A 111,718-nucleotide genomic window follows, 5' to 3' on the forward strand; every position below is an offset into this window, starting at 1 on the left:
CCGCTACGGAACCGCCGTCGAACGCCTCTTCGGCACCCCGCACAGCGTGAACCTTGCGGCCCTCGCGGCGGCCTACGGTGTGGCGCACCGCCCGGTCAGCACGACGGCGGAGCTCGCCGGGGCGCTGGCGGAACCGTGGGAGGGCCGCAGCATCATCGAGGTGCGGACGGACCGGCGCGGGCTGCGGGAACTGCACATGCGCATCAGGGCCGCCGTGGGCGCGGCGGTGGCCGGAGTCCTCGCCGCGCAGTAGGGATCGGGAATCCGCTACGAAAAAGGACAGCCGCCACGTGGATCCACGTAGCGGCTGTCCGAAATCGGCGCGGAAAGGGATTACTCCGCGATGTCGATGTGCGTCGGGTCGAGGACACGGCGGAGGAATTCCTTGGTGCGGGCATGGGTGGGGGCGCTGATGACCTGCTCGGCCACGCCTTCCTCCACGACAACGCCGCCGTCCATGAACACCACGCGGTCGGCCACTTCGCGGGCGAAGCCCATCTCGTGGGTCACCACAAGCATGGTCATGCCTTCCTTGGCCAGGTTGCGCATGACGGCCAGGACATCGCCTACGGTCTCCGGGTCCAGGGCCGAGGTGGGCTCATCGAACAGCATCAGTTCGGGGTCCATGCTCAGTGCGCGGGCAATGGCCACACGCTGCTGCTGGCCGCCGGAGAGCTGGTCAGGGAAACGGTCGGCGAGGTGCCCGAGGCCCACACGCTCCAGGTTCTTCATGGCCACGGCCGCGGCGTCCTCCTGGCTGCGCTTGAGCACCTTGGTCTGGGCGATGGTGCAGTTCTTCAGCGCGCTCAGGTGCGGGAAGAGGTTGAACTGCTGGAAGACCATGCCCACCTTGCGGCGCATCTTGTCGATGTCCACATCCAGATCGGTTGCCTCGAAGCCGCCGACGTGGACGCTGCCCTCGTTCGGCTGCTCCAGCAGGTTGACGCAGCGGAGCAGGGTGGACTTGCCGGAACCGGACGGGCCGATCAGGCAGACAACCTCGCCGGGCTTCACCTCGAGGCTGATGCCCTTGAGCACTTCGTTGGATCCATAGGACTTGCGGAGGTCCGTGATGGACACGCCGGCGGCCTTGACGGCCCCGCTGCGGTCATTCGCGTTGTGTACGACGTCGTTCATGACTGTCCTGCCTATCGCTTCGTCCGCGCGGAGCGGCTTTCGAACTTCCGGGCCAAGAGGCTCAGCGGGATGGTGATCACCAGGTAGAAGGCGCCGGCGACCAGGAGCGGGGTCAGGCCTGCGCCGAGGCTGGAGATGCCGTCGCGGCCGAACTTCGTGAGCTCGTACTGCGAGGCGGTGAGGCCCAGCACGTAGATGAGCGAGGAGTCCTTGGTCAGCAGGATGACCTCGTTGGTCAGCGGCGGCAGGACGATCCGGAACGCCTGCGGGATGACGATGGAGACCATCGCCCGCCACTGCGGCATTCCGAGCGACCGTGCGGCCTCCATCTGGCCCTTCGGCACGGCCTGCAGGCCGGCGCGGAGGGTTTCGGCAATGTAGGCCGCGGCCACCATGCCGAGCGAGACCATGACCACCACGGCCACGTTCCAGGAAACACCGAAGGCCAGCGGCACGCCGTAGCCGAACGCGATGAAGACCAGCAGGGCCGGGATGCCGCGGAAGAACTCGATGTAGCCGGTGGCCATCCAGCGGTAAAGCGGGAAGGAGGAGAGCTTCATGAGGGCCAGCAGCAGGCCGCCGGACAGGCCCACGATGAAGCCAAGGGCCGTGTAGATCAGGGTGTTCTTGAGGCCCACCAGGATGATGTCCGGGAACATCGGGCCAATCTTGGCGAAGTTGAAGACGCTGTTGCTGATGGTCTCCCAGTCCGTGGCCAGGATCAGGGCGATCACGGCCACCACAAAGATTCCGGCCTGGACGTACAGGCTGACTCTGGCTCGTTGACGTGCGGTCATTGCCATGGTGCTCTCACATTCGTTTTGCGCAGTTGAGGCCCCGTACGGACTGTCGTCCAGCGGTACGGGGCCCCAACTGCGTCGGTCTCAGGCCGGGGTGTTACTTGGCGGCTTCGCCGAACCAGGTGGTCTCAAACTTCTTCAGGGTGCCGTCGTCCACCAGGCGCTTGAGCGTGCTGTTGACCTGGGTGGCCATGGCGGTGTTGCCCTTCTTGATGGAGATGCCGAGCTGTTCGCCAGTGGTGAAGTTCTCCACGCGCTTGAACTTGGTATCGTCCTTGACGGCGTAGGCGAGGACGGACTGGTTGCCCAGGGCGGCGTCGATGGTGCCGGCCTGCAGCGCCTGGACCAGGAGGCCCGTGTCCTCGAACTGCTGGGCGTCGAGGCCCTTCTCTGCGGCGAACTTGGCGCCGGTGGTCGCCTGCTGGACGCCCACCTTCTTGCCCTTGGCGCTTTCAAGGTCCGTGATCCCGGAAGCCTCGCTGGCCACCAGGGTCAGGTCATCGTCCATGTACGGGCTGGAGAAGTCCATGACCGACTTGCGGGTGTCCGTGATGGAAACCGAGGAGATCGAGACGTCGCACTGGGTCAGGGCGGTACCGGTCTCGATGGCCTCGAAGGAGCTGTCCACAACGCTGAGTTCGGCCTTAAGGTCCTTGGCCACCTCCGCTGCGATATCCATGTCGAAGCCGACGATCTTGCCGTCCTTCTGGAATTCGAAGGGCTCGTAGGGCACGTCCGAGCAAACGGTCAGCTTGCCGGGGTTGATGAGCTGCACACCGCCCTCAGAGGAGGCTGCGGGGGTGGAACTGCCGCCACAGGCCGTGAGCGTGAGAGCGCCGACGGCGAGGATTGCGGCTGCCTTGGCGGACAACTTTGCCGTGGCGAGGGACTTGAGCTGCATGGTTTCTTCCCTTTTGTTGCAGGTTATTGCAGGAGCAGGCGTGACTTAATCGGCTTATAGTGTATCGCCGAAAACGAGATGTGCATCACAGGAAACTTTGTTTCACCATTGGATAACTATTGTCGAGACTAGCGCAAGGTCCCGCTGGTCCGCAGTGTCTCTTATCCCGGACTCTAGCTGTTGATGCCGAGGGACTCCAGCATCGGCCGGAACTTCGCCCAGGTCTCGGCGAGCTCGGCTTCGGGTACGGAGCCCTCGACGACGCCGCAGCCGGCGTACAGCCGCACCGTCTCCGGGGATTCGATGACGGCGCCGCGCAGCGCGATGCCCCATTCCCCGTTGCCGGCGGCGTCCAGCCAGCCGACCGGCCCGGCGTAAGGCCCGCGGTCCAGGTGCTCCAGCTTGCGGATCAGGGCGCCCGCCACGGTGGTCGGTGTGCCGCAGACCGCCGCCGTGGGATGCAGGGCGTTGATGAGGGCGAGGCACGTGGGCACATGGCCCTCGACCTCGGTCAGCTCGGCCTTCACGTCCGAGGCGAGGTGCCAGACGTTGGGGAGCTCCAGGATGAAGGGTTCGCTGTGCGCGTTCATCGCCTCCGAGAACGGCGCCAGCTGGGTGGTCAGCGACTGGATGGCGATGTCGTGCTCGTGCCGCTGCTTCTCGGACCCCGCCAGCACCCGTTCGGCGAACTCCAGCGGCGAGCCCGCCATGCCGTCGGCGTCGCGGCGGTCCAGTGTGCCGGCCAGGACGCGGGCCTGGGCGGTGCGCCCCTCCACCTGGATCAGCATCTCCGGAGTGGCGCCCACCAGCCCATCGACGCCGTAGGTCCAGCATTCGCGGTACCGGGCGGACAGTTCGCGCAGCACCTGTGCGGCATTGACGCCGGTGGGGAGGGTGGCCACGATGTCCCGCGCCAGCACCAGCTTCTCGAGGGCGCCGGCCCGGATCTCTTCGACGCCGGCGGCGACGGCGGCCATCCAGTCTTGCTCGCTCAGCGACCCGGTGTGCAGCGTTGCCCCGGCAGCCAGCGGCAGGGGGCGGACGACGGCGCGGCCTGCCTGCGCGGCACCGGCACCTGCGCCGGCTTCCGACGTCGGGCCGTCCGCTACGGTGCCGCCCGCACCAGCGCGGGCACCGGCACCGCCGCTGCCAAGCCAGCGGTCCAGTGCGGCGCGGGCGCCCGCTGCGGTGAGTTCGACGTCGTCGAACGTCAGCTGGGTGAGCCAGGCCTGGCCGCCACGGAGCCCCACGACGATTTCGGGGACGATCAGCCGCGACTCATGCTTGGAGGCTTTCGAGAAGGCGAAGGATCCGAAGGCGACCGGGCCGGTGCCGGGCCATTCCACGGCGTTCTCGATCTCGGCTTCAAGGACCAGGTGGCGCCACCAGATGTCCGCCTCGAGGAAGCGCTCGGGTCCTGTGGCGGTGAAGCGGGCCACCTCGCCGAAGCCGACCAGGCCCGCTTCGCGGCGGGTCCAGCAGAGAAGGTCGTCGCGGACCAGAAACGACGGCAGCCCCCCGGGGAATGATTCTGCATCGAGGGGGACTGTCAGTGTCCTGATAATTCTGGTACGAAGCGCGCTGGTCATAGTGAGACTAACCCTACTCCCGACCCGCCTAAGGCCCTGCTCAGGGCGTGGTTCGTGGGTGTGCCGAACATTTGAGACAATGGCAGGGTGAACCGAGCATCCTTGGATAAGCGTCCGGACGAAGTAGCCACGATGTTTGACGACGTCGCCCCCAAATACGACGTCGTCAACGATGTCCTGTCGATGGGGCAGACGCGGCGTTGGCGCAAGGTTGTGGTCGAAGCCATGGATGTGAAGGCGGGCCAGCGGGTGCTCGACCTCGCGGCCGGCACGGGCACCTCCAGCGAACCGTATGCCGACGCCGGCATCGACGTGATCGCCTGCGACTTCTCGCTCGGCATGCTCAAGGTCGGCAAGCGCCGCCGCCCCGACATCGATTTCATCGCCGGTGACGCCACCCGTCTGCCGTTCGCGGACAACACCTTCGATGCCAGCACCATCTCCTTTGGCCTGCGCAACGTCAACGAGCCGAAGAAAGCCCTCGCCGAGATGCTGCGGGTCACCAAGCCCGGCGGCAAGCTGGTCATCGCCGAGTTCTCCCAGCCCGTGGTGCCGCTGTGGCGCACCATGTACACCGAATACCTCATGCGCGCGCTGCCCGCGATCGCCGTCAAGGTCTCCTCAAACCCGGATGCCTACGTCTACCTCGCCGAATCCATCCGTGCCTGGCCGGATCAGGACCACCTCGCGGCCTGGCTGCAGGAGGCCGGCTGGGAGAGCGTCACTTACCGCAACCTCAGCGGCGGCATCGTCGCCGTGCACCGTGCCGTGAAGCCCGGAACGGAGCCCGGCCCCGCCGCAGGCGCCGCAGCCCTGGCCGCCCACACCGGACCGGTGGCGAAGCTGCGCCGCAACACCCGGCCCGCGCGTTAGTTCGTCGCTGCCGTGAAAGTACTGATCGTCGGAGCCGGTCCGGCCGGGTCCACTGCCGCCTACTACCTGGCCCAGGCAGGCATCGACGTCACGGTGCTGGAAAAGACCAGCTTTCCCCGTGAAAAGGTCTGCGGCGACGGACTCACCCCCCGCGCCGTCCGCGAGATCCAGAAGCTCGGCCTGCGGCACCCCGAAGCCGAGGGCTGGCGCCGCAACAAGGGCCTGCGCCTGCTGGCCGGCGGCCGCAGCATCGAACTTCCCTGGCCCGAGGTCTCCGATTTCCCGCAATACGGGCTGATCCGGACCAGGCTCGGCTTCGACGAGGAACTGGCGGAGCACGCCCGGTCCGCGGGCGCCGTCGTGCTGGAACGCCACAGCGTCACCGAGGCGCTGCGCTCCGACGACGGCCGCGTCACCGGGGTCCGGGCCGCGCTGCTCGACGACGCCGGGCGAAAGACCGGCGAAACCCGCGACTTTCCCGCCGACGTCGTCCTCGCCGCGGACGGCAACTCGACCCGTACCGCGGTCTCGCTCGGCATCCGGAAGCGCGACGACCGGCCGCTCGGCGTCGCCGTCCGCACCTACTTCACCAGCCCGCGGCACGACGACGACTGGATGGAAGGCTGGCTGGAACTCCCCGGCCGCGACGGCAAGCTGCTGCCCGGCTACGGCTGGGTCTTCGGAGTCGGCGACGGTACTTCCAACGTGGGCCTCGGCATCCTGAACTCCTCCAAGGAATTCGGCAAGCTGGATTACAAGCAGGTCCTGCGCGAATGGACCGCCGGCATGCCCGCCGACTGGGGCTTCACCCCGGAGAACCAGGTGGGCGAGATCCGCGGCGCCGCACTGCCCATGGGCTTCAACCGCACCCCACACTACTCGCCCGGGCTGCTGCTGCTCGGCGATGCCGGCGGCATGGTCTCTCCGTTCAACGGCGAGGGCATCTCCTACGCCATGGAGTCCGCCCGCTTTGCAGCCGAGTTCATCATCGATGCGTCGTCCGGTTCCGCATCTCTTTCCGCGTCCGGTCTTTCCGCGTCCCGCGGGTGGAGCGTTTCCGACGCCGATGCCCGGCTTGCGGGGTACGCGGACTACGTGCGGGACCAGTGGGGGTCGCACTTCACCCTGGGACGCGCCTTCGCCGCCCTGATCGGGAAGCCGGCCGTGATGAAACTGGCTCTCCGGACGGGCATGCCCATTCCCGTGCTCATGCGGTTCGTGGTGCGGCTGCTGGCCAACCTGACCGATCCCGCGGCCAAGGGCTTCGAGGACCGCGTCATCCGGGTCCTGGAATCGCTGGTCCCGGCGACGTCCAACCAGGGCCCGCCCGGCACGCACGGCACTTCGCACTCCAGCGCCAACTCCGCGGATTCCGCAACAAAAGTTAGGGTTAACCCGTGACCAACTCTGCAGACCAAAGCTGGACGCACGCCGGACACGGCCTGCCGAGCTCTGAGCCCGACCTCAACACCACCGCCATCGCCACCGGATTGCAGCTGCCGGCCGGCTTCGCCGCGATCGCGGGGGACCCCGAGCTCGGGCCCGCCATCACCACCAACCTGGCCCGGGTGGAGAAGAAGCTCCGCGAGGCGATTGCCAACTCGGATCCGCTGGCGGACGCTACCTCGCGCCACCTCGTGGAAGCCGGCGGCAAGCGCATCCGCCCCCTCCTGACCCTGCTCTGCGCCCACCTGGGCGACGCCTCGCTGCCCGCCGTGGTGCAGGCTGCCGTCGTCGTTGAACTGACGCATCTGGCGACGCTCTATCACGACGACGTGATGGACTCCGCGCCGTTCCGCCGCGGCGCCCCCACGGCGCACGAGGTCTGGGGGAACTCCGTCGCTGTGCTGACCGGCGACCTGATTTTTGCCCGGGCTTCCATCCTGGTTTCCGAACTCGGCTCCCGGGCCTTGGGCATCCAGGCACGCACGTTCGAGCGGCTGTGCCTGGGCCAGCTGCACGAAACCGTGGGGCCGCGCCCGGACGAGGATCCGGTGGAACACTACCTGTCCGTCATCGCCGACAAGACCGGCTCGCTGGTGGCGGCCTCCGGACAGCTCGGCGCGATCTTCTCCGGCGCCGATGAAGCCTACGAGCCGATGCTGGTCGAGTACGGCGAAAAGGTGGGCGTTGCCTTCCAGCTCGCCGACGACGTCATCGACGTCACCGGCGTCAAGGTCAAGTCCGGCAAGTCCCCGGGCACCGACCTGCGCGAGGGTGTGCCGACGCTGCCCGTGCTGCTGCTGCGCAACGCCGCCCGCGACGGGGACCTGACCGCCGTCGAACTCCTGAAGCTCATCGACGGTGACCTCAGCTCCGATGAGGCCCTCGCGGCCGCGGTCGCCGGCCTGCGGGAGCACCCGGTCACGGCCGAATCCTGGGTGGTGGCCCGCGCTTGGGCCGATGAGGCGATTGCCGCCCTCGCACCGCTGCCCGAGGGAGTGGTGAAGGACTCGCTGACCAACTTCGCGCTGGCCGTGGTGGACCGCGCCAGCTGATATTTGCGTCCGGCTGTACGCTGGCGGGGCTGCCAGTCTTAAACGGAATGGCCCCGGTTCCTCACAACGTTTCGAGCATCCGTTGTGCGGAACCGGGGCCATTTCTCCGTTCGCATCAGATCCACCGGAGGCATTTAGTGAACCCATGACTGAGCTTATGACAGAAATGTCACGCTGTCTAGGCTGGCTGTAAATTGATTGTCACGGGTCTTCGTGGGTGGTTGGCGGAGTCTCCTCACCTTTGACCCGGGCCAAGCCTGAAACCGGGGCGGCGCGCTGTACCGCCGCTCCAAAGTTGGGGAGTGCCGGCGGCGGACTGGTCCACATAGGCGTTGCGGCGCCTGTCGCTCTGTCGAGTACCGGACTGTGCTGGGTGCATGGACCTCACCAGTTACCTGAAATACGCCGGTTCCGTGGCCCGGACGGGGACGCTGTTGCAGGCAGGCTTCTCTGAACGGACTATCCGTAATGCCGTGTCAGCAGGGGAAATCGTGCGGCTGCGCCATGGAATCGTGACACTGGCGGACGCAGCTCCTGACCTGGTTGCGGCGGTGTTGGCCAATGGACTGCTGTGTTGCGCGTCGGCGGCGCCGCACCAAGGGCTGTGGCGGCTCCACGCACCCGAGCGGCTTCATCTCCTTTGTCGGCACGGGTCCGCAGCCGGCGTCGTAATCCACCGCGGCAGCTTGGTGCCGCCGGAGCTTCCCCGTCCTGTTGCCGGGCTGACGGACACCCTGCTCCATGCTCTGCGGTGCCTTCCCCCGATGGAAGCCGCGGTGATGGTGGAAAGCGCCCTGTTGCAGGGGCGTACGACGCTGGACTACTTGGGGCAGCGGCTGCCGGGAAACCGGAACGGTGCCGCCCGCGCGTTTCTTGAGCTGGTCGATGGTTCGGCGGACTCGGCGATTGAAGTCGTTGCCAGGCTGTTGTTCAGGGACCAGGGCATCTACACGCAGACGCAAGTGGAGCTGCCCGGGATTGGCCGTGTGGACTTTCTGCTTGAGGGGTTCCTGATCGTGGAGATTGACGGAAGCACCCATCTGGAGCCCGCTCAGGTGAAGAAGGACAGGCGGCGAAACAACGCCAGCACCCTTACGGGGTACGCAGTACTCCGGTATGGGTACCAAGATGTGGTCCACAACCCGCAGAAAGTCATCGATGAGGTGTGGCAGGTACTGCGCGGCCGAGTCATCCGCTGAATTTCCCCAAGTACGAACTTCCGACGGCGCAGATTTCCGGCGGTTCGGCCCTACACCCCGGTGAAGGCTACCAAACATGGGGAGAATCGGCGGACGGGGAGGAGCGGACCCTGCGCTAGTCCTCGTCCTCGTCGTTGAACGCCCACTCGAACATGTCGAAGACGAACTCGGAGAAGGTTCCTTCCTCGCTCTTCCACTGGGCGCGGGCGTTGTTGCGGCGGTACACGATCGGGTCCGGAACGCTGAGGTCGCCTACCCGGAAGCCCCAGGTGAACTGTTCTTCCTCGTCCTCGAGGAACATGAGGAAGCCTTCGTCGTCGACTTCGAGCTCTTCAGGGTCCCAGAAGTAGTGGTACGCCTCCATGATGTCCTCGCAGCCGCCGACCGCGAGGTAGAACTCCCGCAATGCCAGCGGGACCTGGAACTGGTGCTCGGCGAGGGCCGCATCCAGCTCGTCGGCCGGGAGGCCATCCTCTTCCTGCCATTCGTCTTCGAGATACTTCGGAACAAGCGCGCGGAACTTCTCGAGGAACATGTCAGTCATGGTTCTTATCCTAGCTAATCCTTGGTCCCGCCATCCCCAGTGGCCAGGCCGAGCCGGTGCCAGCCACGGACCGCCAGCGGAACGTGCCACTTGCGCCGCCACGCAGTCACGCGGAAGGCGAAAACGATGGCAGCCACGGCACCCGCGGTGACCGCGTTGAAGGTGCCGGTGACGGAAAGCAGCACCGTCAGGGCCGCCCCCGCAAACGCTGGCAGCGCATACAGATCCTTCGGGTCGAACAGCTGCGGCACCTCATTGGCGGTGATGTCCCGGAGCAGGCCGCCGCCCACCGCCGTCGTGACCCCTAGGAGTACGGCCGCAATCGGGTTCATCCCCGCCTCCAGCGCTTTGAGGGACCCGGTGATGCAGAACAGTGCCAGCCCGCCGGCGTCGAACAGGACCAGCAGGGAGGTGAAGCGCTGGACGCTGGAGAACAGGAAATACACCAGCACCGTGGCGAGCAGCGGCGGGGCCAGATAAGCCGGATTGGTGAAGGCCGTGGGCGGGCCCGCGTTGATAATGATGTCGCGGATGACGCCGCCGCCCAGGCTGACCACCGAGGCCAGCAGCAGGGAGCCGATGATGTCGAACTGCTTCCGGGCCGCGAGCAGGGACCCTGACACCGCGAAGAAGAAGACGCCGGCCAGGTCCAGCCAGATCAGGACAGCGCTAAAGGAAAAAGTCATGGAGCGTCCCGGTCGAATCTCAAGGGGCGGATGGGGCGGCTCCAAGGTTACGCTAACGGCTATGAATAGCCCCATCCTGATCGCCTGCGCCCACGGTACCTCCAGCACCGAGGGCGCTGCCGAAGTCAATGCCCTTCGCGCCGGGATCGCGGCGCTGCGGCCGGGGCTGGACGTCCGCGAGGCCTACGTCGACGTCCAGGACCCTGAACTGCCGGGCGTCGTGGAGGGCCTCCCCGCGGGGGAAAGCGCTGTGGTCGTCCCGCTGCTGCTCAGCGTCGGCTACCACGTCAAGGTGGACATTGCCCGTGCCGTCAAGAGCCGGCCGGACACCCGCGCCGCCGCTCCGCTCGGGCCCGATCCGCGGCTCGCGGCGCTGCTGGACCAGCGGCTCCGGGAAGCCGGCGTGACCGACAACGACGCCGTGATCCTCGCCGCTGCCGGTTCCTCCGACCCCACCGCCGCGCACAACGTCGAGGAACTCGCGGGCCAGCTCCGCGCCCTGCGTTCCAACCGGATCGTGGCAGCGTACGGCGCGTCCGCTAAGCCTTCGGTCCCCGACGCCGTGGCCATGCTCCGCGAGGAAGCCGCCGGGGGCGCCGGGGCGGGGGAGTCCGCCGGCGCTGTCGATCTGGGCGGCCGCGTGGTCATCGCCGCCTACCTCCTGGCCCCCGGCTTCTTCCACGACCAGCTCGCCAAAGCTGGCGCGGACCTCGTCACCGCCGCGCTGCTGCCGTCCCCGGTGCTCGCCGAAATCGCGCTGGAACGCTACGACGCCGCCCTCGCGGCCGGCGCCTGAACACCCGCGCGGCGGGCGCCTGAACCCCCGCGCGGCGGGCGCCGTCGTCCGGCCGGGAAGGGCCTGGCGCCACGCCCGGGAAAGACCCGGACCATGCACAGGAGCCCCGCCACTTCAAGGCTCGCCGATGCTTCGTGACGATTTATTGCCCTAGGTGACCTCGCGTTTCCGACCCTTTGTGACGGCATTACAGCCACCCCTACAGTCGATCCATGACTGATACAGCTCTAGCCGGAGCGTCCCCGGACCAGGCTGCCCCAGGCCGCACCAAGCGCCCCACCTCCCGCCCCGCCGCAAAGCCGCACGGGCAGTGGAAAGTGGACGGCACCGCCCCGCTGAACGCCAACGAAACCTGGAAGCAGGAGGACAACGGCCTCAACGTCCGCGAGCGTATCGAGTCCGTCTACTCCAAGCATGGCTTCGACTCGATCGACGGCACCGACCTGCACGGCCGCTTCCGCTGGTGGGGCCTCTACACCCAGCGCAAACCCGGGATCGACGGCGGCAAGACCGCCACGCTCGAGCCGCACGAGCTCGAGGACAAGTACTTTATGCTGCGCGTCCGGATCGACGGCGGCGCCCTCACCACCGAGCAGCTGCGCGTCATCGGCCAGATCTCCGTCGACTTCGCCCGCGACTCGGCGGACCTCACCGACCGCCAGAACATCCAGCTGCACTGGATCCGGGTCGAGGACGTGCCGGAAATCTGGCGCCGGCTCGAGTCGGTGGACCTGTCCACCACTGAAGCCTGCGGCGACGTCCCCCGCGTCATCCTCGGCTCCCCGGTCGCCGGCATCGCCAAGGACGAGATCATCGACCCCACGCCGCTGATCCACGAGCTCGCCGAGCGGTTCATCGGCGATCCTGAACTGGCCAACCTGCCGCGCAAATTCAAGACCGCCATCACCGGCCACCCCAGCCAGGACGTGGTCCACGAGATCAACGACGTCGCCCTGGTGGGCCTGGTCCACCCCGAATTTGGCGTCGGCTACGACCTCTGGGTGGGCGGCGCGCTCTCCACCAACCCCATGCTGGGCAAGCGCCTCGGCGCCTTCGTCCGCCCCGACCAGGCCGCCGACGTGTGGCTCGGCGTCACCAGCATCTTCCGCGACTACGGCTACCGGCGCATGCGCACCAAAGCCCGCCTGAAGTTCCTGCTGGCCGACTGGGGTCCCGTGAAGTTCCGCCAGGTCCTCGAGGACGAATATCTCGGCTACAAGCTCGACGACGGCCCGGCCGCACCCAAGCCCTCCACCCCGGGTGACCACATCGGCGTGCACGAGCAGAAGGACGGCAAGTTCTTCATCGGCGCCACGCCGCTCGCCGGACGGCTCTCCGGGAGCCAGCTCGTCAAGCTCGCGGACACGCTGGAGGCCCGCGGATCCCAGCGGCTGCGCACCACCCCGCACCAGAAGCTGGTGGTCCTCGACGTGCCCAAGGACGACGTGGAGCCGCTCGTGGCCGAACTCGACGCCCTGGGCCTCTCCGCCCGGCCGTCCGTGTTCCGCCGCGGCACCATCGCCTGCACCGGGATCGAATACTGCAAGCTGGCCATCGTCGAAACCAAGGTCACGGCCGCCACCGCCGTCGCCGAGCTGGAACGCCGCCTCGCCGACCTCGTCGAAACCAAGCAGCTCCCGCAGGCGCTCTCGCTGCACATCAACGGCTGCCCCAACTCCTGCGCCCGGATCCAGACCGCGGACATCGGCCTCAAGGGCATGATGCTTCCCACGCCCAACGGCGATCCCACCCCGGGTTTCCAGGTCCACCTCGGCGGCGGGCTCGCGTCCGACAGCCGTGAGGAGGCAGGCCTGGGGCGGACCGTCCGCGGCCTGAAGGTCACGGCCGGGGAGCTGCCCGACTACGTGGAACGCGTGGTCCGGAAGTTCGTCGCCGACCGCTCCGAAGGCCAAAGCTTCGCCGAGTGGGCGTTCGCCGCCGAAGAGGGTGAACTGCAGTGACCGACGTTCAGCCGCCGGGGGCGGCATCGCCTGCCAACTGCCCTGTCGCACTCCGCACCCACGACGAGCTGAAGGCCCTCGCCGAGGCCGGCGCCGCCGAGCTTGGCTGGGACGCCCCGGCCCGCGAGGTGATCGCCTGGGTGGCGCGCAACTTCGATCTCCCGGCCGTAGCCGTCGCCTGCTCCATGGCCGACGCTGTCCTTCCGGCGCTTGTCGCGGACCAGCTCCCCGGCGTCGACGTCCTGTTCCTGGAGACCGGCTACCACTTCCCGGAAACCCACACAACCCGCGACGAGGTCGCCGCGAATCTGCACGTCAACGTCGTCGACGTGCTCCCGGAGAACACCGTGGAGCAGCAGGACCGGCTCCTCGGCAAGGACCTCTTCGCCCGCGACCCCGCCCAGTGCTGCGCGCTGCGCAAGGTGGCCCCGCTGCGCCGCACCCTGGCCGGTTACGAACTCTGGTTCACCGGCGTCCGCCGCGACGAGGCCCCCACCCGCACCAACACCCCGCTGGTCACCTGGGACGAAACCAACGGCCTGGTCAAGGTCAACCCGGTCGCGGCCTGGAACTTCGACCAGCTGGTGCAGTACTCCGACGACAACCTCCTTCCCGTCAACCCGCTGCTTTCACAGGGCTACCCGTCCATTGGCTGCCAGCCCTGCACCCGCAAGGTAGCGCCCGGCGATGACCCCCGCGCCGGACGCTGGGCAGGAACCGACAAGACAGAATGCGGACTACACGTATGAGCAACTTGAGCACGACGACGGCCGGCTACGCCTCCACAGCAGATGCCGCCCCCGCCCCTGCGCCGCGCGGCATCCGTCCTTCGGACGATGCGCGCGGCTCCGACAGCGGCAGCGGCCTTCCCAACGCTCGCAAGCTCGCGTCGGGTCCCTCGGCCGATGCCTTGGATGCCACTCCCGGGGCGGCATCTGCTGCTCCGGCTCTGCGGTCGGCTCGCCTGAGTTCTGCGGCTCCGCGCGCGGCCCGCCTGTCGTCTTTGGATACTTTGGAATCGGAAGCGATCCATATCATCCGTGAGGTGGTTGCGGAGTTTGAGAAGCCGGCGCTGCTGTTTTCTGGCGGCAAGGATTCTGTGGTGATGCTGCATCTGGCCACCAAGGCGTTTTGGCCGGGGAAGGTGCCGTTCCCGGTGCTGCATGTGGATACCGGGCACAACTTTCCGGAGGTTATCGACTTCCGCGACCGGACTGTGGAGCGGCTGGGGCTTAAGCTCGTCGTCGGCTCCGTGCAGGAGTTCATTGACTCCGGCGAGCTGGCCGAGCGTGCCGACGGCACACGCAACCCGCTGCAGACCGTGCCGCTGCTGGACGCGATCCAGCGCAACAAGTTCGACGCCGTCTTCGGCGGCGGCCGCCGGGACGAGGACAAGGCCCGGGCCAAAGAACGCATCCTGAGCCTGCGCGACGAATTCGGCCAGTGGGACCCGCGCAACCAGCGGCCCGAGCTGTGGAACCTCTACAACGGCCGGCATACCGTGGGCCAGCACGTCCGGGCGTTCCCGATCAGCAACTGGACCGAGCTCGACGTCTGGCGCTACATCGAGCGCGAAGGCATCGAGCTGCCCGGCCTCTACTACGCACACGACCGTGAGGTCTTTGCCCGCGACGGCATGTGGCGCGCGGTGGGCGAGGTCTCCCAGCCGCGCGAGGACGAGCAGGTCATCACCAAGACCGTGCGCTACCGGACCGTCGGCGACATGTCCTGCACCGGCGCCGTCGAATCGGCCGCCGCCACCGTGCGCGACGTCGTGATTGAAGTTGCTGCCTCCACCATCACCGAACGTGGCGCCACCCGGGCCGATGACCGCATCTCCGAGGCCGCCATGGAAGACCGCAAGAAGGACGGCTATTTCTAATGAGCACCGACATCGACACCTCCCGCGCGGCCGTCCTGCTGGACGAGGCACCCCTGGCGCATGCGTCCCTGTTCCGCTTCGCCACCGCAGGCTCCGTCGACGACGGCAAGTCCACGCTGGTGGGCCGGCTCCTGCACGACTCCAAGGCGATCCTCGCCGACCAGCTCGACGCCGTCGCCCGCACCTCGTCGGACCGCGGCTTCGGCGGCGAAGGGGCCACCGGCACAAAAGCGATCGACCTCGCCCTGCTGACCGACGGCCTGCGCGCGGAGCGCGAGCAGGGCATCACCATCGACGTCGCCTACCGCTACTTCGCCACGGACCGCCGCAGCTTTATCCTCGCGGACTGCCCCGGGCACGTGCAGTACACCAAGAACACGGTGACCGGCGCGTCCACCGCGGACGCCGTCGTCGTGCTCATCGACGCCCGCAAGGGTGTCCTGGAGCAGACCCGCCGGCACCTTTCCGTGCTGCAGCTGCTGCGCGTGGCGCACGTGATTGTCGCCGTGAACAAGATCGACCTCGTCGACTTCAGCGAGGATATGTTCCGCGGGATCGAGGCCGACGTACAGAAAGTCGGGCGCGAGCTCGGACTCGGCGCGGATGGAATCGCCGATCTGCTGGTCATCCCCGTGTCCGCGCTCGACGGCGACAACGTCGTGGACCGCTCGGACCGCACGCCCTGGTACGACGGCCCGGCCCTGCTCGAAGTCCTCGAGACGCTGCCCGCCGCGGACGAACTCGAAAGCCACCTGGAGAGCTTCCGCTTCCCGGTGCAGCTTGTGGTCCGGCCGCAGGGCGCACTGGCGCCCGATGCCGTCGCCGGCGGGCTCGACGTCGAAGGCTACCGGGACTACCGCGCCTACGCGGGCCAGATCACCGAAGGCTCCGTGAAGGTGGGGGACCAAGTCAGCGTCCTGACCCCGGGCCAGGCGCCCCGCACCACCACCGTCACCGGGATCGACTTCGCGGGCCGCGAGCTCACCGAGGCCGTGGCCCCGCAGTCTGTGGCCCTGCGCCTTGCCGAGGAATTCGACGTCGCACGAGGGGACACGATCGCAGCGGCGGGCACTATCCGGGAGTCTTCGGCAGACCTGTACGCCGCACTGTGCTGGCTGTCGCCGAAGCCGCTCCGCGAAGGCGCCAAAGTTCTGGTCAAGCACGGCACCCGCACGGTCCAGGCCCTGGTCCGGAACGTGACCGGAAAGCTTGACCTCGCCAACTTCCAGCTGGAACCCACCTCCACGCTGGAACTCAACGACATCGGCCACGCCCAGCTGCGGCTCGCGGCCCCGCTGCCGCTGGAGAACTACCTGCACCACCGCCGCACCGGCGCGTTCCTGGTGATCGACCCGCTGGACGGCAACACCCTCGCCGCCGGCCTCGTCAAGGACCACCCCGGAGACCACGAGGACGAGCGCTACTCGATCTGATCCCTGACTCTCCGCCCAGACTCTCCGCGAGGTCGCCGGAAACGCTCGAGGTCGCCGGAAACTTCCGGCGACCTCGAGCGTTTCCCGCGAATTCGCCGCTCGTGACCCTTGCCACCGGTCTCCCGGAACACGATCATCGTTCTGGGAGGCGCAGTGGAAGTCATCAACAGCAGGCTCATCAGCTGGGCGTCGATCCTTGATGACAAGACCCGCGAGCAGGCCCTGACCACCGCCAGGCTTTCCATCATCTATCCGCATCTGGCGCTTATGCCGGACGCCCACCTGGGCCTCGGCGCCACCGTGGGATCCGTCATCCCCACCCTTCACGCAGTCATCCCCGCGGCCGTGGGCGTCGACATCGGCTGCGGCATGATCGCCGTCCGCACGCAGTATGCCGTCAAAGACTTGCCGAAGGACCGCAAACGGCTGCGGGAGGGAATCGAACACGCCATTCCGCTGTCCGCCGGCCACTACAACCACAGGATCAGCGACACCGCCGCCCCCAGGATTGACGAACTGCGGCGGATGGCAGCCAATGCCCGCTTCGACCCCGGCCAGTACGCCGCGAACTGGACGCTGCAGCTGGGATCCCTGGGCTCGGGAAACCACTTCATCGAGGTGTGCGCGGACGAGGCGGACGCCGTCTGGCTGTTCCTGCATTCCGGTTCCCGCGGTGTGGGCAACAAGCTCGCGCAGCGGCACATCGCCGAGGCCCGCAGCGTTGCCCGGAGCCGGCACATCGTCCTGCCGCATCCGGACCTGGCCTACCTCGAGGAAGGCACTCCCGAATTCGACCGCTACATCAGGGAGCTCCACTGGGCCCAGCACTTCGCCCTGCTGAATCGCGAGGAAATGATGGACCGGGTGGTCCGGCAGTTTGAGTCCTGGACCGGCGGCTCCGTCCGCGAGGCCGAACGGATCAACTGCCACCACAACTTCACCGCAAAGGAACACCACTACGGCAAGTCCGTCTGGGTCTCACGCAAGGGAGCGATCAGGGCCGAAACGGGGGACCCCGGACTGATTCCCGGCTCCATGGGCACCGCGTCCTATGTTGTTGTGGGCCTGGGGAACCGCGCGTCCCTGAATTCCTCGCCCCACGGCGCCGGACGGGAACACTCAAGGAACGCCGCGAAGAAGCTCTTCACGCTGGCCGAGCTAAAGGCCGCCATGAAGGGCATCGAGTTCCGGCCCAGCGAAGCCTTCATCGACGAAATTCCGGCGGCCTACAAGCCCATTGACCAGGTGATGCGCGACTCCGCCGACCTGGTCAAGATCCGGCACAAGCTCCGGCAGCTCGTCAACGTTAAAGGCGACTGATTCGCACAGGAGCCCAGTTGGCGGGCCCGCATATGACGCTGCATGAACCCGCGTGACCCCCGGTTTCCGGGCCGTTGAACCCGGTTCGTGACACTCCCTATGGTGAATCCATGACAACCACTGAACGCCTCTCCGGCCGCTTCCCGCGGAGCCTCCGGGGGCGATGTCGCCGGCGCTGACCACCCGCCCGGCCACCCCGTCTCTCCCAGAACAGGACTTCACGAATGTCATCTACGCCCCGAAACACCGACAGCCAGAATCCCGAAAAACCGGCCGCCGGAACCACCCGGATCGTCGCCGGTGAATCTGCCAAGCCCAAACGCAGGCGCACCCTGGAGATCAGCCTGGCCGTCGGCCTCGTGCTGCTGATCGGAGCCAGCGCCGCCGTCGCATCCACGGTGTCCCGCGCGAACGAAACGGCGGCTCCCGCCGCCGTCGTCAACACCCCCGCTGCCGAACTCAAGCTCGGCTACTTCGGCAACATCACCCACGCCCCGGCCCTCGTCGGAGTAAGCCAGGGACTGGTTGCCAAGAACCTCGGCGAGACCAAGCTCAGCACCCAGGTCTTCAACGCCGGCCCCGCCGCGATCGAAGCCCTCAACGCCGGCGCCATCGACGCGACCTACATTGGTCCCAACCCGGCCATCAACTCCTATGTCAAGAGCAAGGGCGAATCGATCAGCATCATCGCCGGCGCCGCCTCCGGGGGAGCGCAGCTGGTGGTCAAGCCCGAAATCAACACCCCCGCGGACCTCAAAGGCAAGAAGCTCGCGACGCCGCAGCTCGGCGGCACCCAGGACGTGGCACTCCGCGCCTGGCTGGGCAAGCAGGGATACAAGACCAACACTGACGGCAGCGGCGACGTCGCCATCAACCCCACGGAAAACGCCCAGACGCAGAAGCTGTTCCAGAACGGAAAGCTCGACGGCGCATGGCTGCCGGAACCGTGGGCCTCCCGGCTGGTGCTCCAGGCCGGAGCCAAGGTCCTGGTCGACGAGAAGGACCTGTGGGAGAAGGGCGAATTCATCACCACCGTCCTGATCGTCAACAAGAAGTTCGCCGCCGAGCACCCGGACACGGTCAAGGCCCTGTTGAAGGGACACGTGGAATCCGTGGACTGGCTCAACTCAGCCCCCGCCGCCGAGAAGTCCACGGTCCTCAACGCCGCCCTCAAGGAATCCGCCGGAGCCGCCCTGCCGGCCGACGTGATCGACCGCTCGCTCAAGAACATCGTCTACACCGTCGACCCGCTCGCCGGAACGTACCAGAAGCTGTTGCAGGACGGCGTCGACGCGGGCACCACGCAGCAGGCCGACATCAACGGCATCTTCGACCTCACGCCCCTGAACGATGTCCTGAACGATGGCCCCGCCGGGACGAAGATCTCCGCGCAGGGATTGGGCAAGGACTAGCCAGTTCCCGCCCAGCCCGCCAGCAGTACCCGCCAAGAGAAGTTAGGACGTGACCATGCCAGTCGTACTGGAAAACCTGGGCAAGCGCTTTGGCGACGGCGCCCCGGTGCTGGACGACGTCAACGCCACCATCGGGCAGGGCGAGTTCGTCGCCCTGCTCGGTGCGTCCGGCTGCGGCAAGTCCACCCTGCTGAACATCATGGCGGGACTGGAGGCGCCGACGTCGGGCGCTCTCGAGGTGCCCAGCGACGGCGCCGCCTTTATGTTCCAGGACGCGGCGCTGTTCCCGTGGCTGACAGCGCGGGAGAACATCGAGCTGGCCCTGAAGCTGCGCGGCGCCGGGAAGGCCGAGCGTAAGGTCAAGGCGGGCGAGCTGCTGGACCTGGTCCACCTGGGCGGGGCGGGTGACAAGCGCCCGCACGAACTTTCCGGCGGAATGCGCCAGCGTGTTTCCCTGGCCCGCTCACTCGCCCAGGACCGGCAGCTGCTCCTGATGGACGAGCCGTTCGCCGCGCTGGACGCGATCACCCGCGACCTGCTGCACGACGAGCTGGAGCGGATCTGGAAGGAAACCGGCCGCACCATCGTGTTCGTCACCCACAACGTCCGGGAAGCCGTCCGGCTGGGCCAGCGTGTGCTGCTGCTCTCTTCACGGCCCGGCCGTGTGGTGCGGGAATGGCACGTCAGCGAGGAGCACCGCACCGACGCCGGACTGGCAGGCCAGCTCACCGGCGAAATCACCGCCCGGCTTCGCGAGGAGATCCGCCGCCATGCCAAATAAGTTCCTGTCCCACTATGCGCAGGCCGCCGAGCCGGCCGAGACGTCCCTCATCCCGAGCTCAGACCCCGGGTCCCGCAAGGTCCACGCCGCCCTGACCCGGTCCTCCACTGGCTCGGCCGACCTCCGCGAACTCGAATCCGGGCTGGATTCACTCCAGTCCGACGCCGGGCGCAAGGCCCGAATCGATTGGAGCCGGATCCTGCTGCCGGTCGCCGCCGTCGCGGTCCTGCTGGTCGCTTGGCAGCTCTACGTCTCGCTCGGCATCAAGCGGCGCGACCTTGTCCCCGGACCGCTCGACGTGCTGGGCCAGTTCGGCCATCTCTGGTCCGAGGGCAAGCTGCAGGAAGCGGTGTGGACGTCGCTGCAGCGCGGGCTCATCGGCTTCCTGATCAGCGTGGCCATCGCGACGCCGGTCGGGCTCCTGCTTGCCCAGGTCGCCCCGCTGCGGCGCGCGTTCGGGCCGCTCATCTCGGGGCTTCAGGTGCTGCCCTCCGTGGCGTGGGTGCCCGCGGCCATCATCTGGTTTGGCCTGACCGACGCCACCGTGTACTTCGTGGTGTTCATGGGCGCCATCCCCTCGATCATCAACGGGCTGATCTCCGGCGTGGACCAGATCCCGCCGCAGTACCGCAGCGTCGGGAAGGTCCTGGGCGCATCCCGGCTCCAGCTGGCGCTGCAGATCGTCCTTCCCGCCGCCCTGCCGGGCTACCTGAGCGGGCTCAAGCAGGGCTGGGCCTTTTCCTGGCGTTCGCTGATGGCCGCGGAGATCATTGCCGTGGGCGGCAGCATCGGCTTTGGCCTGGGCTCCATGCTGAACCAGGGCCGGGACCTGTCCGACATGACCATCGTGATGTCCGCGATCCTGCTGATCCTCGCCGTCGGCATCCTCATTGAACTGCTGGTGTTCGGCCCGGTCGAAAAGCGGCTGCTCCGCCGTCGTGGCCTCCTGGCCGGCAGCACAAGGTAGGCGCCTGCCGTCCAGCAGCAACGCGGGGTCACCTGGCGCCCATAACCCCCGGGTTTATGGGCGCCAGGTGACTCCGCGTTGCTGTTGTCTGGCGTCACGGGCAGGCCTACACTCACGGCTATAGGCCGGTGTACGGCCGAACCAGCCCGATTCTGAGGAGACAGCCATGGCACCAAAATATGGAGTGCTGGCACTGGTCGAAGCCAAACTGGGGAAAGAACAAGAGGTCTGGGATTTCCTCAACGGGGGCCGCGAGATAGTACTCAAAGAGCCCGGAACCCGGACGTGGTACGCCTTCCGGGTCAACGATTACACCTTCGGCATCTTCGACACCTTTGACACCGAGGAGGATCGGCAGGCGCACCTCAACGGGGCTATCCCTGCGGCCCTCGGCGAACACGGCCCCACGCTGCTGTCCAAGGACCCTGACATCAAACTGGTCGACCTCATCGCGGTGAAGTAGCCCGCGGCATGCGCTCCCGCTGTCCGCCCCATCGGTTGCCGGGCGGGGGCGCATTGACACAGACACGACGTCGTTTAGGCCAAACGCCGTGGCGGGCGCCGTCAAAGTGCCCCCGGACGGCCGGTCCGGCGCCCCGGCGCGGCCTCAACTATGTGACGTGGCGTTACCCTGCGTGAACGGGTGTTTCCGCACCGTTGTTCCGCCATATGACGCCGCCCTATCGTCGATGCATGGCAATTCAGGACATTTACCCCACGGCGCTGCGCCTCCTCGGCCGCCCCGTGCTGGTGGTCGGCGGCGGCCCGGTCGCCGCACGCCGTGCCAAGGGACTGCTCGACGCCGGCGCCCGCGTCACCATCGTCGCTCCCTTGGCCAGCAGGGCCCTGAGCGACCTTGCCGACGCCGGCCTTCTCTCGTGGGAGCCGCGCGAGTACCGTAGCGCCGACGTCGACGGCGCCTGGTTCGTGCAGACCGCCACCGGCGATCCGGCTGTGGACGCGCAGGTTGCGGCCGACGCCGAGGCGCAGCGAATCTGGTGCGTCAACGCCTCCGACCACGAAGCCTCCGCCGCCTGGACTCCCGCCGTCGCCGTGGTGGACGACGTCAAGATCGCCGTGAACGCCGGGGGAGACCCGCGCCGCGCCATGGCCCTGCGCGACGCCGTCGCCACCGCCCTGGAAACCGGGGACCTGCCGCTGCGCCGGCGCCGCGCCAATTCAACTGCAGGCACCGTGGCGCTCGTGGGCGGCGGTCCCGGCGACAGCGGGCTCATCACGGTCCGCGGCAGGCGGCTCCTGGGCCAGGCCGACGTCGTGGTCGCGGACCGCCTCGGCCCCCGCGAACTCCTGGCCGAACTGGCCCCCGACGTCCGCGTGATCGAGGTCGGCAAGACCCCCGGCCACCACCCCGTGCCGCAGGCCGAGATCAACCGCATCCTCGTCGACGAAGCCCTGCAGGGACACCGCGTGGTCCGGCTCAAGGGCGGCGACCCGTATGTCCTGGGCCGCGGCGGCGAGGAAGCCGAATTCTGCCGGCAGCACGGCGTCGAGGTTGAAGTGGTCTCCGGCGTCACCTCCGCCATCTCGGTCCCGGCCGCAGCCGGTATCCCGGTCACGCACCGCGGGCTGGCCAAGGGATTCAGTGTGGTCACCGGCCACGAGGAACTTTCCGAAGTCCCTGCCCGGTCCGATCACACCGTGATCCTGCTCATGGGCGTGGGCCAGCTGCGCGATTCCGCGGCCTCGCTGGGACGCGCCGGTTTGCCAGCGGAGACGCCTGTTGGCATCGTAGAGAATGGATACCTGCCGGACCAGCGGGTGACCATCGGAACGCTCGGGACCATTGCGGACCAGGCGGAGGCCGCAGGCGTCGCGAACCCCGCCGTGATCGTGATCGGTGACGTGGTCCGCGTCAGCCCGTTCGCGCCGTCGCACTTCAAGACCGCGGACTACAGCACCACCTCCCCGAACGTACCCCGCGTACTGACCAAGTAGCCCCGAAGACCCGTGACAGAACAAAGGAACACAGCCGTGTCAACGAACACCCCTGTAGGAACTGCCGCCCGCCCGCTGCGCATCGCCGTCGTCGGCTCCGGACCCGCCGGTGTGTACGCCGCGGACATCCTGACCAAGAGCGAGGCCGTCAAAAGCGGCGAGCTCACGGTGAGCATCGACCTTTTCGACCGCTACCCGGCGCCCTACGGCCTGATCCGCTACGGCGTGGCCCCGGACCACCCGCGCATCAAGGGCATCGTCAACGCCCTGCACAAGGTCCTGGACCGCGGCGACATCCGCTTCTTCGGCAACGTCGCCTACGGCACTGACCTGTCCATCGAGGACCTTCGCACGCACTACGACGCCGTCATCTTCGCCACCGGCGCCATCAAGGACGCGGACCTGAACATCCCGGGCATCGAACTTGAGGGCTCCTACGGCGGCGCCGACTTCGTCTCCTGGTACGACGGCCACCCCGACGTGTCCCGCGAGTGGCCCCTGGATGCCAAGGAAATCGCCGTGATCGGCAACGGCAACGTGGCCCTGGACGTCGCCCGGATGCTCTCCAAGCACGCCGATGACCTCCTGGTCTCCGAAATCCCGGACAACGTCTACGCCGGACTCAAAGCATCCCCGGTCACGGATGTGCACGTCTTCGGCCGCCGCGGCCCGGCCCAGGTGAAGTTCACCCCGCTGGAGCTCCGCGAACTGTCCCACTCCAAGGACGTGGACATCATCCTCTACGCCGAGGACTTCGAGTTCGACGCCGAATCGGACCGCCAGATCCAGAGCAACAACCAGACCAAGACCATGGTGGGGACGCTCACCAACTGGATCGCCGAGCAGCCCGAGGACCTGTCCGAGCTCACGGCCTCCCGCCGCCTGCACCTGCACTTCCTGCACAGCCCGGTGGAGGTTTATGACGACGCCGAGACCCCCGGCCGCGTCGCCGGGATCAAGTTCGAGCGCACGGAGCTGGACGGCACGGGGAACGCCCGCGGCACCGGCGAGTTCGTCGACTACCCGGTCCAGGCCGTGTACCGCGCGATCGGCTACTTCGGCTCCTCGCTGCCCGAGGTCGAGTTCGACCACAGCAAGGGCGTTGTCCCGAACGACGGCGGCCGCGTCCTGGACGCTTCCGGCGCCCACGTGCCGGGCATCTACGCCACGGGCTGGATCAAGCGCGGCCCCGTCGGCCTGATCGGCCACACTAAGGGCGATGCCCTGGAGACCGTGACCTATCTGCTGGAGGACCGCGGGAACTTGCCGCTGGCAGCGGCGCCCGCGCCGGGCGCCGTCGTCGACCTCCTCGAGAGCCGCGGCGTGCAGTACACCAGCTGGGAAGGCTGGCTTGCCCTCGACGCGCACGAGCGGTCCCTCGGCGAGAAGGCCAGTGCCGACGCCGGGGCGGACGGCATCCAGCGTGAGCGCATCAAGGTGGTCCCGCGCGAGGACATGGTGGAAATTTCCCGCGGTGGAGTGGCCGCGGAGGTCTAGGCTCCCGTCAACGAGCACGCGGGGATCCTTGCCGCCCGTCCCGGAGGGAATATGGGCTGTAGGTGACACCGCGTTGCTGTGTTTTGTGCGCGATCCGGGGCGGTAGTCAGTAGGCTTACCGTCATGGACAAGACCAGCCGGGCCACGAACCCCGCACCACCGTCTCATGTGCCAGGAATCCGCGGATGAGGCTCCGCCACAGCAACGCGTCCGGCCGCGGCTACCGCCGCGTCGCGGCCGGAACCGGTTTCAGCTACAAGGACCTGGACGGCTCCACCCTGGCGCCCGGACCGGTGCGGGAGCGGCTCGAAAGCATCGGCATCCCGCCGGCATGGACGGATGTCTGGATTGCGCCCTACGACAACGGGCACATCCAGGCCACCGGGCTCGACGCCGTCGGCCGGCGCCAGTACATCTACCACCCGGGCTGGCGCGAGAAAAAGGACCGGCTGAAGTTCAACCGTTCACTCCAGCTCGCGGAAACCCTGCCGGCCGCGCGCAGGCTCGTCACCATGGACCTGCGCTCCGAGGGCCTCACCCGGGAGCGGGTGCTGGCCGCCGCCTTCAGGATGCTGGACAGCGGCTCGCTGCGCGTCGGCTCCGAGCGCTACACGAACGAAAACGGCAGCCATGGCCTCGCCACGCTGCTCTGCGCCCACGTCCGTGTGCGCAAAGACGAGCTCCGGCTCAGCTTCCCCGCCAAGAGCGGCAAGACGTGGGAATCGCGGATCAACGACGCCGACCTTGCCGCCGTCGTCCGCCTGCTCAAGCGCCGCGGCGGCAACGCCCGCCTGCTGGCCTACAAGGACGGACGGAGCTGGCACCCGGTGTCCAGCCAGGACATCAACCAGTACGTCAAGGAGCGCACCGGCCAGGACTTCACGGCCAAGGACTTCCGGACCCTGCGGGGCACCGTGGCGGCGGCGGCCAGCCTGGCGCAGACCGGACCGCAGCCCAAGGTTTCAGCCCGGAAGAGGGCGGTGAACCGCGCCATGCTGGACGCGTCCGAGGTCCTCGGCAACACGCCGTCGATCTCCCGGAAGAGCTATGTGGATCCCCGGCTCGTGGACCACTTTGCGGCGGGGGAGACCATCGACCCGAAGCGGCTGGACTCCGCCGAATCCGAGGTCCGGGCCCTGCTCTACCAGGAAGGCGACGTCGTCCCGCTGCAGAAGGCGGCGGGCTAGCCCGCAGGCGGCTACGGCCGCACCTCAGAACTCGGCGTTAATGAACCCGATGACAATCGCCGTCCACCAGCACAACTGCGAGATCACCAGGCACAGCAGCAGATGGATCCGCTGCCCGACGGTCAGGTCCGTGAATGAGGCAGAGGGCGGCAGCCCGGCCAGCCGCCGCATGAGTGGTATGAGCATGATCCCGTTCAAGCTGAGCACAAGGACAGCGGCGAGCTTGAGGTCTGTCATCGGGTTGGACAGGCGCGGGCTCAAGAACACGCCCGTGGTCAGCATGCCGACCAGTCCGCCCCAGATCAGCGGTGTGGCCGCACCGTCGAGCCTGATGGTTTCGGCCAGTTCGCGTCTGCCGATGAGCCACAGGAAGCCGTGCCAGTCCACCAGGACGATGGCGCCGAAGGCCACCACCATGGAGAGCACGTGCAGCACGACGGCGACATTGTGGACATAGGTGTCGACATGGACCGCGGTGGACAAGGTGACGGACAACAACCAGGCCGCAGCGGCGGCGGCGGACAGGGCAACCACGAGCCGCCGCGTGGACCGCTCAGATTCACGGTGCTGTCGTAGAGTGCGCCTGCTTACCGGGATGTAGCTCATGGCGTACCTCTGCGAGACCTGCCGCCTGTGGCCGTCCCAGCCCGGCCCGGGGTAGCTCCACGATAGTCCCGCGTGCGGATGTCAACAAGGAAATCGCACCCCGGGCGTTCGGCTACATCCGCCCGAAGCGTGCCCGGAGCAGCGCGAACGCCCCGTAGGCGATGAAGCCGGCACCGATCGCCAGGAGCAGGACGGGGCCGAAGGGGTGGTCCTGCAGGGCCTTGAGACTGCCGTCCAGTCCGGTGGACGAAGCGGGATCGTTGGTGGCCGCGGCGATCACGAACAGGAGTCCCGTCAGGATCAGCGCCAGTCCTTTGGCGATGTGGCCGGCCACGCCCAGGCTGCTGATGAGGTGGCCCCGGCGGGTCCCCTCGAAGTGGGCCAGTTCCTCCTTGAACTTCTTCCCCGCGCCTTTAACGATGAAGTACACGCCGATCCCGATGATGGTCAGGCCCAGGACGACCAGCGCCGGCACCCCGTAGGGGCTGTGCACCAGAACGGTGCTGAAGTCCCGCGTGGAGTCGCCGGAATCGCCCCGGTTCCCCAGTGCGAACCCCGCGAAGCTCAGCCCCACGCTGCCGTACGCGATGCTGAGGAAGCCGGAGGAAACCAGCTTGCCGAGGCGCTCCCCGCGGGGAAGGTGCCTGGCACGCAGCGTCGCCTCGCTCAACTGCCACAGCGATAGCCCGGTGCAGGCGATAAACCCCGCCCACATGACCGCCGGGCCCCACGGGTTGGCCGCAAGCTGTTCGATGGCTCCGGTGGGCTCAGCCTGGCCCGGTGCGCCGAAGACCAGCGCCACCGCAATCGCACCGATCACGACGTGCAGCAGAGCCATGACGGCAAAACCGGAACGGGCGACGACGTCGAGCACCACGCTGTCCGACGCGGCCTCCGCGGCGTCGGCGGCGCCGCCAACGGCCGCACCAAGGGACTCGCCAGTGGCTTCGCCGGCGGTTTCGCCGGACGAGGGCTGGCCGTTCGGCCCCGGTGATTCCATGGTCTCGAGTCTACGCAGGGGTGACTCTTCCTCCTGGAGTATCAAGTTGTTCATAAGTGTGCTTACTATAGCCGGGTCGTGGCCGTTCGCGGCCGTCGGCATTTCCGGATTCGAACCCAGACGATAGGAAGCTCAACATGGCAGGTAATCTCGTTGCCCGATCCATTCACGACCTGACGGCCGGCGCCTGGTTCGGCGGCTCGCTGATGGGTGCCATTGGGCTGAACGGGGCGACGGCGGAAGCCAAGGATCCGGCCGAACGCACACGGCTGTCGAGCCTGGGCTGGAAGAGGTGGGCCCCGGTCCAGACGGCGGCTTTCGGTGCGCACTTCCTCTCCGGCCTCGCAGTCCTGTGGGAAAACAAGGGCCGGATGGCAAAGCAGGACGGCGTCGCCCGCCTCACCGTCGTCAAGTCCGTCGTCACCCTTGCCGGTGCCGCCGTGAGCCTGTACGCCGGGCTTCAGGGTGCCAAGGTGGACAAGCTGGCCGGCGAAGGTGCGGAAGGAGCCACCGAGCCCAAGCCTGGCGCCTCCGAGGAGCTCCGCTCCGCGCAGCAGCAGTTGAAGATCCTGCAGTGGGCCATCCCGGTCTTTGCCGGCCTGGTGATCGTCCTCGGCGCCAAACACGGCGAAATGCAGCGTCCCAAGAACGTCTTCCAGGGCCTGGTGCGCTAAAGCCGCTGCTGCGTCAACACAAAGGCCTCCGCGCCGGAACAGGATTCCGGTGCGGAGGCCTTTGTGTTGCCTGTGGCAGTTACTGCTGGATCCACTCCGCGCAGGAGTTCAGGTTCCGGTGCACGCTGTCGACGGCGGCCGTTTCGTCGTGCGCGGCGATGGCGTCCACGAGCTCGTCGTGGCCTTCATGCGGGAGGCCGTTGAAGCCGGCGCGGCCCTGCTGCCGGAGAAGGTCGGCGTGGAAGACGGCGCCGAAGCTGACGTACAGCTCGTGGAGCAGCGGATTGCCCGACGCCTGCGCCACGAGCACATGGAAGTCCCAGTCCGCCCGCGCCCAGCCGGCGTAGTCCCCGGCCAGCCACGCGGCACGGCGCGCCTCCAGCAGCGCGCGCATCGCGGCGACGTCGTCGGCAGTGGCGTGGCGGGCGGCGAGCCGGGCCGCCTGGGTGTCCAGGCCGACGCGAACCTCCAGGATGTGGACCTGCGAGTGGTCCCGGTACATGCGCTGGGCGGCGCCGGAGATTTCGCTGGTGGCGCGGACGTAGGTGCCGTCCCCGCGCCGGACCTCCAGCATGCCGCTGTGGGCCAGGGCTTTGACCGCCTCGCGGAGGGTGCCGCGCGAGACTCCGAGGGCAGCCATGAGTTCAGGTTCGGCGGGGATCCGCTGCTGCAGCGGCCACTCGCCCGAATGGATCAGCCCCCGCAACTTCGCGGTGACCTCCTCCACGAGCGGCGGACGGTGGGAGGTGGTGAGTGTCATGACTGTCCCTCTTCCGTGGACGTGCCGGTGGATGTGCCCTGGAACGCGGCGGTTGCCTGCGGTCCCGGCGGGTGCGGTTCCGCGCGCTGGGGAGTCTTGGGCCGGGCGGTGAGCAGGTGCCCGACGGCGATCTGGCCCAGGGCCACCGCCAGCAGCAGGATCACGGGCAGCGTCCATGAGTTGGTGGCGCTGTGCAGCAGCCCCATGCCGAAGGGGCCGAGCGTCGCCAGCAGGTAGCCCGCGGACTGCGCGACCGTGGACAGGGCGGTGGTTTCGGCGGTGGTGCGGCCGCTGCGGCTGATCATGACCATCACGAGCGGGAAGATGCCGAGCCCGAAGCCGAGGAGCACCGCCGTCAGCGGGGCCCAGGAGACTGGCAGGACCAGCAGGGCCAGGACGCCCGCGGCCATCGTGACCGTGGCCAGGTAGAAGGCCGTGCGCTGCATCCGGGGGCGTGAACCGATGGCGACCAGCACCATACCGGCCGGGACAGAAACCAGCTGCATCAGGCCGAACATCAGCCCGCCCTCGGCGGCGGTCAGGCCCAGGGTGACCAGCATGTAGGGGAACCAGCTGAGCACGGCGTAGGCCAGCAGGGCCTGGACGGTGAAGCCGAGCGTAATCAACACACCGGTGCGGGTCCGCAGCAGGGGCCAGGGGGATACCCGGCCGGCCTTCACGGCGGGCGCGTTGCGGTGGGCGTGCAGGGCGATCGGCAGGAAGCCGAGGCACGCGCCCAGCGCCAGGAAACCGATCGCTCCGACTCCGGCAGAGGGCGAGCCGAGCTGCTGCGCCACGGGGACGATCAGCACGGCGACCACCGTGGCGCCCGTCGTCATGGTCACCGTGTACAGGGCGGTCATCAGCGACGTCCGGTGCGCGAAATGGACCCGGATGAAGGACGGCATCGCCACGTTGCAGATCGCCAGCCCGGACATCCCGACGACGGTGCCCGCCAGCAGCATGCCGGTCGACGGAATGCCGCGGACCAGCAGCCCGGCCGCGAGCAGCACAAGGGAGAGCAGGATGGCCTTCTCCAGCCCCAAAATCCGGGTGAGCCACGAGGTGGCGGCGCCGGCCACGGCGAAGCACAGCGTGGGGATCGACGGGATGATGGCGGCGATCAGCGGCCCGTAACCCAGGACCTGCTGCAGGTCGTGCAGGAGCGCGGCGGCGCCGGTGATGCCGGCGCGCAGGTTGAGGCCGATCAGCACGATCGCAACGACGCCGGCGATAATTACCCCGCGCGGCGCGCGCACGACGGCGGAAGGTGCTGTCTCGGGAAGCGCGGACACCGCGATGCTGCTAGCCATACCTAAAGGTTAGACGTTTGACGTTTGTGTCTTAGTGTTTAGTGGCGAATATCTCGGCAAGTGACACGGCCCGCGCGGGAAAGCCGGCGGAGGCGGCGATGGCGGCGGCGTAGCCCTCGGGTGCCGGGACCGGAGTGACGACGAGGCCGTGGACCGCGGCATTGCCCGCGCATTCGGCCACGAGGGTGCCGGCCGGGCCTGCGGAGCCCGCAATGCCCGCAGTCCCTTCGGAACGCGCCGGGACCAGCCGCACGCTGGAGGGATCCACGGCCAGGCCGACACCTGCGGCTTTCAGCGCGGCTTCCTTCGCCACCCACCATCGGATCCGCCCGGCGTCCGTCAGGTTAGGGCTGGTCAGTCCTTGTCCGTCCTGCCCCCGTCGTTCCTCCGGCGCGAGGGCAAAGTCGTCGAACCCGGCGAACACCTGGGCGGGAACCTTTTCGATGTCCGCGCCAAGGCTGGTTCCCGCCGGAGCCGCGGCCGCCATGACGGTTCCGTGGCTGCGGGACATGCTCAATGCGACGCCCTCGATCGAGGGTTTGCCGTGGTCCGTGCTGCCGCAGCCGGCGCACATCCGCCGGATGTCCAGCCCGGCGGCGTCGGCGGGCGACATCCCCAGCCGCCGCGCTGCCAGCAATCGGAACAGGGCATGGGACGCGGGGTAGTCCAGCCGATCCGCCGGGCGCCTGAACCGGAGTGATGCGTCGCGTTCCCGCGGCGACAGGAACGCCCCCAGGCCGCCGAACAGCCCGCCGTACCCTCCCGGGCCGGCCACGGCCGCGGCGTTCCGGACGGCGGCGGACGGCACGGCCACATACTCAATACCGGCGTCAGGGCCGCCCGGCGCCGTCACCGCTTGCTGATCCGGCGGTACTGCGCGATCGCCAGCGGGGCAAAGACGGCGATGATCCCGACGCTGCACATGATCGAGTAGAGGACGGCGTTTTCCGCGGGCCAGCCGCCCGGTGCACCGAAGCCGGCCGGGGCCGCGTTGCCGAAGAGTTCGCGGGCGGCGGTGGCGACGGCGGTGACGGGATTCCATTCCGCAATCACGCGGAGCGGTGCGGGGAGGGAGCTGACGGACACGAACGCGCCGGAGACGAAGGTGACCGGGAACAGCCACACCAGGCCCAGGCTCTGGGCGACTTCAACACTCCTGGCTGTCAGGGCAATGACGGCCCCGATCCAGGAGACTGCAAAGGCAAACAGCAGCAGCAGGGCCAGCGCGGCCAGGGCGGAGACCGGGCCGGTGGTAATCCGCCAGCCGATGGCTAGGCCGCAGAGCAGTGTCACGGCGACGGACAGCACACTCGTGGACAAATCCGAGGAGGTGCGGCCCAGGATGACGGCCACGCGGGACATCGGCAGCGACCGGAAACGGTCGATCAGCCCGAGCTGGAGGTCCTTGGCCAGGTAGACGGCCGTGAACGAGGCGTTGAAGGTCAGGGTCTGTGCCAGGATGCCGCCGATCAGGTAGCTGCGGTACTGGTCGCCGCCGAGCGTGCCGCCGAAGACGAAGCCCAGCAGCAGCACGAACATCACTGGCTGCACGATGCCGGTGACCAGCGCCCCGGGAGTGCGCAGGACGTTGATGAGGTTGCGCCGGGCAATGACGGAGCTGTCCCGGGCGGCCGCGGAGATGGCGCTCATGCGGGCACCTCGACTTTCGCCGGAGCCTGGAGGTCCGGTGTTTCAGCTTCCGGGGCGGCCGCCGCGGCGTGGCCCGTGAGCCGCAGGAACACGTCGTCCAAAGTGGGGCGGCGCAGCGAGGCCTCGTCCACCGGCAGGGCACGCGCGTCCAGTTCGGACAGGACGCGGACCAGCAGCCGGTGGCCCTCCGGGGCGGCGATGGACACACGCAGGTTAGGCGGATCCTGTTCGGCCCGGGAACCCGGACCTGCGGCCCGCTCCAGCACGCCGGCGGCCGCGGTGAGGTCCGCGGCGTCGCGCATTACGACGTCGATCCGTTCCGTACCGGCGCTTTGTTTCAGTTCCGTCGCGGTCCCCTCGGCAATGACGCGGCCGTGGTTGATGACGGCGATGTGGTCCGCCAGCCGGTCGGCCTCCTCGAGGTACTGGGTGGTCAGGAGGACTGTGGTGCCGTCCGCTACGAGGCTGGAAACCACGTCCCAGGTGTCGAGCCGGCCGCGTGGGTCAAGCCCGGTGGTGGGCTCGTCCAGGACCACCACCTTGGGCCGGGCCACGATGGCCCCGGCGAGGTCCAGACGCCTGCGCATTCCGCCGGAAAAGGTTCCGGCGCGTTTGCCGGCGACGTCGGTGAGGCGGAAGCTCTCGAGCAGTTCATTCGCCCGGGCCGCGGCGGTCCGCCGGTTCATGCCGTACAGCCGGCCCACCATGTGCAGGTTTTCGAACGCCGTGAGCTTCTCATCCACGGCGGCGTACTGCCCGGACAAGCCCAGGTTCCGCCGCACCAGGTCCGGATCGCTCAGGACGGAGTGGCCGGCGACCCGGGCGTCACCGCTGTCCGGGGACAACAGGGTGGTGAGCACTTTGACGGTGGTGGTCTTCCCGGAACCGTTCGGTCCCAGCAGGCCCAGGACGGTCCCCTCGCCTGCGTGCAGGGAGAGCCCGTCCAGGGCCTTGAACGTGCCGAAACTCTTGCTGACGTTCTCGACCCGGATCACTGCGAAGCGGCGAGTTCGGCGACCTTGCGCGGAGCCATGTCCGTCCACGTCCGGGACACATAGTCGAGGCAGGCGTCACGGGTGTCCGGGCCGAACATCGCCACCCAGCCCTGCGGCACAGCCGCGAAGGCGGGCCAGAGGGAGTGCTGCTGATACTCGTTCACGAGTACGGAGAACGTTGCGGACTTGTCATCGAATGGATTCGTCACGTTGACCTTTCCTGTCGGTTCTGGCGTTTCGGAAAGCCCCTCTTGTGAATCAGAGGCATCACTGGCTATTCGTCTCCGCCGCACAATTGGATGGCCAGCGCGGGCATAATTGCGCTGAGAGCCCGGTCACTTAACATCTGGGAGTGCCGGTCCTCCACGGGGACGTCGGTGATGGCCCCGCTGATGAACGGCTGCCACGCATCGCTGCCGGGAGTGCCGGCCGGCACCTCCCGGGTGGCCCGGAAGAACAGCAGCCCGCCGTCGAACACCTGCGGCGGCTCGTCGCGGATCAGCCGCGCCAGTTCGGGGAAGTTCCCCACCATGGCGTTGACGGAGTCCAGCGGAACGGTGCCCAGCGGGTTGTGGTGTTCGCGCAGGATTTCCTGGGCACGCTGCCCGTCCAGTCCGTCTTTGTCTTCGTCAGGCAGCTCGTAGCCCTGGGCGTCGAGATAGCTGGCCCACAGCCCCGGGCCGGTCCCGACGTCGGCGTTGTCCTCCTGGCGGCCGGGGAAGGCATCGAGGATGGCCAGGAACGCCACGTCCTCGCCGAGTTCCTGCAACCGGGTGGCCAGCCGGTGGACCAGGTGCCCGCCGAAGGACCAGCCCATCAGGTGGTACGGGCCCTCCGGCTGCACGGAGCGAAGCTGGGCGATGTAGTCATCCGCCAGTTCGGTCAGGGTTGCGGCCCCGACCGGATGGGTCCGGCCCGGTTCCATCCCTGGCATCTGCAGCCCGATCAGGGGCCGCTCCGGATCCAGCTTGCCCAGCATGGAGGCGAAGCCCCAGCTGATGCCGGACGCCGGGTGCACGGCAAAGAGCGGCAGTTTGGTTCCCGTGGTCCGCAACGGCAGCAACTGCCGCAGGCTGTCCGCGGCGCTCTCCTCCGCGCCCTTGGCCGCCTCGCGAAGCAGGGCCTCGACGGTGGGCGCCCGGAACAGCGACTGGACCGTCAGATCCGTGCCCAGCGCAGCGTTGACCTTGGCGATCAGCGGCTGGGCCAGGAAGGAGTGCCCGCCGAGCTCAAAGAACGATTCGTCCGCGCCGGCCCGGTCCAGGGATAGCACCTCGGCGAAGATCCCTGCGACCGTCTTTTCCCGCGGGGTCCGCGGACCCCGCCCTGAACTGCTTGTCGCGCCCCCGGGATCCGGCAGCGCACCCGCGTCCACCTTGCCGTGCGGGGTCAGGGGCACCTCGGCGATGACGACGACGGCGGCCGGCACCATGTAGTCCGGCAACAGCCCCCGGACGTGGCTGCGGACGGCGGCGGACAGGGTTCCGGCGTCGATTTCGCCTTCGCGTCCGGCTCGGGGGACCGACGCACCGCCGGTTGCCGCCGGTACGACGTAACCGATCAGGCGGGTGCCGCCGTCGTTCCCTACGGCACGCACCACGGCGGCGCCGATGCCGGGAGCACTGCGCAGGGCCTGCTCCACCTCGCCGGGCTCCACCCGGAAGCCGCGGATCTTCAGCTGGTCGTCGTTGCGACCGGCGAAAACCAGCCGGCCGTCCTCGTGCCGGTAGACCACATCGCCGGTGCGGTACATCCGTTCGCCGCCGCCGGCGAAGGGATCCGCGATGAACCGCTCGGCCGTCAGCTCCGGCCGGCCGCGGTAGCCGCGGGCCAGCTGCCGGCCGGCGACGTAAAGTTCGCCGGCCGCGCCGGGCAGGGCGTGCTGCAGCCTGCTGTCCAGGACATAGAGCCGGGTGCCCGCGGTGGGTGCGCCCAGCACGGGTCCGCCGGTGTCTTCGACGCGGGCCAGGACGGTGTCCACGGTGGCCTCGGTGGGTCCGTAGAGGTTCCAGGCCTGGACGCCGGGGTGCGCCGCGACCGTGTCCCAGAGCCCGGCGTCGAACGCTTCCCCGCCGAGGGCCAGGCTGAAGCGTCCGGCCTGCCCGCCCTCGGCGGCGTGAGCGTCGAGCAGCCGGGTGAACCCGGGCTCGGTCAGGAGCTGCCGCAGGTAGCCGGGGGTGGTTTCCCACGCGCTGATGCCGTGCTCCGCGAAGTAGGCGGCGAGCTGCCGGGAGTCGCGGCGGGTCTCATCGCCGATCAGGTGCAGCTCGTGTCCTGCCACCATCCAGAGGATCGGGTCCCAGGAGGCATCGAAGCCGACGCCCGTCGTGTGGGCGACGCGCCGGTGTCCGGCGCCGGCCAGCAGCGTGTCGCGGTGCGAGCCGAGCAGCGCCGCCAGGGCGCCATGGCTGACCTCGACGCCCTTGGGCCGGCCGGTGGAGCCTGACGTGAACATGACATAGGCCAGCTCGCGCGGGTCCGGCGAGGCGACGGCGGCCAGGCCTGCGGCCGCCTCGGCCCCGCCCGGTTCCCGGGAGTTCTCCTGGTCTTCCTCCTGGTCCGCCTCCTGAGGTGCCGCGAGGTCGTCCAGCACCAGCACTCGGGGCCGGACCGTCAGCTCCGCGAGGAGCCGTTCCACCCTGGCCGCCACGGTACGGCTGGTAAGGATCACCGGCGGGGCGGCGTCCTGGATGATGGCCGACGCCCGCTCGTCCGGGTATTCGGTGTCGATCGGGTTGTAGACGCCGCCTGCGGCGAGCACGCCGAACATGCTCTCCACGGTTCCCAGGGAACGGGGAAGCAGGACGGACACCACATCGCCGCGGCTGACCCCCGCCCCGGCCAGGGCGGCGGCGATCCGGGACGCCGACGCGGCGAGCCCGGCAAAGCTCAGGGTCCCGTCCTCTGCGACCAGTGCGGTGCTGTCCGGGGTGGCGCGGACCGTGGCGGCGAGGGCCGCCAGGACGCCGGGCTCCGCGTCGGCCGCTGCGGCCCCGTCCGCGGGGCCCGAGCGGGTTCCGGCGGTGGCCGCCATCAGCGTGATGGCTTCCTCGTCCCCGAGCATGGGGAGCAGGGAAACCGGGGTGTCGGGGGCAGCTGCGGCCAGTTCAAGGAACCGGCCGAAGCTGTCCGCGAGCCGCCGGGCGGTTGCCTCCTCGAACATCGCCGCGTTGTAGTCGACCGTGCCGTCCAGCCCGCTTTCGCTGCCGCTGCCGCCGTCGGGCCGGAAGGTGAAGGAGAGGTCGAACTTGGCCTCGCCAGTCCCCGTTTCCGGCTCGGGCTCCACACGGACGCCGGGGAGCTGCGGGACAGCCGGCGCGTCGTTGTCCACGGTGAGCATGGTCTGGAACAGCGGGTGGCGGCCCAGTTCACGGTCGGGGTTCACGGCTTCGACCAGCCGTTCGAAGGGCACATCGTCATGGTCAAAGGCCGCCAGGATGCTTTCGCGGGACCGGCCGAGCATGGTCCGCAGGCTGGGGTCGCCGGCGGCGTCCACCCGCAGGGGCAGCGTGTTCACGAAGAAGCCGACCAGTTCGCGCAGCGCCGGATCGGTCCGTCCGGCGGTCGGGGAGCCGATGACCAGGTCGTCGCCGGCGCCGCTGCGGTGCAGGAAGGCGGCCAGGGCCGCGTGGAGCGCCATGAACAGGCTTGCGTTCGACGCCGAGGCCAGGCCGTTGAGCGCCGTGACGCTGGCAGGGTCCAGGCGGAAGGCCAGCTGCCGTCCGGGCTGGCGTGATTCGCGGGGCCGGCGGTGGTCCGCCGGCAGCATGAGTTCGGCGGGGATGCCGGAGAGGGTGCTGCGCCAGTGCTCCAGCTTGGCTCTGAGCGCCGTCCCGTCGAGCTGCTGCCGCTGCCAGTTGGCGTAGTCGGCGTACTGCAGGGGCAGCGGCGCCTGACCGGCAGCCGGGTCCTGGCCGACGTCCTTTCCGACCGCAGCCGCATAGGCGGCGGACAGGTCCCGGGCCAGCGGGGCGAGGGAGGCGCCGTCGCTCGCGATGTGGTGCATCACGAGGTGCAGGACCCACTCCGGCGCATCTGCGGACGCGACCGGGATAAGCCTCGCCCGCAGCGGCAGCTCGGAGCGGACATCGAAGCCGCGTTCGGCGTCGTCCCGCAGCAGGCCCGCAACCTCGGCCGGGGCCGCGGCGGCACTGACTGCCAGGCGCATGCCGGCGCCGTGGGTGGCGTCGGCCGGATCCAAGACCAGCTGTTCCGGCACTCCGCCGGTCTCGGGGTAGATGGTCCGGAGGACTTCGTGGCGCCGGAACAGGGCGCCGACGGCGGCGGCCAGCGCCTGCTCGTCCAGCCCGCCGGTGAGGCGCACCGCCAGGGAGATGTTGTACTCCGCCGAGCCCGGGTCCAGCTGGTTGAGGAACCACATCCTGGACTGGGCGTAGGAGAGGGCAAGACGGGCGGGCCGGACGGAATCGGCGCCGGCCAGCCAGTCCGTGAGGGAGGCCGGCTCTGCGGCCCGGTCCCGCTGCGCAGCGACCGGGCCGGTCTCCAGCGCCGCTGCGGAAGCCGCGGACACCGCGGAACCGGCGTTGCCCGTCTGCCGGTGCACCGCTGCCAGCAGCCCCGCAGGGGTGGGTTCATCGAAGAGACTGCGCAGCGGCAGTTCGGTGCCGAAGGCTTCGCGGATGCCGCCCATCATCGAGACCGCGAGCAGGGAATGGCCGCCCAGGACAAAGAAGTCATCGCCCATCGCGACCTCGTCCACGCCCAGGACGCCGGCGAAGATTCCGCACATGGTGCGCTCGTCCGCGGTCGACGGGGCGGCACCGGTGCCGGCGCCGGCAGCGGCGGACGGCGCCGGAAGGGCCTTCCGGTCCAGCTTGCCGTGGGGCGTCAGGGGGATGGCGGGCAGCTGCATCAGAACGGCCGGGACCATGTAGTCGGGCAGCCTGGCGGCGGCCAGGGCACGCAGCTCTTCGGCCCCGGCGGCGCCCGTGTAGTAGGCCACCACGCGGTGGGCAGGATCACCGTCGGCCACGGCCACGGCACGGTCAACCTGCGGATGCGAGGACAGTGCGGCCTCGATCTCGCCGAGTTCGATCCGGAAGCCGCGGACCTTGACCTGCTCGTCCGTGCGGGACAGGAACTCGAGCGAGCCGTCCGGCGTCCGGCGGACCAGGTCTCCGGTACGGTACATCCGGCTGCCGTCGGCGGCGAAGGGGTTGGCCACGAAACGGGAGGACGTCTCGGCGGGGCGCCGGTCGTAGCCGCGCGCCATCCCGGGACCGGCAAGGTACAGCTCGCCCGGGACGCCGGCCGGCGCCAGCGCCAGGTACTGGTCCAGGACAAAGGTGTCCGTGTTGGCGATGCCGCGGCCGATGGCCGGTGAACCGCCGCTGATCTCCGCGGTCACCGAGTCCACAGTGAATTCGGTGGGGCCGTAGAAGTTGTGCGCCGAGACCTCCGGCGCTTCAGCCAGCTGCGTCCACAGCCCGGCGGTCACGGCCTCGCCGCCGAGCGCCAGCAACAGCGGCTGTTCCCGTGACGCGTCGAGCAGGCCGCTCTGCAGCAGTTGGCCGGCGTAGGACGGCGTCGTTTCCAGCACATCGATACCGTTGCTCCGGCAGTAACCGGCGAGCGACTCGGCGTCTCCGCGGACCTCGTCGGCCACCATGTGGAGTTCCGCTCCGGCGACCAGCCACAGCATCGGGTCCCAGGCGGCGTCGAAGCCGAGGCCGGCGATGTGCGCCACGGACACTGTTCCGTCCGGTCCGGCGGCCTCGAAGCGCGGGGCGTACAGCGTGCGGTGGTGGTGCCGGTAGAGGTTGGCGAGGGCGCCGTGCGGCACGGCCACCCCCTTGGGGCGTCCGGTGGAACCGGAGGTGTAGAGCACGTAGGCCAGGTCGCCCGCGGCCGGGCGGCGCTGTACCAGGGCCGCGTCGGAGATGCAGGCACCCGCGGCCAGCAGGGTGCTGATGTCCAGCGTCCGCGGACCTTCGGAGCCGTGATCAGCCGCCGCCGGTGCGCCGGAGATCACGACGGCGGGAGCGCCGTCCTCGAGGATGACCCGGATCCGCTCCTCCGGGTAGGAGAGGTCCACGGGGATGTAGACCGCGCCCGCGGCCAGCACCGCCAGGGCGGCAGCGACGACGTCGGCCGTGCGCGGCAGGGCCACGGCGACCCGGTCGCCGGGTTCCACTCCGGAGGCCACCAGCCCCTTGGCGAGGGCCCGGACCCGGCCATGGAGCGAGCCGAAGCTGGCGCCGACGTCGGTTCCCGAGTCGTCGATGAGCGCCGACGCGTCAGGGGTCCGTGCCACGGTGGCCAGAAAGGCGTCGACGACGGTTTCCGGCCCGTCCCCGTCCGTCGCGGGGTCCCCGGTGTGAAGGCTCTGCGCCAGGGCGAGCCGGTGCTGCTCCGCGGACTGGATCCGGAGCCGGTCCAGGGTGATCCCGGGATCCGCGGCGAACTGATCGGCCACGGCCAGGAAGCCGGCAACGAGCTGCTCGACGGTGGCCCGGGTGAACAGGGCAGGGTTGTAGGCCAGCGAGCCGCGGATGCCGGCGGCAGACGCGGTGGCACCTTCAGCAGGGCCTTCGTCACCAGGGCTTTCTTCAACCAGGTCCAGCAGCAGGTCGAACTTGGCCCCGCCCGGTTCCTGGCTGAGGTCCGCGGTGGCCCCGAGACCGTCCATGGAGAGCCCGGCCGCCGCCGTGTTCTGCAGCGTGAGCATGACCTGGAAGAGCGGGTGGCGGTGCTGTGACCTGGCCGGATTGAGCTCCTCGACCACGCGCTCGAAGGGTGCGTCCTGGTTGGCGTAGGCGTGCAGGTTGGTGTATCTGACGCTGTCCACCAGCTCCGCGGCAGTGGGGTTGCCGGAGGTGTTGGTCCGGAGCACCAGGGTGTTGACGAAGAAGCCCACCAGCTCGTTGAGCTGGGTGTCCGTCCGGCCGGCCACCGGCGTGCCGAGGGGGATGTCTTCGCCCGCGCCGGACTTGGTGAGCAGCGCCGCGAGAGCGGCCTGCAGCACCATAAAGAGGCTGGCGTTGTGTTCGCGTGCCAGCGCGTTGAGCCGGGCGCCGGTCTCCGGGCTGATGGTGAGGGGAACGGACGACGCCGGTTCGGCGGTTCCCTGCGCGCCACGGATGAAGTCGAACGGCAGCCGCAGCTCCTCGGGGGCGCCCCGCAGTTCTCGGGTCCAGAACTCGAGCTGGCGGGAAATGGCGCTCGCCGGATCTTCCTCGCTGCCCAGTTCTTTGCGCTGCCACAGCGTGTAGTCGGCGTACTGCACCGGAAGCGGGGCCAAGGGGGTGTCCGTGCCGCCCGCCAGGGCGTTGTAGGCGAGTGAGAGATCTCGTGCGAGCGGGGCGAGGGACCAGCCGTCCGCGGCGATGTGGTGCAGCGTAAGAGCCAGCACATGGTGGTCCGGGGCCAGCTGGAACAGGACGGCGCGCAGCGGCAGTTCGTGGGTGACGTCGAAGCCGCGCCGGGTTTCGGCCGCGAGGGCGCCGGGCAGTACCTCGGCGGTGCACTGGACAGCCAGCAGTTCCACGGGGTGCCCGGACAGGATCCGCTGGGCGGGTTCGCCGTCGACCAGCGGGAAAACCGTCCGCAGGGATTCGTGGCGGTCTGCCACCTGATTGATCGCACCATGAAGCGCCGGGACGTCCAGGGTGCCCTTGAGCTCCAACACCACGGGAATGTTGTAGGCGCCGGACGCTGGGTCGAAGCGGTTCAGGAACCAGAGCCGGCGCTGGGCGAAGGAAAGCGGAATGACGGACGGGCGTTCCACCGGCCCCAGCGGGTTCGCGTTGCCGGCTCCCAGCTCAAGCGTCTCGGCGAGGGCCGCCACGGTGGCCTGTTCAAACACGGTGCGCAGGGCCGGGGCGACGCCGGTCCGGTCCCGCAGCAGGGCCACGAGGCGGGTTGCCAGCAGGGAGTGTCCGCCGAGGTCGAAGAAGTCATCGTCCAGCCCCACGGCGTCGAGCCCGAGGACTTCCTTGAAGGCGTCGGCCACGATCCGTTCGCGCTCGTTGCGGGGCGCGGAGACGGCGGTTTCCTGCTCCGGTGCGGGAAGCGAGCGGGTATCCAGCTTGCCGTTTGCGGTCAGCGGGATGGCCGCGATCTGCTGCACGGCGGCGGGCACCATGTAATCGGGCAGCTGCCGGCGGAGGAGCTGGCGGAGCTCGGCAGTATCCAGGCCGGAGCCGTCCGGTTCGGCACCGTTCGGGCCGGCGCCCTCAGTCGCGGCAGCGGTCACGTAGCCGAGCAGCTGGTCGTAGCCGGCCCGGTTCTTCGTGACGGCGACGGCGGCGTGCTCCACGCCGTCGAGGCTGCGGAGGACCTCCTCGATTTCGGCGAGCTCGATCCGGAAGCCCCGGATCTTGACCTGGGCGTCCATGCGCCCGCGGAACTCGAGCGTCCCGTCCGCAAGGCGCCGGACGACGTCGCCCGTCCGGTACATGCGGGAGCCGTCCGGGACGAACGGGTCGGCGACGAACCGTTCGGCGCTGAGTCCGGGCTGGTCCAGGTAGCCGCGTGCCAGGTTGATGCCGGCGACGTACAGCTCGCCGATGGCGTTGACGGGGACGGGGTTCAGGCCGGAGTCCAGGATGTAGTGCCGGCTGTTGGCCACGGAGTCACCGAGGGTCGGTTCGGTGCCCGGCTGCATCACGGCGGTGAGGGAATCGACCGTCGTCTCGGTAGGCCCATAGAAGTTGTAGGCCACCAGCCCGTCCTTCTCCGCGAGGGCGTTCCACAGCGGGGAATCCACGGCCTCGCCGCCGAGGGCCACCACCGACGGGTGGCTGTCCTGGTCGAAGAGGCCGCCGGCGAGGAGGACCTTGGCGAAGGACGGGGTGGTTTCGATTGAGTCGATGCCCGTGCCGGCCAGGTAGCTGCTCAACGCTTCCGGGTCGCGGCGGGTCTGGTTGTCCACAAGATGGAGTTCATGGCCGGCGATGAGCCAGAGGATGGGGTCCCAGGAGGCGTCGAAGGAGAGCCCGGCGGTGTGCGCGACCCGCAGTTTCCGCCCGAGTCGCTCTTCCGCGGGCAGGAAGATGCTGTCCCGGTGCGAGGTGTAGAGGTTCAGCAGGGCGAGGTGCTCGACGCCGACGCCCTTGGGCCGGCCGGTGGAGCCGGACGTGAAGATGACGTACGCGAGATCCTGTTGCCCGGCCGGGCATTCCAGCGCCGACCCTTCCTTGCCTTCCAGGCAGGACACCATCAGCGCGGCATCCAGCACGGTGACGGGGACGTCCGTGGCGAGGTCGGCATGGCCGGCGTCCCCGCCGGTGAACGCGGCGGACGTCAGCAGGCGGACCGGGGCAGCATCTTCGAGCATGCCCTCGACCCTGCCCGCGGGGTAGTCCGGGTCCAGCGGCAGGTACGCGGCCCCGGACTTCAGGACCGCCAGGAGTGCGACGGGCAGCAGGACGCTGCGGTCCAGCCGGACGGCAACGGTTTGCCCGGGGCCGGCCCCGTGGCTGCTCAGGAACCTGGCCAGCTGGTTCGAACGGGATTCCAGCTCCCCGAACGTGAGTTCGCCGTCGGGCGCGACGACGGCGGTCCGGGAACCGGACTCCCGGGCGCTGAGCCGGAATTCCTCCACGATGGTGTACCGGGGGAGGGCCGTGTCACCGGCGTCTCCGGCGGCCAGCAGGGAGCGTTCCTCGACGGCGGTGGTCACCGACAGGGCGGCCAGGAGGGCTTCGGGCTGGGTGGCCACATCGGTGAGGAGCCGGACGAAACGGTCCAGGTGCTCCTCCAGTTGGGGCTTGGTGTAGAGGGCGGCGTTGGCTTCGAACTGGACTCGGGGTCCCGGTTTTGCCGGTGCCTTCCCAGTGCCGGCGGCGGATCCGGCGTCGAGCCCGTGGACGATGATCGAGAGGTCGTCGATGGGGCCGGTGGACAGGATGTTCACCGTGCCCCGGGCCGCGCCGAAGCTGATGTCATCCAGGACGGGCAGGATGTTGACCGAGGGGCCCCGGTAGCCGCTGTGGGCATTGAGGTCCTCGAAGCGGCCGCGCTGGTGGACCACGGCTCCGCGGAGGGTGGCACCCGTGGCCGTGATGGTGTCGCGGACTGTCGCGCCGGGCTCGACGGCCATCCGGATCGGCACGATATTGGAGAGCATCGACGGAGTGGATTTCGCCAGTTTGCCGCGGCGCGCCGTCACGGGCAGGGCCACGGAGACGTCGCGCTCGCCGGTGATCCGGTGCAGATACAGCGCGGCCGTGGTGAGGACGAGTGCCGGCGCGGAACCGGCGGCGGACTGGAGGGCGGCGGCGGCCGCGTCCGGCAACGTCCTGGCGGCTCGGACCAGCGAACTGGCCGCGCCCGGGGGCCGGCCGGCGAGTCCTGCCGCGGCCGGGGCGTCCCGCAACTGGTCTTCCCAGTAGGCCCGGTCGACGTCGGCGGTGTCGGAGCCGGCGTAGTAATCCTCTGCGGCCAGGAGCTCGGCCAGGGCGCCGAAGGCCGGAGTTGTGGTGTTGTTGCCCGCGTTCTCCGGTTCCTCCAGCAGCCCGTGATAGAGCTCGGCCACGCGCTGGAGCACCAGCACGGCCGAGTAACCGTCCAGCATGAGGTGGTGGACCCGCTGGTAGAAGAAATGCCTGTCGTCGGAGAGCCTGATGAGTTCGGTGTGGAGCAGTTCGTCCGTGACGACGTCGCGGGCGCGGCCCAGGTCCGAGTCCATCAGCACCCGGGCTTCAGCCTCGGGGTCCTTGGCGCCGCTCAGGTCCGTGACCTCCAACCCGGCCGGGTTGGGCCGGGGGAGCTGGAACGGACCCGCGTGGTCCTCCCCGAAGGCCATGTTGAGGGCGTCTGTCCCGGCCACGGCCCGCGCGACGGCGTCGGCCAGAGCCGGCACGTCGAGTGGCCCCTCGATCTCGACGAACTGTCCGATCTGGTACATCGGGTTCTCCGGCGCCAGCTGCTGCGCATACCAGATGCCCCGCTGGGCGGGGCTCAGGTCGAGCCGGCCCGCGGAGTTGTCGGGCTGGGCATTCAGGGGTTTCGGGGACATGTTCCTTCTCGGGTATCTCGAGGGGCAGGGTGGGCGCATTCAGGGCGCACGAAAGGGAGCCGCGCCGTGGGTTCAGACAGAATGATCCCCGGCAGGCCGGCCAGTGCGGCCGGGCTGCCAGGGATCAGGGGAGTGCCGGGAGGGCTACTGGAACTGCCCGAACTGGAAGGGGCCGGTCCCGCCGGTGTTCACGAGCGGGCCGTCCACGAGGGGGCCGTTGATGACTCCGCCGTCGACCAGCGGGCCAAAGGTGAACTCGTTGTTGGACGCCGGGTCGCTGCTCACCGCGGTGGTGTCAGGGACGATGGCGGCCTGGGCCGGCATGGAACTTACGGCGAGGGCAGAGAATGCCAGGGCTGATCCGGCAGCGATCCGGGCAGTGGTCTTCAGGGTCTTAGTCACGTTCATCTCCAGTTAGGTAGCCGTACAGTTTCCACGCACCAAAAAGGTGTCATAGGTGTATTCGGACCTGCGTGGAACCCGGATGGGTCGGGCGCGGTCAGGCGGGGAGCGGGGAAGTCGGGACCGGGGCCGCGGTCAGTGAGCGTGCCTGGCCCGCAGGATCATCTTGAACAGTTCGCCGAGGACCAGCAGCGCGACGGCCGGGATGAGGCAGGCCAGCCACTGCTCGCCGTTCAGCGCCACGGTGCCGAACAGGTCCTGCATCACGCGCATCTGGGTGATCAGCATGGAGCCGATGAAGGCCCACGCGAACGCCCAGAGCAGCTTCGGGTTGGAGATCGTGGAGGGCCCGAAGGCGCTCTCGGTGGGGTAGCGCAGGTTGAGGGCGACGGCGATGTTCATCAGCCCCAGACCCACGATGGCCATGCTCTGGCCGATTTCGAGGGAGCCGTAGGAGGTCTTGCCGATCTGCACGAGGACCAGCGTCGCTGCCGCCATGAACAGCCCGACGACGAACAGGCGCACCATCATCGAACGGACGATGATCGGTTCGTTGAAGGGCCGGGGCTTGCGGTCCATGATGCCCGGCGTCGCGAGGTCCAGGCCCATCACGGCACCGATCGGCGCGACGATCGCCATGTGGATCCACAGCACCTGGGCCGGGCTGAGCAGCGCCGTGCCGGCGATCGCGAAGGCCGAGGACCCGATGAAAGCGAGGATGAACATAAACAGGTTGGCGACCTGGATCCGGATGAACTTCTGCAGGTTGTCATACACCAGCCGGCCCTGCTCGACGGCTGTCACGATGGTGGCGAAGTTGTCGTCCGCCAGGATCATCTTGGCCGCGCCCTTGGCGACGTCGGTGCCCGTGATGCCCATCGCGATCCCGATATCTGCCGCGGCAATGGCGGGCGCGTCGTTCACGCCGTCGCCCGTCATCGCGACGATGTGGCCCTTGCGCTTGAGCACCTCAACCAGCCGGACCTTGTGCTCGGGGGCAACCCGGGCGATCACGCCGATACCGTCCACCTGGCTGTCGGCCTCGTCGTCACTCATCGCCGCGAACTCGGCCCCGGTAACCGCGCGGCCCCGGATGCCCAGCTCGTCGGCGATCGCGGCCGCGGTGATGGCGTGGTCGCCAGTGATCATCCTGACCCGGATGCCGGCATGTTTGGCTTTGGCGATGGCGGCCACGGCCTCGGCCCGCGGCGGGTCCACCTCGCCGATCAGCGCACAAATTTCCAGGTCCTGCATCAGCTCCATGAGGTCGCCCGAGGGCTGGAACGTCGCCGGGTCGAACTCGCGCTGCGCCAGGGCGAGTACCCGCCGGCCCTGGCTGGCGATGCGCTCGTTCGCGTCGAGCACTTTGGCCCGCATCTCCTCGGTGAGCAGCTCAGCCCGGCCGCCGGGGAACCGCCCGGAGGACGATCTGTTGAGCACGACGTCGGGCGCCCCCTTCACGTAGGCGCGGATCACGGGCCTGCCGTCCGCCCCCGGCATCCGGTGGAAAGTGGCCATGAACTTGTAGTCGGAGTCGAAAGGCACCGACGCCACCCGCGGGTTGTTCCGGCGGAACTCCCTGACGTCCACGCCGCCCTTCTGCGCGAGCACGTACAGCGCCGCCTCCGTGGGGTCCCCGATGACCTCGCCGTCCTGGATATCGGAGTCGTTGCACAGCGCACAAGGGAACATGACGTAGTCGAGGTCCTGCTCGGCGTCGCCGGTGGTCCGCTGGACCTGCCCGTCGAAGCTGTAGCCCTCGCCGCTGACGGTGTAATGGTGCTGCACGGTCACGAACTCGCGCACCGTCATCTGGTTGAGGGTGAGGGTGCCGGTCTTGTCCGAGTTGATGGCCGAGGTGGAGCCCAGCGTCTCGACGGCGGGAAGGACCTTCATGATGGCGTTCTTCTTGGCCATGTTGACCGAGCCCACGGACAGGATCGTGGTGACGACGGCGGGCAGCGCATCCGGGATGGAGCCGACGGCCAGCGCCACACCGATCCCGAAGAGCACCGCGAAGGACTCGCCTTGGGCCAGGCCCATCACCACGATGGCGACAAAGGCGAAGAGGGCGGCGATGATAATAAAGATCGTGAGCCGGTCCACCTGCTTGGTGAGCGGCGTCTTCTCCACTTTCTGCCCGGACAGCATGTGGGCGATGTGGCCGACCTCCGAGCCCATGCCGGTGGTGGTGACGAGGATCTCGCCGTGGCCCCGGGTCACGTTGGTGTTCATAAACGCCATGTTGAGGCGGTCCCCGATGCCGACGTCGTGCCGGCCGATGACGGCGATGTCCTTTTCGACCGCGACGCTCTCGCCGGTCAGGGCGCCCTCCTCGATCTGGAGCGTCGCCGCCAGGATGACCCTGCCATCGGCGGGGACGCGGTCACCGGCGTCGACCACCACAATGTCGCCGGGCACGATCTGCTCGGCCGGGATCTCCGCCATGTCGCCGTCGCGCCGCACTTTGGCCATCGACTTCATCATCTGCCCCAGGGAGGCTGCAGCCGCTTCGGCCTTGCCTTCCTGGTGATAGCCCAGCCACGCGTTGAACAGCGTCAGGATGGCGAGTCCGATCGCGGTCCCGTATTCCTCGATCAACAGGCTTACCAGCGCGGCGACCACGAGCACGATCTGCATGTAGTCCTTGTAGTGCTTGAAGAACCGTTTCCAGACAGGCTCCTGCTTAGCGGCGGCCAGGGCGTTCGGTCCATACTCCTGCAGCCGCTGTTGCGCCTCTGCGGTGGTCAACCCGCGGGCAGGATCAACGCCAAGCCGGCCCGCGACCTCCCCGGGCGGGAGTGTGTACCACGTCGCGTCCGCGTCGGCTTCGGCCACCTCGGCTGCTGCACCGGACTTGTCGTTCATGACTTCCTCCTCATCGCGGGCGCTGCTCAGAACGGAGTCGGGATCTGCCGCACCGCGAGGGTCGGTTCGCTGTAGTCCCCGGCCTTCTGGCGCTTCGGCAGTTCGACGTCGAGTCCCGGGTACGGCTCGTACGGCACCTGGCTCAGCAGATGGCTGATGATGTTAAGTCGGCCGCGCTTCTTGACTTCGTTGTTCGCGACGTACCAGGGCGCCCAGGCGGTGTCGGTCGCGGCGAACATGGCGTCCCTTGCCCGGGAGTAGTCGTACCACTTGCTGTAGGACTTGAGGTCCATCGGCGAGAGCTTCCACGTCTTGCGCGGGTCGTCCATGCGGCTCTCGAGCCGCCGGGTCTGCTCGTCCGCGCTGACCTCGAGCCAGTACTTGAGCAGGATGATGCCGGAGTCGACCATGGCCTTCTCCACGAGCGGGGCCATGTTGAGGAACCTCTGGGTCTGCTCCGGGGTGCAGAAACCCATCACAGGCTCGACGCCGGCACGGTTGTACCAGCTGCGGTCGAAGATGACCACCTCGCCGGCCGCCGGGAAATGCGACATGTAGCGCTGGAGGTACATCTGGGATTTTTCCCGGTCCGTCGGGGTGGGGAGCGCCACCACCCGGAACACCCGGGGGCTCACCCGCTCGACGATGCGCTTGATGGTGCCGCCCTTGCCGGCCGTGTCGCGGCCCTCGAACACGATGCAGATCTTGGCGCCGGTGGACTTCACCCATTCCTGCAGCGCGACCAGTTCGCCCTGCAGCTTGGCCATCTCCGCCTCGTACTCCTTGCGGCGCATTTTTGTCCCGAGCTCCTCGTCGGCGCTCTTTTTCTTTTTCTTGCCCACGATCGGCCTCCTAGTCGGGTACTTCCTAGGGCGAATCAGGCAACGGAACTGCGACGTCGATGGGGCCGGCGCTTCCGTCCGTGAACATGCTGCGGGCGGGCGCAGGCACCATTTCCGGGCACTCTTGTGCAGCGTGCTGCCTCTCCCAGTCTCGCCATCGGCTGCAGCCCGGTCTACGGCCCTAAGACCCTATTGGGTCAGCGCGGGTGCCGGGCGCTCAGCCGCTGAACGGCCAGCGCGAGCCAGAGCTGCACCCGGTCCGACGTCTGGGCCGGGTCGTAGCCGGTCAGCTCGGTGATCTGGGCGAGCCGGTAGCGGACCGTGTTCCGGTGCAGCGTGAGCTCTTCGGCCACGGCCGCCACGGAGCCGTTGTTGTTCAGGTAGCTCTCCAGCGTGGTCATCAGTTCGGCGCCGTGGGTCGCATCGAAGGTCCGGAGCGGGTTCAGCGATTCGTTCGCCATGTCCGCCAGCGGCACGTCCTCGCTGGCCAGCAGCAGCGACGTCAGGCTCAGCCGCTCCGGTTCGTTCACGGGCAGGCCGTGGCTTGCCGCGTCGCGGGCCTCGAAGTAGCTCCAGCGCAGCCCATTCGGTTTCGTGTACGCTCCGCCGATTCCGATCGTGGCGTGGATCCCCGCCTCGGCCAGATGGTCGCTGAGGCTCCGGGCCAGCGCGCTGGCGCCGCTCCCGTCGTCGGGGAGCACCGCCACCAGGTCCTTGCCGACGACGGCGCTCACCGATTTCTCCAGCGGCTGCGGCAGGGAGGACGTCCCGAGCTGTTTGAAGTGCGCGGCGGACTCGGCCAGCAGGACCACGTTCCTGCGGGTGCTGTTGACGCCGATGCCGGCGAGCCGCCGGGTGGCCTCGCTGGGGTCCAGCGTCCCGTGGATCACGTCCTCCAGGACCTGTCCGGCCAGGGCGCGCTGGGACTGGCGCTGCTTGACCATGTTGTTGAGCTCGACGCTGATCAGGTTCTGGGCGTAGCCCACAATTCCCGAGTCCTCGAACGGCTGCTTCACCCACAGGGTGCACGCGTCGCGGCGGCCGGTGGGAATCGGAAATGACGCCCAGCCGTCGGCGCTCGGTGCGGGACTGCCCGCCGCACTGTTGTAGAGCTGGGCCGTGAACTGGGTCAGCACGATTTCCGTCCGCAGCATGGACCCGAGATGCTTGAGGAGTTCGGCGAGGCCGCCGCCGGTGAGCAGGGCGCGGGCAAGGATCTGGTGCCCGGCGATGAGCCGCTCCAGCTTGGTGAAGTGGTCCGCCGACTGGGCGTCCGCGACGAGCTTGCCGATCGCGATGAACGGCGTCTCATACGGGACTTCGACCACCGGCAGCCCCCAGCGGTTGGCCTCCGCGATCAGGGCGGGCGGCACGGCGTCGTGCGTCAGGCCGATCCCGAAGCCGATCCCCACCGCCCCGGCGCGCTGGACCTGGCGGACGAAGCGGCGCTGTTCCGGGGCGCTCTTGAGCCGCATTCCGGTGGTGAGGACCAGTTCGCCGCCGTTGAGGAAGCGCTGCGGGTCCTCCTGCTCCGTGACGGCCACCCAGAGAATGTCCTGGTGCCAGGTGGTCTCAGCGAGGCCTGCCTTGGCGAGTTTGAGGGAGGGAACCCCCAACAGGGCAGCAAGTGAAATGGCCATGGATTCAGGATAACCGGGGGCTGGTCAAGCGCACTAAAATATGGCGGCAACGGTGTGCAGGTGACTATTCCCCGGGGTTGACCGGCTGGCATAGGCTCGGAGCAGTCTCATTGGGTCCTTTTCAGCGTGAAAGAGGTTGTACACCGTGGTTCAAACCTTGCAGAACTTCATCAACGGCGAGTTTGTCACCCCCGCCGGAACCGGGGTGCTGGACATCGTCAATCCCACCAACGGCGACGTCGTCGCCGTCTCTCCGATCTCGGTGGGGGCCGACGTCGACGCCGCCATGACGGCCGCGCAGGACGCCTTCAAAACCTGGAAGCACACGACGCCGGGGCAGCGCCAGCTGATGCTGCTCAAGCTCGCCGACGCCGTCGAGGCCAACAGCGACGAACTCGTCGAGGCCCAGCACCGCAACACCGGCCAGGTCCGCTCGCTGATCGCCTCCGAGGAGGTTGCCGCCGGCGCCGACCAGCTGCGCTTCTTCGCGGGCGCCGCCCGCATCATGGAGGGCAAGTCCGCCGGAGAATACTTCGAGGGCCATACCTCCTACGTCCGGCGCGAACCGATCGGCGTCGTCGCGCAGGTGGCACCTTGGAACTACCCGTTCCTCATGGCCATCTGGAAGATTGGCCCCGCACTGGCCGCGGGCAACACCGTGGTGCTCAAGCCCTCGGACACCACCCCGGAGTCCACGCTCGTCCTGGCCCGCCTCGCCGGGGAGATCTTCCCGGCCGGCGTGCTCAACGTCGTCCTGGGCACCGGGGAGACCGGCGCGCTGATGGTGGAGCACAAGGTCCCCGGCCTCGTCTCCATCACCGGTTCCGTCCGGGCCGGCATCGCTGTCGCGTCCGGGGCCGCGAAGGGCCTCAAGCGTGCCCACCTGGAGCTCGGCGGCAAAGCCCCCGCCATCGTGTTCAAGGACGCCGACATCAAGAAGAGCGCCGCGGCCATCGCCGAATTCGCGTTCTTCAACGCCGGCCAGGACTGCACGGCGATTACCCGCGTCCTGGTCCAGGACGAAATCCACGACGACGTCGTCGCAGCCATGGTGGAACACACCAAGACCCTGCACACCGGTTCACAGAACGACGAGGACAACTACTTCGGCCCGCTCAACAACGTGAACCACTTCAATGCCGTGACCTCGGTGGTGGAGCACCTCCCGGCGAACTGCAGGATCGAAACCGGCGGCCACCGCGCCGGGGAGAAGGGCTTCTTCTTCGAGCCCACGATCATCACCGGTGCCAAGCAGAGCGACGACATCGTGCAGAAGGAAACCTTCGGCCCCGTCATCACGGTGCAGAAGTTCAGCACCGAGGACGAGGCCGTGGAACTGGCCAACGACGTCGACTACGCCCTCGCCTCCAGCGTCTGGACCACCGACCACGGCACGGCCATGCGCGTCAGCCGCGACCTGGACTTCGGCGCCGTATGGATCAACACCCACATCCTCCTCACCGCCGAGATGCCGCACGGAGGCTTCAAGCAGTCCGGCTACGGCAAGGACCTTTCCATGTACGGCGTCGAGGACTACACCCGCATCAAGCACGTCATGAGTGCGCTGGACGCCTGAGTCCCCACCGGCACCCTAACCTCGCTCCGCTTCGGCCAGGGAACCCTGCCGGCGTGGCCCCATTAAGTCAAGAAAGGCTCTCCCATGACCACCACCGCCCATGACATCACCTACCGTCTTGAGCAGAAGCGCCGCGTCCAGGCCGACTTCCCGGGCCCCAAGTCCGTCGCCCTGACCGAACGCCGCAAGGCCGTCGTCGCGGCCGGCGTCGCGTCCACTGTCCCCGTTTACGTCGCCGACGCCGACGGCGGCATCATCCATGACGTCGATGGCAACTCCTTCATCGACCTTGGCTCCGGCATTGCCGTGACCAGCGTCGGTGCCTCCGACCCGGCCGTCGTCGGGGCCGTCAAGGAAGCTGTGGAGCACTTCACCCACACCTGCTTCATGGTCACGCCCTACGAAGGCTATGTCGCCGTCGCCGAGCAGCTGAACCGCCTCACCCCGGGTGACCACGAGAAGCGCACCGTGTTGTTCAACTCCGGTGCCGAAGCGGTGGAGAACGCCGTTAAGGTGGCCCGCCTGGCCACCGGCCGGGACGCCGTCGTCGCGTTCGACCACGCCTACCACGGCCGCACCAACCTGACCATGGCGCTGACCGCCAAGGCAATGCCCTACAAGACCAACTTCGGCCCGTTCGCGCCCGAGGTGTACCGCATGCCGATGAGCTACCCCTACCGCGAGGAAAACCCGGAGATCACCGGTGCCGAGGCCGCCAAGCGCGCCATCACCATGATCGAGAAGCAGCTCGGCGGCGACCAGGTGGCCGCGATCATCATCGAACCGATCCAGGGCGAGGGCGGCTTCATCGTTCCCGCCGAGGGTTTCCTGCCGGCGCTGGCGGCCTGGGCCAAGGACAAGGGCGTCGTCTTCATCGCCGACGAGGTCCAGTCCGGTTTCTGCCGCACCGGTGAGTGGTTCGCCGTGAACCACGAGGGCGTCGTCCCGGACATCATCACCATGGCCAAGGGCATCGCCGGCGGCATGCCGCTCTCCGCCATCACCGGCCGCGCCGACCTGCTCGACGCCGTCCACCCGGGCGGCCTCGGCGGCACCTACGGCGGCAACCCGGTCGCGTGCGCCGCGGCCCTGGCGTCGATCGGCTCGATGGAGCAGTACGGCCTCAACGCCCGCGCCAAGCACATCGAGGAGCTCGCCCTCGGCAAGCTGCGCGAACTGGCCGCTGAGCAGCCTGTGATCGGCGACGTCCGCGGCCGCGGTGCGATGCTGGCGATCGAACTGGTCCAGGCCGGTTCGAAGGAACCGAACCCGGAGCTGACCAAGGCCGTTGCCGCCGCCTGCCTCAAGGAGGGCGTCATCATCCTCACCTGCGGCACCTACGGCAACGTCATCCGGCTGCTGCCGCCGCTGGTCATCAGCGACGAGCTGCTGCTGGACGGGCTCCAGGTCCTGGCCGCGGCCATCAAGGCCAACGCCTGAGCCATCCGGACACCGGAGGGTCCGGACTCAGGGATTCCGGAAACAGCAGAGCCGCGGACGTACGGTCCGCGGCTCTGCTGCGCTAAGTCGCTCCGCTAATTCGCTACTTCCACGAGGTGGCGTCCAGCTGGACCACGACGACGAACAGGTGCTGGCCGCGCTCGATCTTCTCGACCTCGTACACGCGCACCTTCGTCTCCGGCACCGGTTCCATCGGCCGGCCGACGCCGATCCCGTAACTCACCACGCCTTCGAAATCCCCCGCCGGGGCGTAGCTGGTGAGGACCTGGTAGCCGATGGAAGGGGCGGGTGCGCTGGTGATGGTGCTTGCCGTGCCGTCCGCGGTGTGCGCCTGGGCTCCGCGGAACACCACCCTGAGGACGGCGCCGGTGCCGGGCACAGGAACCGGAAGGCCGCTGCCGTCGGCGATCAGTTCAGGCACAAATTCAATGTCGTAGCCCGGGAATCCACCCTGGAACCGGAAGCTCAGCTGGTCATAGGGCGGAGTCTCCGCGGGGTGCTCACCGGACCCGATGGCGTACAACGTGGGCAGCGGAGCGGCTGGCGGCGGGGAAATGGGCGCGGGGTTCTTATGCGTGGCTTTGAACGGCCGGCCCGGGCCCGGCCAGGACCAGTCCAGGGCAATCGTCGACGAGATCACTTTGTCACCCGATTGCGGCGGAGCTGTTTCGTCCGAGTCCGCCGGGACCGTTGCGGAAGCCGACGGAGCCGCCGTCGCGGTGGCAGCGGCGGACGAGGCGGCGGGTTGGCCGGTAATGCCGGACTGGGGTGTTGGCGCAGTACAGCCCGCGAGGACCAGCAGCAGGGCGAACAGGGCCGCCCCGGAGTTCCATAGCCTGGTGGGCCGCCGGGTCTTCCTGCCAGACAACGCACTCACCATGAGCTCCCCTCGACCTTTCCACCCTAGAAGGAGACGGCTGCCCAGCTCAGGGCCGAAAGTCACGGACTATTCAGGCCATTTCCGGGTCCCGCTGGGCTAGAGTCGTTCCTACCACTGCAGGAACGCAGACCGGCCGACGTCGCCCGGAATCCCCGGAACAAAGCTGGCTTCTGCCACAGACCCATAAGGGGTTCATACATGCGATACGTAGTTGGCTATACCCCCAGCGACCGCGGCGCCGACGCCGTTGCACTGGCCTCCGCCATGGCCCGGGCCCAGGGCGCGCACCTTGACCTGGTCTACGTGGTGGACCGGCGCACGCCCTACGTCGCGATGAACCCGGAGGGAAACCGTGTCAGCGCCGCGGAGCAGAAGGTGCTCACCGCGGAACGGGAGGGCATGGCCCTCGTCCCGAAGGACATCGAGGCCCGGTTCCACGTCCGCCAGGCGGACTCGCACGCCGCCGGCCTCATCGATGCCGCCGTTGAATACAAGGCCGGCCTGATCGTGGTGGGCGCCGCCAGCGCCGGGCTGTTCAAGCGCTACACGATCGGAAGCGCGGCCAACGCCCTCCTGCATGCCTCGCCCGTTCCGGTGGCGCTGGCCCCCAGGGGTTACCGGCACACGGAGCCGATGACGCGGATGACTCTCGCAGTGGGCGAGCGCACGGGCGCGGAGGCGGCGATCGACGTCGCGGTTGAGGCCGCCGAACGCCACGGTGTCCCGCTGCGGCTGGTCTCGCTGGTGGAACTTGACGCCGAAGGGGACAGCGGAGAGAACATCAACGCGGCGCACATCCACGCCAATACCGTACTCACGGCGGCCGCCCACCGGCTGCCGCCCGGCCACCAGGTCACGGTGGAAGTTGCCCACGGGCGCACCATTGAGGAAGCGATCGACGATCTTGAATGGGACGAGGGCGAGATCATGATCGTAGGCTCGTCGCGCCTGGCGGAGAAAAACAAACTGTTCGTCGGCAGGACGGCCAACAAGGTGCTACTCGCCCTGCCGGTGCCCATGGTGGTGGTCCCGCGCGACTACGAGCGGTTCGATACCAGCCCCGAGGACTGACGGCGTGGTGCCGTTCCGCCGCCTGGACAGATTCAGGCGGCGGAGCGGGCCAGCCTGCGCGTAACGGAGTTCTTCCGGGTCATGAGCAGCATGTCCACAGTGAGCACCAGCAGCGCCAGCCAGACGACGCCGAAGCCGATCCAGCGGTCTGTCGTCATGGGCTCGTGGAACACGGCCAGCGCCACGATGAACTGCAGCACGGGGGCGAAGTACTGCAGCAGTCCGATCGTTGTCATCGGCAGCCGCCGGGCTGAGGCGCCGAAGAATAGCAGCGGCACGGCGGTGATGATGCCGGAGGCCGCGAGGAGCCAGAAATGCGCGGCGCCGTTAGTGGCCAGCGTCGCGGTTCCGCTGAGTGCCAGGACGATCATCGTGGCGCCGGCAACCGGCGCCAGCACCATCGTCTCGACGGTAAGGCTTGTGGCCGCATCAGCGCGCGGGCCGACGCGCTTCTTGACGAAGCCATAGAGGCCGAAGCTCAGCGCCAGGGTCAGGGCGATCAAGGGCAGTTTGCCGTAGGACACCGTCAGAACGCCCACGGCAACGAAGCCGATTCCGACGGCGGTCCACTGCAGCGGCCGCAGTTTCTCCTTCAGCACCACCACCCCCAGCAGGACCGAGACGAGGGGATTGATGAAGTAGCCCAGTGAGGCTTCCACGGCCTGACCGGTGGTCACGCCGTAGACATAGGTCAGCCAGTTCACGGCGATCAGGACCGCGGCGATGATCAGCGGGAAGATGACCGCGCGGTTCCGGAAGGCGGCTCCCAGGACCCTCCAGGAGCGGGTGATAGTGATCAGCAGGACGCAGAAAATCAGGGACCAGAGCACCCGGTTGGCCACAATTTCGACCGCCCCTGCCGGTTGCAGCAGGAAGAAGTACAGGGGCATCAGCCCCCACAGGCCGTACGCGCCGATCCCAAAGATGATGCCCGCAGTCGTGTCCGTGTCCACTGCCTTGAGCACGGCCGGCGGACGCTTCGACGGGCTTCCGCCGGGCGACGTTGCGCCCGGGGAGGTCAGCGTGGCTGGGGAGAGGGATCCGTCGGGGGTAGGCACAAAGTCAATAACACCACCCGCAGGGCGCCTATTCCTGCCTTTGGAATCCGTTGCGGCCCGCGCCGGGGCGCGGTTCCCTGCGATGTCGGTCACCGGCGCGCCCATACGTTGGTGCGGACATTTAGAATAGGGGGATTGTGCGCTGCTTGAACCGGCGCAGCCGCCAAGACTCAGAAGGGCTCCCGGTGTCCAACTCGGCCGAAACTTCGCCTCAAAGATCGTCCAAACGTCCGCTCCGCGTTGCGATTGTCGGCGCCGGACCGGCAGGCGTCTACGCCGCGGACATCCTGACCAAGTCCAACGAAGTCAAGGACGGCGACTTCGAGGTCAGCATCGACCTCTTCGAGGCGTACCCGGCCCCGTACGGCCTCATCCGCTACGGCGTCGCCCCGGACCATCCGCGGATCAAGGGGATCGTCAACGCGCTGCACAAAGTCCTGGACCGCGGCGATATCCGCTTCCTCGGCAACGTCGCCTACGGCCGCGACCTGACCCTGCATGACTTCCGTGCCTTCTACGACGCCGTGATCTTCTCCACCGGCGCCATCAACGACGCGGAACTGGACGTCCCCGGCGTCGGACTCCAGGGCTCCTTCGGCGGGGCAGATTTCGTCTCCTGGTACGACGGTCACCCCGACGTGCCCCGGGACTGGCCGCTGGAGGCGAAGGAAATCGCAGTGATCGGCAACGGCAACGTGGCCCTCGACGTTGCCCGGATGCTGGTCAAGCACGCCGACGACCTGCTGGTGACGGAAATCCCGGACAACGTCTACCGGGCGCTGAAGAACTCCCCGGTCACGGACGTGCACGTTTTTGGCCGCCGCGGCCCCGCCCAGGTCAAGTTCACGCCGCTGGAACTGCGCGAACTTTCCCACGCCCGGGACGTCGACATCGTCCTCTACCCGGAGGACTTCGAGTTCGACGAGGCCTCGGATGAGGCCATCCGCAGCAACAACCAGATCCGCACCATGGTCAACACCCTGACCAACTGGCTCGTCGAGGAGCACGCCGAGGCCGAGCAACCGTCCTCCCGCCGGCTGCACCTGCACTTCCTGCACAGCCCCGTCGAGATTCATGACGACGCCGATCACCCCGGCAAGGTCACGGGCATCAAGTTTGAGCGCATGCAGCTGGACGGCACCGGCAACGCCAAGGGCACGGGGGAGTTCCTCGACTACCCGGTCCAGGCCGTCTACCGGGCGATCGGCTACCACGGCTCGCCCCTGGACGAGCTGGAATACGACGCCCGCCGCGGCGTGATTCCCAACGAGGGCGGCCGGGTGCTCGACGCCGACGGCAATCCCGTCCCGGGCATCTACGCCACGGGCTGGATCAAACGCGGCCCCGTGGGCCTGATCGGCCACACCAAGGGCGACGCGCTGGAGACCATCGGCTTCCTGCTCGAGGACCGGCTGAGCCTCCCCCCGGCGCAGAACCCCGATCCGCAGGCGATCATCGACCTCCTCAGCGAGCGCGGGATCGAATACACGACCTGGGAGGGCTGGAACAAGCTCGACGCCCACGAACTGGCCCTCGGCGCGGAGTGGTCCGCTTCCGCTGACGCCAACGGCATTGTGCGCGAACGCGTCAAGGTTGTTCCCCGCGAGGACATGGTGCAGATCTCCCGCGACTAGTTCTGCGGCTTGCCTCCGGCACCCGGGTACTCGATGCGGAGCCCGGCGAGCACCTCAGGGTCGGCCAGGAGATCGATCCGGATGACCCTGCCGCCCAGCACGGAGAACCCGAACACCACGCGCGGCCTCCCGCCCGGCGCCCAGACAGCTCCCGCCGAGCCGTCCACCAGGGCCGGCCGGGCCACCTGGGCGCGGCCGGAGAAGGTGCGTGCCACCGCCTGCGCGCCAATGACCTCCGCCTCCGCCCCCATTCCGGCCGCGGCGCAGTCGGCGCGGAGGACGACGTCGGGATCCAGCAAGGCGAGCAGCGCGGCAAAGTCTCCTCCCCGGGCGGCCGCCAGGAAGGCGTCCACAATTTCCCGCTGGCGGTCGCGGGAGTGCGGGACGACGGTATCCGGGGTGCAGGCCCGGCGCGTGTTTCCTGCAGCCCTTGCCTTAACGCGGCGGCGGGCGCGGCTGGCAAGCTGCCTGGCCGCCGCCGGCGAGTTCCCCAGCACGGCGGCCACCGCCTCGAAGGGCACCGAGAACAGATCGTGGAGCACGAAGGCTACACGTTCGCCCGGCCCCAGCGCGTCCAGCACCACCAGCAGGGCGGTTCCCACGTCGTCGGACAGCACAGCCTGCCGCTCCGGATCGCCGTCCTCCCGGAGCCGGTGCTCCTGGGCGTCGGCGCGGCCAGCCTCCGGATGCGGAAATGCCTCACCGGCCGGTTCTTCGCGGCGGGAACGGCGCGAGCGCAGCATATCCAGGCAGATCCGCCCCACCACCGTGGTCAGCCAGCCGCCAAGGTTCGTGATGGCGGCGGCATCAGAACGGCTGAGCCGGAGCCACGACTCCTGCACGGCGTCCTCGGCTTCGCTGAACGAACCCAGCATCCGGTAGGCCACCGCCCGGAGGTGCGCCCGGTGCGCCTCGAAGCCGTCGACCAGCAGCTCAAGATCAACCATGGCCCACTTTCCCGCCTCATGGTCTGTCCGTGCAACGGGTGTCCGTAAAGAGTCCGCCGATGGAGTGGCCTCCCGGGGAGCGGCGCGGCGGCCGGCCGGACGGGACCGCGGCGACGGCCCAGCTCTGGCGGGCGCCCGGAACGCCCACTAGACTGGCCGGACGTGGCTGCGTCCAGTACGCCGTGGCGCCGTCAGGTGGGAGTTCAATGAGGAATTTGGTCCATCCGGCTGGCCTGGTCCATCCAGGTGCCGGGAGCCCGGCCGAGCTGCGCCAGCAGTATGCCAGTGCGGGCCATGAACAGCTGGACGCTCGGGGGCACGGACTTCCGGATGACCTGCAACTGCCGGGCCTCAGCAGCCTGATCCAGGAGTCCTGGCGGCGCTCCGTCGAGCTGCAGGCCAACCCGGACAATCCCGAGGCCCCGCTGGCGATGGACCGCGAAGAACTCGAAGAGTACCGGCGGCAGCATCCCTTGGCGGCCATCATGCCGGTCATCCACAAGTTGCTGGTTCTGCCCAGCCACGACAGCGGGATGCTCGTGGCTGTAGGGGACGAGGTGGGCAGGCTCCTCTGGGTGGAAGGCGACGCCGCCATGCAGCGCCGTGCCGAAGGCATGATGTTCGTTCCCGGGGCCGACTGGTCCGAAGCCACCGTGGGCACCAGCGCCCCCGGCACCGCACTGGCCCTGGGCCGGGGCATCCAGATCTCCGGTGCGGAACACTACAAACGTTCCGTCCACCCCTGGAGCTGCACCGCCGTTCCATTCCATGATCCCGATTCCGGCGCCCTCCTGGGCGTCGTTGATATCACCGGCACCGAGTCCGCCGTGGCCCCGCATACCTTGTCGCTCGTCGAGGCCACGGTGGCCGCCGCGCAGGCCCATCTGAGGGTGGAGAGGCTCCAGCTGGCCGCGGCCCAGCAGGCCTCGCCGTCCCGGCGGCGGAACACGGCGTCCGCTTCAAGGCATGACCCGGCAAAGGGAGCCAACAGCCTGTACCGCAACAGCCTCCAGCTCCTGGGCCGGGACCAGGCGCTGCTCAGCATCGACGGCCGCACCGTGGCGCTTTCCGCGAGGCACAGCGAGATCCTGGCCCTGCTCAGCACCCACCCGGAAGGGCTCAACGCAGAGGAACTCTGCAACCTCCTGTACCCGGGCGACGCTTCCACCATGACCCTGCGGGCCGAGATGGTGCGCCTGCGCAAAGTCCTCCAGCAGCTCAACCCTGGTGCCGTTCCGGAGTCGCGCCCCTACCGGCTGCCCCTGGACCTGGTGCCGGATGCCGGGCAAGTCCTGAACTGCCTGCAGCGCGGTGCCCACCGGATCGCCCTGGAAATCTACCGCGGCGCCGTCCTGCCCCGCTCCGAAGCCCCCGGCATCACCGAGCTGCGGAACCGGGTTTCCTCCCTGCTCCGCGAAGCGGTCCTGACAGACGGCAGCGCCGAGTCGCTCCTGAGGTACGCCGAACTGCCCGAGGCGAGGGACGACGTCGAGATCCGGCTCGCGGCACTGAAGCTGCTGCCGCCGCGCTCGCCCAAACGCGCCGCCCTCGTCGCCGATCTGGAACGGCTCGAGGCCGAGCTCAGCGCCTGAGCCACCATTTACCAGCACAAGTGACCCGCGTCACTCCAGTTGCAACCTGACTGCAACCTCTTTGCTCCTAGGCTGAACGCAACGGCGGCGCCGACATCTGGCCGCCATCAATCTTGCACAGCAAAGGAGCTGCAATGACTGTCTACGCACAGCCCGGTACCGAGGGCTCGAAGGTCACCTTCAAGGACCGTTACGAGAACTGGATCGGCGGCGAGTGGGTCGCCCCGGTCAAGGGCCAGTACTTCGAGAACATCACCCCCGTCACCGGCAAGGTCTTCTGCGAGGTCGCCCGCGGCACCGCCGAGGACATTGAGCTGGCGCTGGATGCCGCCCACAAGGTTGCCCCGTCCTGGGGCAAGACCTCCGTCGCCGAGCGCGCCGCCATCCTGAACAAGATCGCGGACCGGATCGACGAGAACCTCGAGATGCTCGCCGTCGCCGAATCCTGGGACAACGGCAAGCCGATCCGCGAAACCCTCAACGCGGACATCCCGCTCGCCGCCGACCACTTCCGCTACTTCGCCTCCGCCGTCCGCGCCCAGGAAGGCCGGCTGTCGCAGCTCGACGACGACACCACCGCCTACCACTACCACGAGCCGCTCGGCGTCGTCGGCCAGATCATCCCCTGGAATTTCCCGATCCTGATGGCCGTCTGGAAGCTCGCCCCGGCCCTCGCGGCCGGCAACGCCGTCGTCCTGAAGCCCGCCGAGCAGACCCCGTCCTCGATCATGGTCCTGATGGAACTCATCGGCGACCTGCTGCCGGCCGGCGTCCTCAACGTGGTCAACGGCTTCGGCGTCGAGGCCGGCAAGCCGCTGGCCTCCAGCCCCCGCATCCGCAAAATCGCGTTCACCGGCGAAACCTCCACCGGCCGCCTGATCAGCCAGTACGCCAGCCAGAACCTGATCCCGGTCACGCTGGAACTCGGCGGCAAGAGCCCCAACATCTTCTTCAACGACGTTGCAGACAGCACTGACGACGCCTTCTACGACAAGGCGCAGGAAGGTTTCACGCTCTTTGCCTTCAACCAGGGTGAAGTGTGCACCTGCCCCTCCCGCGCCCTGATCCAGGAAGATATCTACGATTCCTTCATGGCCGACGCCGTGGCCCGCGTGGAGAAGATCATCCAGGGCAACCCGCTGGATACCGAAACCCAGCTCGGCGCCCAGGCCTCCAACGACCAGCTCGAGAAGATCCTCTCCTACATCGACATCGGAAAGCAGGAAGGCGCCAAGGTGCTCACCGGCGGTGGCCGCGCCGAATTGCCCGGAGACCTGGCCGGTGGCTACTACGTCCAGCCGACCATCTTCGAAGGCCACAACAAGATGCGGATCTTCCAGGAGGAAATTTTCGGCCCGGTGGTGTCCGTGACCCGCTTCAGCGACTACAACGACGCCATGGGCATCGCCAACGACACCCTCTACGGCCTCGGCGCCGGTGTCTGGTCCCGCAACGGCAACGTCGCCTACCGTGCCGGCCGGGAGATCCAGGCCGGACGCGTGTGGGTGAACAACTACCACGCCTACCCGGCGGGCGCTGCGTTCGGTGGCTACAAGTCCTCCGGCATCGGCCGCGAGAACCACTCGATGATGCTGGATCACTACCAGCAGACCAAGAACCTCCTGGTCAGCTACAACGAGAACAAGCTCGGCTTCTTCTAAGCCGCAACACACCCGGGCGGGGCGGATCAGGATTGATCCGCCCCGCCCGCACCACTTGTGCACCGACGCGGAAGGACACCGGCCCACTGCACACGCCTTAGCTGCACCCACGCTTGATGACGCAAGGATTTCGCTATGACGACGACAACGACGACGACAATGCAAGCCGCAGTAGTAACCGAATTCGGCACGGACCTGCAGATCCAGACCCTCCCCGTTCCAGTGCCGGGCCGGGGCGAGGCGCTCGTCAAGGTACTGACCACCGGCGTCTGCCACACCGACCTCCACGCAGCGGAAGGCGATTGGCCGGTAAAGCCGACCCCGCCGTTTATCCCCGGACACGAAGGCGTCGGCGAAGTGGTTGCCCTCGGTGAGGGCGTCACGGACCTGGCCGTCGGCGACCTCGTCGGCAACGCCTGGCTCTGGTCCGCCTGCGGCGATTGCCAGTACTGCCGAACCGGTTGGGAAACCCTGTGTGAGGCGCAGCAGAACGCCGGCTACAGCGTTGATGGCTCCTTTGGGGAGTACATGCTGGTGGACACCCGCTTCGCGGCCAGGATCCCGGCAGGTTCGGACCCCGTGGAGGTGGCGCCGGTGCTCTGCGCCGGAGTAACCGTCTACAAGGGACTCAAGATGACCGAGGCCCGGCCCGGCCAGTGGGTCACCATCTCGGGCATCGGCGGACTCGGCCATATCGCCGTTCAGTACGCCGTGGCCATGGGCCTCCGTGTTGCTGCGGTGGACATTGCCGATGACAAGCTCGCCCTGGCCAAAAAGCACGGTGCGGAACTGACCGTCAATGCCCTGCACGAAGATCCCGCCGAAGTCATCCAGCGCGAAACCGGAGGTTGCCATGGAGTCCTTGTCACGGCGGTGCACCCGTCAGCATTCGGCCAGGCGATCGGGATGGCCCGCCGCGGCGGAACGATTGTGTTCAACGGCCTGCCGCCGGGTGACTTCCCGGCACCCATCTTTGAGATTGTGCTCAAGGGCCTGACAGTCCGCGGCTCCATTGTGGGGACACGGCAGGACCTGGAAGAAGCTCTGGAGTTCTACGCCGAGGGCAAGATCCACCCGACAGTCTCCACCCGGGAGCTCTCCGAAGTGAATGCTGTCCTCGACGAAATGAAGCACGCCAAAATCGACGGCCGCGTGGTCATCAAGTACTGACGAAGGAAGGACGCTGATGCCTGACACAAAGCTCCATGCGGCGGTGACCCTCCCCGGCGAGGACTTCTCCCGGGTGGCGCTCACCGCGGAGGCCGTGGAACTGCTGCGCAAGCTCTGGCTGCAGCATGGACCGCTGATGTTCCACCAGTCCGGCGGCTGCTGCGACGGCTCTTCGCCAATGTGCTACCCGGCAGGGGAGTTCATCACCGGGGACTCGGATGTCCAGTTGGGCCTGTTCGACATTTCCGACGGCCTGCAGCCGCAGCCGATTGACTTCTGGATGTCGAAAGAACAATTCAACTACTGGAGCCACACGCATCTGACCGTGGACGTGGTGCCGGGCCGGGGGAGCGGATTCTCGGTGGAAGCACCTGAGGGGAAGCGGTTCCTGATCCGGTCCACGCTGATGGATTGGCCGGTCTGAACCGGAGTTGGAAAAGCGCTGGCGGGCTGTGCGGGGGGACCTGCGCAGCCCGCTTCGCGTCTCACTATGTGGGACAAATCTGGCCGTCCAGTGGATGGACACTACGATAGATAGGTCTGTTTCCAACAAGTTACCGAGATTGTGGACTTTCCTATGAACCTTTTCCGGACCAAATCGATCGAGCAGTCCATGTCGGACGCCGATGAACCCGGACGCAAGCTGAAGCGCTCGCTCAGCTCCTGGGATTTGATGATCATGGGCGTCGCCGTTGCCGTCGGCGCCGGGATCTTCTCGGTCGGCGCCAAGGCTGCAGCGAACTTCGCCGGCCCGGCCGTGACCCTCTCGTTCGCCATTGCCGCTGTCACATGTGCGCTGGCGATCATGTGTTACGCCGAGTTCGCCACCGCGATTCCTGTTGCCGGCTCCGCGTACGTCTTCACCTACGCCACCATGGGCGAGCTGCTGGCCTGGATCATCGGCTGGAACCTCATCCTCGAGCTGTTCACCGCCGGCGCTGTGATCGCCAAGTACTGGGGCATCTACCTCAGCAAGGTGTTCGCGCTGATGGGCGTCGACATTCCGCCGTCGATCTCCCTGGGCGGGGTGGACCTGTACTGGGGCGCCTTCCTGATCGTCGCCGTGTTCACTGTATTGCTGGTGCTGGGGACAAAGCTGTCCGCCCGCGTCGGCAACATCTTCACGCTGGTCAAGATCGCCGTCGTGCTCTTCGTGATCGTGGTGGGCTTCACCTACGTGAAGTTCGAGAACTACACCCCGTTCGTTCCGACCTCCGTGCCCACCGGCGGCACCGGCGCCTCCGACGTCATGAAGCAGTCCTTCTTTGCCTTCCTTACCGGCGCCGCGCCGGCACAGTACGGCACGCTGGGCATCTTCGCAGGAGCGGCCCTCGTCTTCTTCGCCTTCATCGGTTTCGACGTCGTGGCCACGTCGGCCGAGGAAGTCAAGGACCCGCAGAAGACGCTGCCCCGCGGCATCTTCGGCGGCCTCGCCGTCGTCACCGTGCTCTACATCCTGGTATCACTGGCACTGACCGGCATGGTGTCCTACACCCAGCTTGCCGAGGCCGAGAACCCGACGCTCACCACGGCGTTTGAGGCCGTAGGCAACACCGACGCCGCGAAGATCATCGCCTTCGGCTCCCTCGTGGGTCTGACCACGGTGATCATGGTGCTGCTGATGGGCCTCTCCCGCGTGGTGCTGGCCATGAGCCGCGACGGCCTGCTGCCGCGCTCACTGTCCAAGACCAGCACCATCCGCGCGACGCCGGTCCGGCTCCAGATCATCTGCGGTGCGGCCGTGGCGGTCGTCGCCGGACTCACCAACGTGGACCTGCTGGAGGAAATGATCAACATCGGCACACTGTCCGCGTTCGTGACGGTGAGCATCGGCGTGCTGGTGCTGCGGAAGAAGCGCCCGGACCTGAAGCCGGCGTTCCGGGTGCCGCTCGGGAAGGTGCTCCCGATCGTCTCGGCCGTCCTGTGCCTCTACCTCATGACGAACCTCGCCGTGGAGACGTGGATCTTCTTCGCCATCTGGCTCGTGATCGGCGTCGCCATCTACTTCTCCTACGGCCAGCGGCACTCCAGGCTGAACGAGAAGTTCGCCGAGGCCAAGGCCTCCGTAAACGGCCCCGGCGGCAAGGGCGCTGCGAAGGAACCGGCAGGGGCACATGCAGCCGCAGAGGCCGACGCCGACGCCGACGCTGACGCTGACGCGAGCTTGGACACGCGCCCCCGCTCCTAACCGCAACGCGGGGCAACTTACGGTCCGTTCCGCCTCTTCGGACGGACCGTGAGTGACTCCGCGCACGGCTGCTGGCGTCGCGGCCGGTGCCACTAGAACCGCCCGCCGATCCCTGATCGGCGGGCGGTTTCGTGTGTCCTGCGGCTTTCGACGGCGCAGGAGTTCCCCCGCGGGATTTCTTAAAGTCAGATCTATTGTGATCCGGCCCGCTGCCGCTATATAGTCAACCTAACGTTTTCGGGATGCCATCCCGATAATCGAAAAGTTGGTGCGGAGCGCACCCAGAGAGATTGGTGAACTGTGACTGAGAACGATGTTGTTCGCAGTACGTCGACGACCGTTGACGGCCGTGACACTGAGCCGGGCCACGCGCCCGCAGACAAGGGCCCCGTCCGCCGGGCCGCCTGGGCCGGCCTGATTGGCACGGCCCTGGAGCAATACGACTTTGTGATCTACGGAACCGCCTCGGCGATCATCTTCAACAGGATCTTTTTCCCGAATGTGGACCCGGCAATCGGCATTATCGCTGCTTTCGGCGCCTACGCCGTCGGTTTCGGGGCCCGGCCCCTCGGCGGGCTCTTCTTCTCCAAATACGGTGACCGGCTGGGACGCAAGTGGGTCCTCGTGGCCACGCTGTTCCTGATGGGCATCGCAACCTTCGCCATCGGCCTGCTGCCGACCTATGAGCAGGTCGGTATTTGGGCGCCCGTGCTGCTCGTCGCCTGCCGCTTCCTCCAAGGCTTCGGCGCAGGGGCCGAGCAGGCCGGCGGCGTCGTGCTGATTGCTGAGACTGCATCCAAGGGCGCCCGCGGACGCTATGCCTCGCTCGTCTTCGTCGGTGCCGCAGCGGGCACAGCCCTTGGTGCCGTTGTCTGGATCCTGGTGCAGATGATGCCCCGCGAAGCTCTTGAGGCCTATGGTTGGCGCCTGGTCTTCTTCTCTTCTATCTTCGTAACCATTGCCGCCTACGTCATTCGCCGCAAGCTCAAGGAATCACCGGTTTTTGAAGAAATGAAGGAGGACATCGAGGGGGCGATTCGGGTAACACCGGTTGCCGATGTGGTCAAGAACGGCCGCAAGGGTTTGGTCCGAGTTTTCTTCATGAACGTCGGTGCCAATGCGCACTCCTACATCTTCCAGGTCTTCCTTGGCTCCTACCTCATTTCCCAGCTCAAAATCGACGCGACCTTCATCCCGAAGGTGCTGTTGGTCGGTGCACTCTTCGCTTGCGTCTCCGCCTACGCTTTCGGCACCATGTCAGACCGCTTCGGCCGCCGCAGGATGTACCTCATCGTGACGGCGTTCCTGTTCGTTTTTCCGATTCCCGCGTTCATGCTTCTGAACACCGGAAACCTGTTCCTGATCTCGCTTGTGATCGTCCTCGGCTTCATCTTCGCCGCGCAAGGATCCGTGGGCGTCCAGGCAGCGTACTTCCCGGAGCTCTTTGGCTCGCGCTACCGCTATGCCGGTGTCGCCTTGGGTCGTGAGTTCTCCTCGGTCTTCGGCGGCGGCATCGCGCCGCTCATTTGTTCCGCGCTTGTGACGGCCTTCAGCGGATCCTGGTTCCCTGTGGCCATCTACATGATGGCGATGATGGGCATCAGCCTGTTCACCACGATCAAGGCACCGGAAACCGTCGATCGTGACCTGCTCGTAGAAGAGGACGCGAAGTAATGTCATCTGCCCCCACCCGTATTGTCATCACCGACTGCGACCACGACTCCATCGCCATTGAACAGGAGGTGGCCGCCGCCGCCGGAGTGGAACTCGTCCTGGCCCAGTGCCGGACCGAAGACGAGGTCATCGCTGCTGCCGCCGGCGCCGCGGGAATCGTTGTGCAGTACGCACCGGTCACGGACCGTGTGCTTGCCGCGCTGCCTGGACTAAAGGCGATTGGCCGTTACGGCGTGGGGGTGGACACCCTCGACGTCGCGGCAGCGACAACCCGCGGCGTCGCGGTCTGCAATGTGCCGGACTATGGCACAGAAGATGTCAGCGACCACGCAATTGCGCTCGCGGTCAGCTTGGCGAGGGGAATTGTGCGGCTTGACCGCGGCGTACGTCGCGGCGAGTCGGCGCTGTTGCCCGTGCAGCCACTCCACCGTATGTCCACCAGGGTGTTCGGCGTGGTCGGACTGGGCCTCATCGGCTCGGCGACCGGCCGCAAGGCCAAGGGTCTCGGCTACGAAGTCATTGGCTTCGACCCACTGGAAGAGCAAGGCACGACGACGGCGGACGGGATTGCCGTCGTCGGGTTTGAGGAATTGATCGTCCGCGCCGACGTCGTATCCCTCCACGTGCCGCTCAACCGGCACACTCACCACCTGATCAATGCCGACGTGCTCGCCCGGATGAAGCGCGGTGCGGTGCTCGTCAACACCTGCCGCGGCGGGGTGGTGGACACCGCGGCCGTGGCCGACGCCCTGGCCAGCGGGCAGCTATACGGCGCCGGACTCGATGTCTTCGAAGAGGAGCCGCTGCCGCTGGACAGCCCGCTGATCGAATGCGAAAACGCCGTCCTGACGCCGCACGCTGCCTGGTACAGCGAGGAATCGTATGCGGAACTGAAACGCCGCACACTGGAGAATGTTGTGGAGGTCTGTGCCGGGCGCACCCCGCGGAACATCCTCAACGAGGGGGTGCTCGTATGAGCCTGGCGGCGGAACAGGCCACGATGCGCGCAGCTGTCTGGACGGCGCCGGACAACATCGAGACCCGCAACATTGCCCTCCCCGAAGTTCCCGATGGTTGGGCGCTGGTCCGGAGCGAGATGACAGGACTGTGCGGGACCGACTTCTCGATCCTGCATGGCACGCATCCGCGGGCGGCGGCGCCCCTGATCATGGGGCACGAGATCACCGGCGTCGTTGAGGCGGCAGGGAATGGCGGCCCTGCCGCCGGGACCCGCGTCACCGTGGAACCCCTCATTCACTGCGGCGAATGCCACCCGTGCAGCGGCGGGGATACCCACGTCTGCCGCGCGCTGAAGCTGTACGGCATCGACGTCGCCGGTTCCCTGGCGGAATTCGTGGCGCTTCCGGCGTCCGCGCTCATCCCCATCAGAGAAACCGTGCCCCTGCAGGAGGCAGCCCTCGCGGAGCCGCTCGCCGTGGCCGTACATGCCGTGTCCCGGTCCGGCCTCACCGGCGGAGAACGCGTAGTGGTCTTCGGTGCCGGCCCGATCGGGGTGCTGACCGCGTTGGTGGCACGGCATCAGGGCGCCGGGAGTGTCCTGGTTTCGGAACCGTCCGAGGCCCGGCGCCAGGTGGCCGAGGAGCTTGGCTTCGACACTGTTGCCCCCGGCGAGGACCCGGTGCAGGCAATTGTGGCGGCCACCGGAGGCGACGGCGCGGACATAGTGTTCGACTCCGCCGCCCACCCGTCCGTCGCGGCCATGCTTCCCCGGGCAGTGCGGGTCCGCGGCACGATCGTCTTGGTGGGGGTCTACAAACATCCCGTGGAACTTGACCTCCAGGCGCTCACTTTCGCGGAGAACACTGTTGTAGGGGTACGCGTCTACACCCGCGCTGCCGTGGAGCAGGCCGTTGCCCTCATCGAAGGCGGCGAACTGGGACTGGACCGCGTCCCCACCCAGGTGTTCGCCCTGGAAGACGCATCAGCGGCCTTCGAAAAGGCCATGAGCGCCGGCCGCATCCTCAAAGTACTTGTCAGTCCCGCCGTGGCGCCCGCCACGCAACCCCAGGAAAGCCGATGAACGATACACAACTCACCTCCCCCTTCGAACTGAGCGGGAAAACCGCAGTGATTACGGGAGCCTCCCGCGGGATAGGGCTGGGCATCGCCCTGGGCCTGATCCGCGCCGGCGCGAACGTCGTGGCACTGCAGCGCGGCCCCCTGGCTCCCGAACTGGCAGCGGCAGCACAGGAATCAGGCGTCACGGCGGACACCGTCGCCCTGAACCTGGAAAATGAGGAGTCGGTGGCGGCTGCCATCGCGGCCACCCTGCGTGACCACCGGATCGACATCCTGGTCAACAACGCAGGGACCCAGATTCGGCACGACGCGACGGACTTCCCGCTCGCGGACTTCGACCGGGTGATGGGGGTCAACGCCCGCGCCGTTTTCCAGCTCTGCCAGGGGTTCGGCACACCGATGGTGGAACGGGGCCACGGGAAAATCATCAACCTGGCCTCGCTCCTGACCTTTCAGGGCGGCGTGCGGGTTCCGGCCTACGCGGCATCCAAGGGTGCCGTGGCTCAGCTCACCAAGGCCCTGTGCAATGAGTGGGCGCCCCGCGGCGTAAACGTCAACGCGGTGGCACCCGGCTACATCGCAACAGACATGAACGAGGCCATCCTCGCTGACGCCCAGCGGAACGAGCAGATTTCTGCCCGCATCCCGGCCGCACGCTGGGGCACCGGAGGTGACCTCGCCGGGGCCGTGGTCTTTCTCGCTTCGGCCGCGGCGGACTACGTCCACGGCGTGGTCTTGCCGGTCGACGGCGGATGGTTGGCTCGATGAGCAAGATTCAGCGCACGCCAGTCTCCGCTTTGCTGCAGGCACACCCTGTTGTTGCGGTGCTACGGGCCGGTCACGCCAGCGAGTACGCCCCCGTCATCGACGCCCTCATCAAGGGGGGCGTGCGGTCCATTGAACTGACACTCAGCACCGACGGCGTCTTCGACTATCTTCCTGGACTTAAGCAGGAGTTCGGGGCTGGCGCCGAAATCGGCGTCGGAACCATCACCTGCGAGGAAGAAGCAGTCAGGGCGCTCGCGGGCGGCGCCGACTACCTCGTCACGCCGGCCATGGTCACGGACGTGGTCCGCGTCGCCGTCCAATCAGGGGTCCCCGTCTTCCCGGGCGGACTCACACCCACGGAGTTACTCGCCGGCATGCAGGCTGGAGCAACCGCCGTGAAGCTCTTTCCTGCCTCCACGGTGGGACCCGGATATCTCGGGCAGCTGCGCGGTCCCTTCCCGCACATGCAGGTCATCCCGTCCGGTGGCATCGGCGTCGACGACGCAGCAGACTGGATTGCGGCAGGGGCCCTTGCCGTCAGCCTTGGCGGGCCGCTGCTGAGGGACGCCTTCACCGGCGGGGATCTTGCCGGTCTGACGGCCCGTGCCGGGAAGCTGAGTGCCCTCGTGGCCGAAGCAGTTCAGTCCAGGGGCACCCGATGAGCTTCACCGACGTCGTCACTCTGGGCGAGACCATGGGACTAATGAAAGCCGAGACGCCTGGCCCGCTGGCCCAGGTTCACTCGCTCAGCTTGGGCATGGGCGGTTCAGAGAGCAACTTCGCGATCGCTCTGCGTCGGCTCGGCACTTCCGTGACGTGGGCAGGGCGGGTAGGCGACGACAGCCTTGGCGAACTCGTCTTGCGGGAACTCGCCGCCGAAGGGGTTGTTGTCGATCCCGTGCGTGACCCGTCGGCACCGACGGGAATCATGATCAAGGAACGCCGCACCCTGGACCAGCTCAAGGTCTGGTACTACAGAGCCGGAAGCGCGGGTTCCAGGCTCAGTCCGGAGGACGTGCCGGTCGAAAGGATCAGAAGCGCGAGGCTGCTGCACCTGACCGGAATCACGCCGGCCCTTTCAGGCTCGGCGGCTGAAGCCGCGCAGTATGCTCTCGACGTCGCCCGCCAGGCCGGCGCCCTCGTGTCGTTCGACTTGAACTACCGGGCCGCGTTGTGGAGTCCGGAGGAAGCTGGGGGAGTCTTCAGACGGTTCATTGCGCAGGCCGACGTCGTCTTTGCCGGCGACGACGAGGCTGCGATTGCCGTCGGGCAGTCGGGGGACTCTCTGGAACTGGCCCGCCGCGTTGCGGCTCTGGGACCCGGCCAGGTCATCATCAAGCGTGGCGTTCAGGGCTGCGCCGCGGTGATTGACGGCACCGAATACAAACAGGATGCCGTTCGGATCAAGCCGGTCGACACTGTCGGGGCCGGCGACGCCTTCGTAGCGGGCTACGTGGCGGAGCTTTTGGCCGGTGTGCCCGTGGAAGGGCGGCTGTTGACGGCGGTCCGCACCGGAGCTTTTGCCTGTCTAGTGCCGGGCGATTGGGAAGGCATGCCGCGCCGGAACGAGCTGGCGATGCTGGACGCCACGGAACCGGTGTCCCGCTGAATCTATGTCACCGCCGAACGGCGGACTTCGCCTAACGAAGGGTCTGGGTCTGAGCGGAAGCTCTAGATCCAGGCCCTTTCGAATCCGGGCGGCAGGCACCGGCTGAGTTCGGGCTGCACATCTTTCAGGAGGTCAACCAGAGACTGGATTCGCTCGGGGGTCATGTAAACACTCGGGGCTGAGATGGAGACGGCCGCAGCGACCTTGCCTAGCAAGTCCGGGATGGCAATGGCCACACAGGTAATCCCGAGCTCATTCTCCTGGTCATCCAGGGCGAAGCCATCGCGGCGGGCCTGGTCCAGGACCACGCGGAAAGACTCAACATCCTGAATGGATCGCGGCGTGGCGATGGCCGCGGTGTCGAATGCTTTGACGGCATCGTCGTCACGGAGTTGGGCGAGCAGCGCCTTGCCCATTGCCGTGTTCTGGGCCCGCAGCCGGGCACCGGGTCGGGACGCCATCTCGATGCCACGGTGGCCGCGCGCTTTCGCAAGGTACAGGACGTCGTCCCCGCTGAGGATGCCCAGGTGGGTGGTGTCCTGCGTCGTCTTGGCAATGCCCGCGAGGATGCTTTGGACGGCGTCGGGGAGGCTGATGTTGGCTTCGGCCTTGGTTCCGAGCTCCAACAGCTTGATGCCCAGGTGATAGCTGTGGTCCGGCTGCTGGCTCAGGTACTTGCCGGACACCAGCGATGTCAGCATTCGGTGGGTGGCGGAACGGCTCAGTCCGGAAGCCTTCGTAATGTCCTCGAGCCTGTGGGCTCCCGCCGCGACATGGTCTATCAGGCTTAGTCCACGTTCAAGTGTCCGGGCCCCGGCAGGGTTAGCTTCCATCCAGCAATTATTCCATGTGCCAGCGCCTCAAAAGGGACATGCTCGGGCGGGAACCGTAAGGGTTGTCCCAGCGTGTGACTTTGAAGATCCTGGCCCGGCGCCGCAATCACTGAGGGGGCAGGAAACGGGCCGGCTCGCTGGGACCCCGAATGGCGGGATCATCGGCCTCGGCGGACGGTCCCGCGTCTCCTGGGAACATCCTCTTCTTTGTGGGAGGAGGGACGGTCACTCCGGGCGTTCTCTCCGGTGCCGTGACGGGATGCGCGGAGACTCGGCCCGCTCCCTATGATGGTTTTATGGCCCGCCCAGCACGACCGGAACGCAAGGCAGAGCTGCTGGCCGCCATTCTGGACTACCTCATGGACAAGACCCTCGCGGAGCTCACCTTCCGGAGCCTTGCCGAAGGTCTCGGCGTCAGCAGCTATGTGCTGGTCTACCACTTCGGCCACCGCGAGCAGTTGGTGAATGAGATCATCCGCGGCATCGAATCCCGGCTGGACAGCATCCGCGCCACCGACGTGCGGGACATTGACCGCGAAGCCTGGCGCGCCTTCCTGCTGGAGTCCTGGCGCTGGACCATGGCGCAGCGCAACCGCCATCTGGCCAGACTGGAGTTCGAGGCGACCGCGCAGGACATCGTGGCTGCGTCTCCCCGGGGAACTGCGCAGGAACATTTCAGGATGCTGCACGAAAAGGCCCGGGACTGGCTGATGCTTCAGGGCATCCTTGAGGAGTTCGCCGACACCGACGCCAGACTGTTTACCGCCGCCTTCTACGGGCTCCAGTTCGACTTCGTCGTGAACAACCAGCCCGAGGAAGCCAGCAAGGCCTTTGACCTGATGATGCTGGTCTTCTTCAACAACCTCGACCGGCGCCTGGCCGCCGAGGGCGAGCACGTATGACAGGCGGATCCGACCATGCGCTCCGGCGGGCATCACCGGCAGGCGCACCCGGGGATCAACTGCTCCGTCTCAGGGCGCGGCGTAGCGGCTGATCCACTCAACCAGGGGCCGAAGCTCCTCCCAGCGCCGGGCCACCTCCCCGGCCGCGTCCGGCGTTGAGATCCAGCCCGGCCGTCCCACGTGCATGCCGGCGGCGAGCGACTTGTGCTTCAGCAGCTCCGCGCGGGGATGGTCCTTGGCGAACCCCTGCGGAACCGTCTTCAGGGATTCGCCCTCCACTGAGAAGCCCAGCGCCGCGACCTGCGCCACAATCCGCTGCAGGGCGCCGCCGCTGGAGGGGGCGTCCACGGCGCTGCGGAAGCGGGCCAGCTGGGCCGGTGTGTGCGTGTGGTATCCGCCGCCGATGAGCAGGCCGTCGGCGTCGAGCTGGACGTAGAAGCCCGTCCCTTCGGCAACGGCAGCGAGCGCTCCCTGCGCCGTTTTGTAAGGCGACTTGTCCACGGAGAAGCGGATATCCCGGTTGGGGCGGAACAGCTTGGCTTCGCCGAACTCCGGCTCCAGCTTTGCCAGCAGCCCGGTCAGCGGTTCCTTGACCGCAGAGTCGTAGGTGGATTTGTGTTCCAGCCACCAGCCGCGGTTGTTGTTGCGTTCCAGTTCCGCGTAGAACTCGAAGGCGGCCTCAGGGATGCCTGCAAAGGGGGTCATGCATGAATCCTAGGGACAAGGGAGGCTTCACCGCGAGCGTCACAGCCCGTATGTGGACAGACGCGACAACTCCGCCTGGGCAATCCCTGAGTGGGTGTTCCAGCCGGCGCAAACGACGGCCTTCTGCCTGCCAGGGGCCCGGCGCGCCTGTCTCAGAGCTGTAACAATGCCCCCGCGGTGGTTGACGTCTCAACATGTCTGAATCAGACTTTATTTTGAACGTCTGTTCGAACAGCGAACATTTTGGGCATGGGGGCCTGATTACTCCCATGTCATGTGCACATAGGAGTGAACATGAAACGTCGTATTATCGCCGCTCTGGCCGCCGCGTCGGTCCTCGGCCTCTCGGCCTGCGGAAGCGGCTCACCGAGTTCCACCGGCGCTGGCGCCACCTCCACCGGAGCCACGGGCAATGCCGGGCTGACCAAAGTCACCGTAGGAGTTATTCCGATCGTCGACTGTGCACCGATCTACCTCGGCGACAAGCAGGGCTTCTTCAAGGAAGAAGGCCTGCAGCTGGACATCCAGACGGCCACCGGTGGTGCCGCGATCGTCCCCGGCGTCGTCAGCGGAAGCTTCGACTTCGCCTTCTCGAACCTGATCTCGGTCACGGTCGCCAAGGATAAGGGCCTCGATTTGAAGTTCGTCGCGAACGGCGCGTCAACCACCGGTGAGGCAGGCAAGGACGTCGGCGGCGTCGTCGTCCCGGCCGGCTCCAGCATCCAGTCCCCGAAGGACCTCGCGGGCAAGACCGTCTCTGTCAACAATCTGTCCAACATTGGTGACACCACCATCAAGTCGGTCATCGAAAAGGACGGCGGCGATGCCAAGAGCGTGAAGTTCGTGGAGGTCGCGTTCCCGGATGCCCCGGCCGCGCTGGCGAACAAGCAGGTGGATGCAGCCTGGATCCTCGAGCCCTTCCTCTCCAAGGCAGTGGCAGACGGCGGCAAGATCGTCTCCTCGAACTTCGTGGGCATGAGCCCGGAGCTGGACATTGCCGGCTACTTCACCAAGGCGGACACCATCAAGGGCAAAGCCGAGCTGGCCCAGAAGTTCACCCGCGCCATGAACAAGTCCCTCGAATATGCGCAGGCACACCCGCAGGAGGTCCGCGACATCGTCGGTACCTACACCAAGATCGACGAGGCCACCCGCGCCAACATGATCCTTCCCCGGTACCGCGTTGAATTCAACAAGGACGCCTTCGAGACCCTCGGTGCCGCGGCTGCCAAGTACGGCACGCTGACCAAGGCTCCGAACGCCGGCGATCTCCTCCCGTGACCTCGGAAACTCTAGCCGCCAGCGGTCCCGCCCCCGGCTTGGGGCGGGACCGTGGGCGGGTCCGCAAACTGCCTGCGAAGCAGTTCCTCGGCCTCGCAGGGATCCTTGGATTCCTGGCAACCTGGGAGCTCATTCCCCGGCTCGGCATTATCGATGGGCGGTATCTCCCGCCGGCCAGCGAAGTCATCGTCGCGCTCCTGCGCGACTTCGGCCTGACTGCGTTCTGGGTCTCCGTGGGCGAGACCATGCTCGCCTGGTTCCTGGGCCTGATCATCGCCGTGGCCGCCGCCGTACTGCTCGGCTTCATCATCGGTTCCAGTGATTTCCTGCGCAAGGCAACCAACTCTACGGTCGAGTTCCTGCGCCCCATCCCGTCCGTGGCGCTGATCCCGCTGGCGGTGCTGCTGTTTGGCGTAAAGATCGAGTCGTCGCTGCTGCTGATCGTTTATGCCTCCTTCTGGCAGGTCCTGATCCAAGTCCTGTACGGCGTGGCCGACGTGGACATGGTCGCCAACAACACCGCGAAGACCTTCGGTCTGGGCCGGATGGCGCGAATCCGGTACGTCGTATTCCCCACGGCCCTGCCGTACCTGATGACCGGAGTCCGGCTCGCCGGCGCCGTTGCCTTGGTCCTGGCCATCACGGCGGAACTCGTGATCGGGTCCCCTGGGCTGGGACGCGAGATCGCGCTGGCGCAGTCCGGCGGGGCCATTTCCGGCATGTACGCATTGGTCCTCGCGACCGGGCTGATCGGCGTGCTCATCAACGTGCTGATGCGCTTCATCGAGAAGAAGACACTGGCCTGGCACTCGTCCGTCCGTTCCGAGGTGATTGTATGAAAGCCCTGAAGAATTTCGGCTACGTCGCGGCGCTGCCCGTCGTGCTGGTCCTGCTCTGGTGGGCCTCCACCCTGGGTGCGGTGAACTTCTTCGTCCCGACCCCGGCCGCACTGGTCAACAAGTTCGGCGAGGTCTGGTTCAGCCAGCGCTTCTTCACGGATGTGCTGCCAAGCGTCGGCCGCCTGGTGGTCGGCGTGGCCGCGGCGATCGTGATCGGCGTCGTCGGCGGCGTCCTGATCGGCTCGATCAAATGGCTCCGCGCACTGCTGGAGCCCACATTGGAGTTCTTCCGCGCCATTCCGCCGCCGGTGCTGGTGCCGGTGCTGATGCTCCTGATGGGGATCACAGATTCGATGAAGATCGTCGTCATCATCTCCGGCTGCGTCTGGCCCGTGCTGCTGAACACCATCGAGGGGGTCCGCGCCGTGGACCCGGTTCTGTCCGACTCCAGCCACACCTATGGCATCGACGGCTGGGCGCGCGTCCGGTACCTTGTGCTTCCGTCAGCCAGCCCGCAGATCATGGCCGGCGTGCGCCAGTCCATGTCCTTGGGGCTGATCCTGATGGTCATCTCCGAAATGTTCGCCTCGTCCTCAGGGCTGGGCTTCACCATCGTCCAGTTCCAGCGGTCCTTCGCCATCCCGGAAATGTGGTCCGGCATCGTGGTGCTCGGCCTGCTTGGAGTGGGCATGTCATTCATCTTCCAGTGGGCCGAGCGGAATATCCTGCGCTGGTACCACGGCCAGAAAGAGGTAGAAAATGCAGCCTGACTCGACTCATGCGGCCCCGGCAGCGATGCTTTCCGTGCGTGGGCTGAAAAAGGTTTACCAGACCGACGGCGGCGGCGTCGAGGCGGTCCGGAACCTCACCTTCGACCTTCGCGCGGGGGAGTTGGCCTGCTTGGTTGGCCCCTCCGGTTCTGGAAAGACCACGCTCCTGAAGTGCATCTCCGGCCTGATGGCCCCGACCGAGGGCGAAGTCCTCTTGAACGGCAATCGGGTGTCCGGTCCACCGAAGAAGATGGCCGTGGTGTTCCAGGAATACGGCCGCTCGCTCTTCCCGTGGATGCGGGTCAGGGACAATGTCGAGCTGCCGCTGAAAAACCAGGGTATGCCGAAGGCCGAGCGTGACAGGCTGGTCGATGATGCCCTCGAGGCTGTGGGCCTGTCCCACGTCCCGCGGTCCTACCCCTGGCAGCTTTCGGGAGGAATGCAGCAGCGTGTTGCGATTGCCCGCGCCATTGCCTACCAGCCCGAGGTGCTGCTGATGGACGAGCCGTTCGCGGCGGTGGACGCCCAGACCCGTGCGGATCTGGAAGACCTGATCCGGACAGTTTGGAAGAAGCTGGGCATCACGGTGCTCTTCGTGACCCACGACATCGACGAATCCGTCTACCTCGGTGAGCGCGTCATCATCCTCTCCAGCTCCCCGACAGTGGTGCAGGAGGACATCGTGATCGACCTCCCGGAGGATCGGGATCAGCTGAACACCCGTTCGCTGCCGCGCTTCACCGAGCTCAGGCACCATGTCTATGAGCAGATCCAGCTCGCCAAGAAGGGCCACCGCCCCGTGGCGGCGGCCGCCGCGGGTGCCGGCCGGTCCTAGCCTCTGGCCCTGCGGGCGACGCCGCTCCGCGCCAGGGTGAACAGCTTCGCGGCAGCGGAGGAAGGCGGGGCCGCCTCGGCGGCAACCGCCGGGTAGAGCGTCGCCGCCTCGGCGCGCTTCCGGGCCACGAGCGCAGGTAGGTCCGCCGCCAGCGGACCTGCCTGCGCCGGCATGGCGGGGCTCTCTTCGTCCAGTGCGAGCGGCCAACCGCTGCCCAGCGCCGTCACGGATTCGTGCTTGACGTCGTAGTAGCCCTTTTTCATGCCGACGGCGATGCCGCGCGCCCCGGCGGCTGCCGCCAGCAGGTGGAGGTGGAAACGGCTGGTGACCCAGGTCTGCCGGGCGGAGAGCGGGAGACCCTGGTTCCAGACGTGGACGAACGGCACGAACCGTTCCTCGGGGATGAGGTCCGCCAGCCGCTCGTAGGCGGTCCGGTCAAAGCCAGGGATGGCCTCGACGTAAAACGCATTGATGCCCTGGCGCGTTGCCCGCTCGATTTCGGCGCGGGCGAGTCCGACGGCGGCTTCGAACCGCCCGGGGTCCACCATGTCGCTTTGGATGCAGACGTAAAGTCCGGGCGAGGCATCGGTGCGGGAGATCTCTGCTTCGGCGCCGAGGAAAGCGTCATCGAGCCCCACCTCCAGCCCGTGCGCGGCCGCGCTCGACTCGTCCCGCGCGCGGGCGTAGGTGAACCCCCGGAACAGTGGCGTTTCTCCGGGAGCCGGGGACAGCACCGGCATGAGCCCCTGCCCGGTCGCGAAAAGCTTGGCGCCGGTCATCTCACCGACGGCACGCATGCCGACGACGAGGCCGGCGTGGTGTGGCCAGGTTTCATTGACATAGCCGCCGCCGATCAGGTGGAGCGACTCGGCCTCCCGCATCTTCAGGATGCCCAGGTCGTAGGCCGGGGTGCCCAGGGCGGTGACGCGTTCGCGGATGTTTTTTGCCGCCACGTCGGCGGGGAACTCGGCGTTTTCGTGCACCAGGCGCCACAGGGTGTTGGTGACCCTTAGGCGCGGATGCAGGCCCTCGAATAGTACCTGTGCCATGCCGGGCTGGGGGCTGTCCAGCCATACATCGGCATCGGGCCGGGCCACGGCGAGGTATTTCAGCCACGCGGCGGCAATGAACTCGTCGCCGAAGTTGGGGTGGCCGGAGGTGCCGACAAGGTAAATGATTCCCGGATTCATTTACCCGACTATAGTCTGCGCAACCGCGCCGTAACGCGAAAGCACCCCGCCACACCGGTGGTGTGACGGGGTGCTGTCGAGACGCAAACCAACCCAGGGCGAACCCGGGCAGGGCCTAAGAATTAGACCTTGTTGGCGGCCTCGGCGTCGGACTCGACCTGGCCGGCACCGAGGTTGGCGCGCAGCTTGGCGCCGAACTCGGCGTCGACGTTGGTCCAGTACTGGATGGCGCGTTCCTTGATGCCGGCGTCCTTGACGCCGCTGACGGCACCGGTGACGGTCTCCAGCAGGCGGGCCTTCTCGCCGTCGTTGAAGACCTCGCGGTACAGCGTGCCGGCCTGGCCGAAGTCGCCGTCCTCGGCGTGCAGCGAGTGCGCGGCGAGCGTCAGCGCGCCGTCGTTCTCCCAACCGCCGGCCGGGTTCTGCGGCTCCACAGCAGCCGGGCCGCCGACGGAGTTCGGTGCGTAGACCGGAACGGACGGGGCGTTGAAGTGGTAGCGCCCCTGGCCATCCTGGCTGTAGTTGTTGACCTGGTTCTTGGGCAGGTTGACCGGCAGCTGGGCGTGGTTGGTGCCCACGCGGTAGCGGTGCGCGTCCGCGTAGGAGAAGATGCGGGCCTGCAGCATCTTGTCCGGGGAAGCGGCGATGCCCGGCACGAAGTTCGACGGCGCGAAGGCGGCCTGCTCGATCTGCGCGAAGTAGTTTTCCGGGTTCCGGTTCAGCTCCATGGTGCCGACCTTGATCAGCGGGTAGTCCGCGTGCGGCCACACCTTGGTGAGGTCGAACGGGTTGAAGCGGTACGTCTTGGCGTCCTCGTACGGCATGACCTGAACGTGCAGGTCCCAGGACGGGAAGTTGCCGGCGGCGATGTTTTCCTGCAGGTCGCGGATGTAGAAGTCGCCGTCGGCGCCGGCCAGGGCCTCGGCCTCGTCGCCGGTCATGGACTTGACGCCCTGGTTGGACTTGAAGTGGTACTTGACCCAGAAGCGCTCGCCCTCGGCGTTGATCCACTGGTAGGTGTGTGAGCCGTAGCCCTGCATTTCACGCCACGAGGCCGGCAGGCCGCGGTCGCCCATGAGCCAGGTGACCTGGTGGGCGGACTCGGGGGACAGGGTCCAGAAGTCCCACTGCATGTCGGCGTCGCGCAGGTGGGTGCCCGGCAGGCGCTTCTGCGAGTGGATGAAGTCCGGGAACTTGATGCCGTCGCGGATGAAGAACACCGGCGTGTTGTTGCCGACGAGGTCGTAGTTGCCCTCGGTGGTGTAGAACTTCACGGCGAAACCGCGGGGATCGCGCCAGGTATCGGGGGAGCCTGCCTCGCCGGCGACGGAGGAGAAGCGGATGAGCATCTCCGTCTCGGTGCCCGGCTGGAACAGTGCGGCCTTGGTGTACTTCGAGACGTCCTCGGTGGTGGTGAAGGTACCGAAGGCGCCGCCGCCCTTGGCGTGGACCACGCGCTCCGGAACACGCTCGCGGTTGAACTGCGCCAGCTTCTCGATCAGGTAGTGGTCGGTGAGGATGATCGCGCCGTCGGCGCCGACGGACTGCGAGTGGGCATCGGAAGTGACCGGGGCACCGGACTGTGTCGTGGACACGGCGGGCGCAGAGATGTGCTGAGTCATCTTTCTCCTAATTTGTTGTTTCTACTTAATTACGTTCGGCGGGAAGTTTTTGCGTGCGCTGGCAGTCCTGGCAAATGCCCTGGTACAGCACGTCCGCGATCTGGATGGTCATCGGCTTGGAGTCCTCGCCCCAGTGCGGGGTCAGGCACGGAGCATGGCCGACGGCGCATTCGACGTCCTCCACCCTGCCGCAGCTGATGCAGACGGCATGGTGGTGGTTGTCGCCCACCCTCGTCTCGTACAGCGCGGGGGAGTGCGGCGGCTCAAAGCGGCGCAGCATCTGCAGATCGGTCAGGTCGTTCAGGACCACGTAGACGGACTGCGCCGTCAGCTCGGGAAGATCCCGGCGGGCGGTGGCGAGGATGTGCTCGGCGGGGGAATGCGGGTGGTGCTCGACGGCTGCCAGCACCGCCAGCCGCTGTTTTGTCACCCGGCGGCCGTGGGCACGCAGGGCCGCAGCCCATGCTTCGTGGGTGCCCGTGGAATCCGTCATGCACCCATTCAAGCACTTATTGTGAGTCGATCATAATAAGGTCCGGCTAATGACACCGCCGCAATGCTGCCGGGCCTGGCGCGCCCCCTGCGTCTCATCAGTCCCATACGTCCCACTAGAGTGTCCCGGGTGGGGAAATATCTGGCGGACATCACGCCCTTGCGCGAGAGTCCGGCATTCCGCCGCCTGTGGCTGGGGTCCGCCGTCGCGGCCCTGGGCAGCCAGCTGACCCTGGTGGCCGTGAGCCTGGAGGTCTACCGGCTCACCCAGGACAGCCTCTATGTGGGCCTGTTGAGCATTTTCGCCCTCGTCCCGCTGGTCTTCGGCGGCCTGCTGGGCGGCTCGATCGCGGACGCCCACGACCGCCGCAAAGTGGCGCTCCTGGCTTCATCGGTGCTGTGGCTGACCACCGCCTGCCTCGCCCTGCAGGCCTGGCTGCAGCTGGGGAACGTCTGGGTGCTGTACGTCCTGGTTGCGGTGCAGAGCGGCGCGCAGGCCATTAACCAGCCGGCCCGCAGCGCCATCATCCCGCTGCTTGTCCGCACGGAACTCCTGCCGGCCGCCAACGCCCTGAGCATGATCAGTTTCGGCCTCACGCTGACCGCAGGACCGCTGCTGGCGGGGCTGCGGTGGCCACGGTCGGCTTCGCCTGGACCTACACGATCGACGTCGGCACCTTCGCGTTCGCGTTGTGGGCGCTGCTGAGGCTGCCCGCCATGCCGCCGGGGGAACATGCGCGGCCGGCGGGGCTGCGGTCCGTCGTAGAAGGCTTCCGCTTCCTCGGCACGCGCCCCAACCTGCGGATGACCTTCATCATCGACCTCGTCGCAATGATCTTCGCGCAGCCCCGGGCGCTGCTGCCCGCGATCGGCGCCGTCATGATCGGCGGCGGCGAGGCTACGGTGGGGATCCTGCTCGCCTCGACCGCCGTCGGCGCGTTCCTGGCCGGGCTCTTCTCGGGGCCGCTGGGGGCAGTCCGGCGGCAGGGGGCCGCCGTCGTCTGGTCCGTGATGGGCTGGGGTGCCTCGATCGCCGGCCTCGGCCTTGTAGTCGTGCTCGCGGGGACTTCCGGGGCCGACGGCGTCACGTGGTGGCTGATGCCCGCCGCCGTGTGTTGCGGGCTGGCCGGAATCGCCGACTCCGTCAGTGCCGTCTTCCGCACCACGATCCTGCAGGCCTCCACACCCGACCACCTGCGCGGCCGCCTGCAGGGCGTGTTCATCGTAGTGGTGGCCGGCGGACCCAGAGTGGGGGACATGCTCGCCGGTGGTGGGACTAAAATTCTGAGTGAAGGCTGGGTCCTGCTTTTGGGCGGTCTTTTGTGCATTGCGGTTGCCTGGGCCGTGGCGCACTGGCAGTCGGGCTTCCTGAAGTACGACGCGCGGAACCCGGTGCCGTAGCGGAACGTTTTCCCGGGTGTGGGCCCATAGCGGGACGACTTGGAGGAACAGTGCATCAGCATCACAACGGACTGAAGACCGCGGCCCTTTTCGGAGTGCTGTGGGCAGTGCTCCTGGGCCTCGGCGCGCTGATGGCCTCCAGCATGGGCAGTTCCGCGCCGATCTGGATCATGGCGCTGGTCGGTGTCGCCACCACGGCCTACGGCTACTGGAACAGTGACAAGATCGCCATCCGGTCCATGCAGGCTTATCCCGTGACAGAGGCCGAAGCGCCCCAGCTCCACCAGATAGTCCGGGAACTCTCCGCCACGGCGCAGCAGCCGATGCCGCGGATCTACCTCTCGCCCACGATGGCCCCGAACGCCTTCGCCACCGGCCGCAACCCGCAGAACGCCGCCGTGTGCTGCACGGAGGGCATCCTCCGGCTGCTCGACGCCCGGGAACTCCGCGGTGTGCTGGGCCACGAGCTGATGCACGTCTACAACCGGGACATCCTGACCTCCTCCGTCGCTGCCGCCGTCGCCGGCGTCATCACCTCGGTGGCGCAGATGTTCCTGATCTTCGGCGGCGGCGGGGACCGGCGCAACGCCAATCCGATCGCCGCTATTGCCATGGCGCTGCTGGCGCCGTTTGCGGCCTCGCTGATCCAGATGGCGATCTCCCGGACCCGGGAGTTCGACGCCGACGAGGACGGTTCCAAGCTCACGGGGGACCCGCTGGCGCTCGCCTCGGCCCTGCGCAAGATCGAGCAGGGCGTTCAGCTCGCGCCGCTGCCGCAGGACCAGCGGCTGGTCAACGCCTCGCACCTGATGATCGCGAACCCGTTCCGCGCCGGCGGCGTCGCGAAAATGTTCTCGACGCATCCGCCGATGAGCGAGCGTATCGGCCGGCTGGAGCGTATGGCCGGCCGGCCGCTGGGGTAGTTCGGCGGTTCCGGGGTGCATCCGTCCGGGGGCACCGGCTGCTCCCCGACGCGCATCTGGATCCATGACGCCCAAAAGGGCTGTCGACGCGGGAATCCCCGGTGCGACAGCCCTTTAATGCAGCGTCAGGAATTCTGAGCCGCGGAGGCGGAGCTAGCTGCGGAAGTTCACGAACTGCAGGTCGGCCTCGTCGAAGCCCTTCAGCAGGTTCATGGTCTCTTGGAGATCGTCACGGGACTTGGACGTCACGCGGAGTTCGTCGCCCTGGATCTGCGACTTGACGGACTTGGGTGCTTCGTCGCGGATGAGCTTGTTGATCTTCTTGGCGAGGTCCTGGGCGATGCCCTCCTTGATGGTGGCCTCGAGCCGGAACTCCTTGCCGGACGGGTAGGGCTCGCCCGTGTCGAGGGACTTCAGTGAGATACCGCGGCGGATGAGCTTGGACTGCAGCACGTCCAGGACGGCGAGCACGCGCTCCTCGGAGTTGGCCTTCATGAGGATCTTCTCGCCGCTGAAATCAACCTCGGCGCCGACGCCCTTGAAGTCGTAACGCTGGACCAGCTCCTTCTGCGCCTGGTTCAGCGCGTTGGCGACTTCCTGCTTGTCTACCTTGCTGACGACGTCGAATGTGGATTCGCCTGCCATGACTGTCCTCCTGATGGTTGGGGGTGTGCCCGGTGAAGGGCCATAGTGTCTGCAATCCAGCCTAGTACGGATGCCCTGGTTGTGAAGGTCGGCGGGCGTTGTCCCGATTCACAGTCCGCTCAAAGCTGAGTCAGGGCGGGAACGAAGTTTCATCCGGCAGAGTTGCAGGAGTTGGAAGAGTCGCTTGAAAGGTGCCAGTCCATGCAGCACAAAGCCGTCCGCTATGTCATCCGTTCCACCGCAGCCGCCGCAGGCGGGTTCGCGACGGCCGCGACGTCCGTGGCGGCGGCAACGCTGGCGGCCTCGATTATCTTCAGCCCCGCCGCTGATGCCTCCTCAAGGCTGGACGGTGTCCACGCCGATCTGGCGCGCGCCGTGCAGCTGAACCAGATCACGGAGGAGCAAGCCGCGAAGTTCGAGTCCAAACTTGCCGGCCGCATCCTTGGGGATGCCTGAATTTCCGGGCTTTTTGGGGCTCTTTTGAAACGCTGGAGCGCCGATTCGATTCTTCGGCGGAAGTTCTGTAAAGTTGTCTTGCCCGCGGTTACTGGAAGCGGAACGGACTGGAAACAGGCGTTCTGAAGACGGAAACCGCGAGTGATCTTCTTTTGAAGTTCGGCAGATTACCCGAGCGGCCAAAGGGGGCTGACTGTAAATCAGCTGGCAACGCCTACGGGGGTTCGAATCCCTCATCTGCCACCCTTGGAAAAGCCCCCGGAACCACCAGGTTCCGGGGGCTTTTTCTTTGCCCTTTTGAGAGTTGCGCGTGAAGCTTGGGGTTTGCAGGCAAAGAGCCGGAGCGCGTGCAGACCAGGGCGGATCGGCGCCGCACATGCGCCCTGATCTGCCCTTAAGCATCGCGTGAGTCATCCTGCGCGTTAGGCCAACGGTGGGTTATGCAAACGGCTGCGGGCCGGGGGCACATTGACACGGACACGCCGCGGACACAGAAGGCTAAGGCCGGAATTGTGTTCAAACCCGCCCCGGACGGCGAGCGGCGTTGCCCTGAGCGCCCCGTCGGTGCAGAGCCCTAGTCTTCCGTCAGGAGTCTCGCGTAGTTCGCCATGGAGCGCTGATACCGGGGCAGGTGGGGGATAAGGGCTTCGAGCGCGACGCGGAGGGCCTCATCGTGCCGGCCGGCGTCCCGGAGGGCCAGGGCCCTAACGGCGCTGGGTGCCCCGCCCAGCGCGTGCGGATCGGCGCGGGAGAGAATTCTCAGCGCCTCGTCGGGATGGCCGAGTGCCCGCTGCGAGCTGGCCATCTGCACATGGGCGCGGGTTTGCCGGACGGCGTCCAGCCCGGCAGCCAGCCCCGCCTCGTAAAACTCGACAGCGCTGGCGGTCCGTCCGGTGGAATCGCGGATGCAGGCGCGTTCAAAATCTGCCCGGCCGTCGGACGCAGGCGAGGCGGCTGCGAGCCCGTCAAGCTCGTCAACGACGTCCTCCCCGTCCCCCGGCGATGCTTCGAAGGCCGCCCAGAAGTTGGCGATACGGCGCTCCCACTCGTCAATCGTCATGTGCAGATCCTACGTGGGGCCAGTGACGGGACCATCCAGCTCCTGGAATGGTCCTTGCTCTGGACAAATCCGGGCACGTTGCCTCCCTTACCCTGTGCCTCGTGCTTAGGTGGAATCTAAGCGGGCCACCGAGGGCTTCAGAGCGAAAGAAGAATCGCCCATGCATGAACTTTTCGTCGTCACCCACCCGCACGCTGAGCACACAACCCGTGACGTCGTCGGCGGCTGGTTCGACTCGCGCCTTGCTCCAGAGGGGGTACGTGACAGCCACCTCATTGCGGAATACCTGAAGCGCCGCCGTGGCGACACGTCCAGGCCGGTCCGCATCACGACGTCCGATCTCGCCCGCTGCACGGAAGCGGCCGGGATCATCGCCGACTTGCTGGGCGCTTCCGTCACACCCGATGCCCGGCTGCGTGAGATCAGCTTCGGCGAGGCCGAGGGACGACCGAACGGCTGGCTGGCTGAACGGCAGGTCCCGGCGCCCGACGGCGATCGGCTCGATCACCGCGGCCCCGTCTTCGGGGCGGAGAATCGCCGCGAGGTCGCGACAAGGGTCGGAGCGTGCGTCCGCGAATTGATGGAAGACCGCGTACACGACCACATCGTCGTCACGCACGGTTTCGCGCAGACCTTCGTCATCACGACGTGGCTGCAGGTCCCGGTGGAAGCCGCAGGCTTCGCCTCATTCGCCACCGTGCCCGGCGCAATCACCCGACTGCGGCACGACGACTACTGGCGCAACCGCACCGTGGCCGCACTCGCCGACTCCAGACACCTGGCCAGCGGCTAGCTCACTACCTGACTGGGCGGTGGCCGCTGTGGCGGCCGACCCCGCTGGGCGCCGGGACCTTAGGCTGGGTGCATGATGCAGAACCTGGAGGTCGTTCTCGTTCACGGGCTGTGGCATCAGCCGGCGCACTTCGACCGTTTGGCGGACGATCTGCGCGGGTAGGGTGTTCTTGTCCATGTTCCTCGTCTGCACCGCGGCTCTCTCGCGGCAGACACCGCAGCAGTGCAGGAGACGGTGGACGGATGCCGGAAGGCGCCGGTCGTCGTGGGACATTCCTACGGGGGATCAGTCATCACCGGCCTTGAGCGGATCGGCCGCCTCTTCTACGTCGCAGCATTCGTGCCTGCGTCCGCTGAAAGTGGCGCGCTCCTGGGAGGCGCCGGGGCGCTGGTCAACGACGCGGTGCAGCGCAACGACGACGGGACGAGCAGCATTCGTAGGGAACGCGCCCGAGACGTTCTGTACGCTGATTGCACAGAAGCCGAGAGTGACTGGGCGACGGAGTTGCTCGTGCCGCAGCAACCCGGTCATGGCCGTGGAGTGCCCGCCCGGATCGCCTGGCAAAGCGTCGAGAGTACGTATCTCCTGTGCGAGCAGGACAGGGCGCTCAGTCCCGACCTCCAGCAACGCGTGGCCCGTCGGTGCACCAACACGATCAGCTTTTCGTCGAGTCGTTCTCCCTTCATCAGCCGGTCCCGCCAGCTCGCCGACTTGATCGTCAGAACTTAGGAGTTGCCCTGCCGGCACTGTCACGTCTGCCCGGGTGGGCTCACCCGAAAGGGATGATGCGGCAATCGGCGGGCGCGGGACAGAAAGTACAAGAAAACTTCGCCATGACCCGGCAGCGACACCCACGGAGGGTAGGTCGTTCCGAGCCTGGCCCGGCCGGGCTGCCAGCCGTGGGAATCACCCGACGGGGGTGGTTACGTTCCAGCAGACGAAGTCCAGACTAAGACGAGCGCGCCGGACAGTGCGCTCGAAACAGAACGGAGGAATGCCAGTGACAACCACACCGGAGACCGAGGCCCACGGGCCGGTCGACTTCGTGCTCCTCGAGTTCCCCATGGCAGGCCTGACGGGTCGGGCGAGTGAAGAACTCATACGGCTCGTCGAGGAGGGTGTGATCAGGCTCTTCGATCTGCTCGTCGTCATGAAAAACGAGGACGGCGCCGTCGAGGTGCTTGAGCTCACTGACCCAGGCGGTCCCGCGGAGGCGTTCTCGTACTTCGACGGGGCGCAATCCGGACTTCTCGGCGACGAGGAAATCGCGGAAGCGGCAGACGCGATTCTTCCCGGGAGCCTCGCCGCGCTCATCGTTTACGAGAACATCTGGGCGGCACCTTTTGTGGCGGCCGTTCGCGACAGCGGGGGTGAGCTCGTCGCGAGCACGCGGATCCCTGCGCCCGACGTGATGGCAGCTCTGGAGGCCCTCGACGCCGAGTCGCCCGTTGTCTGACACACAAGACGCCACGCGAGAGGAGAAAAGTTATGGGACTGCTTAGAGGTATGGCACGGACGGCAGTTGTTGCCGGGACCGCATCTGCTGTCAGCGGCCGCGTCCAGCGGCGGCAGGCTAACAAGTTCGCCGAGAAGGACGCCGCGACGGCGGCCAAGCAACAGGAGGCCTACGACGCGCAGATGGCCCAGCAGCAACCCGATTACGAGCAACCGGCTCCACCCCCGCCCGCCGGCGGAGGTATCTCAAACGACGCCATCCAGCAGCTCAAAGAGCTCGCGGCGCTGAAGGAGCAGGGCATTCTCACGGAACAGGAATTTGGGGCGCAGAAGGCGAAGATTCTCGCCGGGTAGTCACGTAGGGCCAGCCATGACCCGGAATAACACCCCCGCACCGGCCAGGGAAGGCACGTGCGGGGGTGTTTCCTCGCGAGTCCGATAGCCGCAACGGACCGGCTGCGGTCAGCGGACGTTGGACCCGGCAAGGATGGCGTCGATCTGGCCCAAGGCCTGTTTCATCCCCTCTTCCATACCCATGGCGAGAACCTGCTCCAGCGACTCTGCGGAGTCGAAGGTCGACACCATGGTCATCCGGGTGCGGTTGCCAACTGCCTCCAGCTTCATCACGGCATGACTCGTGCCCATCGCGGGGATCGGATCGCCGTTCTCATCGGCAAAACCGTCGTCGAACTCCAGGCGGTGTGGCGCCTCGATGGCGGTGAACCGCCACCAGCCCCGGCTCTTCTCGCCCTCGGGCCCGGTCATGTAATAGCTGGCAGTCCCGCCGGACACGAAGTCGTGCCCGTCGAAGGTCGCGGGCCAGGTGGGCGGCCCCCACCAGCGATCGAGCTGGCGGGGGTCCTCCCAGACCTGCCAGACGCGCTCGACGCCGGCATCGAACTCGGCGACGACGGTAAAGCTCAGGGTCTCGGCGTTCTTCTGCGAACTGATAACGGTCATAACGGAACTCTTCCTATCCCTCTGCGAGAATGTCCGCGATCCGGTCAGCCCGCTGCCGCCAGATCGTTTCGTACTCATCGAGCAGCCGTCGAGCCCGTTGTAGGCCATCGTGGTGGGCCCGCACGATCTGCTCCCGTCCGCGCTTCTCCTTCGTCACCAGGGAGGCGCGTTCCAACACCGCCACGTGCTTTTGGACGGCGGCGAAACTCATGGCGTAGTGCTCAGCCAGCCGTGACACCGAGTATTCGCCGGCCGTCACCCGCGTGACGATGTCCCGGCGGGTGGCATCGGCGAACGCCTGGAACAGGCGGTCAATATCGGTATCACTCAACTGATCTACAACCATTTGGTTGTAGAATAATCCGCCCGTTCCGCCGTGTCAATTTGCTCCTGAGAGGCTATTTGCCCATGCCGGGGTGCACAGCAACGAACTCGATCTTGTTCGTGGGCTGGACCGTCTTTTTCGGCGCCCGGGAAAATCCCTTTGCGTCCAAGTGGTTCCCTGCCCGGTACACGGCCAGGGCCTCGTCATAGATCGCGTTGAGTTGCTGGCCGGAGAACTCCTCCGAGGAACCGTCGTTAAAGGTGACGGAAACGACGGCGCTCCCGGGGAAGTGCCGCTTCATGCGAATGAAGCCTTCGTCGTCCTGCTGGAGACTGATCAATGTGGTCCTGCCTTCGCTATGGGGGACTTCCAGTCTCCCCCACGTTCACCGGTACGTCCGCAGGGCAGGTGGCCGGTCGCGCGGAAGGCCCCTCGTGGAGGAGCCTTCCGTTGGTTTCCGGGCTATACCCTCTCGCGGGTCCGGTCGGCCTGCGCCGGATCCTCGACCGTGAATTCCCTGCTGCGGCGGGGGAAGGCCCAGAACTTGAAGTCAGGCGTTTCCGCCCGGGGCTCCGGGCGCGCCTCTGGTTCCTTTGCTTCATCCTTCTTGATGTCGCGCCGGAATTCCCTGTTGTACTGATAGCACATCACTGACCTCCTTATCGTGACTGCCACTTAATCCTCCTCCCCATCCCGCCCCGCGTCGATACCTTGCCAGGCCTTCCGCTTTGGCCGGGGAACCGGTTTACTGAACCCTGACAGACACAATGGAGGGGGACCATGAAGTCCAAAGGAATGTGGCAGATCGTGGTGGGAAGCGCAGCCTTGACCGCTACGCTTTTTGTCCTGCCGACACCGCTGTTTCAGGTGGCGTCCGGCAGGGCCGATGCCGGAGCGACGGGACTTTTCATTCTCGGGCTGGCGCTGCTGGCAGGCGGGCTGGGCTTTCTTGGCTACGGGCTGTTCCGGCGTACCCGCGATCTGAACACGGCGCGGAGCTACGCCACCAAGGAGCGGTCCTCCCTGGACGAGGATCGTCCCGTCAACCCGCATGCGCTCCCCAAATCGTTCTGAGCGGTTTCCTCCGCTGACGTGACCTGGTCCCGCGCGATCCTTCGGTAGAGTGCGCGTCATGGATGACAAAGCGATTCTGCACAGCTACCTGCGCACCCGGCGGGCCGACCTGCTCGGAAAGCTCGACGGGCTCAGCGAATACGACGTCCGCAGGCCGATGACGCCGACCGGGACCAACTTGCTGGGTCTGGTCAAGCACGTGGCAAGCGTTGAACTCGGATACCTCGGCGACGTCTTCGGCCGGCCCAGCGGGGTGGAGCTGCCGTGGTTCGCCGATGACGCGGAACCGGATGCCGACCTGTGGGTGACCGCTGACGAAACGCGGGAACAGATCATCGGACTGCACCGGCTCTCGGCAGCGCACAGCGATGCGACGATCGAGGCGCTCCCGCTCGACGCCCCCGGACAGGTCCCGTGGTGGGCAGGGGAGCGGCGGCACGTGACCCTGCAGCAGATCCTGGTGCACATGTGCGTCGAAACGGCCCATCACCTCGGCCACGCCGATATCCTGCGCGAACTCATTGACCGGACGGCCGGCCAGCGCCCCGACGACCCCAACCTCTCCCAGCGGACCCCGGACGAATGGGCAGCCCACTGCGCCGCAATCGAAACTGCGGCCCGGCAGGCTTCGACCGCGGGGGACCGGCCCTAGCCTGACGGGCTACGGGCGGGCGGTGTCCACCACGCAGAAGCGGTTGCCCTCGGGATCGGCCAGGATGACGTAGTCCGCATCCGCAGGACGCTTGCTCCATTCAACGCGGGTCGCGCCCAGGCGCAGAAGCCGGTCCACATCGCGGGTCTGCTGCTCCGAATAGAGGTCGAGGTGGATTCGGGGCGGGATCTGGACCTGCGCCGGGACGCGGTCCAGGGAGACATTGGGGCCGGGCCCATCCCTTGGCTCGAGGACAACGAAGTCTTCTTCGGGAGGCCGCCGCGGCACGTAGTCCAGAGCAGCCGTCCAAAAGTCCAGTTGGCGCTGGAGGTCATCAACACGGATGACGATGGAGCCAATCCTGATCATGGAGCCAAAGTACACCGCCGCAGCCGCCCAAAACACCCGGTGGCCGATGGGCGGATATCGCCGGATTCCAGCGGGCAGCGCAGTAGGGTGGTGCAGTTCGCCGTCGAATATAAGGAGCCTTAGTGAAATCGTTTGCATGTGGTGATGTAGTGCCCGGTTGTGAAGCCAAATGGGTTTGCAGCACGGAAGATGAAATTCTGGTCAACGTCGCCGCCCACGCTGCGTCCGCGCACGGCCTGGTGGAACTGCCGGCCGAAGTGGTCCAGTCGGTCCACAAAGCAATCGTGCCGGTTAGTTGAGCAGTCCCGCGGCAGGCGGGTCCGCGTCCAGCGCCGGAGTGCCTCCGGGCCCGGACTGGGAAGAGCTTTTGGCGGCCGCCTGCCGCGGTGAAGGCCTGGCCGCGGCCTACCAGCCGATCGTCGACACGGCTCGTGGCACGGTGGTGGGCTACGAAGCTCTGGCACGCTTCCCCGGCTTTGCCGAGAAGAACCCCGAAGTGTGGTTCTCGGCTGCGCGGGCCCATGGACGATCCGCGGAACTGGAATCGGCGGCGCTGCGGACCGCGCTCGCAGCCCGCTCCGGCCTGCCGCCCAACTGCTTCCTGACCCTCAACGTCTCACCCGAACTGCTGGCCACTGAGGAGATCCGGAGCGTCTGGCGGAACGAGGGAAGCCTGGGCGGAATCGTCGTCGAACTCACCGAGCAGACCCCCATCGATTCCTACGTTGGGCTGGAACCGGACCTGAACCAGTTGCGTGCCGCCGGGGCGCTGATCGCCGTCGACGACGCCGGGGCCGGCTATGCGGGACTGCGGCACCTCCTGGCGTTGCGGCCCTCGCTGATCAAGATCGACCGTGAACTCATCCAGGATGTGGACCGCGACGAAGCCAAGCGCGCGCTGATCGAGATGCTCGGCACTTTTGCCGGCAGGGTCGACGCGTGGATCCTCGCCGAGGGTGTGGAGCGCGTGGAGGAACTCGATGCGCTGGTCTCCCTTGGGGTTCCGCTGGTGCAGGGCTACTACCTGGCCCGGCCCGCGCCGTCGTGGGCCGGCATTGACCTGGACCTGGCCCACCGGCTCGCCTCGAAACCGCCGGTGACCCATAAGGCCGTCATCCGCGACGTCCTCGAATCCGCGACGACGGCCACCACTGCCGCGCTCGCCGCGGAAGCCTTCGCCGGGAACCCGGCGCTCCAGTCGGTGGTGCTGATCGGCGACCACCTCCGGCCCGTTGCTGTGCTGGATCCGGTGGCCGCTGGCCTGGGCATCGTAAGCCCCGGGATGCGCGTGAACCTGGACACCCCGCTGAGCGAGGCGCTGGCCCGGTCCATGACCCGCGCCTCGTCCAGCCGGTTCGAGCCGCTTTTGGTGACGGATAACGCCGGCCGCTACGCCGGCGTCGCCCGCATGGAGCGGATGATTACCGCGCTTGCCGTGCCGGGCGGGTAGCCCGGTCAGTCGGGTCCGGCAAGAAGCCGGTCTGTGGCCGCATCGGGCAGCCCCGCGAAGTACTTGGTGAGAACCGCCCCGAACACGCTCTGCTGCGGGTCCGCCCGGAGGAAGAGCGTCATTGAGGAGTGCAACTTCCGTTCGTCGATGCCACCGAATATCTGCCCCGCGGTGTGGCCCTCGAGTCCGGCCACGATCCCGGCGCATTCCGCCAGCCGCGGACCCAGCACCGGGTGCCGCAGGTAGGCTTGCGCTTCATCCATTCCCGTGACGGCATACTTCCGGGCGGTGGGGCTTTGCCCGAGGCCTGCGATCTGCGGGAATACGAACCACATCCAGTGGGTGCGCTTGGCACCTCCCCGGAGTTCGTCGAGGGCGCGCTGGTAGGTTGCGCCTGCGTCCTGGGCCAGGACGAACCGTTCCAGACCGTAAATGTCATCCACTGTGTCACTCCTCGAAGCGTGCGGTGAAGTCCGTATCGCCGGCGATGGAGGCCACCACTGCTGCCGCGACATCCCGGATCTTCATGTTTCTGTTGTTGGACGTATTCCGGAGAATCTTGAAAGCGGCGTCCCGCCCGCACCGGTTCTGGGCCATGATCGCCCCGACTGCCATGTCGATGATGGTCCGCGACTGCATCGCGGCGGCCAGGTCCTCGCGGGATTCCCTGAGTTGGGAGATCCGGAGCGCCAGGAGCAGGGGCCGGGCGGCATCGGCGGCGAACCGGCGCGCTTCCGCGGCGTCTTCGGGGGAGAAGGCTCCAGGCCGCGGGGAATACAGGTTCACGACGGCGGAGTACTCCTCGTCAAAGTCAAGCGGGATCCGCAGGATGCTGACGGATCCCTCTCCGGCGCTGCCCGCGTATGACGGGGGCTGCTTGCGACGGGTGACGGTGACGCCGCAGGAAACGTCGCGTTCCGGACGGGACAGTCCTTCCGCCGCCAGGCGGGCCAGTTCGGCCAGGAAATCGGCGACGCCGGAGCCGGTCCCGGTGCTGTCCACCACGAGTTCCAGAAGAGTGCTGACGGTGTCGCCGAAGTTCTGTGACGTCGACGAAACGGCATTGTTCTCACGCATTGCGGCCCCCAAGTCCCCGCCGCGCGCTGACCAAACGGCGGCTTTGTTCCATCCTAGGGCGGGGGATCCGCCGAAGGTAGGGCAGTGCCCGACGACGACTGGCGGCGGCCTTGCTAAAGTCACCTTAGGGACAGTGATCTCCGGGCGGTCCGCTGGGACCGGCCGGCCCAGGAAGGCGGGCGGCATGTTCGAATTCTTCACCGGCACGAGTCTGGTGGAAGCCGGCCTGCTGCTCGCGACGTTCGTGCTGTGTTCGCTGATCGGCATCGAGCGGCAGGTCCGGCAGAAAAGCGCGGGCTACCGGACCCATGTGCTGGTAGGGCTCGGCTCGTGCGCCTTTACCCTCGTGTCCGCCTACGGCTTCGCCTTCGTGACGGAGCCCGGCGCCGTCGTGGACCCTTCCCGCATCGCGGCCCAGATCGTCAGCGGAATCGGTTTCCTGGGTGCCGGCGTCATCTTCAAAGGCAGGGACGTGGTCCGTGGGCTCACAACGGCCGCCACCATCTGGGTCTCCGCCGCGGTGGGCATGGCCTGCGGGGCCGGGATGGTCTCCCTGGGCGCCGTACTGACGGTCTTCCACCTCATTACCCTGTTCGTGGTTGCCCCCGCCGTCCGCAGAATCCCCTCCGTGGACAGAAACCGCGTGATGCATATCGACTACGCCGATGGCCAAGGGGTGTTGCGGCAAATCCTCGAGATCGCCACCACCATGGGGTTCAGTTCCTCGATCCTGCGTACCCGCAGGACCGGGGACGAGCAGAAGCCGATGGTCTCGATGGAGGTCAGGTTCTTCGGCCGCCATCCGTTGCGCAACCTCGTCCTCCCCCTCATGGACCTGCACGGCGTCGCAAGCGTCATTGTCCGTGGAACCGATTCGAGCGAGGACGACGACGACGATGACGACGACGAATCCTGAATCCCGAAGCGGGGACGGGAGGCGCCTCGTCCCCTGAGCCGCGCGGTTGTGTGCCGGGCGGGGGTTGACGACGGTGCAAGGATGAGGGCATGTCCTTCTTTGACGACCTTCCAGCGCCGCCGGAGCGGCCGCGGCAGCCCAAATTCTTGGTTCCACCGTGGGCGGCTCCGCCGACGGACGAACTTCCTGCCGTGGTGCCCCTCGGCCTGTTCCTGCAGCGCAGCCAGCGGATGGTGATGGCCGTGAAGGGCGCGGAGGTTTACTCCACGGGCTGCGTGCTGGAACTCATCTGGACCATCCGTCGGGGGACCGAGACCGACGCCGAATGGGGCTCGTTGACTGAACGGTGCTTCAACCGGCCGTCCTTCCGGTATGGCACGCAGGGCGGTGGCGGGGGATTCCGGCTCGGTGTGGCGTACCCCGACGGGGGCAAAGCCACGGCAGACGAGTGGCCCCACTGGGGGATCGAGGGTGCCGACCCGGGGCCGGGACCGGTGCTGACGTCGGCCGGTGGCGGCGGCGGCTCGGGCAGTGACGATGAGATCACGTCGTCGGTGAAGTTCTGGCTGTGGCCGCTGCCAACAGTTGGAGACCTGCGGATCGTGGCGCAATGGGCCGACGTCGGCATGGATCAGGAGTCCATCGTGGTCAGCGCGGACGTGCTGGCCTCGGCGGCGGGGCTCGTCCAGCCGTACTGGCTCACACCGGGTTGAACCGGCACGGAGCTTTTCGATGACCGTTAAGAGCGAACCCCTGGCCGGAACCGTCCGGATCCGGGTGTTGAGGGTCTCCGATGCAGAACTCATGTGCGCCGCCTACCTGCGGAACCGCGAACACCTGGCGCCCTGGGAGCCGCTGCGGGCCGAGGAGTTCTTCACCGTGGACGGTCAGATGGTGAGCGTCCAGTCCAAGCTGGCCCTGTTCATCGCCGGTTCTGATGTGCCCTGGGTTCTGACGGACGGCGACGCCATTGTGGGGCTGATGACCCTCAGCGGCATTGTCCGTGGGCCGTTCCTCAGCGCCCACCTCGGGTACTGGGTGGACAAAGACTACAACGGGCGCGGGATCGGCTCGGCGGCAGTGGCTTACGCGATCGCCACAGCCCGGGAGGAGCTGGGCCTGCACCGGCTGCAGGCCGCGACCCTGCTGAACAACGCCGCCTCGCAAAAGATCCTCAAACGCTCGGGGTTCACGGAGATCGGTGTGGCACCGGCCTACCTCAATATTGCCGGAGGCTGGCAGGACCACATCCTCTTCCAGCGCATTCTGTACTGAGGCCGCCGGTTTCCGGCACGAGCCAGCGCACCTCGGCCGTGCGAGACTCTCTGGATGACTGATGAATCCCTCGGAGCCCTGCACCACGTCGAACTGTGGGTTCCGGACCTGGGCCGAGCCAAGGACGAGTGGGGCTGGCTCCTGGGCCGGCTGGGCTATCAGGAATTCCAAGCGTGGCCGGACGGGTGCAGCTGGCGGCGGGGGCCGACGTACATCGTCGTCGAGGAGTCCCCGGCCCTGAGCGGCCGGACGCATGACCGGACCGCTCCCGGACTCAATCACCTGGCCTTCAGCGCCGGGACCCGTGCCGGAGTGGACGCCCTGGCGGCGGACGCCGTCGGGCATGGCTGGCGTGAACTGTTCCCCGAAAAGTACCCGCACGCCGGCGGCCCGGACCACTTCGCCGCCTACCTGGTGAATTCGGACGGCTTCGAGGCCGAGCTGATCGCCGCGGACTGACGCTGCGCACGGCCGGCCCTGGGGGCTGCCCTGCGCGCCGGCTCAGCGCACCATCCGAAGGATCCGGACCGGCGTCCCGGCCAGCTCCTGCGACCCTGTGGCACCGTCGGGGACGAAACCGTTGCGGGCATAAAAGGCAAACGCGCGGGGATTGTCGTCGGCAATCCAGAGGTACGCGCCGCTGCTGCCCACGGCTGCGTCCAGCAGCAATTGCCCCGCCCCCGAGCCGTAGTGGCTGGCCAGCACGTAGATCCCCTCCAGCTCCCTTGGCCGGGGTCCGTCGTCGTCGCGGCCGGCCCCGGCGCTCGCCCAGCCGACGATGTCCTGTCCCGCGCAGGCCACCCAGATATCCGAGGTGGTCGCGGCAAGGATCTTGCGCCATCTGGCCTCCCGTGGACCCTGCTCCAATCCGGCGAGGGTCGCCGCCGGCAGCAGGTGCGCGTAGCACTCGCGCCAGGCCTGGATGTGCACGCGGGCGATCCCGGGGGCATCGTCCAGCAGGGCGGCCCGAAGCGTCAGGTCTGATGTCATCCGGACAGCGTAATACGCATAGGCTCCGGCGAGCGCGTGTTCCGGGTACGTTGAAGCGATGAGCATCTTTCTGGTCGGCGGAGGCCCGGACACCACGACAACTCCCGTGATCTTCGCCCAGTTCGTGACGGAGGTGGTGCACCGAACCGGCGGCGGCCGGCCGCCGCGGATCGCCGTGGTTCTGGTTGACCACGAAGGCAGCGCCTCCTACTTCCTGCCCGCCTATCTGGATCCGCTGCACCGCCGGACGCCGTGCGAAGTGGTGACCGTCCTGCTCCGCGGGCAGGAACACGTGGACCCCCGGGTGTTCGACGGCGTTGACGCGATCGTCGTCGGGGGAGGTCCAACTCCTGTTTACGTTGAGGGCCTGCGGTCGGCCGCCGCGGCCATCCGCCACGCTGTGCAGGCGGGCTCTCCATACCTGGGATTCTCCGCGGGTGCCATGATCGCGCCGGAGCGGGCGATAGTCGGCGGCTACATGGTCCACGGCGCTGAGGTTTGCCCCGAGGACGCATCCGAGGGGCTCGGCGAGGTGGAGCTCCGCGAGGGGCTGGGCCTCGTGTCCTTCGCCGTCGACGTCCACGCCGCACAGGCCGGCACGCTGGGCCGCGCCGTCGCCGCCGTCGTCCACGGAATGGTCGGGAAGGCAGTGGCTGTCGATGAGAACACGGCCCTGGTGCTGCCGCACTCAGACCCGGGGGAGCAGCGGGGGATCGGGACCGGGAACTGCTGGCTGATCCGGGGTCCGGGACCCAAGGCGACGGTCTCCATCCTTGGCAGTGTTGTTACTGGCCGGTAACATAGTCCCCATGCACCTGCTCCTGCGCACGCTTATCCTGCTGTTCACGTCCTCGCGCCGCTCCCCGTTGAGCATCTGGGACACGTCCTCGCTGCCGCTCAAGGTCCTCCCGACTGACATCGACATTGCGATGCATGTCAACAACGGCATGTATTTCTCCCTGATGGACCTGGGCCGGTTCGACCTGATGGCCCGCAGCGGAACCTGGAAGGCCATGCGCCGCCGCGGGTGGAGCCCTGTGGCGGCGGGGGAGACCATCGCCTTCCGCCGGTCGCTGCAATTGTGGCAGCGGTACACGATCGAAACGAAGATCATCGGCCTCGACGAGAAAGCCATCTACTTCGAGCAGCGCATGGTGGTGGACGGGGAAATCTACGCCCGCGCCTTTATCGCGACCCGGCTGGTCAGCAAGGGCAAGCCGGTCAGCCAGGAAGAAATCATCCGTGAGTTCGGGGCGCCGCCGGCGGACCTTGAACTGCCCGAATGGATCCACGAATGGCGCGAAACCAACGCCCTGCCCGGGGCGCGGCGCCCGGCGCCGCACGTCTGGGCCTGAGCCGGCCTGGGCCTAAGCCGGCTAGGAGGTCCCGACGTCGCGCCGGCTGAGGGCCGTCGCACTGAGCGCCACGAGGGCGGCCGAAATGCCCCACAGCCAGCCGGCCGCGGCCCAGTCCGCCCCGTTGGCCACCGGGTTGTTGCCGTAGGCCCAGCTGTAGGGCGAGAAGTCCAGGAGCCAGTTGACGTCCTTGCTTTGCCGGCCCACCGCATTGAACACATAGCCCAGGACCCCGACGCCGGCGCCCGCGGCCAGCCCGTAGGTCTTCCGCCCGGTCACCGCGCCGGCGAAAAGCGCCGTGCTGCCCGAGAGCATGGCCAGCCCGGCGAACAGCACAGAGGCGCCGAGGAGGTTCTCCGGCCTGATATTCAGCTGCGCGGAGTCATTCAGCAGCAGGATCAGGGCAAAAACCAGGGCCACAAGCAGCACCACGCGCAGCAGGATAGCCAGGGCGCGCTCCAGAACCACCTGCGTGCGGGTCACGCCGTGGGCCAGGGTGAGTTCAAGCTGGCCCGACTCCTCGTCCCCGCCGACCGCCGCCGCTCCCCACGCCACGGAGGCGATGGTCATCAGCAGGAAGCCGATCAGCCCGAACATCGTGGCCTGGGTGTAGCCGGGTCCCGAGGTGATCTGGTCGTAGTTGAGGGCCTTGATCATCTCCGGGGGGAAGGCCTCCATCACGCCCTGCATCTCCGGGCTTGCTCCGATCGAGGGATAAAGCGGCAGGTAGATGAAGATCGTGGCGGCGAGCCCTGCCGCCCACCCGAGCGTGGAACGCCAAGAGTCCACGAACGCCCGCGTGAACAGGGGCAGCGGCTTCTTCATGCGCTGTGTCCTTTCCGGCGCCGGCGTCCGTTGACGTCGTTGCCGGAGCCGTTTCCGTTGCCGCGGATGGTGCCGTAGAGCTCAAGGACCGATTCCTCGAGGTCCGGCTCCTCCAGCACCAGCTCGGTGAGCCTGAGGGAGGTCAAAACCTGGAGCAGCGGCTGGATCGCGCCGCCCAGCGTGGCGGACAGTTCGACGCCGTCGCCCGCCGGCAGCACCTCAAGGTGTCCGATCCCGGGCACGACCGCCAGCAGCGCGCCGGCGTCGGCCATGGAAATCCCGGTGGCGGTGAAACGCACGTGCCGCACGGCGCCCTCCCGCAGGCTGTCCACGGTGGCGACGGTGATGATGCGGCCGTCGCGGAGGATCGCGACCTCGTCGGCCGCCTGCTGGACTTCGCTGAGGACATGGGAACTGAGGAAAATCGTCTGCCCGTTGCCCCGCGCCTCGCGGACCATGGCGAGGAATTCCTGCTGGACGAGGGGGTCCAGTCCGCTTGTCGGTTCATCGAGGACCAGCAGCTCGGGATCATGCATAAACGCCTGGACGAGCCCCAGCTTCTGCTTGTTGCCCTTGGAGAGCTTGCGGGTGTGGCGGTCCAGATCCAGGCCCAGCCGCTCGGCGAGGGCATCGATGCGGCCGGGCCTGACGGGACCGCTGATGTCCGCGTAATGGGAGAGCAGCTTGCGGCCGGTGATCCGTCCCTCCAGGAACAGCTCCCCGGGCAGGTATCCGATCCGGCGGCGGAGCGCCGGACCCGCGGCCCGGGGGTCCTCGCCGAGCACCGTCGACGTGCCCGCGGTGGGCCGGATGATGTCCAGCAGGCACCTCATGACGGTCGTCTTGCCCGCACCGTTGGGGCCGATCACGCCGAAAACGGAGCCCCGCTCGATGCCGAAGCTGACGGCGTGCAGCACTTCACGATGACCGAACCTCTTGGTAAGGGAGTCGACGACGATGGCCTGGCGTGACGTGTTTCCGGCGTCTGGGGACATGGCGCTGATGCTAGGCCGCGGCCGCCGCGGGGGCTAGGGTCCTACGCCCCGGGGCGGCGGGCAGGGTGTGGCCGGGTTGCCGATGAGGGGCGTCACATGGGTGTGCCAACAGCGAAATGCAGGGGACAACGCGGGACTGCTCGCGTACCGTTGACCCATGGCTACCGTAGACATTACAGGTGAACAGTTCGCATCTACCGTCGAGGACAACGACATTGTCCTCGTTGATTTCTGGGCCGAATGGTGCGGCCCGTGCAAGCAGTTCGGACCCACATACGCCGCAGTTTCCGAGAAGCACCAGGACGTGGTCTTCTCCAAGGTGGACACCGAGGCCGAGCAGCAGCTCGCCGCCGAGGCCGGCATCACGTCCATCCCGACGTTGATGGCGTTCCGCGAAAAAGTGCTCGTGTTCTCCCAGCCGGGCGCACTGAATGCTCAGCAGCTGGAGCAGGTGGTTGACGCCGTCAAGGCCCTCGACATGGAGGAAGTCCACGCGCACGTCGCCCGGTCCCAGGCCGAGGCTGCCGCAGCGGCCGGCAAGCAGGACGGCAGCCAGATCCCCGAGGCCTAGCAGCCCGTCCGAATGGCATAGCGCAGACCGATACAGCAACGCGGGGTCACTCCGTGCCCATGATCCAGTGATCAATGGGCGCGGAGTGACCCCGCGTTGTCTTTGTTTGTCTTGGTTCTTAGCGCCGGGTCAGAGCTTCACAAGCTGGACCGGCTGGGCCAGCAGGGCGCTGAGGGACTCATTGAGGTCCTGGACCGCGGTGCCTTTCGAGTGCTTGTCCAGATCCTCCTGCGAGGCCCACTGCTCGGTCAGCACGAGCTTGTCCTCGCTGGCCTCGGTGAGCTCATACCGGATGCAGCCGGGCTCGTTGACCACCTCGTCAATCGCGATCTCCAGCGCGAGCTTCACACGGAAGAACTCGCCGTCGTTGGGGATAAAGATGGCCTGCAGGTCTACAAGTGCGCTCATGGTTTTTACCATACCGGTCCGCGGCTTTTTGTCCCGAAGATTTCGTAGGACATCCAAGCTTCAGTCTTCTTTTGCCGGCCGAGTGTTGGTAGCGTCACACCATGCTTTCATACACAGCCGGGGACACTGACGTCCCGCTGCTCGAGGAAACCATTGGCGACAACTTCGAACGGATCGTGGCCAGATTCCCCTACCAGGACGCCTTGATCGAGGCCGCAGCGGTGCCGGGCGAAGAAGCCCGCCGCTGGAGCTATACCAAGCTGAACGACGACGTCGATCGCGTGGCACGCGCGCTGCTGGCCCTGGGCGTGGCCAAGGGCGAACGGATCGGCATCTGGAGCCCGAACTGCGCCGAATGGACCATCCTGCAGTACGCCACCGCCAAGGTCGGGGCGGTCCTGGTCAACGTCAATCCTGCCTACCGCAGCCATGAGCTGGAGTTCGTGGTCAGGCAAAACGGCATGCGGATGCTCGTCGCGGCGCCGTCGGACCGCAACAGCGACTACACGGGCATGGCCCGGCGGGCGCTGGCCGAGTGCCCCGAGCTCCGCGAACTCGTGTTCCTGCCCGACGCGGGCCTGCCCGGCCTCACTGCCGGCGACCCGGAAACGGAAGCTGAGCGCACCTGGGCGGAGCTGCTCAAGCGGGCCGACGACGTCGCCCATTCCGCGCTGAAGGCGCGCATGGCCGAGCTGGACCCCCACGACGCGATCAACCTGCAGTACACCTCCGGCACCACGGGCTTCCCCAAGGGGGCCACGCTGTCGCACTACAACATCCTGAACAACGGCTACTCGATCGGCGAGCTGCTGGAGTACACCGAGCACGACCGGGTGGTGCTGCCGGTGCCGTTCTACCACTGCTTCGGCATGGTGATCGGAAACCTGGCCGCCCTGAGCCACGGCTGCGCCACCATCATCCCTGGCCGGGGTTTCACGCCCGCCGCGGCGCTGGAAGCCGTGCAGGACTTCGGCGGGACGTCACTGTACGGCGTGCCCACGATGTTCATCGCCGAACTCGCGCTGCCGGACTTCGCCTCCTATGACCTGTCCACCCTGCGCACCGGGGTGATGGCGGGCTCGCTGTGTCCCATCGAGGTGATGAACCGGGTCATCTCGGAGATGAACATGCGGGATGTGGCCATCTGCTACGGGATGACGGAGACCTCGCCGGTGTCCACGATGACCCGCAGCGTGGACACGATGGCCCAGCGCACCGAAAGCGTCGGCCGGACAATGCCGCACCTGGAGAGCCAGGTGGTGGACCCGATGACCGGGGAGGTGTTGCAGCGCGGCGAGATCGGCGAACTGTGCACCCGCGGGTACTCCGTCATGAAGGGCTACTGGAACCAGCCGGACAAGACCGCCGAGGCGATTGACGCCGAGGGCTGGATGCACACCGGGGACCTGGCCCGGATGGACGGGGACGGCTACATCGTGATCGAGGGCAGGATCAAGGACATGGTGATCCGCGGCGGAGAGAACGTCTATCCCCGCGAGATCGAGGAATTCCTGTATACCCACCCGGATATCCAGGACGTGCAGGTGATCGGCGTGCCGGACGCCAAGTACGGCGAGGAGCTGATGGCCTGCGTCATCCTCAAACCCGGCGCCGCCCCGCTGGACGCCGGCAGCCTGGCCGAGTTCTGCCGCGGGAAGCTGGCGCACTACAAAATCCCGCGCTACGTGGACGTGCGGGAGAGCTTTCCGATGACGGTCTCCGGCAAGATCCGCAAGGTGGACATGCGGCAGGAAGCGGTGGCCAAGCTGGGGCTTTAGCCGCACCGCCGGGCCGGGGTGCTAGTGGCCGCGGTGGTCCTGGATGGTCATCCGCGGACCGAAGGTCGGTTTGCGGAAGCCGCTTAGGCCGATCATCCGGACCACGCGCTGCCGGTGCCCGGCCCACGGGGCGAGCAGCCGAAGCATCCCGGCGTCGTCAGTCCTGCGGCCGGTCAGTGCCGCACCGACGTACGCCGCGAGGTGGTAGTCGCCCACCGCAATGGAGTCCGGGCAGCCGTGCGTGCGCTGGACCACCTCCGCCGCGGTCCAGACGCCGATGCCGGGAATCGTCTGCAGCTTGGCGGAGGCCTCCACGGCCGGGAGCGCAGCGAGCCGTTCCAGGGCGACGGCGGAACGCAGCGCGCGCATGACGGTCGCTGAGCGCTGCGGGCCCACCCCGGCCTTGTGCCATTCCCAGGACGGGATGCGCAGCCACTGCTCGGGCGTGGGCTGGACCATCAGGTTAGCCGGGGCGACGGTGCCGGCGCCGGGCGCCGGCGTTCCGTAGCGGTACATCAGATACCGGTAGCCGCGCCGGGCCTCGATCACGGTGACCTTCTGCTCCAGGATCGTGGGCACGAGGGCGTCGATGAGGCGGCCGGTAGCCGGCAGCCGCACGGCGAGGTTCCGGCGTCGGGCCTCAACAACCATGCGGGGGAGGGTGGCGTAGAACGCAGGCTCATCAAAGGCGGACCAGTCGTCGTCGCGGCCCAGCAGCCGCGGCGCGGAATCGACGGCATCGGCGGCGCCCGGCCCCCAGGCCCGGACGTCGACGGCGGGATCCGACGACGGACAGTCCGGAGGATATGCCACCGCCAGCCGGAGCGTGGCGGGACCCGACGGCGTCGTGAACGCCATCCAGAGGCCGTCCGGAGCTGTACGGATGGACGGATCGCCGTGACCGCGCAGGAGCGTGCCGACCGTCCGGGACAAGTCGAAAGGACCGCCCGGGTGCCACCGCAGCGAGGCGTCAGCCGCGGCGGCCAAACCGGCGGGGACGTCTGCAATGGTCATCTGACCATGATTCCACGAACGCCTGACAGCGGCCGCACGGCCCGCACAAGGGCGTGGGCCATTGGGCCCTTAACCTCAGGTGCGCCCGGGGCTAAACTCCGGCTGTGGCGTGGAGCGCCCACGCCTGCCCTTAGGCCCGGATCCTTGTTCTTAGGAGAGAGTGATGGCTGGTGGAGTGGTACATTTCGAGATCCCCGCGGACGACGAGAGCCGCGCACGGGAGTTCTACAGCTCGGCGTTCGGCTGGAAGATCAGCCCCGTGCCCGAGATGAGTTACGCCATGCTCATGACGACGCCATCGGATGAAACGGGCATGCCCTCCGTGCCGGGGTCCATCAACGGCGGCATGTTCCGGCGCGAAGGACACCTCACCTCCCCGTTGGTCACGGTGGACGTAGACGACATTGACGCGTCGCTGGAGAAGATCAACTCCCTGGGCGGCAGCACTGTCCAGCCACGGCAGGAAGTCGGGAGCATGGGCTGGGCCGCCTACTTCCGGGACACCGAAGGCAACATTATCGGCCTGTGGCAGACCGCGCCCGGGGGAGACGGCGGCTCCGCGGCCTCCGGAAACGACATCGGCGCCTGAATCAGCCGGGCAGGCCGGCCTCAGGGCATCCCCGTGGCGAGCCAGAGCGCCACGACCGCGAGCGGGACGGTGAGAACGACGGCGGCGAGCCCCGCCGCCGCGAACCCTCCCCACCGGATCTCGACATTGAGCGTGCGGAGCCGTTCGTGCCAGAGCAGCGTGGCCAGCGACGCCCACGGGGTCACCAGCGGGCCGAGGTTCACCCCGATCAGCAGCGCCGCGAGCCGCACGGGCGAGTCGCCCACCGGTTCCAGCGCGAGGTAGGCCGGCAGGTTGTTGACCGCATTCGCGGCTCCGGCGCCCAGTCCGGCGAGTTGCAGCAGGGCCGGCAGCCCTTCGCCGGAACCTGCGATCCCGGACAGGGCCTGCGTCAGGCCGTTCGCGTGCATTGCCTCCACCACCATGAACAGCCCCGACGTGAGCATGAGCGGCCGCCAGGGAACCATGGACCAGTGCAGCGCAGAGCGGCGGCGCCAGAGGAACAGGCCCAGCAGGACCGCCGCCGCGGCCATCGCCGGGAACTGCACGGGAACGCCGGAGACGAGTGCGGGCAAGAGCAGCACCATCACCCCCGACGCCGAATAGAGCAGCACCTTGTCCCGAACCTTGTGGACCGGCTGCGGCCCATAGCGGCCCGCCAGGTCCTTCCGGAAGGCCAGCCACAGGAGACCGATCGGAACCAGGATCCCCACCAGCGCCGGGGCCCACACAAGGCTGGCGAAGCCGGCCGGACTCAGGTTGAGGCGGTCCTGGGCCAAGAGGTTGGTCAGGTTCGAAACGGGCAGCAGCAGGGAGGCGGTGTTCGCCAGCCAGATCGTGGTCAGGGCGAACGGCAGCGGCGGGATCCGCGCGTGGACCGCCAGCAGCACGACGACCGGAGTCACCAGCACCGCAGTCGTATCCAGGGACAGGAACACAGTGGAGACGGTGGCCAGGCCGACCACCAGCAGCCACAGCAGGAACACCCGGCCCCGGCCCAGGGCGGCGAGACGATCCGTCACCACCCGGAACAGCCCGGCGTCGTCCACCATTTCCGTCACAAGGGACATGGCCACAACGAACGCCAGGACGGGTACGGTGCGGCCGGCCAGTTCCTGGAACGCAGGCCAGGGCAGGAGCCCGGTGAGCAGCGCGGCGCACCCTGCGGCCAGCATCCCGGCGGGGAGCAGGTAACTCTTCAGGCTCATCGGCTACTCCCTCGCTTCACCGCATTATCTTCGCACCCGGCCCCTTGGCCGGCCGCCCCGACGTGCCCGAATCCTTCCATGACGGGTGGAGACGGTAACTTTGTACCTATGAAGTACGCCCAGTCCGTTCTGGACCTCATCGGCAATACGCCGCTCGTCAAGCTGCACCACGTTACCGACGGCATCGGGGCCACGGTCCTGGTGAAGCTGGAATACCTGAACCCCGGCGGTTCCATCAAGGACCGCATCGCGGTGAAGATGATCGAGGAGGCCGAACGCACCGGCAAGCTCCTGCCCGGCGGCACCATCGTGGAGCCCACCTCTGGCAACACCGGCGTCGGCCTGGCTCTGGTGGCCCAGCAGAAGGGCTACCGCTGCATCTTCGTGGTGCCGGACAAGGTCGGTGAGGACAAGCGCGCCGTGCTCCAGGCCTACGGCGCCGAGGTCGTAGTGACGCCCACCGCCGTCGCTCCCGACAGCCCGCACAGCTACTACGGCGTTTCGGACCGCCTGGTCACCGAGATTCCCGGCGCCTACAAGCCGGACCAGTTCTCCAACCCGGCCGCCCCGGCCAGCCACTACGAGTCCACCGGGCCGGAGATCTGGCGCGACACGGACGGCCGCGTGACGCACTGCGTGATCGGCGCCGGCACCGGCGGCACCATCACCGGCACCGGCCGGTACCTCAAGGAAGTCTCCGCGGACCGTGCGGAGTCCGACGGCGGCATGGTCAAGATCATCGGCGCCGACCCGGCAGGCTCGGTCTACTCCGGCGGCACCGGCCGGCCGTACTTCGTCGAGGGTGTCGGCGAGGACATGTGGCCCGCCAACTACGACAAGAACGTCCCGGACGACGTCATCGCGGTCAGCGACGCCGACTCCTTCGAGATGACGCGCCGGCTCGCCCGCGAGGAAGGACTGCTGGTGGGCGGGTCCTCCGGCATGGCCGTCGTCGCCGCCCTGCAGGTCGCCAAGGGCCTGCCGGACGACGCCGTCGTCGTCGTGATCCTGCCGGACTCCGGCCGCGGCTACCTGGCCAAGATCTTCAACGACCAGTGGATGCGCTCCTACGGCTTCCTGGCCAGCGGCGACGAAGCCTCGGTGGGGGAAATCCTCAAGGCCAAGACCGGGGAACTGCCGGACCTGGTGCACATCCACCCCAATGAGAGCGTCCGCGACGTCATCAACATCATGAATGAATACGGTGTCTCGCACATCCCGGTCCTGTCCCAGGAACCGCCCGTGGTCATGGGCGAGGTCCTCGGCGCCGTGGACGAACGCACCCTGACCGCGAAGCTGTTCCGCGGCGAGGCCAAGCTGTCGGACAAGATCTCCGAACACATGGAGGCCCGGCTGCCGGTGATCGGCTCGCTCGAATCGATCTCGACCGCCCGCGAACTCCTCTCCGACGCGGACACCCTCATGGTGACGTTCGTCGGCGCCCCGGTGGGGATCCTGACCCGCCATGACCTGCTCGCCTACCTGAGCAGCTGACCTGCAACTGACCGCACACTGACCCGGACACCGGACCGCCCTCCCCGGGCGTCCGGCCGCCGGCCGAAAGGAACGCACATGTCTTTGCCAGAAACCCCCTCCGCGAAAACCCCCGGCTTCAACACCCGCGCCGTGCACGCCGGCCAGGAGTTCGAGCCGCGCACCGGCGCCGTCGTGCCGCCGTTGCACTTCTCCTCCACGTACGCGCAGGAAGCGATCGGCGTCCTCCGCGCCGGCTACGAATACGGCCGCGGGACCAACCCCACCCGTGATTCCCTGCAGGAACAGCTGGCCGCACTGGAAGGCGGGACCGCCGCGTTCTCCTTCAGTTCCGGCCTCGCCGCCGAGGACTCGATGATCCGCGCGCTCACCCGCCCGGGCGACCACATCGTGCTCGGCAACGACGCGTACGGCGGCACCTACCGGCTGATCAGCCGGGTGCTGGGGGAGTGGGGCATCGGCAACACCCCGGTGGACATGTCCGATCTCGACGCTGTCGCGGCGGCGGTCGCGGCCAGCAAGACCCGCCTCGTGTGGGTGGAGACGCCGTCGAACCCGATGATGAAAATCACCGACATCGAGGCCCTCGCCAAGGTGGCGCACGACGCCGGCGCCCTCCTCGTGGTGGACAACACCTTCGCCTCGCCGTACCTGCAGAATCCGCTGGCGCTCGGTGCCGACGTCGTGGTGCACTCCACCACTAAGTACATCGGCGGGCACTCCGACGTCGTCGGCGGCGCGATCATCGTCAATGACGCTGAGCTCGCCGAGAAGATCGGCTTCGTGCAGTTCGCCGTCGGTGCCATCTCCGGCCCGATGGACGCCTTCCTCACCACGCGCGGGCTCAAGACCCTCGGCGTCCGGATGGACCGGCACAGCGACAACGCCCAGGCAGTGGCCGAGTGGCTGCTGCAGCGCCCCGAGGTGGAGGCCGTGCTGTACCCGGGACTGCCCTCGCACCCGGGCCACGAGCTCGCGAAGAAGCAGATGAAGAAGTTCGGCGGAATGATCTCCGTGCAGTTCAAGGGCGGCGAGGCGGCGGCTCGCAAGGTGGCCGAATCGACCTCCGTGTTCACCCTCGCGGAGTCCCTCGGCGGGATCGAATCCCTGATGAACTACCCCTCGGAAATGACGCATGCCTCGGTCAAGGGCACCGAACTGGCCGTCCCCGTCAACCTGATCCGGCTCTCCTGCGGCATCGAGGACGTCGAGGACCTCATCGCCGACCTCGAACATGCTTTTTCGCAGATTGAAGCTGCGGCCGGCGAGTCAGGCAGCTAAGCACCCGTGACCACCACCATCAGGGCCACGCCCTCCACCTCCCTCGGCTGGGCCGCGACGGCGGCCGGCGCGCTCGCCGTCGCCGCCGCCCTGGTGGTGCTGTACTCGTCCTACATTCCGCTGATGAACGACTTTGAGGTCTACTTCTACGGCGGCAACAGGGTGCTGCAGGCCGGCGAGACCGGCGTCAACGAGCTCTACGCGGCGCGGGACGGGCTGCCGTTCACGTACCCGCCGTTCGCCGCACTGCTGTTCGCGGCCATGGCGGCGCTGGGCCAGGCCGGTGGCAGCCTCGTGTTCATCACCACGGCGCTGCTGGGCGCAGGGATCGTGTCCGCTTGGCTCGCACGGCACTACTTCCGCCTGGGAAGCTGGCGGAACGCCGTCGCCGACTGGCGGTTCCGGGCCGTTGCCCTGGCCGGCACCGCAGCCATCCTGCTCCTGGGACCCTGGCGGGACACCTTTGACTTCGGCCAGATCAACATCATCCTGATGGGCCTGATCCTGGCCGACTTCGCGCTCTACGGCAAAGCCCGGGCCGGGGAGATCCGCTGGCCCGCGGGGCTGCTCATCGGCATCGCCGCCGGCGTCAAGCTGACCCCGCTCGCGTTCGGGCTGTACTTCCTGGTGCGCCGCGATTTCAAGGCGCTCGGCTGGATGGCGGCCGGCTTCTTCGGCTCGATCGGCCTGGCCTGGGCCGTGCTGCCCACGGCCTCGCTCACCTTCTGGACCAAAATCCTGCCGGACACCGGACGGATCGGCGGGCCGGCCTACGTGGACAACCTCTCCGTGAAGGGCCTGCTGCTGCACCTGGGAATGCCGGACTCCGGCCTGACCAGCATCATGTGGCTGGTGCTCTCCCTGGCCCTGGCCGGGCTTGCCGCTCTTGTGATCGCCTGGGCGGTGGCCGCGGACGAGAACTTCGTCGCCGTCTCCGCGACCGCGGTGCTGATGCTCCTGATCAGCCCGGTGTCCTGGTCCCACCACTGGGTGTGGATGGCCGTGGCGCTGCCCTGCATGGGCTTCGCGATCCACCGGGTGCCGTCCCGGAACGGACGGATGCGCCTGGCCGGGTGGATCATCGTCGGCTTCTCGGCCCTGGCCTTCTACCTGACCCCCAAATACCTGGCGGTCATGGCAGGGGCAGCGGAGTGGGGCAAGGACCCGCAGACGCAGTGGCAGCTGATCGTGGCGAGCCTCGGGGTGCTCTGCGGCATCGCCATGCTGGTCTACTGGGCGCTGGCCTACCGCCCCTCCCGCGCCGCGCTCCGCCCCGGGGTGTAGCGGGCCGGGACCCTTCCCGCACGTCCGGAGTGCGCCGGCCCGCGCCACTCGAGTGCGCAGTTCGCGGCAGTGTTTTCGCGAAACATTGCCGCGAAATGCCAACTCGACGAAATATATAGCTTTCTTGAAGATAGTCAGCTAGTTTTGTCCGCATGGCACTTCGATCCGATTGGTCCCAGCGCAGCTGCAGCATGGCCCGCGGCCTGGACATCCTCGGCGATCCGTGGGGCATGCTGGTCCTCCGCGAGGTCTTCTTCGGCAACGGCCGCTTCGACGCCATGAAGTCCCGGCTGGGGGCGGCGGATTCCGTCCTCACCAAGCGACTCATGGCGCTCGTCGACGCCGGGCTGCTCACCCGGCAGCCTTACGACGACGGCGGCCGCACCCGCCAGGAGTACGTACTCACCGAGAAGGGGGAGGACGCCCTGCCGGTGCTCAACGCCGTCGTGATCTGGGCAGAAAAGCACCTGCCGGCCCCCTCGGAACAAGCCCACATGTTCGTGGTCCACACCGGCTGCGGCGCGCGCACCACGTCCGCGGACAGCTGTACCGAATGCGGGGAACAGCTGACGGCCCGGAACACGAGCTGGCACAGCCTTGCCAGAACCCCGGACCCGGTGCCCCTTGCCGCCACCTACGCCGCCCCGGCGTCCGTGAAGGCCTCCTCCCAGAACGGACCCGCCCAATGAGCGCCCCCGAAACCACCCTTTTGCCCGCCCCGAAGCGGCGGAAGATCCACCCGGCCTGGGTCGTCGCCGCGGTCGCCTTCCTCGCCCTGGTCGGGGCCGCCGGCTTCCGGGCCGCGCCGGGCGTGCTGATGGTACCGCTGCAGACCGAATTCGGCTGGTCCACCACCGTGCTCTCGGCCGCGGTCAGCATCAACCTGGTGCTTTTCGGCCTCACCGCGCCTTTCGCGGCCGCCCTGATGGAACGTTTCGGCATCCGCGCGGTCACCGCCGTGGCGCTCGTGCTGATCGCCGCCGGCAGCGCACTGACGGTGCTGGTCACGCAGTCCTGGCAGATCTTGCTCACCTGGGGGCTGCTCATCGGGCTCGGCACCGGGTCCATGGCGCTGGTCTTCGCCGCGACGATTGCCAACACCTGGTTCGCGAAAAGCCGCGGACTCGTCATCGGGATCCTCACCGCCGGCAGCGCCGCCGGGCAGCTGGTCTTCCTGCCGTTCATCGCCGCCCTCGCCCAGGACCCGGGCTGGCGGCAGGCCTCGCTGCTGATCGCCGCCGGGGCCCTGGCCGTGGTGCCGCTGGTCCTGAAGCTCCTGAAGAACTCACCCGCCGACGTCGGCGTGCTCCCCTACGGTGCCGAGGTTGAGCCCGTGTCCCCGCAGGGGCCGTCCGCCGCACCGGCGGGAGCCGGGGAACCCCCGAGAAACGCTGCCGTCCGTGCCCTGCAGGTGCTCAAGCGGGCCAGCAAAGTGCGGACGTTCTGGGCGCTCGTCGCCGGGTTCGCGATCTGCGGCGCCACCACCAACGGCCTGATCGGCACTCACTTCATCCCTTCCGCCCACGACCATGGCATGGCCACGACCACCGCGGCGGGCCTGCTGGCCGTCGTCGGGATCTTCGACATCGTCGGGACGATCGCCTCCGGCTGGCTGACAGACCGCTTCAACCCCCGGATCCTGCTCGCCGTCTATTACCAGTTCCGCGGCATCGGCCTGCTGGTGCTGCCGCTGCTGCTCAGCGCCACCGTCCAGCCCAGCATGATCGTGTTCGTGGTGATCTACGGGCTGGACTGGGTCGCCACAGTACCGCCCACCGCCGCCATCTGCCGGCAGATCTTCGGCGCGGACGGCAGCGTCGTGTTCGGCTGGGTCTTCGCCGCCCACCAGCTCGGTGCGGCCGCCGCGGCCCTGGCGGCCGGCGCCATCCGGGACGCCACCGGACAGTACACCTACGCCTGGTTCGGGGCCGCCGCGATGTGCACCATCGCCGCCGTCGTAAGCGCGGCCATCCGCAAGGACGCCGGCAAGAAGGACGCCGTCGCAGTCCCCGTGTAGTGCTTCTGTAGGATGGGCGCGAGGCCGGGCGCCCTGCCGGCGCCCCGAATCGGCCTCGAATCAGCTGGAAATTTGGGGGACCCATGTCACTGCTCGACGCCGAAAACAGGCCCGCGCCGCCCGTGCCGTCACCGCCGCCCGGGCTGCGGCAACGGCTTCCGGTGCGGCAACTTGGGCGGCTCTCCACCCTCCTGGCCCTGGCCGCGGTGCTGTTCCTGGTGTGGACCTGGCTTGGTGTCTGGGCCAAGCAAGGCCTCGACTTCAGCGTCTATTGGCACGGCGGCAAGATCCTCAACGACGCCGGCGCTGCGCCGTCGGACCTGTACCGGGGCAACATCGACTGGGCCGGCGGCCCCCAGCTGCCGTTCACGTATCCGCCGTTTGCCGCGCTGCTCTTCAGCCTGCTGGCCAGCCTGCCGGAGCCCCTGGCCCTCACGTTGTTCAACGCGGCGGGGACGGCGGTGGCGGGCTGGGTTTCCCTGCGCGCAGTGCGGTACTGGAACGCCGGGACGGACTGGCGGGCCACGTTCGGCTCGGCGCGAAACCGCTGGGGCGCCGCGGTGCTGGTCCTGGCCGTGCTGAACCTCGGCCCCTGGCGCGAAACCCTGGCCTTCGGGCAGATCAACATCCTGCTTATGGGCCTGATGGCGGCGGACCTGCTGTCCCGGAACCGCCACTGGACCAGCGGTTTCCCCGGAACCGGAGTCCTGGTGGGTGTCGCCGCCGGCATCAAGCTGACGCCGCTGGTGTTCGGGCTGTACTTCTTGATGCGCAAGGACTGGCGCGGCCTGCTGAACATGGGGGCGGGCTTCGCCGGCACCGTGGTGGTCGGCTGGCTGCTCCGTCCGGCCGAATCCATGCAGTTCTGGCTGGAGATCCTCCCGGACACGTCCCGGATCGGCGGCGCCGGCTACGTCGACAACCTCTCGCTCAAGGGTGCGCTCCTGCACTTCGGCGTCCCGGAAGCTTCTGTCACCGTGCCGTGGCTGCTGCTGAGCCTGCTGGTGGTGGCGGTGGCCGCCGTGGTCATCCGGTCAGCCAGCGCCCAGGGATCCCGCGTGGTGGCCATTTCGGCGACCGCGCTCACCATGCTGCTGATCAGTCCGGTGTCGTGGTCGCACCACTGGGTCTGGGTGGCGGCCGTCCTGCCG

106 protein-coding genes, 1 tRNA gene and 1 pseudogene (2 of these 108 cut by a window edge) are annotated in these 111,718 nt (G+C 67.6%); 66 read left to right on the forward strand and 42 right to left on the reverse strand.

The window, feature by feature from the left end:
* Nucleotides 1–253, forward strand: partial view of a 2-succinyl-5-enolpyruvyl-6-hydroxy-3-cyclohexene-1-carboxylic-acid synthase gene (gene menD / locus AC1DF4_RS00820; RefSeq protein WP_476911121.1) — the 3' end only. Its footprint begins 1,487 nt before the window's first position; the window shows 253 of its 1,740 coding nt (coding positions 1,488–1,740); the start codon falls outside the window, past its left edge; its stop codon occupies nt 251–253.
* Nucleotides 254–333: 80 nt separating this feature from the next.
* Here menD and AC1DF4_RS00825 read toward each other — a convergent pair whose 3' ends face one another.
* From AC1DF4_RS00825 to AC1DF4_RS00840, 4 genes are all read right to left on the reverse strand, one after another.
* On the reverse strand, nt 334–1,137 hold the full coding sequence (locus AC1DF4_RS00825) for an amino acid ABC transporter ATP-binding protein (RefSeq protein ID WP_476911122.1): 804 nt from the start codon (nt 1,135–1,137) through the stop codon (nt 334–336).
* Nucleotides 1,138–1,148: 11 nt separating this feature from the next.
* Complete coding sequence (locus AC1DF4_RS00830; protein ID WP_476911123.1) at nt 1,149–1,940, reverse strand: amino acid ABC transporter permease; 792 nt, start codon at nt 1,938–1,940, stop codon at nt 1,149–1,151.
* Between the two features lie 94 nt (nt 1,941–2,034).
* Nucleotides 2,035–2,838 carry an ABC transporter substrate-binding protein gene (locus AC1DF4_RS00835; RefSeq protein WP_476911124.1) on the reverse strand — a complete coding sequence of 268 codons (804 nt, stop codon included), beginning with the start codon at nt 2,836–2,838 and terminating at the stop codon, nt 2,035–2,037.
* 173 nt (nt 2,839–3,011) lie between these two features.
* Nucleotides 3,012–4,427 (reverse strand): isochorismate synthase, encoded by a 1,416-nt coding sequence (locus AC1DF4_RS00840; protein ID WP_476911125.1) that lies wholly within the window; start codon nt 4,425–4,427, stop codon nt 3,012–3,014.
* A gap of 87 nt (nt 4,428–4,514) precedes the next feature.
* Here AC1DF4_RS00840 and AC1DF4_RS00845 point away from each other — a divergent pair, with 87 nt between their 5' ends.
* The 4 genes from AC1DF4_RS00845 to AC1DF4_RS00860 all read left to right on the forward strand — a co-directional run bounded on the left by AC1DF4_RS00845 (nt 4,515) and on the right by AC1DF4_RS00860 (nt 8,997).
* A complete protein-coding gene (locus AC1DF4_RS00845) occupies nt 4,515–5,300 on the forward strand; it encodes a demethylmenaquinone methyltransferase (protein ID WP_476911126.1) in 786 nt (261 codons plus the stop codon).
* 12 nt (nt 5,301–5,312) lie between these two features.
* A complete protein-coding gene (locus AC1DF4_RS00850; RefSeq protein WP_476911127.1) occupies nt 5,313–6,701 on the forward strand; it encodes a geranylgeranyl reductase family protein in 1,389 nt (462 codons plus the stop codon).
* Nucleotides 6,698–7,798 carry a polyprenyl synthetase family protein gene (locus AC1DF4_RS00855; RefSeq protein WP_441406712.1) on the forward strand — a complete coding sequence of 367 codons (1,101 nt, stop codon included), beginning with the start codon at nt 6,698–6,700 and terminating at the stop codon, nt 7,796–7,798. The genes AC1DF4_RS00850 and AC1DF4_RS00855 overlap by 4 nt, the downstream gene beginning before the upstream one ends.
* 377 nt (nt 7,799–8,175) lie before the next feature.
* A complete protein-coding gene (locus AC1DF4_RS00860; RefSeq protein ID WP_476911128.1) occupies nt 8,176–8,997 on the forward strand; it encodes a DUF559 domain-containing protein in 822 nt (273 codons plus the stop codon).
* A gap of 115 nt (nt 8,998–9,112) precedes the next feature.
* Here the strand turns inward: AC1DF4_RS00860 and AC1DF4_RS00865 are convergent, their stop codons facing one another.
* Nucleotides 9,113–9,541 (reverse strand): hypothetical protein, encoded by a 429-nt coding sequence (locus AC1DF4_RS00865; protein WP_476863895.1) that lies wholly within the window; start codon nt 9,539–9,541, stop codon nt 9,113–9,115.
* Nucleotides 9,542–9,555: 14 nt separating this feature from the next.
* A complete protein-coding gene (locus AC1DF4_RS00870; RefSeq protein WP_476911129.1) occupies nt 9,556–10,227 on the reverse strand; it encodes a trimeric intracellular cation channel family protein in 672 nt (223 codons plus the stop codon).
* 61 nt (nt 10,228–10,288) lie between these two features.
* On the opposite strand from AC1DF4_RS00870, the gene AC1DF4_RS00875 reads away from it, so the two are divergent.
* From AC1DF4_RS00875 to AC1DF4_RS00935, 13 genes are all read left to right on the forward strand, one after another.
* Nucleotides 10,289–11,023 (forward strand): sirohydrochlorin chelatase, encoded by a 735-nt coding sequence (locus AC1DF4_RS00875; protein WP_476911130.1) that lies wholly within the window; start codon nt 10,289–10,291, stop codon nt 11,021–11,023.
* Between the two features lie 212 nt (nt 11,024–11,235).
* Nucleotides 11,236–12,984 (forward strand): nitrite/sulfite reductase, encoded by a 1,749-nt coding sequence (locus AC1DF4_RS00880; protein ID WP_476911131.1) that lies wholly within the window; start codon nt 11,236–11,238, stop codon nt 12,982–12,984.
* Nucleotides 12,981–13,733, forward strand: a complete 753-nt coding sequence (locus tag AC1DF4_RS00885) for a phosphoadenylyl-sulfate reductase (protein WP_476911132.1) — start codon at nt 12,981–12,983, stop codon at nt 13,731–13,733. The genes AC1DF4_RS00880 and AC1DF4_RS00885 overlap by 4 nt, the downstream gene beginning before the upstream one ends.
* On the forward strand, nt 13,730–14,866 hold the full coding sequence (gene cysD / locus AC1DF4_RS00890; RefSeq protein WP_476911133.1) for a sulfate adenylyltransferase subunit CysD: 1,137 nt from the start codon (nt 13,730–13,732) through the stop codon (nt 14,864–14,866). The genes AC1DF4_RS00885 and cysD overlap by 4 nt, the downstream gene beginning before the upstream one ends.
* On the forward strand, nt 14,866–16,299 hold the full coding sequence (locus AC1DF4_RS00895; protein WP_476911134.1) for a sulfate adenylyltransferase subunit 1: 1,434 nt from the start codon (nt 14,866–14,868) through the stop codon (nt 16,297–16,299). Before cysD ends, AC1DF4_RS00895 begins: the two co-directional genes overlap by 1 nt.
* Nucleotides 16,300–16,452: 153 nt before the next feature.
* Complete coding sequence (locus AC1DF4_RS00900) at nt 16,453–17,619, forward strand: RtcB family protein (protein ID WP_476911135.1); 1,167 nt, start codon at nt 16,453–16,455, stop codon at nt 17,617–17,619.
* A gap of 224 nt (nt 17,620–17,843) precedes the next feature.
* Nucleotides 17,844–19,031, forward strand: coding sequence for an ABC transporter substrate-binding protein (locus tag AC1DF4_RS00905; RefSeq protein WP_476911136.1), 1,188 nt, complete (start codon nt 17,844–17,846; stop codon nt 19,029–19,031).
* A 55-nt stretch (nt 19,032–19,086) separates the two neighbouring features.
* Entirely contained in the window at nt 19,087–19,812 is a 726-nt protein-coding gene (locus AC1DF4_RS00910) for an ABC transporter ATP-binding protein (protein ID WP_476911137.1), read from the forward strand.
* Nucleotides 19,802–20,779, forward strand: coding sequence for an ABC transporter permease (locus AC1DF4_RS00915; RefSeq protein ID WP_476911138.1), 978 nt, complete (start codon nt 19,802–19,804; stop codon nt 20,777–20,779). The genes AC1DF4_RS00910 and AC1DF4_RS00915 overlap by 11 nt, the downstream gene beginning before the upstream one ends.
* Before the next feature lie 166 nt (nt 20,780–20,945).
* A complete protein-coding gene (locus tag AC1DF4_RS00920) occupies nt 20,946–21,242 on the forward strand; it encodes a putative quinol monooxygenase (RefSeq protein WP_476911139.1) in 297 nt (98 codons plus the stop codon).
* Nucleotides 21,243–21,472: 230 nt separating this feature from the next.
* Nucleotides 21,473–22,735, forward strand: coding sequence for a uroporphyrinogen-III C-methyltransferase (cobA, locus tag AC1DF4_RS00925; RefSeq protein WP_476911140.1), 1,263 nt, complete (start codon nt 21,473–21,475; stop codon nt 22,733–22,735).
* A gap of 36 nt (nt 22,736–22,771) precedes the next feature.
* Nucleotides 22,772–24,232: an FAD-dependent oxidoreductase gene (locus AC1DF4_RS00930; RefSeq protein WP_476911141.1), complete on the forward strand. Its 1,461-nt coding sequence runs from the start codon at nt 22,772–22,774 to the stop codon at nt 24,230–24,232.
* 185 nt (nt 24,233–24,417) lie between these two features.
* Nucleotides 24,418–25,419 carry a DNA topoisomerase IB gene (locus tag AC1DF4_RS00935; protein ID WP_476911142.1) on the forward strand — a complete coding sequence of 334 codons (1,002 nt, stop codon included), beginning with the start codon at nt 24,418–24,420 and terminating at the stop codon, nt 25,417–25,419.
* 24 nt (nt 25,420–25,443) lie between these two features.
* On the opposite strand, the gene AC1DF4_RS00940 is transcribed toward AC1DF4_RS00935, so the two are convergent.
* Nucleotides 25,444–26,025: a hypothetical protein gene (locus tag AC1DF4_RS00940; RefSeq protein ID WP_476911143.1), complete on the reverse strand. Its 582-nt coding sequence runs from the start codon at nt 26,023–26,025 to the stop codon at nt 25,444–25,446.
* Between the two features lie 112 nt (nt 26,026–26,137).
* Nucleotides 26,138–27,079 (reverse strand): DUF1206 domain-containing protein, encoded by a 942-nt coding sequence (locus tag AC1DF4_RS00945; protein ID WP_476911144.1) that lies wholly within the window; start codon nt 27,077–27,079, stop codon nt 26,138–26,140.
* 83 nt (nt 27,080–27,162) lie between these two features.
* Between AC1DF4_RS00945 and AC1DF4_RS00950 the strand changes: the two genes are divergently transcribed.
* Entirely contained in the window at nt 27,163–27,699 is a 537-nt protein-coding gene (locus AC1DF4_RS00950; protein WP_476911145.1) for a hypothetical protein, read from the forward strand.
* 79 nt (nt 27,700–27,778) lie between these two features.
* Here the strand turns inward: AC1DF4_RS00950 and AC1DF4_RS00955 are convergent, their stop codons facing one another.
* From AC1DF4_RS00955 to AC1DF4_RS01005, 11 genes are all read right to left on the reverse strand, one after another.
* A complete protein-coding gene (locus AC1DF4_RS00955; RefSeq protein ID WP_476911146.1) occupies nt 27,779–28,459 on the reverse strand; it encodes a FadR/GntR family transcriptional regulator in 681 nt (226 codons plus the stop codon).
* The gene (locus AC1DF4_RS00960) at nt 28,456–29,772 is read right to left on the reverse strand and encodes an MFS transporter (protein WP_476911147.1); all 1,317 of its coding nucleotides are present in this window, start codon (nt 29,770–29,772) and stop codon (nt 28,456–28,458) included. Before AC1DF4_RS00960 ends, AC1DF4_RS00955 begins: the two co-directional genes overlap by 4 nt.
* A 31-nt stretch (nt 29,773–29,803) precedes the next feature.
* Nucleotides 29,804–30,580 (reverse strand): 4'-phosphopantetheinyl transferase family protein, encoded by a 777-nt coding sequence (locus AC1DF4_RS00965; protein ID WP_476911148.1) that lies wholly within the window; start codon nt 30,578–30,580, stop codon nt 29,804–29,806.
* Nucleotides 30,581–30,621: 41 nt separating this feature from the next.
* Nucleotides 30,622–31,422, reverse strand: a complete 801-nt coding sequence (locus AC1DF4_RS00970; RefSeq protein WP_476911149.1) for an ABC transporter permease — start codon at nt 31,420–31,422, stop codon at nt 30,622–30,624.
* Nucleotides 31,419–32,417 carry an ATP-binding cassette domain-containing protein gene (locus AC1DF4_RS00975; RefSeq protein WP_476911150.1) on the reverse strand — a complete coding sequence of 333 codons (999 nt, stop codon included), beginning with the start codon at nt 32,415–32,417 and terminating at the stop codon, nt 31,419–31,421. The genes AC1DF4_RS00970 and AC1DF4_RS00975 overlap by 4 nt, the downstream gene beginning before the upstream one ends.
* Complete coding sequence (locus AC1DF4_RS00980; RefSeq protein WP_346926352.1) at nt 32,414–32,626, reverse strand: MbtH family protein; 213 nt, start codon at nt 32,624–32,626, stop codon at nt 32,414–32,416. The genes AC1DF4_RS00975 and AC1DF4_RS00980 overlap by 4 nt, the downstream gene beginning before the upstream one ends.
* Before the next feature lie 65 nt (nt 32,627–32,691).
* A complete protein-coding gene (locus AC1DF4_RS00985) occupies nt 32,692–43,398 on the reverse strand; it encodes an amino acid adenylation domain-containing protein (protein WP_476911151.1) in 10,707 nt (3,568 codons plus the stop codon).
* A gap of 144 nt (nt 43,399–43,542) precedes the next feature.
* Nucleotides 43,543–43,800, reverse strand: coding sequence for a hypothetical protein (locus AC1DF4_RS00990; RefSeq protein WP_476911152.1), 258 nt, complete (start codon nt 43,798–43,800; stop codon nt 43,543–43,545).
* Between the two features lie 135 nt (nt 43,801–43,935).
* Nucleotides 43,936–46,668 carry a cation-translocating P-type ATPase gene (locus tag AC1DF4_RS00995; RefSeq protein ID WP_476911153.1) on the reverse strand — a complete coding sequence of 911 codons (2,733 nt, stop codon included), beginning with the start codon at nt 46,666–46,668 and terminating at the stop codon, nt 43,936–43,938.
* 26 nt (nt 46,669–46,694) lie between these two features.
* Nucleotides 46,695–47,510: a polyphosphate kinase 2 gene (gene ppk2 / locus AC1DF4_RS01000; protein WP_476911154.1), complete on the reverse strand. Its 816-nt coding sequence runs from the start codon at nt 47,508–47,510 to the stop codon at nt 46,695–46,697.
* 197 nt (nt 47,511–47,707) lie between these two features.
* A complete protein-coding gene (locus tag AC1DF4_RS01005) occupies nt 47,708–49,150 on the reverse strand; it encodes a PucR family transcriptional regulator (RefSeq protein WP_476911155.1) in 1,443 nt (480 codons plus the stop codon).
* A 145-nt stretch (nt 49,151–49,295) separates the two neighbouring features.
* Between AC1DF4_RS01005 and AC1DF4_RS01010 the strand changes: the two genes are divergently transcribed.
* Together AC1DF4_RS01010 and gabT are read left to right on the forward strand one after the other, a co-directional pair.
* A complete protein-coding gene (locus AC1DF4_RS01010) occupies nt 49,296–50,726 on the forward strand; it encodes a gamma-aminobutyraldehyde dehydrogenase (protein WP_476911156.1) in 1,431 nt (476 codons plus the stop codon).
* A gap of 84 nt (nt 50,727–50,810) precedes the next feature.
* A complete protein-coding gene (gabT, locus tag AC1DF4_RS01015; RefSeq protein WP_476911157.1) occupies nt 50,811–52,166 on the forward strand; it encodes a 4-aminobutyrate--2-oxoglutarate transaminase in 1,356 nt (451 codons plus the stop codon).
* 103 nt (nt 52,167–52,269) lie between these two features.
* On the opposite strand, the gene AC1DF4_RS01020 is transcribed toward gabT, so the two are convergent.
* Nucleotides 52,270–53,055 (reverse strand): AMIN-like domain-containing (lipo)protein, encoded by a 786-nt coding sequence (locus AC1DF4_RS01020; RefSeq protein WP_476911158.1) that lies wholly within the window; start codon nt 53,053–53,055, stop codon nt 52,270–52,272.
* Nucleotides 53,056–53,265: 210 nt separating this feature from the next.
* Between AC1DF4_RS01020 and AC1DF4_RS01025 the strand changes: the two genes are divergently transcribed.
* Nucleotides 53,266–54,138: a universal stress protein gene (locus AC1DF4_RS01025; RefSeq protein ID WP_476911159.1), complete on the forward strand. Its 873-nt coding sequence runs from the start codon at nt 53,266–53,268 to the stop codon at nt 54,136–54,138.
* A 32-nt stretch (nt 54,139–54,170) separates the two neighbouring features.
* On the opposite strand, the gene rarD is transcribed toward AC1DF4_RS01025, so the two are convergent.
* On the reverse strand, nt 54,171–55,196 hold the full coding sequence (gene rarD / locus AC1DF4_RS01030) for an EamA family transporter RarD (RefSeq protein WP_476911160.1): 1,026 nt from the start codon (nt 55,194–55,196) through the stop codon (nt 54,171–54,173).
* Nucleotides 55,197–55,381: 185 nt separating this feature from the next.
* On the opposite strand from rarD, the gene AC1DF4_RS01035 reads away from it, so the two are divergent.
* Nucleotides 55,382–56,830, forward strand: coding sequence for an FAD-dependent oxidoreductase (locus tag AC1DF4_RS01035; RefSeq protein WP_476911161.1), 1,449 nt, complete (start codon nt 55,382–55,384; stop codon nt 56,828–56,830).
* Here the strand turns inward: AC1DF4_RS01035 and AC1DF4_RS01040 are convergent.
* Nucleotides 56,827–57,777 (reverse strand): sigma-70 family RNA polymerase sigma factor, encoded by a 951-nt coding sequence (locus tag AC1DF4_RS01040; protein ID WP_476911162.1) that lies wholly within the window; start codon nt 57,775–57,777, stop codon nt 56,827–56,829. The genes AC1DF4_RS01035 and AC1DF4_RS01040 overlap by 4 nt on opposite strands.
* A gap of 206 nt (nt 57,778–57,983) precedes the next feature.
* Between AC1DF4_RS01040 and AC1DF4_RS01045 the strand changes: the two genes are divergently transcribed.
* The 11 genes from AC1DF4_RS01045 (at nt 57,984) to AC1DF4_RS01095 (ending at nt 70,479) form a co-directional block, all read left to right on the forward strand.
* Complete coding sequence (locus tag AC1DF4_RS01045) at nt 57,984–59,369, forward strand: GAF domain-containing protein (protein ID WP_476911163.1); 1,386 nt, start codon at nt 57,984–57,986, stop codon at nt 59,367–59,369.
* Between the two features lie 134 nt (nt 59,370–59,503).
* Complete coding sequence (exaC, locus tag AC1DF4_RS01050) at nt 59,504–61,030, forward strand: acetaldehyde dehydrogenase ExaC (protein WP_476911164.1); 1,527 nt, start codon at nt 59,504–59,506, stop codon at nt 61,028–61,030.
* 159 nt (nt 61,031–61,189) lie between these two features.
* On the forward strand, nt 61,190–62,200 hold the full coding sequence (gene adhP, locus AC1DF4_RS01055; RefSeq protein ID WP_476911613.1) for an alcohol dehydrogenase AdhP: 1,011 nt from the start codon (nt 61,190–61,192) through the stop codon (nt 62,198–62,200).
* A 16-nt stretch (nt 62,201–62,216) separates the two neighbouring features.
* Nucleotides 62,217–62,624 carry a DUF779 domain-containing protein gene (locus tag AC1DF4_RS01060; protein WP_476911165.1) on the forward strand — a complete coding sequence of 136 codons (408 nt, stop codon included), beginning with the start codon at nt 62,217–62,219 and terminating at the stop codon, nt 62,622–62,624.
* 153 nt (nt 62,625–62,777) lie between these two features.
* Nucleotides 62,778–64,388, forward strand: a complete 1,611-nt coding sequence (locus tag AC1DF4_RS01065; protein ID WP_476911166.1) for an amino acid permease — start codon at nt 62,778–62,780, stop codon at nt 64,386–64,388.
* 300 nt (nt 64,389–64,688) lie between these two features.
* Nucleotides 64,689–66,062 carry an MFS transporter gene (locus AC1DF4_RS01070; protein WP_476911167.1) on the forward strand — a complete coding sequence of 458 codons (1,374 nt, stop codon included), beginning with the start codon at nt 64,689–64,691 and terminating at the stop codon, nt 66,060–66,062.
* Nucleotides 66,062–67,039 carry a C-terminal binding protein gene (locus AC1DF4_RS01075; RefSeq protein WP_476911168.1) on the forward strand — a complete coding sequence of 326 codons (978 nt, stop codon included), beginning with the start codon at nt 66,062–66,064 and terminating at the stop codon, nt 67,037–67,039. Before AC1DF4_RS01070 ends, AC1DF4_RS01075 begins: the two co-directional genes overlap by 1 nt.
* Complete coding sequence (locus AC1DF4_RS01080) at nt 67,036–68,103, forward strand: zinc-dependent alcohol dehydrogenase (RefSeq protein ID WP_476911169.1); 1,068 nt, start codon at nt 67,036–67,038, stop codon at nt 68,101–68,103. The genes AC1DF4_RS01075 and AC1DF4_RS01080 overlap by 4 nt, the downstream gene beginning before the upstream one ends.
* Nucleotides 68,100–68,870 (forward strand): SDR family oxidoreductase, encoded by a 771-nt coding sequence (locus AC1DF4_RS01085; protein WP_476911170.1) that lies wholly within the window; start codon nt 68,100–68,102, stop codon nt 68,868–68,870. The genes AC1DF4_RS01080 and AC1DF4_RS01085 overlap by 4 nt, the downstream gene beginning before the upstream one ends.
* Nucleotides 68,867–69,532, forward strand: coding sequence for a bifunctional 4-hydroxy-2-oxoglutarate aldolase/2-dehydro-3-deoxy-phosphogluconate aldolase (locus tag AC1DF4_RS01090; RefSeq protein ID WP_476911171.1), 666 nt, complete (start codon nt 68,867–68,869; stop codon nt 69,530–69,532). Before AC1DF4_RS01085 ends, AC1DF4_RS01090 begins: the two co-directional genes overlap by 4 nt.
* Nucleotides 69,529–70,479 (forward strand): sugar kinase, encoded by a 951-nt coding sequence (locus AC1DF4_RS01095; protein ID WP_476911172.1) that lies wholly within the window; start codon nt 69,529–69,531, stop codon nt 70,477–70,479. The genes AC1DF4_RS01090 and AC1DF4_RS01095 overlap by 4 nt, the downstream gene beginning before the upstream one ends.
* Nucleotides 70,480–70,541: 62 nt before the next feature.
* Here AC1DF4_RS01095 and AC1DF4_RS01100 read toward each other — a convergent pair whose 3' ends face one another.
* The gene (locus AC1DF4_RS01100; protein ID WP_476911173.1) at nt 70,542–71,312 is read right to left on the reverse strand and encodes an IclR family transcriptional regulator; all 771 of its coding nucleotides are present in this window, start codon (nt 71,310–71,312) and stop codon (nt 70,542–70,544) included.
* Between the two features lie 296 nt (nt 71,313–71,608).
* Between AC1DF4_RS01100 and AC1DF4_RS01105 the strand changes: the two genes are divergently transcribed.
* Nucleotides 71,609–72,214 (forward strand): TetR/AcrR family transcriptional regulator, encoded by a 606-nt coding sequence (locus tag AC1DF4_RS01105; protein ID WP_476911174.1) that lies wholly within the window; start codon nt 71,609–71,611, stop codon nt 72,212–72,214.
* Nucleotides 72,215–72,283: 69 nt separating this feature from the next.
* Here the strand turns inward: AC1DF4_RS01105 and AC1DF4_RS01110 are convergent, their stop codons facing one another.
* A complete protein-coding gene (locus tag AC1DF4_RS01110; protein ID WP_476911175.1) occupies nt 72,284–72,919 on the reverse strand; it encodes a DUF2461 domain-containing protein in 636 nt (211 codons plus the stop codon).
* 294 nt (nt 72,920–73,213) lie between these two features.
* On the opposite strand from AC1DF4_RS01110, the gene AC1DF4_RS01115 reads away from it, so the two are divergent.
* The 4 genes from AC1DF4_RS01115 to AC1DF4_RS01130 are packed head-to-tail and all read left to right on the forward strand — an operon-like array spanning nt 73,214 to nt 76,644.
* On the forward strand, nt 73,214–74,200 hold the full coding sequence (locus tag AC1DF4_RS01115) for an ABC transporter substrate-binding protein (RefSeq protein ID WP_476911176.1): 987 nt from the start codon (nt 73,214–73,216) through the stop codon (nt 74,198–74,200).
* Entirely contained in the window at nt 74,197–75,039 is an 843-nt protein-coding gene (locus AC1DF4_RS01120) for an ABC transporter permease (protein ID WP_476911177.1), read from the forward strand. The genes AC1DF4_RS01115 and AC1DF4_RS01120 overlap by 4 nt, the downstream gene beginning before the upstream one ends.
* On the forward strand, nt 75,036–75,809 hold the full coding sequence (locus AC1DF4_RS01125; RefSeq protein WP_476911178.1) for an ABC transporter permease: 774 nt from the start codon (nt 75,036–75,038) through the stop codon (nt 75,807–75,809). Before AC1DF4_RS01120 ends, AC1DF4_RS01125 begins: the two co-directional genes overlap by 4 nt.
* Nucleotides 75,799–76,644 carry an ABC transporter ATP-binding protein gene (locus AC1DF4_RS01130; protein WP_476911179.1) on the forward strand — a complete coding sequence of 282 codons (846 nt, stop codon included), beginning with the start codon at nt 75,799–75,801 and terminating at the stop codon, nt 76,642–76,644. Before AC1DF4_RS01125 ends, AC1DF4_RS01130 begins: the two co-directional genes overlap by 11 nt.
* Here AC1DF4_RS01130 and AC1DF4_RS01135 read toward each other — a convergent pair.
* The 3 genes from AC1DF4_RS01135 to AC1DF4_RS01145 all read right to left on the reverse strand — a co-directional run bounded on the left by AC1DF4_RS01135 (nt 76,641) and on the right by AC1DF4_RS01145 (nt 79,949).
* Nucleotides 76,641–77,834 (reverse strand): polysaccharide pyruvyl transferase family protein, encoded by a 1,194-nt coding sequence (locus AC1DF4_RS01135; RefSeq protein ID WP_476911180.1) that lies wholly within the window; start codon nt 77,832–77,834, stop codon nt 76,641–76,643. The genes AC1DF4_RS01130 and AC1DF4_RS01135 overlap by 4 nt on opposite strands.
* 122 nt (nt 77,835–77,956) lie before the next feature.
* On the reverse strand, nt 77,957–79,456 hold the full coding sequence (locus tag AC1DF4_RS01140) for a catalase (RefSeq protein ID WP_476911181.1): 1,500 nt from the start codon (nt 79,454–79,456) through the stop codon (nt 77,957–77,959).
* Between the two features lie 25 nt (nt 79,457–79,481).
* Nucleotides 79,482–79,949, reverse strand: coding sequence for a Fur family transcriptional regulator (locus AC1DF4_RS01145; protein ID WP_476911182.1), 468 nt, complete (start codon nt 79,947–79,949; stop codon nt 79,482–79,484).
* A 63-nt stretch (nt 79,950–80,012) separates the two neighbouring features.
* Here AC1DF4_RS01145 and AC1DF4_RS01150 point away from each other — a divergent pair.
* Together AC1DF4_RS01150 and htpX are read left to right on the forward strand one after the other, a co-directional pair.
* Nucleotides 80,013–81,349, forward strand: a pseudogene (locus tag AC1DF4_RS01150) (MFS transporter).
* 50 nt (nt 81,350–81,399) lie between these two features.
* Entirely contained in the window at nt 81,400–82,272 is an 873-nt protein-coding gene (gene htpX / locus AC1DF4_RS01155; RefSeq protein WP_476911183.1) for a zinc metalloprotease HtpX, read from the forward strand.
* Nucleotides 82,273–82,425: 153 nt separating this feature from the next.
* Here htpX and AC1DF4_RS01160 read toward each other — a convergent pair whose 3' ends face one another.
* Nucleotides 82,426–82,917 (reverse strand): YajQ family cyclic di-GMP-binding protein, encoded by a 492-nt coding sequence (locus tag AC1DF4_RS01160; protein WP_476911184.1) that lies wholly within the window; start codon nt 82,915–82,917, stop codon nt 82,426–82,428.
* A 201-nt stretch (nt 82,918–83,118) separates the two neighbouring features.
* Here AC1DF4_RS01160 and AC1DF4_RS01165 point away from each other — a divergent pair, with 201 nt between their 5' ends.
* Entirely contained in the window at nt 83,119–83,373 is a 255-nt protein-coding gene (locus AC1DF4_RS01165; RefSeq protein ID WP_441406890.1) for a hypothetical protein, read from the forward strand.
* Nucleotides 83,374–83,534: 161 nt separating this feature from the next.
* A tRNA-Tyr gene (locus tag AC1DF4_RS01170) sits at nt 83,535–83,616 on the forward strand.
* Between the two features lie 331 nt (nt 83,617–83,947).
* Here AC1DF4_RS01170 and AC1DF4_RS01175 read toward each other — a convergent pair.
* The gene (locus AC1DF4_RS01175) at nt 83,948–84,433 is read right to left on the reverse strand and encodes a tetratricopeptide repeat protein (protein WP_476911185.1); all 486 of its coding nucleotides are present in this window, start codon (nt 84,431–84,433) and stop codon (nt 83,948–83,950) included.
* 160 nt (nt 84,434–84,593) lie between these two features.
* Between AC1DF4_RS01175 and AC1DF4_RS01180 the strand changes: the two genes are divergently transcribed.
* The 4 genes from AC1DF4_RS01180 (at nt 84,594) to AC1DF4_RS01195 (ending at nt 87,035) form a co-directional block, all read left to right on the forward strand.
* Nucleotides 84,594–85,226, forward strand: a complete 633-nt coding sequence (locus AC1DF4_RS01180; protein WP_476911186.1) for a histidine phosphatase family protein — start codon at nt 84,594–84,596, stop codon at nt 85,224–85,226.
* Nucleotides 85,227–85,448: 222 nt separating this feature from the next.
* Nucleotides 85,449–85,955 carry an alpha/beta hydrolase gene (locus tag AC1DF4_RS01185; protein WP_476911187.1) on the forward strand — a complete coding sequence of 169 codons (507 nt, stop codon included), beginning with the start codon at nt 85,449–85,451 and terminating at the stop codon, nt 85,953–85,955.
* Between the two features lie 271 nt (nt 85,956–86,226).
* Nucleotides 86,227–86,682: a DUF6325 family protein gene (locus AC1DF4_RS01190; protein WP_476911188.1), complete on the forward strand. Its 456-nt coding sequence runs from the start codon at nt 86,227–86,229 to the stop codon at nt 86,680–86,682.
* 32 nt (nt 86,683–86,714) lie between these two features.
* Complete coding sequence (locus AC1DF4_RS01195) at nt 86,715–87,035, forward strand: SHOCT domain-containing protein (protein WP_476911189.1); 321 nt, start codon at nt 86,715–86,717, stop codon at nt 87,033–87,035.
* Between the two features lie 108 nt (nt 87,036–87,143).
* Here AC1DF4_RS01195 and AC1DF4_RS01200 read toward each other — a convergent pair whose 3' ends face one another.
* The 4 genes from AC1DF4_RS01200 to AC1DF4_RS01215 all read right to left on the reverse strand — a co-directional run bounded on the left by AC1DF4_RS01200 (nt 87,144) and on the right by AC1DF4_RS01215 (nt 88,617).
* Nucleotides 87,144–87,641, reverse strand: a complete 498-nt coding sequence (locus AC1DF4_RS01200) for an SRPBCC family protein (RefSeq protein ID WP_476911190.1) — start codon at nt 87,639–87,641, stop codon at nt 87,144–87,146.
* 13 nt (nt 87,642–87,654) lie between these two features.
* Nucleotides 87,655–87,987 carry an ArsR/SmtB family transcription factor gene (locus AC1DF4_RS01205; RefSeq protein WP_476911191.1) on the reverse strand — a complete coding sequence of 111 codons (333 nt, stop codon included), beginning with the start codon at nt 87,985–87,987 and terminating at the stop codon, nt 87,655–87,657.
* Nucleotides 87,988–88,039: 52 nt separating this feature from the next.
* Nucleotides 88,040–88,306 carry a hypothetical protein gene (locus tag AC1DF4_RS01210; protein WP_476911192.1) on the reverse strand — a complete coding sequence of 89 codons (267 nt, stop codon included), beginning with the start codon at nt 88,304–88,306 and terminating at the stop codon, nt 88,040–88,042.
* A gap of 122 nt (nt 88,307–88,428) precedes the next feature.
* Nucleotides 88,429–88,617: a hypothetical protein gene (locus tag AC1DF4_RS01215; protein WP_476911193.1), complete on the reverse strand. Its 189-nt coding sequence runs from the start codon at nt 88,615–88,617 to the stop codon at nt 88,429–88,431.
* A 129-nt stretch (nt 88,618–88,746) separates the two neighbouring features.
* Between AC1DF4_RS01215 and AC1DF4_RS01220 the strand changes: the two genes are divergently transcribed.
* Nucleotides 88,747–89,040, forward strand: coding sequence for a hypothetical protein (locus AC1DF4_RS01220; RefSeq protein ID WP_476911194.1), 294 nt, complete (start codon nt 88,747–88,749; stop codon nt 89,038–89,040).
* Nucleotides 89,041–89,098: 58 nt separating this feature from the next.
* Complete coding sequence (locus AC1DF4_RS01225; protein WP_476911195.1) at nt 89,099–89,692, forward strand: DinB family protein; 594 nt, start codon at nt 89,099–89,101, stop codon at nt 89,690–89,692.
* Nucleotides 89,693–89,701: 9 nt separating this feature from the next.
* Here AC1DF4_RS01225 and AC1DF4_RS01230 read toward each other — a convergent pair whose 3' ends face one another.
* Nucleotides 89,702–90,061, reverse strand: a complete 360-nt coding sequence (locus tag AC1DF4_RS01230) for a VOC family protein (RefSeq protein WP_476911196.1) — start codon at nt 90,059–90,061, stop codon at nt 89,702–89,704.
* 122 nt (nt 90,062–90,183) lie between these two features.
* Between AC1DF4_RS01230 and AC1DF4_RS01235 the strand changes: the two genes are divergently transcribed.
* Together AC1DF4_RS01235 and AC1DF4_RS01240 are read left to right on the forward strand one after the other, a co-directional pair.
* Nucleotides 90,184–90,360, forward strand: coding sequence for a DUF1059 domain-containing protein (locus AC1DF4_RS01235; RefSeq protein WP_346925489.1), 177 nt, complete (start codon nt 90,184–90,186; stop codon nt 90,358–90,360).
* Nucleotides 90,357–91,511 (forward strand): EAL domain-containing protein, encoded by a 1,155-nt coding sequence (locus AC1DF4_RS01240; protein WP_476911197.1) that lies wholly within the window; start codon nt 90,357–90,359, stop codon nt 91,509–91,511. Before AC1DF4_RS01235 ends, AC1DF4_RS01240 begins: the two co-directional genes overlap by 4 nt.
* 5 nt (nt 91,512–91,516) lie before the next feature.
* Here AC1DF4_RS01240 and AC1DF4_RS01245 read toward each other — a convergent pair whose 3' ends face one another.
* Nucleotides 91,517–91,954, reverse strand: coding sequence for a DUF1810 domain-containing protein (locus AC1DF4_RS01245; RefSeq protein WP_476911198.1), 438 nt, complete (start codon nt 91,952–91,954; stop codon nt 91,517–91,519).
* A gap of 4 nt (nt 91,955–91,958) precedes the next feature.
* A complete protein-coding gene (locus AC1DF4_RS01250; RefSeq protein ID WP_476911199.1) occupies nt 91,959–92,588 on the reverse strand; it encodes an ANTAR domain-containing protein in 630 nt (209 codons plus the stop codon).
* A 184-nt stretch (nt 92,589–92,772) separates the two neighbouring features.
* Between AC1DF4_RS01250 and AC1DF4_RS01255 the strand changes: the two genes are divergently transcribed.
* The 4 genes from AC1DF4_RS01255 to AC1DF4_RS01270 all read left to right on the forward strand — a co-directional run bounded on the left by AC1DF4_RS01255 (nt 92,773) and on the right by AC1DF4_RS01270 (nt 95,238).
* Complete coding sequence (locus AC1DF4_RS01255) at nt 92,773–93,504, forward strand: MgtC/SapB family protein (protein ID WP_476911200.1); 732 nt, start codon at nt 92,773–92,775, stop codon at nt 93,502–93,504.
* Between the two features lie 89 nt (nt 93,505–93,593).
* Nucleotides 93,594–94,217 carry a hypothetical protein gene (locus tag AC1DF4_RS01260; protein ID WP_476911201.1) on the forward strand — a complete coding sequence of 208 codons (624 nt, stop codon included), beginning with the start codon at nt 93,594–93,596 and terminating at the stop codon, nt 94,215–94,217.
* 19 nt (nt 94,218–94,236) lie between these two features.
* Nucleotides 94,237–94,779 carry a GNAT family N-acetyltransferase gene (locus AC1DF4_RS01265; RefSeq protein WP_476911202.1) on the forward strand — a complete coding sequence of 181 codons (543 nt, stop codon included), beginning with the start codon at nt 94,237–94,239 and terminating at the stop codon, nt 94,777–94,779.
* Nucleotides 94,780–94,833: 54 nt separating this feature from the next.
* Nucleotides 94,834–95,238, forward strand: a complete 405-nt coding sequence (locus tag AC1DF4_RS01270) for a VOC family protein (protein WP_476911203.1) — start codon at nt 94,834–94,836, stop codon at nt 95,236–95,238.
* A gap of 42 nt (nt 95,239–95,280) precedes the next feature.
* Here the strand turns inward: AC1DF4_RS01270 and AC1DF4_RS01275 are convergent, their stop codons facing one another.
* Nucleotides 95,281–95,769 (reverse strand): N-acetyltransferase family protein, encoded by a 489-nt coding sequence (locus tag AC1DF4_RS01275; protein ID WP_476911204.1) that lies wholly within the window; start codon nt 95,767–95,769, stop codon nt 95,281–95,283.
* A 58-nt stretch (nt 95,770–95,827) separates the two neighbouring features.
* Here AC1DF4_RS01275 and AC1DF4_RS01280 point away from each other — a divergent pair, with 58 nt between their 5' ends.
* Entirely contained in the window at nt 95,828–96,568 is a 741-nt protein-coding gene (locus tag AC1DF4_RS01280) for a Type 1 glutamine amidotransferase-like domain-containing protein (RefSeq protein WP_476911205.1), read from the forward strand.
* Between the two features lie 10 nt (nt 96,569–96,578).
* The gene (locus AC1DF4_RS01285; protein ID WP_476911206.1) at nt 96,579–97,124 is read left to right on the forward strand and encodes an acyl-CoA thioesterase; all 546 of its coding nucleotides are present in this window, start codon (nt 96,579–96,581) and stop codon (nt 97,122–97,124) included.
* A gap of 21 nt (nt 97,125–97,145) precedes the next feature.
* On the opposite strand, the gene AC1DF4_RS01290 is transcribed toward AC1DF4_RS01285, so the two are convergent.
* Both AC1DF4_RS01290 and AC1DF4_RS01295 read right to left on the reverse strand, forming a co-directional pair.
* Nucleotides 97,146–97,949, reverse strand: a complete 804-nt coding sequence (locus AC1DF4_RS01290) for an ABC transporter permease subunit (RefSeq protein WP_476911207.1) — start codon at nt 97,947–97,949, stop codon at nt 97,146–97,148.
* Complete coding sequence (locus tag AC1DF4_RS01295; protein WP_476911208.1) at nt 97,946–98,944, reverse strand: ABC transporter ATP-binding protein; 999 nt, start codon at nt 98,942–98,944, stop codon at nt 97,946–97,948. Before AC1DF4_RS01295 ends, AC1DF4_RS01290 begins: the two co-directional genes overlap by 4 nt.
* A gap of 157 nt (nt 98,945–99,101) precedes the next feature.
* Here AC1DF4_RS01295 and trxA point away from each other — a divergent pair, with 157 nt between their 5' ends.
* Complete coding sequence (trxA, locus tag AC1DF4_RS01300) at nt 99,102–99,515, forward strand: thioredoxin (protein WP_224047339.1); 414 nt, start codon at nt 99,102–99,104, stop codon at nt 99,513–99,515.
* 129 nt (nt 99,516–99,644) lie between these two features.
* On the opposite strand, the gene AC1DF4_RS01305 is transcribed toward trxA, so the two are convergent.
* Nucleotides 99,645–99,923, reverse strand: a complete 279-nt coding sequence (locus tag AC1DF4_RS01305; protein WP_476911209.1) for a putative quinol monooxygenase — start codon at nt 99,921–99,923, stop codon at nt 99,645–99,647.
* A 101-nt stretch (nt 99,924–100,024) separates the two neighbouring features.
* On the opposite strand from AC1DF4_RS01305, the gene AC1DF4_RS01310 reads away from it, so the two are divergent.
* Entirely contained in the window at nt 100,025–101,701 is a 1,677-nt protein-coding gene (locus AC1DF4_RS01310; RefSeq protein WP_476911210.1) for an AMP-binding protein, read from the forward strand.
* Nucleotides 101,702–101,722: 21 nt separating this feature from the next.
* Here AC1DF4_RS01310 and AC1DF4_RS01315 read toward each other — a convergent pair whose 3' ends face one another.
* Complete coding sequence (locus AC1DF4_RS01315; RefSeq protein WP_476911211.1) at nt 101,723–102,715, reverse strand: DNA-3-methyladenine glycosylase family protein; 993 nt, start codon at nt 102,713–102,715, stop codon at nt 101,723–101,725.
* A 163-nt stretch (nt 102,716–102,878) separates the two neighbouring features.
* On the opposite strand from AC1DF4_RS01315, the gene AC1DF4_RS01320 reads away from it, so the two are divergent.
* A complete protein-coding gene (locus AC1DF4_RS01320; RefSeq protein WP_476911212.1) occupies nt 102,879–103,304 on the forward strand; it encodes a VOC family protein in 426 nt (141 codons plus the stop codon).
* Between the two features lie 20 nt (nt 103,305–103,324).
* Here AC1DF4_RS01320 and AC1DF4_RS01325 read toward each other — a convergent pair whose 3' ends face one another.
* The gene (locus tag AC1DF4_RS01325) at nt 103,325–104,491 is read right to left on the reverse strand and encodes an SLC13 family permease (RefSeq protein WP_476911213.1); all 1,167 of its coding nucleotides are present in this window, start codon (nt 104,489–104,491) and stop codon (nt 103,325–103,327) included.
* A 108-nt stretch (nt 104,492–104,599) separates the two neighbouring features.
* Here AC1DF4_RS01325 and AC1DF4_RS01330 point away from each other — a divergent pair, with 108 nt between their 5' ends.
* From AC1DF4_RS01330 to AC1DF4_RS01355, 6 genes are all read left to right on the forward strand, one after another.
* Nucleotides 104,600–105,985: a cystathionine beta-synthase gene (locus AC1DF4_RS01330; protein ID WP_476911214.1), complete on the forward strand. Its 1,386-nt coding sequence runs from the start codon at nt 104,600–104,602 to the stop codon at nt 105,983–105,985.
* Nucleotides 105,986–106,063: 78 nt separating this feature from the next.
* Nucleotides 106,064–107,266 (forward strand): cystathionine gamma-synthase, encoded by a 1,203-nt coding sequence (locus tag AC1DF4_RS01335; protein ID WP_476911215.1) that lies wholly within the window; start codon nt 106,064–106,066, stop codon nt 107,264–107,266.
* Nucleotides 107,267–107,272: 6 nt separating this feature from the next.
* Nucleotides 107,273–108,550, forward strand: coding sequence for a glycosyltransferase 87 family protein (locus AC1DF4_RS01340; protein ID WP_476911216.1), 1,278 nt, complete (start codon nt 107,273–107,275; stop codon nt 108,548–108,550).
* Nucleotides 108,551–108,702: 152 nt separating this feature from the next.
* Nucleotides 108,703–109,239, forward strand: a complete 537-nt coding sequence (locus AC1DF4_RS01345; RefSeq protein ID WP_476911217.1) for a winged helix-turn-helix transcriptional regulator — start codon at nt 108,703–108,705, stop codon at nt 109,237–109,239.
* Nucleotides 109,236–110,567, forward strand: coding sequence for an MFS transporter (locus AC1DF4_RS01350; RefSeq protein WP_476911218.1), 1,332 nt, complete (start codon nt 109,236–109,238; stop codon nt 110,565–110,567). The genes AC1DF4_RS01345 and AC1DF4_RS01350 overlap by 4 nt, the downstream gene beginning before the upstream one ends.
* Before the next feature lie 83 nt (nt 110,568–110,650).
* A protein-coding gene (locus AC1DF4_RS01355) for a glycosyltransferase 87 family protein (protein WP_476911219.1) crosses the window boundary here: on the forward strand, nt 110,651–111,718 show its 5' portion. 294 nt of this gene lie beyond the right edge of the window; only the first 1,068 of its 1,362 coding nucleotides appear in the window; its start codon is at nt 110,651–110,653; its stop codon lies beyond the right edge, outside the window.

This window comes from Arthrobacter sp. 05N429, assembly GCF_056397045.1.

Bases quoted from the DNA above. Each gene is read 5' to 3' on its own strand.
- AC1DF4_RS01290 (WP_476911207.1), bottom strand. From the start codon at position 97,949: ATGAAGAAGCCGCTGCCCCTGTTCACGCGGGCGTTCGTGGACTCTTGG.
- AC1DF4_RS01195 (WP_476911189.1), top strand. From the start codon at position 86,715: ATGGGACTGCTTAGAGGTATGGCACGGACGGCAGTTGTTGCCGGGACC.
- AC1DF4_RS01090 (WP_476911171.1), top strand. From the start codon at position 68,867: ATGAGCAAGATTCAGCGCACGCCAGTCTCCGCTTTGCTGCAGGCACAC.
- AC1DF4_RS01065 (WP_476911166.1), top strand. From the start codon at position 62,778: ATGAACCTTTTCCGGACCAAATCGATCGAGCAGTCCATGTCGGACGCC.
- AC1DF4_RS01285 (WP_476911206.1), top strand. From the start codon at position 96,579: ATGCACCTGCTCCTGCGCACGCTTATCCTGCTGTTCACGTCCTCGCGC.
- AC1DF4_RS01180 (WP_476911186.1), top strand. From the start codon at position 84,594: ATGCATGAACTTTTCGTCGTCACCCACCCGCACGCTGAGCACACAACC.
- AC1DF4_RS01175 (WP_476911185.1), bottom strand. From the start codon at position 84,433: ATGACGATTGACGAGTGGGAGCGCCGTATCGCCAACTTCTGGGCGGCC.
- AC1DF4_RS01295 (WP_476911208.1), bottom strand. From the start codon at position 98,944: ATGTCCCCAGACGCCGGAAACACGTCACGCCAGGCCATCGTCGTCGAC.
- AC1DF4_RS01230 (WP_476911196.1), bottom strand. From the start codon at position 90,061: ATGATCAGGATTGGCTCCATCGTCATCCGTGTTGATGACCTCCAGCGC.
- AC1DF4_RS01135 (WP_476911180.1), bottom strand. From the start codon at position 77,834: ATGAATCCGGGAATCATTTACCTTGTCGGCACCTCCGGCCACCCCAAC.
- AC1DF4_RS00955 (WP_476911146.1), bottom strand. From the start codon at position 28,459: ATGACACTCACCACCTCCCACCGTCCGCCGCTCGTGGAGGAGGTCACC.
- AC1DF4_RS01315 (WP_476911211.1), bottom strand. From the start codon at position 102,715: ATGACCATTGCAGACGTCCCCGCCGGTTTGGCCGCCGCGGCTGACGCC.
- AC1DF4_RS01110 (WP_476911175.1), bottom strand. From the start codon at position 72,919: ATGACCCCCTTTGCAGGCATCCCTGAGGCCGCCTTCGAGTTCTACGCG.
- AC1DF4_RS01275 (WP_476911204.1), bottom strand. From the start codon at position 95,769: ATGACATCAGACCTGACGCTTCGGGCCGCCCTGCTGGACGATGCCCCC.
- AC1DF4_RS00985 (WP_476911151.1), bottom strand. From the start codon at position 43,398: ATGTCCCCGAAACCCCTGAATGCCCAGCCCGACAACTCCGCGGGCCGG.
- AC1DF4_RS01045 (WP_476911163.1), top strand. From the start codon at position 57,984: ATGAGGAATTTGGTCCATCCGGCTGGCCTGGTCCATCCAGGTGCCGGG.
- adhP (WP_476911613.1), top strand. From the start codon at position 61,190: ATGCAAGCCGCAGTAGTAACCGAATTCGGCACGGACCTGCAGATCCAG.
- AC1DF4_RS01320 (WP_476911212.1), top strand. From the start codon at position 102,879: ATGGCTGGTGGAGTGGTACATTTCGAGATCCCCGCGGACGACGAGAGC.
- AC1DF4_RS00950 (WP_476911145.1), top strand. From the start codon at position 27,163: ATGGCAGGTAATCTCGTTGCCCGATCCATTCACGACCTGACGGCCGGC.
- AC1DF4_RS00860 (WP_476911128.1), top strand. From the start codon at position 8,176: ATGGACCTCACCAGTTACCTGAAATACGCCGGTTCCGTGGCCCGGACG.
- AC1DF4_RS00945 (WP_476911144.1), bottom strand. From the start codon at position 27,079: ATGAACAACTTGATACTCCAGGAGGAAGAGTCACCCCTGCGTAGACTC.
- AC1DF4_RS01310 (WP_476911210.1), top strand. From the start codon at position 100,025: ATGCTTTCATACACAGCCGGGGACACTGACGTCCCGCTGCTCGAGGAA.
- AC1DF4_RS00875 (WP_476911130.1), top strand. From the start codon at position 10,289: ATGAATAGCCCCATCCTGATCGCCTGCGCCCACGGTACCTCCAGCACC.
- gabT (WP_476911157.1), top strand. From the start codon at position 50,811: ATGACCACCACCGCCCATGACATCACCTACCGTCTTGAGCAGAAGCGC.
- AC1DF4_RS01260 (WP_476911201.1), top strand. From the start codon at position 93,594: ATGTCCTTCTTTGACGACCTTCCAGCGCCGCCGGAGCGGCCGCGGCAG.
- AC1DF4_RS01105 (WP_476911174.1), top strand. From the start codon at position 71,609: ATGGCCCGCCCAGCACGACCGGAACGCAAGGCAGAGCTGCTGGCCGCC.
- AC1DF4_RS01330 (WP_476911214.1), top strand. From the start codon at position 104,600: ATGAAGTACGCCCAGTCCGTTCTGGACCTCATCGGCAATACGCCGCTC.
- AC1DF4_RS00970 (WP_476911149.1), bottom strand. From the start codon at position 31,422: ATGAGCGCCATCTCCGCGGCCGCCCGGGACAGCTCCGTCATTGCCCGG.
- AC1DF4_RS00830 (WP_476911123.1), bottom strand. From the start codon at position 1,940: ATGGCAATGACCGCACGTCAACGAGCCAGAGTCAGCCTGTACGTCCAG.
- AC1DF4_RS01100 (WP_476911173.1), bottom strand. From the start codon at position 71,312: ATGGAAGCTAACCCTGCCGGGGCCCGGACACTTGAACGTGGACTAAGC.
- AC1DF4_RS00870 (WP_476911129.1), bottom strand. From the start codon at position 10,227: ATGACTTTTTCCTTTAGCGCTGTCCTGATCTGGCTGGACCTGGCCGGC.
- AC1DF4_RS01060 (WP_476911165.1), top strand. From the start codon at position 62,217: ATGCCTGACACAAAGCTCCATGCGGCGGTGACCCTCCCCGGCGAGGAC.
- AC1DF4_RS00905 (WP_476911136.1), top strand. From the start codon at position 17,844: ATGTCATCTACGCCCCGAAACACCGACAGCCAGAATCCCGAAAAACCG.
- AC1DF4_RS01205 (WP_476911191.1), bottom strand. From the start codon at position 87,987: ATGGTTGTAGATCAGTTGAGTGATACCGATATTGACCGCCTGTTCCAG.
- AC1DF4_RS01200 (WP_476911190.1), bottom strand. From the start codon at position 87,641: ATGACCGTTATCAGTTCGCAGAAGAACGCCGAGACCCTGAGCTTTACC.
- AC1DF4_RS01005 (WP_476911155.1), bottom strand. From the start codon at position 49,150: ATGGCCATTTCACTTGCTGCCCTGTTGGGGGTTCCCTCCCTCAAACTC.
- AC1DF4_RS01080 (WP_476911169.1), top strand. From the start codon at position 67,036: ATGAGCCTGGCGGCGGAACAGGCCACGATGCGCGCAGCTGTCTGGACG.
- AC1DF4_RS00995 (WP_476911153.1), bottom strand. From the start codon at position 46,668: ATGAACGACAAGTCCGGTGCAGCAGCCGAGGTGGCCGAAGCCGACGCG.
- AC1DF4_RS00895 (WP_476911134.1), top strand. From the start codon at position 14,866: ATGAGCACCGACATCGACACCTCCCGCGCGGCCGTCCTGCTGGACGAG.
- AC1DF4_RS01345 (WP_476911217.1), top strand. From the start codon at position 108,703: ATGGCACTTCGATCCGATTGGTCCCAGCGCAGCTGCAGCATGGCCCGC.
- AC1DF4_RS01220 (WP_476911194.1), top strand. From the start codon at position 88,747: ATGAAGTCCAAAGGAATGTGGCAGATCGTGGTGGGAAGCGCAGCCTTG.
- AC1DF4_RS00835 (WP_476911124.1), bottom strand. From the start codon at position 2,838: ATGCAGCTCAAGTCCCTCGCCACGGCAAAGTTGTCCGCCAAGGCAGCC.
- cysD (WP_476911133.1), top strand. From the start codon at position 13,730: ATGAGCAACTTGAGCACGACGACGGCCGGCTACGCCTCCACAGCAGAT.
- AC1DF4_RS01095 (WP_476911172.1), top strand. From the start codon at position 69,529: ATGAGCTTCACCGACGTCGTCACTCTGGGCGAGACCATGGGACTAATG.
- AC1DF4_RS01145 (WP_476911182.1), bottom strand. From the start codon at position 79,949: ATGACGGATTCCACGGGCACCCACGAAGCATGGGCTGCGGCCCTGCGT.
- AC1DF4_RS00910 (WP_476911137.1), top strand. From the start codon at position 19,087: ATGCCAGTCGTACTGGAAAACCTGGGCAAGCGCTTTGGCGACGGCGCC.
- cobA (WP_476911140.1), top strand. From the start codon at position 21,473: ATGGCAATTCAGGACATTTACCCCACGGCGCTGCGCCTCCTCGGCCGC.
- AC1DF4_RS01270 (WP_476911203.1), top strand. From the start codon at position 94,834: ATGACTGATGAATCCCTCGGAGCCCTGCACCACGTCGAACTGTGGGTT.
- AC1DF4_RS00960 (WP_476911147.1), bottom strand. From the start codon at position 29,772: ATGGCTAGCAGCATCGCGGTGTCCGCGCTTCCCGAGACAGCACCTTCC.
- AC1DF4_RS01305 (WP_476911209.1), bottom strand. From the start codon at position 99,923: ATGAGCGCACTTGTAGACCTGCAGGCCATCTTTATCCCCAACGACGGC.
- AC1DF4_RS01255 (WP_476911200.1), top strand. From the start codon at position 92,773: ATGTTCGAATTCTTCACCGGCACGAGTCTGGTGGAAGCCGGCCTGCTG.
- AC1DF4_RS01335 (WP_476911215.1), top strand. From the start codon at position 106,064: ATGTCTTTGCCAGAAACCCCCTCCGCGAAAACCCCCGGCTTCAACACC.
- AC1DF4_RS01085 (WP_476911170.1), top strand. From the start codon at position 68,100: ATGAACGATACACAACTCACCTCCCCCTTCGAACTGAGCGGGAAAACC.
- AC1DF4_RS00880 (WP_476911131.1), top strand. From the start codon at position 11,236: ATGACTGATACAGCTCTAGCCGGAGCGTCCCCGGACCAGGCTGCCCCA.
- AC1DF4_RS01025 (WP_476911159.1), top strand. From the start codon at position 53,266: ATGCGATACGTAGTTGGCTATACCCCCAGCGACCGCGGCGCCGACGCC.
- exaC (WP_476911164.1), top strand. From the start codon at position 59,504: ATGACTGTCTACGCACAGCCCGGTACCGAGGGCTCGAAGGTCACCTTC.
- AC1DF4_RS01325 (WP_476911213.1), bottom strand. From the start codon at position 104,491: ATGAGCCTGAAGAGTTACCTGCTCCCCGCCGGGATGCTGGCCGCAGGG.
- AC1DF4_RS01225 (WP_476911195.1), top strand. From the start codon at position 89,099: ATGGATGACAAAGCGATTCTGCACAGCTACCTGCGCACCCGGCGGGCC.
- AC1DF4_RS01130 (WP_476911179.1), top strand. From the start codon at position 75,799: ATGCAGCCTGACTCGACTCATGCGGCCCCGGCAGCGATGCTTTCCGTG.
- AC1DF4_RS01350 (WP_476911218.1), top strand. From the start codon at position 109,236: ATGAGCGCCCCCGAAACCACCCTTTTGCCCGCCCCGAAGCGGCGGAAG.
- AC1DF4_RS01075 (WP_476911168.1), top strand. From the start codon at position 66,062: ATGTCATCTGCCCCCACCCGTATTGTCATCACCGACTGCGACCACGAC.
- AC1DF4_RS01140 (WP_476911181.1), bottom strand. From the start codon at position 79,456: ATGACTCAGCACATCTCTGCGCCCGCCGTGTCCACGACACAGTCCGGT.
- AC1DF4_RS01165 (WP_441406890.1), top strand. From the start codon at position 83,119: ATGCAGCACAAAGCCGTCCGCTATGTCATCCGTTCCACCGCAGCCGCC.
- AC1DF4_RS01250 (WP_476911199.1), bottom strand. From the start codon at position 92,588: ATGCGTGAGAACAATGCCGTTTCGTCGACGTCACAGAACTTCGGCGAC.
- AC1DF4_RS00940 (WP_476911143.1), bottom strand. From the start codon at position 26,025: ATGAGCTACATCCCGGTAAGCAGGCGCACTCTACGACAGCACCGTGAA.
- AC1DF4_RS01160 (WP_476911184.1), bottom strand. From the start codon at position 82,917: ATGGCAGGCGAATCCACATTCGACGTCGTCAGCAAGGTAGACAAGCAG.
- trxA (WP_224047339.1), top strand. From the start codon at position 99,102: ATGGCTACCGTAGACATTACAGGTGAACAGTTCGCATCTACCGTCGAG.
- AC1DF4_RS00825 (WP_476911122.1), bottom strand. From the start codon at position 1,137: ATGAACGACGTCGTACACAACGCGAATGACCGCAGCGGGGCCGTCAAG.
- AC1DF4_RS00840 (WP_476911125.1), bottom strand. From the start codon at position 4,427: ATGACCAGCGCGCTTCGTACCAGAATTATCAGGACACTGACAGTCCCC.
- AC1DF4_RS01265 (WP_476911202.1), top strand. From the start codon at position 94,237: ATGACCGTTAAGAGCGAACCCCTGGCCGGAACCGTCCGGATCCGGGTG.
- AC1DF4_RS01115 (WP_476911176.1), top strand. From the start codon at position 73,214: ATGAAACGTCGTATTATCGCCGCTCTGGCCGCCGCGTCGGTCCTCGGC.
- AC1DF4_RS00915 (WP_476911138.1), top strand. From the start codon at position 19,802: ATGCCAAATAAGTTCCTGTCCCACTATGCGCAGGCCGCCGAGCCGGCC.
- AC1DF4_RS00865 (WP_476863895.1), bottom strand. From the start codon at position 9,541: ATGACTGACATGTTCCTCGAGAAGTTCCGCGCGCTTGTTCCGAAGTAT.
- AC1DF4_RS00920 (WP_476911139.1), top strand. From the start codon at position 20,946: ATGGCACCAAAATATGGAGTGCTGGCACTGGTCGAAGCCAAACTGGGG.
- AC1DF4_RS00935 (WP_476911142.1), top strand. From the start codon at position 24,418: ATGAGGCTCCGCCACAGCAACGCGTCCGGCCGCGGCTACCGCCGCGTC.
- AC1DF4_RS01125 (WP_476911178.1), top strand. From the start codon at position 75,036: ATGAAAGCCCTGAAGAATTTCGGCTACGTCGCGGCGCTGCCCGTCGTG.
- AC1DF4_RS01280 (WP_476911205.1), top strand. From the start codon at position 95,828: ATGAGCATCTTTCTGGTCGGCGGAGGCCCGGACACCACGACAACTCCC.
- AC1DF4_RS01040 (WP_476911162.1), bottom strand. From the start codon at position 57,777: ATGGTTGATCTTGAGCTGCTGGTCGACGGCTTCGAGGCGCACCGGGCG.